We start from the raw sequence: 115343 nt of genomic DNA, 5'->3' as shown, positions 1-115343 counted from the left end.
TCATTTCACGCTTTATTATAGCACAGACTTAAGCTCCTATGCTGACTGAAAGCATAGGAGCTTAAGTGATTCTTTCTTATACAACGCCTTGTGCAAGCATTGTATCGGCAACTTTTAGGAAGCCGGCGATGTTTGCTCCGACGACGAGGTCACCCTCGTAACCATATTCTTTTGCAACGAAGCTAGCGTTTTTATAAATGTTTTTCATAATATTTTTTAGGTGGTCATCGACTTCAGCAAAACTCCAACTCATTCGACTGCTGTTTTGCGCCATTTCAAGAGCAGAAACACCAACTCCTCCAGCATTTGCTGCTTTTGCAGGACCAAATAAGATTTTATTCTCATGGAAAACCGAAACAGCTTCTAGTGTGGACGGCATGTTTGCCCCTTCTGCAACAGCGATGACACCGTTTTGAACGAGCGTTTTCGCTTGTTGTTCGCTAATTTCATTTTGCGTCGCACATGGCAAGGCAATGTCACATGGCACTGACCAAATATCGCCATTTTCATAAAATTCGGCAGTGGGGTGTTTTTCAAGATAGGTGTGAAGGCGCCGACGCTCTACTTCTTTTATTTGTTTTAATGTTTTAAGATTAATACCTTCTGGGTCAAAAATATAGCCGTCAGAATCGCTACAAGCTACTACTTTTGCGCCTAGTTCTTCGGCTTTTTCAATCGCATAGATGGCCACATTACCAGAGCCAGAAACGACAACCGTTTTATTTTTAAAAGACTGATTTGTTGCGGCGAGCATTTCTTTTGTGAAATAAACAAGACCGTAACCTGTTGCTTCTGTTCGCGTCAAGCTCCCACCGTATGTGAGGCCTTTACCAGTGATGGTGCCAGCGTCAAAACGGCTCGTCATTTTTTTATACTGCCCGAATAAATAGCCGATTTCGCGACCGGATACGCCGATATCACCAGCAGGGACATCTGTATCTGGGCCGATGTGCACCGCGAGTTCAGACATGAAACTTTGACAGAAGCGCATAATTTCTGCATCGGATTTTTCTTTTGGATCAAAATCGGAACCGCCTTTACCACCGCCGATTGGCAAACCAGTTAGGGCGTTCTTGAAAATTTGTTCAAAGCCTAGAAATTTTACTATACTCCCATTTACCGAAGGGTGGAAGCGAAGTCCGCCTTTGTAAGGGCCGATAGCGCTATTAAATTGTACGCGGAATCCGCGGTTTACTCGTACCTTTCCGGCATCATCTACCCAGGGAACACGGAATGTAATAAGGCGTTCAGGTTCAGTTAGACGCTCTAAAATGCCGTTTTCTTGGTACTTAGGGTCTTTTTCCAGCGCAGGAATAATCGCATTTAAAAATTCCTTTACTGCTTGATGAAATTCAGTTTCTTCTGGATTACGTCTTTTGATTGTTTCAAAAATCTCCGCCGTATATTGCTCAGCAGCTTGACGATTTTCTGAAACCATTGTTGTTTGCCCCATATTAACACTCCTTTGAAAATGATTAACTTGCACGGAATGTTAATTATTCCGCATATGTTTGGTGGGATGTGAAATTATATTACTCTTGTTGTTAAGTTTACCATGTTAAAAATATATCTGGCAAGTAAAAAAACAAATTTTCTGAAAAAAATAAATATATAGGCATAACAAAGAAAATATTGTATGATTGGGCGCACAAAAAAATTCCCATGCGGGGGGACGCATGGGAAAACAGGGAGTTAATTGGAGTTGTGATTTCTGAGACAAAATCAAGGGATAATTGGGAAACTTAATGAATAGACATAAAGTCGTTTGTCTCAGGAAAGTCACAAGTTATTCTTTGGGTAAAGTAACTTTCTCCGATAAAATAAGTATAGAAGAATAGTGGCAATTAATCCTGCTCATTGGCTTACAATTTGCGGGTGCAACATTACAATTTTGTCACAAATCTTGGATTTCCTTACGGTCGCTCGTTTTACTGAGGCGACCTTCGCGTTCAAGGAGTTTTTGTTCGATTTCAGAAAGGGTGACGCCAGATTCCACGAGCAAAACGAGTAGGTGGTACGTCAAATCGGCGGTTTCGCTAATCAATTCGGCTTTTTCATTTTTGGCGGCAATAATGACTTCGGTTGCTTCTTCGCCAACTTTTTTTAAAATCTTGTCTAAACCGCGGTCGAACAAATAGGTTGTGTAGGAGCCTTCTTTTGGCGCGGTTTTTCGGCTCGCAATTTCAGCGTATAGCTTTTCTAACATGACGACACATCCTTTATTTCATTTGTGAAACAAGAGCGCGAACCTAAGTGGCAGGCGGGCCCGGTCTGGTGGACGCGAATAAGCAAGGTGTCCAAATCGCAGTCGGCCGTTATTTGTGCGACTCGTTGCACATGCCCGCTTGTCGCTCCTTTATTCCAAAGTGCTTGTCTTTTTCTCGAAAAGAACCAGGTGTAGCCGGTTTCGAGCGTTTTTTGGTAGCTTTCTTCGTTCATGTAGGCGAGCATGAGAACTTCGCCGTCTGAGGCGTCCACGATAATGGCTGGAACGAGTCCTTTTGAAAAATCGATTGTCATAAGCGCACCTCCACTGCGTTTTTTTTGAGTGTTTGTTTCACGTCCTGAATATCAAGCTCGCCGTAGTGGAAAATGCTCGCGGCAAGTGCGGCGCTTGCTTCTGTTTGGGTGAAAATATCGACCATGTGCGCGGTGCTTCCGCAACCACCAGAGGCGATGACAGGAATTTTGACGGCCTTCGCAATCGTTTTCGTGAGGGCGATGTCATAGCCGTTTTTTGTCCCGTCGCCGTCCATGCTTGTGAGTAAAATTTCGCCAGCCCCGAGTGCTTCCGCTTTTTTTGCCCATAAAACGGCATCGAGGCCTGTATCATGTCTGCCGCCGTGTGTGAAAACGTGCCACGAATCCTCTACGCGCTTGGCATCGATTGCGACGACGATGCACTGGGTGCCGAATTTATTCGCTCCTTCTGAAATGAGCTCTTTGCGTTTGATGGCCGCTGAATTTAATGAAATTTTATCTGCGCCAGCTTTTAGAAGCGCCTGCATTTCTGCGGTCGTTTGAATGCCGCCGCCAACTGTTAATGGAATGAAAACTTGTTCGGCTGTTTTTTCGACGACATCGATCATCGTTTTGCGCCCTTCATTTGTGGCTGTTATATCGAGGAACACAATTTCGTCGGCACCGGCTTTGTTGTATGCTTTCGCGATTTCAACGGGGTCGCCAACGTCTTGTAGGGCAACAAAATTGATGCCTTTGACGACACGGCCATTTGTTACGTCGAGACAAGGAATGATGCGTTTTGTGAGCATTAGTTTTCCACCTCCAAAATTTCTTTCATCGTGAGGCTTTCGCTATATAGCGCTTTTCCAGCGATGGCGCCCGCTAGTTTTTGCTTTTTAAGCGCGATTAAATCCGCTTGATTTTTCACGCCACCAGAAGCAATAATTGCGCAGGAAACTGCGTTTTGTAGCGCCGCAAGCTGTTCAAAATTCGGACCAGCGAGCGTTCCGTCGCGCCCAATATCCGTAAAAATCAGCGTCGCAACACCAAGTTTTTCCATTTGAACCGCAAAGTCAGTGAAGCGAATATCGCTCGTGTTCAGCCAACCATCAGTTGCAACAAAGCCGTTTTTAGCATCAATTCCAACCGCGATTCGCTCGCCGTACTTAGTCACCGCCTCGCGCACAAATTCAGGTGAGGAGACGGCACTTGAGCCAATAATCACCCGTGCAATCCCACTTTCGAGATACGCCGCCACTTGCTGCATCGAACGAATCCCGCCACCAACTTGTACCGGTAAACCCGTTTGTTCACTCATTTCTTGGATTAAAGCGAGGTTCGCGGGCTCGCCGTTTAATGCGCCGTCCAAATCCACAATATGCAAATACGAAGCGCCTGATTTTTGAAATGCCAGAGCTTGCGCCACCGGATTTGGATTCACAATCGTTTCCTTGTCGAAATTGCCTTGATACAGCCGCACACATTTGCCGTTTTTTATGTCAATTGCTGGGTAGACACGCATCGCACAACCTCCTTAAAGCCACGTAAAATTTCCAAACCAACCGTATCACTTTTTTCAGGGTGAAACTGCGCCCCGTATACATTTTCACGTTGAATGAGCGCCGGCACAGCTAGACTATGTTTTGCTACAGCAGAAATATAAGCCGAATCCGTTTCTGCAAAATAAGAATGCACAAAGTAGACATAACGTCCGTTTAAATTTTCCGTAAGAAGATTTTCTTGCTGCACGTCAATTTGATTCCAGCCCATATGTGGCACTTTGAAGCCAGCCTCTTCGGGGATTTTTTTGACTGTTCCGGGAATCAGGCCGAGCCCTTTCGTCAGCGTGTGTTCCTCGCTTGAATCAAGCAACAGCTGCATGCCAAGACAAATTCCGAGTAGGGGAGTACCTTTTTTTGCGGCCGTTAAAATGGGTGTCACAAGTTTTCGTTCTTCGAGTTTGGCCATCGCATCGGGGAAGGCGCCCACGCCGGGAAGGATAATGCCATCTGCCGTCTGTATTTCTGCCGGGTCCGCCGTAAGTTGGCTAGAAAGTCCCACAAAATCGAGTGCTTTTTTCAAACTGCGTGTATTTCCAGTATCGTAGTCAATAATGGCAATCATTTACAGGACTCCTTTCGTGGAGTTCACGCCTTCGATTTCAGGGTTTATCGTGACTGCTTCAGAAAGGGCGCGCCCGAAAGCTTTAAATAGCGATTCGATTTTATGGTGCGTATTTTGCCCGTAAAGTACGCGCAAGTGCAGGGTCATCTTAGCATTTGATGCGACCGCTTGGAAAAATTCTTGTACGAGTTCCGTGTCGAAATCGCCAACTTTATCGCGTTCAAATGGGGCGTCAAAAACGAGAAAACTCCGACCCGAGAAATCGAGCGAACAATGGCCAAGACTTTCATCCATCGGGACAAAAGCGTTGCCGTAACGATTAATTTGCGCCTTATCGCCGAGCGCTTCCGCAAGGCATTTCCCGAGCACAATCCCAATATCTTCTGTTGTATGGTGAAAATCGACTTCCGTATCTCCCTTTGCGAGACAGACCAGACTGAGGCGCGCGTGTTTAGCGAACAGTGTCAACATGTGATCTAAAAAACCAACCCCGGTTTGAATCTCAGAAGCATTTTGTTTATCAAGCTGAAGTTCTAGTGTGATTTTTGTTTCGCCAGTTTCCCGGCTTATTTTAGAAGTTCTCATCTTGCCTTTCCTCCAATCGAATTTGAATGGCGCGTGCATGTGCGGTTAAGCCTTCTGATTCAGCGAGCTCTATTACATCTCTGGCCGCATCTTTAAGCGCATTTTCTGAATATAAAATAAAACTTGAGCGTTTTGTAAAATCGTCCACGCCAAGCGGAGAGGAAAACTTCGCTGTGCCTGCCGTTGGAATGACGTGGTTTGGTCCCGCGATATAATCGCCAAGCGGTTCAGTCGCATGTGCACCGAGGAAAATCGAACCTGCATTTTTAATTTGTGGTAAATAAAGCAGAGGGTTTTCCATTTGGATTTCAAGATGTTCGGGTGCAATTTCATTCGCGATTGCGAACATATCCGCCGTGCTCTCCGCCAAAATGAAATGCCCGTTCTGAAGCGCCACCTCACAAATTGTTTTCCGTGAAAGTGACTGAACTTGCCGCAACAATTCGTCTTCTGTCGCTTGAATAAGCGCGTTTGATGTCGTCACCAAAGTGACGCGCGCAAGTTCATCATGTTCAGCCTGTGACAACAAATCCGCCGCAATAAAGGCTGGATTCGCCGTTTCGTCTGCTAAAATAAGAATCTCAGAAGGTCCCGCAATCATATCGATGCCGACTTGACCGAACACTTCGCGCTTGGCTGTTGCCACAAAAATATTTCCCGGCCCAACAATTTTGGCAACGCGGGGAATGGAGTCTGTCCCGTACGCTAACGCCGCAATAGCTTGGGCCCCGCCAATTGTGAACACTTCGTCAACGCCCGCAATTTTCGCAGCGGCAAGTACGGCAGGATTTAAGTCCGCATCAGGCGGGGTCACCATCACAATTTTTTCAACGCCAGCGACTTTTGCCGGAATCGCGTTCATCAAAACCGATGAAGGATAGCTCGCCGTCCCGCCAGGCACATAAATGCCGACTGAATCAATTGGCGTCACACGCATGCCGCGAACAACCCCGTCTTTTTCGCTGTCTAAAAAACCACTGCGTTTTTGTTTTTCATGGTAGTCCGAAATGTTCTTACGTGCAGTTTCAAGCGCCCGAATAAGCGAGGCGGGCACGGATTCATATGCCGCATCAATTTCAGCTTGGCTCACCCGAAATGCCGTCAAATCCACGTCATCAAATTCCTTTGTCAGGCGAACTAAAGCCGCGTCACCGTCTTCCTTCACAGCAGAAATAATTTTGCGTACAGCATCTCCTACGTCCGCATGCGTCTGTTCGCGCACTTCCAATTGTTTTAAAATAGTTGCCACATTACCCGTGAGTCGTTTCATTCGCCGTCCGCTCCTTTAAAACAAGTTGTAACTTGTCAATTAATGAAAAAATTCGCGTTTTATTTTGCTTAAGAGAAGCCTTATTCACAATCAGTCGTGCCGAAATCGGATAAAGTTTCTCTACAACCACAAGGCCATTGTCACGCAGTGTCGCGCCGGTTTCCACAATGTCGACGATAGCGTCCGCCAAACCAAGTAGCGGCGCAATTTCAACCGAACCTTCGATTTTAATAATTTCAACATCCTCGCCGCGCGCCCGGAAAAATTCTTCCGTTACGTTCGGATATTTCGTCGCAATCACTTTTCGCTTGTAGTCAGTCGGATCAAACGTAGGCGGAGCCGCCAAACAAAACTGGCATTTGCCAATGTTCAAATCGAGCACTTCATAATAACTACTCGCCGCCTCAAGCAAAATATCGCGCCCGACAATCCCAATATCCGCCGCCCCGTGTTTCACATACGTCAGCACATCGACCGCTTTTACGAGGAAAAAATCAATTTCATCCGTGTCACTTTGAAAAATCAATTTTCGCTTCTTATCCGCTAAAACCGTACAATCAACGCCCGCCAAAGTAAGTAAGCGCACAGCCTCGTCCTCAAGCCGACCTTTCGTTAGCGCAATCTTCAACCTCAAACCCGCTCACCCCTCTCAAAAATCACCTTCATACCTTCTTTTTGGAAAGAAACGACAGTCTCGATTTTCCATTTTCTCGCGAAAGCAATCGATTCGTTTTCCGAGTCTAACAGGCTAAGTGTACTATCTGGATTTTCCTGATAATAGCGCTCCGCCGCGCCTAGTTCAGCTAAATCATAATGAATGAGCACTCGTTTTGTAGCCAGCTTTTCAGTTAAGCCGTGTCGCTCTTTGAGAGCTAAAATGGCATCTAAATGGAGGGCAAGCCCAACCGCAGGTACCTTTTCCATCCCAAAATGTTCCGACAGCCGGTCGTATCTGCCGCCGCTTAAAAAATAATCCGCTGCAAAATTCGCAAAGCCGCGAAAAATGAGCCCCGTATAATAGCGCAATTCCTGAACTAAACCAATATCGACAGTGAGCAACGCATCTGGTTCAGCCTGTTTAATCGTTGCTGCAATCTCTAAAATTTCATCAAGTGGTGCATAGAGTTCAGCGTCAGGTAACAATTCCTTCGCCTCTGAAATCGTCGTTTCAACTTGCCCGAATAGTCTTGGCAGGGCGCATAAAAAGCGAGTCCACTGTGGCTCAAATTGTTTTGCGAAGACCTCCATGTCAGACAGGCTTTTATTTTGTAACAGCGTACGAAATTCAACTTCCTCCGTCGCACTTAAACTTAATTTTTGAAGGAGTAGCTCATAAAAACCAGCATGTCCGAGCTCCATCTGAAAATCCGGAATTTGCAGTTCCCGCATAAGCCGAATCCCAGATAACAAACATTCCACTTCCGCTTTTCTTGAGCCGTAACCAATTAGTTCAATCCCAGCTTGCATTTCTTCATTTCGGTCGCCGCCGTGACTGGCATTCGCGCGAAAAATTTTCCCACTATAGGCAAGCTTTACCGGCAACAAAACGCCTGTTGTATGTACCACACGGCCTATCGGTAAAGTCATATCCGGGCGCAGGGCTAACATTCTCCCTTTTTCATCAAAAAAACGATAGTGGGTTTCCTTTGTTTCTAACGAAAAAACATCTTCAAATTCGATAATTGGCGTTTCAATGCGCATAAAACCCCGCTTTTTGAAAAAATCTTGGACGGTGTGCTCCAATTTGTAGGCCGCTTCGGCTTCCCGAAAAAGCTTATCGCGTGTCCCAGTTGGCAAATTTAAATTCCAGTTCATCTGCAAACTCCTTTCTGATATTTTAACTTATTAGCATATTAGCATGTTAAAGCGTTTTTGTAAATGGTTTTATGTTATAATGATGGAAAATAAGGAGGGGACGCGCATGAAATGGGATGGGCACACGCATACGGAGTTTTGTCCGCACGGTTCAAGGGAGGAAGTGGAGCGTTTCATTATTCGAGCTATCGAATTAGGGTTTGATACATATTCTGTCACCGAACATATGCCACTTCCGGCTCATTTTAGTCAGCAGGCAGCAGGGGAGCGGGAGGCATACGAAACGGCGAGCATGGCGATGAGCGATTTGCCGTATTATTTGAAGGAGATGGCGCGGCTTAGGGCGAAATATCGGAGCGATCTCAAAATTAAAATTGGTTTTGAGGTGGATTATTTGGCGCAGTTTGAAGCATTTACGCGCGACTTTTTGAATGAATATGGGCCAGAATTAGATGATGGTATTTTGAGCGTGCATTTTTTGGAAGGGCAGGACGGCATTCGTTCGATCGATTTTAGCGCGGCAGATTACAAAACGGGTATTGTCGATTTTTATGGTGGTTTTCGGGAGGCTCAAATCGCGTATTTGGAACAAATAAAAGCCTCGATTTTGGCGGATTTGGGGGCGTTCAAGCCGAAGCGGTTGGGGCATATTTCGCTTTGTCAGAAATTTAGGCACGCGTTTAATACAGAAACAGCTCTTCCAGACGACGTGATGACGGACGTGCTGGAACTTGTGCAGCGTAGCGGCTATGCGCTTGATTACAATACGGCGGGGCTTTTTAAAGTGGACTGCCGTGCGACATATCCGCCTGAGATGTACGTCAAACAAGCGAAACACCTAGGCATTCCGCTTGTTTATGGGTCTGATTCACATGCCGTCCGTGATGTTGGACGAGCTTACTCGGTTTTTTCTGAAAACTTGTCATAGTTCGTCGCCGGAATTTTTAAGCCCGAGGTATGCACGATGCTGTTTTTCTCTACTTTCCAAGTGCCTTTCACAACACCGTTTTGGACGACAATCGGCCGAAAGAGGCCGTTTTTTGTAATGACTTCGCGTTGCAATTCTTCTGGCAAATGCACGGAGCGGTCGCGGTAGCTGATGAGCCATTCGTCAAAGCCGGCGAGCAAAACGGTGTGATTAGTCGCCGTTTTTTTCGTTTCCGGGTAAAAATAAAAGTCGCCATCTTGTACGAGTTCGCCGCTTAAACTCGCAAGCATTTTTTTGATGGTCGTCTGCGGAAGTCCGCTCCACCAATTGAAATCTTGAATGGTCGCCGGGCCGCGGCTTTTAAAATAAATCCGTCCGAGTTCTTGGAGTGCCTCATCAAATGTGGCATCTGTTTTATGCTGCTCCAAAAATTCCGTATTTTGAAACGTATTCGCCTCCGCATGGAAAACTAAAATGTCATCTAGATTGGCCCTCGCAATGAGCTGCGCAAATGGAATGCCCGAACATGGCAATTCAAGCTGTTCGATGCTCGCTGAAAGCTCCGCGCGCGTTTTAGGCCCATCGCTAAGCTGCTTTTTAAGTTCAGCGTTACTTCGCTCAAAATCGCTTTCTGAAATCCCTAATTTTTTCCAATAACCGCGAAAGATTTGAAGAGTTCGCGCGCCGTAAACCTCTTTCAGCAAAAAATAATCTTCCGGGCGCATCGCATGAATCGTCCCGCGAAATGCCCATCCGCGAATGATTTGATTCTCCGCGAGCGCCCGCTCAATTTCAGCGCGACTCGAATTTTTTGTCCGACTTGCAATCGCATAAAGCATTTGCGCCCGGTTCTGCGCCTGCATCGCTCCAAAATAAGCGACCACTTCATCTGGCGTTTCAAAAGGCGCTAAAATACGCTGTGCGCCTGTTCGTAAGTGGATTAAATCTGATTTTTTCATTTGCAGCACTCCTTTTTTTTAGAATAGAGAAAGCAGCGTGAAAAAGCAACTAAAAAAAGGTCACGAAGTAAGATTATTCATTAAAAAACTAAAAAATAGCTGAAAAAAACATATTTCAGATTATTTGTTTACAAGTGATACAAATCTATGCTAAGGTAGGAGCATTACACGAAAGGAGATGAAGCATTATGACAGAAAAAAAGAAAAATAAAGGTTTGAAGGTACTTCTAAGTTTGATGTTAGGATTTAGCTTTGTGTTTATGTTTCAAGGGCAAAAAGCAGAGGCTCTGCAAGTATCAAGCGTCTTGTACTACTATGAAAAGGGGTTTTATCGGACACTTTTTGGGGTGGAAAATTTCACGAGAAATAAAAATTATCGAACAATCTCTTACCAAAATGGTGCAAGCTACACAACAAAAACAAAACGGCTTTATGCGTACCAATCAGGAAGTTGCACAGCTTACACGAGAACTTGGAAAACATATTAATAAATCGCTTGGAATCTGGTAACTTCACTAGATTCCTGCTTTATAGTAGAAGGAGTAAGTGAACATGCAGATGAACCATATAGCGAAAAGTATTAGGCAGGTCAATATACTAAACGATATCACTTTTTCTTTAGGACGAGGAAAAGTGGTTGCTTTAGTCGGGCCTAATGGAAGCGGGAAAACAACGTTAATGCGGATTATGAGCGGTGTCCTTTGCGCGAGTAGCGGCGAAATCCTAGTTACGGAGGATAATAAAACGCTTTATTTTATGCAAGATAACAGCATTTTATATTCGTATTTAACAGGGATGAATCATCTTCTATTCATTGGACGGATGTATGGGAATGTGAAAAAGATAACAGAGATTGTTGAGAAATTACATATAATGCCTTTTATAAATAAAAAAGTTGGCACGTATTCTTTAGGAATGAAACAACAATTGCTATTTGCGATGGCGCTTGTTGCAGATGGGGATATTTTAATTTTAGACGAACCATTTAATGGACTGGACCCATCTGTAAGCACTGAATTTAAATTTTGTATCCAAGAGTTGAAGCACAGCGGGAAGCAAATTTTTATTTCCTCCCATATTTTGTCAGATATAGATGAAATTGCGGACACCGTTTTATTTTTAAAACAAGGAATGATTGTTCAAGCAGAAGAAGTGGGTGAACAGCATCTGGAGGAATATCAAATCACGCTGAAAACGGGACTAACAGCGCAGGCGATTCAAACGTTAGAAAGCCACAACTCGATTTACTCGCTTAATAGGAAAGATGAAAATTTACTTATAGTTAAAATTTCGGCGGGAAAATTAATAGATTTGACACGGCTTTTAAATGATTTACAGGTGGATGTTGCAAATATTTTGTTGCAAAATGAAAAAACGAAACACTTATATCATGAAATTTATGAACAGAAGGAGGATGGCGGCGAATGAGGAATATGTACCGCTTTGAATGGCAAAAATTAATGAAACGAAAATTATTTCTCATTTTGCTTATTTTAATCGTCAGTTTAATTGCGATACTTTTTGTTTTTTATCAGTCACAATTTAATTTTGAAAAAGAGAACGAGATAAATAGTGAACAAGAGGAGATTCAAAGTATTGAGATGGCGATTCAAGGTGTGAAGGCGGATCCGGCCAAGTCAATTGCAAAAAATCAAGTTCTCAGTGAATATGAGCGAGACTTAAAAGTGGCAAAAGCGAAGTTAGAAGCAATGAAACAAGGGAAATCAAAAGAAAGACTGAAACTGCAAATTACAGAAGACAAAAATTTGTTGCAAGATGTTAGAAGTGGCAATACGTATACGGAAATGACCGAAAAACAACTCGAAATGCAAATTGCTTTAAAAGAAAAATATGACCAAGGAAATTTTGAATACAGCGGAACAGAATTTCATTTAAACGGTTCGGGCTTTACATTGGGTGCGCTTCAATTCCTCTTTCCGTATATTTTTCCGCTGCTCTTTTTACTGGCGTCACTGACCGTCATAGGCTCTGATATTGATTCTGGGAAATTACGCTTTTTCTGGAGTTTGCCAATCAAAAAAAGACATGTTTTGCTTACGAAAGAACTTGTAGCCTTGACTTCTGGCGGTATTTTTCTACTTGTAACACTTTCCGCTGCTTACTTGATTCCAAGTTTGAAAAATGGTTTTAAAACCTTCCAAATGCCAGCTATTATTCAAAAAGGTGCTGATTTTTATATTGGCACAGAAGGTGAAGTTTTAGCTGCTGCCGTCATAATAGCCGTATTTATCGTGCTATTTCTAGTTTCTTTACTGACTGTGCTCAATTTAGTTTGCAGAAATAATATTTTGAGCGTCATTATTATATTCTTGCTTATTTTCAGTTCGGGATTTTTACTAGGCAAAATGGAATCAGATGCAGGCATTTTACTAATGTTTAATCCGTTTGTGTATGTCGATGTTGTCAATTTGGCAAATGGAAATATTGGTGCAAAACTGGGAAGTAGTTTCATAAATGTCATTACGGGTGTAGGCGTTTTACTTTCGTACATTGTAATATGTCAGCTCCTTATTTTTAAACTGTCGACAAATGAAAAGCTAATTTTAAACAAATAAATAGACTTTGAAAAAAATCTCAAAGTCTATTCGCGTTATTTTTAAACAACAAATATAAAATAAAGAATAAACAGCGCCATCATCACATACATGATGGGGTGGACCTCTTTATAGCGCCCTTTTAACACCATCGTAATTGGGTAGAAGATAAAGCCAATCGCAATCCCTGTCGCAATTGAGAAAGTTAAAATCATCATCAAGATGACGAAGAATGCGGGAACCGCGACCTCAAATTTCGACCAATCGATATGCGCCACGTTACCAATCATTAAAATACCAACAATAACGAGTGCAGGTGTCGTGACGGCGCTTGTAATTACGCCAAGCAGCGGCGAGAAGAAAAGCGATAAGGAGAAACAAATTGCGACGACAATCGCCGTAAGCCCTGTTCTACCACCGACCGCAACCCCAGCCGTTGATTCCACGTAACTGGTCGTTGTTGAAGTCCCGAAAATCGCACCAACAACCGTCGCAACAGAATCAGAAAAAAGCGAGCGTCCTGCACGAGGCACTTTATTATCTTTCACAAAGCCAGCCTGGTTCGCCACCGCAACGAGCGTTCCCGCTGTATCAAAGAAATCAATGAAGAAGAACGTTAAAATCACAATTAACATTTGGGGAGTAAAAATATCACCAAGATGGATGATAGCCTGCCCGAATGTTGGTGCCACGCTTGGTACGGCGGAGACAATTTGGTGCGGCACTTCGATTTGACCGACTAGCATGCCGACAATGGCGGTAGTCGCCATCCCAAAGAAAATCGCGCCCTTCAAATTGAGTGTCATGTAAATGACCGTAATAATGATGCCGAAAACGGCCAGTAAAACGGGGCCAGAATGAAGATTTCCAAGTGCGACAATGGTCGATTCATTCGCCACAATTATACCTGCATTTTTTAATCCTAGAAAAGCAATGAAAAAGCCAATACCGGCGCCAACTGCGTATTTTAGTTCAGCGGGAATTGCGTTGATGACTTTTTCGCGAATTCCAGAAACAGTTAGGCAAATAAAAACGAGTCCTGAGACGAGCACGCCTGAAAGCGCCGTCTGCCAAGGAATTCCCCACTGTGCGCATACCGTGAAGGCGAAAAAGGCGTTTAAGCCCATTCCGGGTGCCAAACCAATTGGGTAGTTGGCAATCAGACCCATGAGAAGTGAGCCTACAACAGAAGCGAGCACCGTCGCTACGAAAACCGACTTTAAATCCATACCCGTAGTGTGAAGCATTGTCGGATTCACAAACAAGACATACGCCATGGAAAGGAACGTCGTGAGCCCCGCCAAAATTTCAGTTCTTACATTCGTTTTGTTCTCGCGAAGTTTAAAAAATTTGTCCATTAAAAAAAGCCTCCCTGTTTTTATCACATTCGAAAAAGGGCGAGCTAAAAAAATACGGGAAGATCCCTATGTATTCATTCTGCTCGTAGTCGGGTCATTTACGGTAACCCGGTAGAAACATCCGAACCCTATTTTCGGACATATACGATATCTTTTTATTTTAGAGGAAAAAAGAGGGTTTGTAAATGTAAATTTTGAAAAAGTACCTCCCTCATGAATTTTCTTGGTATATATAGAAAAAATAACATCAAAAAGAGGTGACCATATGGGAGGATTTAGTATCGTCGGATTCGTTCTAATGCTCGCAATAATCGCAATTCTTGTTTACATCATTGTAAGGATTTTAAAAAAATAGCAATGAAAATGTGCAAGTAAGATACATAAAATTAACGTCTTTTTATCCTCATCTAAACAGGTGAGGTTTTTTATATAAACTTTTAAATAAATTAGTTTATACTTTTAGAATAATCATGTATAATAAAAGAAAAAAATGAACTGGAGGATTTCAAATGAAGTATACATTTCCTGAAAATTTTTGGTGGGGTAGTGCAGCATCAGGCCCGCAAACAGAAGGTGCGGCAGATGTTGATGGACGCAAACCGAGTATTTGGGATTACTGGTATAGTAAAGAACCAGGACGCTTTTTTAACGGCGTAGGCCCAGCTAACACTTCTAACTTTTATTACCAATATAAAGAAGATATTGCGCTCATGAAAGAAACGGGGCATAATTCATTCCGTACATCGATTCAGTGGTCCAGACTCATTCCAGACGGTATCGGTGAAGTAAATCCGAAAGCCGTTGATTTTTATAATCGCGTAATTGACGAAATGATTGCACAAGGCGTCACACCATTTATGAACCTCTATCACTTTGATATGCCAATGTCGATGCAAGAAAAAGGTGGGTTCGAGTCGCGCGAAGTCATTGACGCGTATGCAACCTTTGCCGAAACTTGCTTTAAACTTTTTGGTGACCGTGTCAAACATTGGTTCACATTTAACGAGCCGATTGTACCCGTTGAAGCAGGTTACTTATATGATATGCATTATCCAAACGTTGTGGACTTCAAACGTGCGGTGCAAGTCGGATTCGGTACAACGCTCGCGCACGCAAAAGCTGTCAAAGCGTATCACGGATTAAAGCAAGACGGAAAAATCGGCATTATTTTAAACTTGACGCCGTCCTATCCGCGCAGTCAAAATGAAGCGGACTTGCGTGCAGCCCACTTGGCAGATTTAATCTTCAATCGCAGCTTCTTAGACCCAGTCACACTTGGCGAATTCCCAAGAGACCTCGTCGAATTGTTACGTGAGAAGAATTTCTTACCGGATTACACAGAGGAAGACCTAGCCATCATTAAAGAAAATATTATCGATATTTTAGGGGTCAATTATTACCAACCGCGCAGAGTTAAAGCAAAAGAATATATGCCACATAAAGACGCGCCTTTTGTCCCAGAGCATCTTTTTGATAACTACGAAATGCCTTACCGCAAAATGAATCCGTACCGCGGCTGGGAAATTTACGAGCAAGCGATTTATGATATTGCGATCAACATTCGCGATAACTACAATAACATTCCTTTCTTTATTTCGGAAAATGGGATGGGTGTTGAAGGCGAAGACCGGTATCGAAACGCTGAAGGATTTATCGAGGATACGTACCGAATTGAGTTCATTCAGTCGCATTTGAAATGGCTTCATAAAGCAATTTCTGAAGGTTCCAATTGTCTCGGCTACCATCTATGGACGTTCATGGATTGCTGGAGCTGGGCAAATGCCTATAAAAATCGCTACGGCCTAGTCGAAGTGAACTTAGATGAGAACTATAAACGGACAATCAAAGCATCAGGCAAATGGTATAAAACACTCGCTTCCGAAAACGGATTTGAAGCCTAATTTCATTTTATGGTAAAATTATGAAAAAAGACTCAAGATGAGGTGTCTGAAATGGCAGGAAACCAAACAAAATATAGCTTTATCGCCGAAGAAATAAGAACGCGCATTAAAAATCAAGAATACCCACTAGATAAGCCAATTCCAGATGAGATGACGCTCGCAAAGGAATTTGACTGCAGCCGAATGACAATGAAAAAAGCACTGGAAGTTTTAGTGTTAGAAGGCTTATTATACAGAAAGCGCGGACACGGCACGTTTATTATTAAGTCCGCACTTGATGCCGAACGGCTGCACATTCAAAGTCAAGAAGTGAACGGCTTTACAAAACTCGTGAACGGTGAAAAAGTCGACACCATCATTCTCCGCTTTGAAGTAGTTTTTCCAGATGAAAAAATCGCTGAAAAACTTCACGTGGAAAAAGAAACGCCGGTCTATGAAATCTTGCGGGTCAGAAGTGTTGCGTCCGAACCATACGTCATTGAACACACATTTATGCCCGTACAAATTGTACCCGGACTCACAAAAGAAGTTTTAGAAGGTTCAATTTACAGCTATATCCAAGATAAACTAAACCATAAAATCGCGAGTTCCTACAAGCAAATTCGTGCGGATAAATCTAATGAACTGGACCATAAATATTTAAAATGCCAACAAGACGATCCCGTCATGGACGTCGAGCAAACCGTGTATTTAAACAACGGCGTCGCATTTGAATATTCCATTTCAAGACACCGCTATGACAAATTTGTATTCACGACGGTAAATATTTCGCGGAGATAACAAACTAAAACCACCCCCAAAATCTAATTTTGGGGGTGGTTCATTTGCCAAGCAATTCGTTAGGAAATGCTGAACTGCGGCTGATAGGAACAAAAAGAAATCAAGACTCGCCCTTTTTAGTCCCAGAAGAAGTACCTGCAGTAAACCAGTAGACGATCCCTAAAACAAGGAGGGCGACGATTGAAGACAGGTACATGATGGAGTAATTGCTAAAGGTTGCAACGATACTTAAGCCGAAGCTCCCGATGGCCATGCCTAAATCCATACCGGAAAGAAAAGTGCCGTTTGCTGCACCAATCTTGTCTGGCGCGGCACGTTCGACTGCAAGCGCCTGTAGAGCTGGCTGAGTCATGCCATAACCAAGTCCGAAAATTAATGCGGCTACAAAAAGTGTAAAAGCATTCCATGCCATAGAAAGAACGATTAATCCTGCTATCATGGCTAAAACGCCAGGTATAATAACAAAGCGGTGCCCCTTTACATCATAAAGCCGTCCAGCAAAAAAGCGACTGATGAGAATCGTAATCGCTTGACCTAAAAAATAAATCCAAGTATTGGATACATGAATTTCATTCCCGTATACCATCATAAAAGTTTGAATGCCACCAAGAGGGATAGCTAAAAGTAGACATAAAAAGGCTGGGAGTAAAGCGGATTTTTCAATGAGTGAAGATTTTGTTTTAGTAACAGAGCTGTTCTTTTTCAAATGAATTTGTGAAAGTAATATCAAATTTGCGCATAAAAATAGTAAAGCAAAGGTAATTAAAAAATTAAAATCAAACTGATTAATAATGATAATGGCTAGAATAGGGGCAATAGACATGCCTAAGGCCGTCGTTAAGCCGTAAAAACCAATCCCTTCGCCGATTCTATTTGGCGGAACTAAAGAAGAAACGCCAGTCGCGATAGAGGTCGTACTAATGCCCCAGCCGGCGCCTTGTAAAAGCCGAATCATCAAAATTAGAATGACCACAGATGAAAAATAAAAACTAAAAGTCGATACAATTAAAATAACTATGCCAATCAAAATTAAAATTTTTGAGCCTACACGATCGTTCCAACTTCCTGAAACAGCGCGTGTGAAGAGTGCGACAACTGAAAAAAGTCCAACAGAAAGGCTCGCGGAAACTTGCGAGCCGCCAAGTTCAATAATCCGAGCTGGTAAGGTTGGCATAAAAACCATAAATCCGATATAGAGAAATAGGCTTCCTATTAGTAGAAAAATATAATCTTTCGTCCATAATTTGCTGCTTTTATTCAAAATAATCCCTTCTTACTTTATGTTTTGGTCGATTTGGAGCATAATTTGTTGCCACAGCTTCAAATCGTCTGAGCTGATATGACGAAATATAGTTTTACAAGTATCTTCTACAACATATCTTAATTGATTTGTTTCGTTCTCTCCTTTTTTTGTTAAACTAATATGTGTTTTCCGACGATCCTCAGAATTAGTTTGGCTTGTCACAAGCTCTTTTCTTATTAATACATCAATAATGCGATTAACAGTAGGTGTATCCTTATGAACAAACTGAGCTAATTCTTTTTGTGATAGTGGCTGTTTCTGTTGAATCACATTTAAAACAGACCATTGTTCAGGTGTAACATTAAATTCCGATAAGTTCCTTGTTAAGTATAAATGCATGTTTTTAGCCATTACCGTTGTATTGAAAGTAAGGTTGTCAAACTCCTGACGCAAAGTAAACACTCCTATCCCTATATAATTGTCATAACAATCATTGTTATGACAATTATATAAGGAATGATACTAAAATGTCAACTTGTTTATGCGTACAATTGGTTCTGATGCCTTTTATGATATACTACACGATGTATTTAAATGCGAGCGAATGGCGGAGCACTGTATGATTCGTGCGGACGGCGATTATAGGTTGGAGCTTTAAAAATAGACTAAGATACAGAAGTAAAAGAAGATATCCAAGTTAAAAAACATTTTAGAAATCCGAACATTTATATTTTGTAAGCTCTTGTGAAAAAAGGAAGATAGAAGCTTCGTTCTGTCTTCCTTTTTATTTTTATGCTAGTCTAAAGGCAGAAGAACAATTAGGGGGAATAGATATGATAAAAGTTGTCTTTACTTACCGGACAAAAGAAAAGGATTTGCCGGAACTGATGGCGAAATTTGCTGAATCTGGAAGTAATCCGGAATTTCATTCGGAGGTTTCGAATCAAAAAATTGAGATGTTTAAACGCACGGACGGCGATGATGTTTTTGTTGTTTTGGATATTTATTATGCGTCGAAAGAGGACTATGAGGTGCGTACGACATTTGAACGTAGTCAGCCAAAATGGAATGCGATTTGGTTTTCGGATAATTTGAAACATGAGGAAGTATCGGTGGAGGTTTTTGACGTTATTTAATTTATTTTTTATTCAGCACCAGTTTATAAAAAGTTCATTTTTGACATGTAAAATGAAAGCAGAAAATCATTTGGAGCCCGTAAAATACGGTTCTTTTTTGAAAAGTAGGGAGAAAAATGCGGATACGTTCACGATTTTTAATTTCCTTTTTAGGAAGCCTGTTTGTTATTATCCTCGCGCTGATGGCGATTTTTGCAGTGGTTTTTTATGCAATAACGGGCGAGGCGCCTGTGCCGACAACGCTTTATAAAACTGCAACAGAGCAAAAAGCCATCACATTTGCGGAGCAGGAAGCGCTCATCACTTTGCGAAATACGGCGAAAGATGACCCGGCGAAATTACTCACGACAAATACAAAAAAGCAAATTACGGATTATGAAAAAAAAGGGGTAAAAATCGTGATCAGACGAGGAAACTCAATTTTGTATCACTCGGATGGACTAGTTGTCAAGTCGCTTCTTGTTCACGCCCCTAAGTTCGACACGGATAATATTTATACCCAAGGGACGATTGATAATAAGGGCAATTTATTTCGCTATTTAAAATTTGATTTCTATTTTCCAGACCAAGAAAAGGGTAGTGTGATGATTTTAAATCAGGAAAACAGTTTTTCCGAGTTTATGCAGAAATGGGGCGTTATTTTAATTAGCGCAATTCTTCTCCTTGCGATTTTGCTTCTTGTGCTGTTTAATCGGTCGCTCAATCGGTCGGTGATTCGGCCGCTTAGGGAATTAAATGCGAAAGTTAGTGCTATGCGGGGCGGGGACTTGAATGAGCCGCTCGTCATTTCGAGCCATGCGAAAGGGGAAGTGGACGACTTAGCGAATGAATTTGAGTCGCTGCGGTCAGCTTTACATGAGGCGAACAAGGAAAAAGAAAAGTACGAGGAGAACCGAAAAGAGCTGATCACGAGTATTTCGCATGACTTGAAGACGCCGATTACATCGATTATTGGATATGTAGAGGGGCTAAAAGACGGGGTCGCGAAGACGGCAGAACGGCAAAACCAATATCTCGGTATCATTCATAGTCAAGCGAAACATGTGGACCACCTAATTGATGAGCTATTTATTTTTTCTAAGCTCGATATGCATAAATTACCGTTTCAGTTCGAATCGATTCCGATTTATGATTTTTTGACGCATTTTGTTGACGAATACACGATTGAACTGGCGCAAAAAAACATCAAACTCGTAAGTGATTTTAAAGATGAACACATTTTTGTGCGTGCGGACCGGATGCAGCTTCGCCGTGTGCTCGACAATCTCGTTCAGAACAGCACGCGCTACATGGACAAAACGAACAAGGAAATCCGCTTGAGCTTGCGTAGCGGGGACTCGGAGGTCATCATTTCCGTCCAAGACAATGGGGTTGGTATGTCTAAAGCGGAAGTGGCGAAGATTTTTGATCGTTTTTACCGCGTGGAGAAATCCCGGAACCAAATGACCGGCGGCAGCGGTTTGGGGCTTGCGATTACGAAGGAAATTATTGCGGAACATGGCGGCGAAATTTGGGCGGAAAGCGCTGTGGGCGCTGGGACGACAATGTTCTTTACGCTAAAAAAGGGGGAGCGAAACCAATGAAACGCGTATTATTAGTGGAAGACGACCAAAATATTGCGGACTTGGAGCGCGATTATTTGGAAATCAATCAGTTTGCGGTGACGACGCGTTATGACGGCGAATCTGGTCTCACAGAAGGTTTAGAGGGCGATTATGATCTCATTATTTTAGATGTCATGCTGCCCAAATTGTCGGGCTTCGACGTATGCAAGTTGCTCCGCGAAAAAATTGAAACGCCGATTTTAATGGTGTCCGCGAAAAAAGAAGACATCGATAAAATTAGGGCGCTCGGATTAGGCGCAGATGATTACATCACCAAACCATTCAGCCCTAGCGAACTTGTCGCCCGTGTGAAAGCCCACCTTGCCCGTTTTGACCGGCTAACAAGTCGAAAGGAGAGCGCCGACCAAATTGTGATCCGCGACATTGAACTAGATGGCCGTTCACATAAAGTTTACGTTTCTGGCGAGGAAGTCACCTTTACAACGAAGGAATTCGAACTGTTGAAATTTTTGATGCAAAATGTAAACCAAGTTTTTAACAAAGAAGCGCTTTTTGAAAAAATCTGGGGTTTTGACGCCTTTGGTGATACTTCAACGGTTGTCGTGCATATTAAGCGCATTCGTGAAAAAATTGAGCTTGATTCTAAAAATCCGACCTATTTGGAGACTATTTGGGGTTCGGGTTACCGATTTAATGCCTAGAAAGTAGTGATAACCATGAAAAAAGTATTTTTTAGTCTTTTTAGCATCATGATTCTCGCTGCCTGTCAAAATGAGGCGAATTTAAAACCGGAAAAGACGAAAACGGAGGTTAAAACGATGGAAAAAGCTGAATTTGTGGACGGAACACTGCTTAAAGCCACAAGTGCCAATGATTTAGCGGCAGTGAAACACATTGTCGAAAATCAAGAGAATGTGGTCATTGATGAACAAAACGCGCAAGGGGAAACCCCACTTTTAATCGCAACGCATAAAAATTATCCAGAAATGGCCATCTATTTAATGGAAAACGGCGCCGACATAAACGTGCAAGACAGCATTCAAGACAGTCCGTTTTTATATGCCGGAGCACAGGGGCGAACTGAAATTTTAACTTTTATGCTAGAAAATAAAACGCCAGATGTGAAAAAAGTGAACCGATACGGCGGCAACGCATTGATTCCCGCCGCTGAAAAAGGTCATTTAGACAATGTGAAACTCCTTTTAGCTCACCCGTCAACTGATATTGACCATCAAAACAATTTTGGTTACACCGCGCTAATTGAAGCCGTCGCACTAACAGATGGCTCCAAACTGTATCAACAAATTGTCGCGGAACTTCTAGAAGGTGGCGCAAATAAAGAATTGCGTGACAATAACGGCATGACCGCACTTGATTACGCGAAACAACAGCAAAATCAGGCGATGATGGGTTTGTTGCAAGAATAAAAGAGCAGAAACGAATGTTTCTGCTCTTTTAAAACTTCTCCTTATGCTCCCTAAACCGCCGAATACTATGATTAAATACCTCAGATAGCATCAGCCCAGCCGCAATGGCACCTGCTACCATTGCGACTTGTACAGAAAAGCCAATTGCCACCGTATACTCGCCCAAAACAAAGTTTCTTACAGCTTGAAAAGCCAAACTTCCGGGAACAAGCGGCACAATACCGGGAACGTTGAAAATTGTAATCGGCATATGCTTATATTTTGCGAAAAAGTGACTCGCCACCGCGACGACGAAAGCGCCCGCAATTGTGGCCATCACCGTTCCGCTACCAAATTTATTTAAAGCATAAAAAAGCATCCAACCAAAAGCGCCCGTAAGTCCGCACGCATTCAGTGCCTTTTTAGGGACATTCGTAATAATCGCGAACGTGACCGTTGCTAAGTAACTAAAAATAAATTGAACAAGAATCGTTAAAATCATGAAAGCCCCTCCTCACGTGAAAAAGCGGAAAACAACCGCAATCCCAATTCCAATCGCACCAGAAGTTAAAAGCGCCTCCGTCCCGCGCGCCATTCCACTAAGCAAGTGCCCCGCCAGCAAATCCCGCACCGCATTCGTAATCGGGACACCCGGAACAAGCGGCATAACACCACCAATAATAATTTTGTCTAAATTAACGCCAAGATGAACGTGTACAACAAAAACAGCGAGAATACCGACAATAAACGAGGCGAAAAATTCAGCTAAAAACTTCACTTTCAACCATTCGGCCGTGTAGTAAAAAATAATGAAGCCAGTCGCGCCAATTAAACACGTACTAATGAAATCCACTAATGAACCACCAAAAATAATCATCAGCGCGCCGCTCACAAGACCCGCCGATAAAATTTGCAGCCAAAGCGGGAAGAAGCGTGTATCGTATTCTAATTTTTTTAAACTGGTATTTAGTTCTTCTAATGAAATATGGTTAGCCGCGAATTCGCGGGAAAGATCATTGACTAGGGAAACTTTTTCCAAATTGATAGTTCTTGTTGGAATCGGTTGTAATTGGAGGTTGTGTTCGCCTTCAACGGACATGAAAATCCCAGTTGGCGTCGCAAAACTAACGCCTTTTTTTTGAGTTGCAGCATCGGCAATTCGGTTCATCGTATCTTCCACACGATAAATTTCCGCGCCACTCTCCATCATGATTTTACCGGCCATTAGGCAAGTTTCGAGCATAAAATCTCGATTTTTCTCCAAAAAAAATCCCTCCTTTTTAAAAAAAATAAGCACTGTACTTTATCCTAACCTAGATTACTAAGAAATTCTAGTCTTTTTATGTATAAATTGTGGAGTTTGGGGGTAAAGAATAACTATATTTAGCTGATTATAGGGGGATATTTATGTTTACGTATGATATTTATGAGCCAATCGGAAGGAAAGATGGTGAAACTTTTCCTGTTATTTTTGCTCTCCATGGGTTTGGCGGAGACGAATTAGATGTACCAGGCGTTTTAGAAATTATGATGGATCGTTACGTTGTTGTTGCACTTCGTGGTAAGGTGGAATATGGCCCAAGCTATGGTTTTTACCACATGGCGACAGAAGGTGAACCAAGCGCGAATGAAATTCATGAAGTTTCAAAAGAAGTCCTGCAATTTATGCACGATATTATAACAAAATACGATACCATTAATGAAAAAGATACTTTTCTGGTCGGCTTTGACCAAGGGGCAATGGTTACACTCGATTTAATGTTACGTTACGGTGGCAAAATAAGCGGTGCAGCACTTCTTAGTTCGCGCTTTTTAGCCTATACAAAAGATTTACCCCAAAATTTACTTTTGAAAAACACACCGTTTTTTGTGGCACACGGAACGCAAGATATCGCAGTACCAATTGAAGAAGCAGAAAACTTAACACGCTTTCTAAAAACCATCTCGAATAAAGTCGAGTTTCATAGCTTTTTTACAGGCCATCATTTAAAAGAAGCCGAAGAAGACGAGCTCGAAATTTGGCTGGATAAACTCGTTCAACCGAAAACGCAAAAAAAATAAGAATAGGGGAATTTTTCCCTACTCTTATTTTTTTGTTTAGATATCAAGTTCCAAAATGAGCACTTTTAAGTAGTTGCCTTCTGGAAATTCAGGGTGGACTTTAAAATCACTTGGAAGCGTGTGCGTTTCACGGATTTTGAAAGTACGCTTGCTTTCTTTAAAGGCAGCCGAAATGATTTCTTTAAACTTTTTGAGTGAAAAATTCGCATAGTTTGTCGAGGCAATGATGGTGCCATTTGGTGCTGTAATGCTAATTAATTCTTCCATTAGTGTTCCGTAATCTTTTGCGACACTAAACGTGATTTTCTTTGTACGCGCAAAGCTTGGTGGGTCGGCGATGACTAAATCGAACAGCATATTTTTTCGTTTGGCGAACTTCATGTATTCGAATACGTCCCACACTAAAATCGATTGTTCTTCGGGATTAAAACCGTTCACAACAAATTGTTCGCTCGTTTTGGCCACGCTTCGTTTTGCAACATCCACGCTTGTCGTATTTAATGCGCCGCCGTACAAAGCCGCAACGGAAAATGCGCCCGTGTAGGAAAATGTATTCAGCACGTTTTTTTGACTAGCAAATTCTTCCATGATTCGCCGTCTGACATTGCGCTGATCAAGGAAAATCCCCGTCATCCACCCATCATTTAAATAGGTCGCGTACGTCATGCCGTTTTCTTTCACAAGTAACGGAAATTCTGGCACGTCACCGCCAACAAAATCGTGTGTGTTTTCCTCCCGGAGAAATCTCTTTTTCTCGTAAATGCCTTTCACAAAAGGTTGGTCAAACATGGCGCGCAAAAGCGCTTTTTGGTAGCTGTAAATCCCCGCGCTGTACCACTGCAGAAGCAGAAAGCCATCATAATAATCAATCGTTAGACCACCAAGTCCGTCACCTTCTCCGTTAAAAAGGCGAAAAGCCGTTGTGGTGTCATCGTGAAAAAGTTCCTGCCGATTTTGTACCGCTTCCTGTAAAAGTGCGCGAAAAAACTCGGTAGACAGCGTTTCGTCTTCATTGCGGGAGAAAACCCAGCCATCCCCCTTATTTTGTTTCCCGTAATACGCTTTCCCAAGAAACGCTTTATTCGGCGACACAAGACGCAAAATTTGTCCTTCCGCAATTTGCTTTGGCCAATTCACAATCATTTCGCGCTGCACGAGTGGGAACCCGCTCTGATATCGCTTCACATATTTAGGTGCCACTTGCAAAGTTAGTTCTTCCATCTAATCACTCCATAAAAAAGCTTCCTACACATTGTAGGAAGCTTTAGACTGTGTTCCAATTAGAAATTAGCTACGCGACCAAAACCTACAAGGTATTTGCCCCAGCCAGTTCCATAAATATTGTCATATTTCACGCCAGCGTTTTGTGCGTTGATCATTTGACCGCCACCAACATAAATCCCAACGTGTGAAATACCACTACCATAATCGAAGAATACTAAATCGCCTGGTTTCGCTTGAGCAGCAGAAACTTTCGTTGCTTGAGCATACTGGGAACCAGATGTGCGAGATAAATTCACGCCGATTTTAGAAAATACGTATTTAGTGTAACCAGAGCAATCGAATGTAGTAGGGCCATTTCCACCCCAGCTATAACTTTTACCCAAGTGCTTTTGCGCTTCAGCAATTAAAGCGCTGTAGCTCGAACTTGAGCTTGCTTGGCTAGAACCAGTATTTGTGTTTTGACTTGGTTTGCTTGTATTTGAAGTCGTATTTGTTGGTGTCGATACGTTAGTAGCAGGAACAGTGCCTTTTACTTTAAGTACTTGCCCAACTTGTAAATTATCACTTGTTAGCCCATTTAAAGCTTTTAATTTCGAAACGCTAGTACCAAAAATGCTAGCAATTTTACTTAAAGAATCACCGCTACGAACCGTATAGCTCGATGCATTTGTATTGATAGAAGGTGGTGCTTGTGGCGTTTCTACTTTAGCAGGCGCTTGTGTTGTCGTCTCTTGTTTAGGCGCTTCTGCTTTTTCAGTTTGAGCAGGTGCAGCAGCTTTCACTTCACCTTTAACTTTTAAAACGTCCCCAACAACGATAGCATCACTAGAAAGGTTGTTTAAAGCTTTCAAATTAGCAACAGAAGTACCGAAAAGACCCGCAATTTTGCTTAAAGAATCGCCACTTTTAACCGTGTAGCTAGACGCATTCACATCAACAGACGGTACCGCTACTTGTTCAGCAGCAGGCGCTTTAGTTGTTTCTTTTTCAGCCACTTGGCTTGTTTCAGCCGGAGCAGTTGTTGCTTGTTTCGGTGCAACCGTTTTGGCAGCACTTTCTTTTACAGCTAAGTTTTGTCCAACGTAAATAGAAGAAGAGGATAAATTATTCCAAGACATAATATTTTGGACAGAAGTACCAAATTTAACTGACAGCGCCCAAAGCGTGTCACCACTTTTAACCGTGTAAGTAGAAAGATTAGCTTCTTCGACTACAGGAGCAGTTTTTTGTTCACTAGCTGGTTGAGTAGTTTCCTTTTCCACTTTTGGAGCAGGAGCAGCCACTTTTGCTTCACCTAAGAATTTTCCATTTACATAACCTGTTTTTCCGTCAGCAAATGTAATTTTATTCCAGCCGTTTGCTTCAGTAGATTCAACAGTTACTTTTGTACCACCTTTAAGCGATGTTACAATTTGATTGTCTACGCTAGGCCCTTTACGGACGTTTAACCAAGTTGCAGAAACAGATTTCTCAGATTTTTCTTCTTTTACTTCACTCACGACAAGTTTTTGACCCGGAAAAATCTTATCTGAATCCAAATTGTTTAATTGTTTTAAAGAATCAACAGTCGTATCATTGGCTTCCGCAATTCCCCATAATGTATCACCAGACTCCACAACAACACTGCTAGCAGAGGCAATTGTTGGAGCCGCAAAAGCTGTTACGGCAATCCCCGCAGTAGCAGTAGCGATAGTCGCTTTTTTCATATTTGTATAACCCCTCTCTTTTCAAAAAACTCAGTTAAAACTTGTATGTATACCGATTAATACCCATTTTACCCAGTTTAAAGCTAAAAAACAAACAAGCGAATGATTTCAAAACGAGGAATATCGGACTATACCAGCTTGTTGTAATAAAGCTGTAATGAAAGAAGGACACGAACGTATATTCCTCGGTCTTCTGACGTATTGCCATGGAACTTTTGGTTGAGAAACAAAAGTTGCTAAAGGTTGAACAAAGTTTCGTAAAAGGAAACCTATTTTAAAAAGACAATAGAAAAATTTAATCAAATTGTAATATTCATTTTTATGAATGATTTATAAAAAAAGAATGTCCATTTTGCAGGGCGTAAAATGAAGACGTAGTGAGACTTTCCGTTTCATGTAACATAAACAAACATTAAATACTCTAAAATAATTCATGAATGATGTATAATAACTTTACGGAGGGGAAAAAATGAAACAGAATTTTGATGATCGCAAAATCGTTCGCGAATATCGCGAAATCGCGCGACAAATTGTTCGCAAAGAAGGTTTATACATCAACATGGAACAAGCCGAATTGCAGGAGCAGACGCGAATTTGGCGCGAAAAATTTGAAACGCAAGAAATGACTTTACGAGATAAAATTAATATTTTTGCCCTTGTCAGAGAAGCAGCAAAACGAATTGTGGGCTTAGAAGCTGTTATTGTCCAACTCATTGGAGCCCTCGTTTTAGGTGACGGTAAAATCGCCGAAATGAAAACTGGGGAAGGAAAAACCCTCGTTTCACTTTTCGTCATGTACATAGAAGTTTTGCGTTCAGGGCGGGTGCATTTAATTACAGCCAATGAATATTTGGCACGACGCGACCGCGAAGAAATTGGACAGGTACTTGAATATTTAGGGATTTCAGTTGCGCTTAATGTAGCTGGATTAGAGAAGGACCAAAAAAAAGCAATTTATACTGCGGATGTTATTTACGGCACCGCTTCTGAATTTGGCTTTGACTACTTGCGCGACAACATGGTGCGGCAGCTAGACGATAAAGTTCAGACAGGCCTAGATTTCGTTTTAATCGATGAAGCGGATTCGATTTTAATTGATGAGGCGCGCACACCGCTTCTTATTTCGGATCATAAAGAAGAAGACTTAACAATGTATGAAAAAGCCAATAAGTTGATGGCGAAAATGTTAAAAGATGATTATGAAATTGATGAACATAAAAGGCTCGTCTGGCTAAACGATGCAGGAATTGAAAAGGCTGAAATGTTTTGGAAAGTAGATTCGCTCTATGCGGCGAAAAACCAGCCGTTATTGCGCATTACGATGCTGCTTCTTCGTGCACATCATTTGATGCATAAAGATAAAGATTATGTTGTACTTAATGACGAAGTGCTCATTGTTGATCCGCACACTGGGCGGGCGCTTCCGGGACGCCGTTTTAATGACGGGCTCCATCAGGCCATTGAGGCTAAAGAAGGCGTAACAGTCAACGAAGAATCGCGTACACTTGCGACTATTACAATACAAAACTACTTTAGGATGTATAAAAAAATCGCTGGAATGACCGGCACAGCCAAAACGGAAGAAGAGGAATTTAGGCAGATTTACGGCCTCGATGTGGTAGTCATCCCAACCAATTTGCGAGTGAACCGAGAAGACATGCCAGACGATGTATTTTATTCCAAAAAAGAAAAAGGGCGTGCGATTGTTTACGAAGTGTCGTGGCGCTATGAGAAGGGCCAGCCAACCCTAATTGGGACCTCATCAATCAAAAGCAATGAGTGGATTAGCGAATTGCTAACAAACGCGGGTATCCCGCATCAAGTGTTAAATGCGAAAAACCATGCGCAAGAGGCCGAAATTATTGCGCGTGCAGGTGAACCTGGTATGGTGACACTTGCGACGAACATGGCGGGACGCGGAACCGATATTAAGCTTAGTCCAAGCGTTCATAAGCTTGGCGGTCTTGCTGTCATCGGCACGGAGCGACATGAGAGCCGCCGAATTGATTTGCAGCTAATGGGGCGCTCAGGTAGACGTGGGGACCCGGGTTTCAGCAAATTCATGGTGTCTATCGAAGACGACTTGTTAGAGCAATTTGATAGTAAGAAATGGGAAAAATATCGTTTCAAATTGAAGCGTCGCCACCCAAAAGACGGCAAGCCCGTTAACTCATCAAGAATTAATGGCTTTATTTTAGATGCACAAAAACGGATTGAAGGCGCCAATTATGACCTTCGAAAAGATCTTTTATCGTATGATGAAGTGATTGATTTGCAGCGCAAGATGGTTTACAAAGAACGCGACCGCCTGTTAGAGCAACACCGGTTAGAAATTTCTTCTGAAAAAATCTTGTTAGAAGTTGCTGAACGAACGTTTCGTGAGGCCAAGGACGAATTTGAACAAGAAGAACTTTATGAGCGGCAAAAAGAGCTGCTTGGTGGAACGAAATTTCCGTATACTTTTGATGAAGTGACATTGATGGAACCGGAAGAAGTAGGCAAGAAAATTCTGGAATGGCATCAAAAACAGCGCCGGAAATTTCCTGTGAATACGATTAGCATGATTGAAAAAGAGGTATATTTAAATTTGATGGATCAAATGTGGGTTATCCATTTAGATGAAATGGTGCAACTACGCGAAGGGATTCATTTGCGTGCATACGGGCAGCTTGATCCGCTCGTGATGTATCAAAAAGAAGGCGCCCATTTATTCGAGAAATTTCAAGCGGACTATCATTTCTTTTTCGCGCATGCGCTTTTAGAACTCGACCCAGATGGACTTATTATGGGCTAAATTTTCCTTCTTAAGACTGATTTTTGGCTGAAAAGGGGATTTTAACGAGAATTTTTAGCAAAAGGTCAGTATAATGGATAAAAAAAGTAGGTGAAAAGATGAAAGGAACATTTTCCAAGTTTAAACAATTTTTTATTGAAAATAAATTTGTATTAGGGCTACTCATTTTTTTACTAGTGGCGCTCGATATTTATGTGCTCACGAAAATATCGTTTATTTTTCACCCGCTGATGGTTGTGCTCGAAACAATTGCGGCGCCCATCATTTTAGCAGGTATTTCGTATTATCTTTTCAACCCGATAATTGATTTTTTAGAGCGGAAAGGTTGGCATCGTGGCTGGGCAATTGGGCTTCTGTACATTGTTATCATCGGCATTATCGTGATTGTTTTCAGTTTTGTCATTCCAGCTGTTCGGGATCAAATCGTGAGTTTGGTCAAAACATTTCCTACATATTGGAACCAAATTACGGACAGATTTAACGAGTTTACCCAGTCCCCACTTTTTGATCAAATAAAAGAACGAATTTCGAACAATATGAGCGACATCATGAAAACATTTTCTGAAAAGGGAACGAGCTTTGTAAATAGCGCGATTGACAGCATCGGGAATATTGTTGGAACAGTAACGGAAGTTGTCCTTGCGATTGTCACTACGCCACTTGTGCTTTTCTATTTGTTGAAAGATGGGAAAAAGCTGCCGGATTTCATTTTAAAAATGCTTCCAGTGAATGGACGCGCACATACGCGACAAGTGTTCTCTGAAGCAAACCACCAAATCAGTTCCTACATTCGCGGTCAGATTATCGTAAGTTTCTGCATTGGGATTCTGCTTTTCATCGGCTATCTCATCATCGGACTTCCTTACGCTCTCACGCTAGCGATTATTGCGGCCTTTACAAGTATTGTGCCGTATTTAGGACCAGCAATTGCGATTACGCCGGCGCTTATTATCGCTACCGTCACTTCTCCGTGGTTGCTACTTAAACTGATTGTTGTCTGGGTTGTCGTACAACTTCTCGAAGGGAAATTTATTTCGCCACAAGTGATGGGCAAATCGCTCAAAGTGCATCCGATTACGATTTTATTCGTCATCCTCGTTTCGGGAAAACTATTTGGCGTTTTAGGCGTTATCTTCGCAGTACCAGGCTACGCCGTACTAAAAGTTATCGTAACTCACATTTTCATCTGGTTTAAACGAGTTTCCGGACTATACGGCGAACAACCAGAAAGCGAATACGAGCAAATTGAATCGAAAAAGGATTAAATAAAAATAAGGTAGACAAAAACGTCTACCTTATTTTACTTAGAAAAGAGATATTTAGTTTAGGCGGGTGATAATATGCGTGTATTTGCAGGAGTTCTTTCAATTCAAGGCTCGATTTTAGGGCTTTTATCTTGGTTTGCCAAATCTGATGTCCCACCAGAGAGTCTTTTTGGAATGCCAGAAAATCTTGCTAAAGCAGCGGGGTTCATTTTATCAGTTGCCATGTTTATCGCTGGCATTTTAATTATTTTAGCTAAAGAAAATGACTTTTTTCTATTTGTCGCTTTAATTCTATGGGTGTTCGGCATTATTATAGGATTGCTCTTTTCACCAAGCTTTTCAGGCGTTTACTTTCGCCCGATTTGCTGCTTCATCTGCCTGTTAATTGGCGCCTATATTTTCACCGACTACACCCGTAAAAAACATTAAACAATTTTGTTTAGAAAACGAATTGCGGCTTCATACGCAAGGCGCCCGTCTGTTTCAGGCGTGTTCGTATCAAAATCATGCGGCAAATTGTGTACGGTGTAAAGTTCACTTTCTAGCGTGCCATTTTTAAGCGTCTCCGACTCAGAAATTGGTACATCTTGGTCAGCAAAACTATGGGCCAAAAAAAGTGGCGGCAGAAAATGAAAATCGCGCTCGGGAACTAAATCGAATGTGTCAATAGTTTGTATTTCAGCGTTTTCCCCAAAAACAAGCTCTTGCCATACCCCGTTTTGTCTCGCGTAAATATAAAGCGGGTAGCGGCTATCAACGGAACCTGTGACAATTGGTTCGGGATGAATCATCGTGTCTTTTAGCGAGTCGCTAATTTTCGGGAAGGATTGAAAGTAAGCAGTTTCTTCGTGCAAGAAAGCGGCATTTACTGTAAAATAGCCGTAGAAAGACAAAACCGCAAATGGATGTGGCAAAGTTGGATCGGTTGCCGCGAGCAGTGCAAGAAAAGCACCGGCTGAACGACCGAACAATGCAAAATCATTTTGTGGAAGTGACAGCGTTTCCGTTGCTTCTTTTTCAAACCATAAAATGGCATCCTGGATATCTTCGTAAATTTCTGGCAGTTTCGTTTCAGGCGCGAGCCGGTAGTCGACCAGTAAAAGGTTGTATCCGCCGTCCAAAAATTGCTGGATGTAGGCCTTGTCTAGGTCGCTCCTAGTGCCGTATAATAGGCCGCCACCGTGAAAATAAATGACCGTTTTAGCACTTGGCGTATCTCGCGTTATGAGGTCTGCGGCTAATTTTAGGCCATTTTTTTCAGAAAAAATAAAGGTTTTTTGATTCACTGTAACAACTCCCTTCCCTTTTAGTGTATGACGTGTTTGTTTAAAATGCTAGTGTTTTCATTTCGGCATTTTGGGGGATAAGGAGAGAGTATAAAACTTGAAGGAGGAAATTGGCATGAAAAAAGAAAAATCTGTCATCATTATGAATTTCTCAGAGGAAAGTGTTGCTTATCAAGGCTTTTCGGAGATGAAACGTCTACATACGGAAGGGAAAATTCGCGGCTATCAAATGGCTGTTTTAAAGCATGATAAAGGTGCTAAACTAAATGCAAAAGATTTTATCGATTTTACTGGGGCGGATAAAAATATAAAAGATAGCCTGATTGGTATGCTTATCGGCATTCTAGGCGGTCCTTTAGGCGTTTTACTCGGCTGGGTAGTAGGTAGCGTTGTTGGCTCCATGCAAGATGCCGGGGAAGTAAAAAGTGCGATGACTGTTTTTGAAAAAACGCTTGAAACAATTCCAGAAGGCGCAACCGGCATCATTTTAATTGCAACAGAAACAGATCGCGAAATCGTCAATGATGTTGTTTACGGCGACCTAAAAGGAAATATTGCGCGCATGGACGAAGAACTTGTTCAAAACGAAATTCGTGAAGCGCAAGCAGCTGAACAAGCAGCAGGCGACACGGCGAAGAAAAAATGGTTTAAGAAATAAGAATTTAGCTTGCGGGCACAACAAAACGTAATACGCAAAATTAGATAGGCACTAGAGAAACTAAAATTTCTAGTGCTTTTTTATTAAAATGAAAATGATAACGCTTTACTCAAAATTCGCTATTTTCAATGCAAATGAAACGTGATACAATGAACAAGTTATTGCACTTTTAAATCGTGAATATTAAATTTATTTGAGTTGGAGATGAAAGATTTGGATATCGAAAGTAGTCCATTAATGCAGAAGATTGATTACAGCACGAAGAAGAAAATTGATTTAGTAAATAATAGTGTTATTCGCTATATCGTTCGTGCCATGCTGGCTTGTTTATTCCTCACACTAGGTACAGCAGTCGCCGTTATGATTGGTGATAAAGTGGACCATTACGCACTTGGGCTTGGCAAAATTGTGTATGCCTTTATGTTTAGCTGGTCGCTCGTGATGATTATTTACATGAACGCTGAACTGGGGACATCAAATATGATGTATATGACAACAGGCGTTTACCAAAAAATTGTACGTCCAGGAAAAGCGCTACAAATTTTATTCCTTTGCGTTATTTTCAACTTAATTGGTGGTATTTGTGCGGGATATCTTGTTTCCTTAACATCGACATTCCATAATTTACCTGCTGATCACTTTTTATTCACAGCAGTAAGTGGAAAGCTTGAAAAGGCACCTATGCAAATTTTTGTAGAAGGAATTTTTGCTAATATCGTTGTAAATACAGCGGTGTTATGTACGCTTCGTATGAAAGACGATGCTGGAAAAGTCATCGCCATGATTTTCATCATTTTCATTTTCGCTTTCTTAGGATTTGAGCACGTTATCGCAAACTTTTCTTCGTTCTCGCTTGCGTTCTTTGCCTCAGGTGGCCATTTAGCAGCGATGACAGCTGGAAGTGTTGCGACAAACTTATCACTCGCTTTCTTAGGAAACTTTGTAGGTGGAGGCCTTGTGATTGGTTTAGGCTATGCTTGGCTAAACCGTACAAAATCAATTTATAAAGACTAAAAACATCCTTTTGGGTGTTTTTTAGTCTTTAGAAAAGAGGGGAAAAAATGAAATATGCTTTTAAACTGGCAATAAATGCTGATTTAAGTTTGGTAAGTCCAAGCATTTATACGGCAGAAGCTATCTATCAGGCACTAGATAATGACCGCGAACATTTACGAACTTATTTGGACTTTGTTGATAAAACAACGAGCATAGAGGACGAGGAAGCCTATATAAAAATGAAGCTCAGCGGCGAGATAAATGGCACAGATCGACTGTTTTTCATCGCTTATCAAGAAAAAATAGTTGGTTCTATCGACTTTCATTTTATGGATTTGAATAACCAGACTGCAGAAATCGGCTATTGGGTCGCTTCCCAGTACTGCGGCAAAAATATCGCAACAGATACCGTCCAAACCCTTTGCAAAATCGCTTTTGATGAAATGGGATTAAACAGACTTACAATTGTAGCCGATGTAGAAAATAAACCGAGCAACCGTGTAGCCGTTAAATGTGGCTTTAAAAAAGAAGGAACTTTCAGACAGAGTAAAAAAGTTTATAATGAATTAAGAGATTTTAATATGTATGCTTTACTTAAGGAAGAATTTTAAGACTTAACTCCCGTTTTGATTAAATTGAAGCGGGAGTTTTGATGTATAATAAAAAGTTAATTTATTCGCATTCTTCATACTCGCTTTTTAATTTAGATTATGGTATATTTTGGTTGTATTTTTCAGATTATTGTACGGGAGAAGTGTGTAGAAATGGAGAAATATGTGAGTTTTGCGCGCGTTATTGTCTTTATCTGTATCGTTTTACCAGCTTGTATCCCGCTCTTTTTCAGACGGCATAAAGAGGAAGAAATACTCGAAGAAGATGACTTGAAAAATTTTGAAAAAGATGAAAACGGGGAATACCCATGGGAGAAGCAACATAATAATAAAAATATATAATCAGGCTGATGATAAGCGGCGTTCTTTGGCGTTCTTGCCTGCTAATTTCATCATTTGTTGTCTGTCTGATTAAGGTGGGGTAGCAGTTTTCTACAATCTAGCCTTTTTAGGGAAAAGGAGACTATTATGGAAAAAACATTGCAAATTCAAGAAATCGTAAAGCACTTGGACGATTATCTCCCCGGACAGTTTTTAAATGACGAATTGCGTCCAAACCATCTGACACAAGTTGAATATCAAAACGTTAAATTAAGTACGGATCCTAATTTGTTAGCGGAAACTATGTTTATTGCTATCTCGAATGAGCGCAGAGACTATGTGAATCGAAAACCCGTTAATTGGACCGACGGTAACGCGCAAATTCAAGGAATGGAACAATCATTAGGTTTAATCGTAACCGAAACGCCAATCGAAAGTGCGCGCCACACCACACCACAGTTTATCGTTGAAAATAGTTGGACGTTTATGCTTGAATTCGCCAAGCTGCTGCGCGCTGACTTCCAAAAACCCGTCATCGCCATTACCGGTTCCGTCGGGAAAACCACTACTAGAATGCTCCTCACACATGTATTTAGCGACCAAAACGTGCTCGAAAACCGCGGCAATCACAATACCCGCTTCGCAATACCGCTTTACATGGCACAACTCATTCAAAACCCAGATATTCTAAATCTCGAAGTTTCATTAAACGCGCTAAACGGCTTTGACACGGGCTCCATGTCGAAACTCATCAAGCCGAACATCGTCATCATCACGTCAATTGGCGAGGCGCACCTAAGTTCGATGAAAGACACGAAAACCATCGCACTGTATAAAGCTAAAGTGTTGGAAGGGGCTAATGAAGATACGGTCGTCATTTTGAACGCAGATATTGGCAAAGAAGAACGCGAAATTCTATTAAACAAAGCGAAAAAATATACGAATCGTGTATTGACATACTCGGCGAGGAACAATGCGGCGGACGTTAGATTGATAAGCGTAAAACATGAAAAGTTTTATGATGAACTGGAAATTGCGTTTTTTGAGGAGAAACTTACATATTGTTTGCCGACTGGTTCGACGGGCCTCATTGAAAACAGTTTGGCGGCGCTACTTGCGTACTGGCAAATTGCTGGCGAAACAAACGGGGCGATTGCTAAAATGGAAACGTTCAAGCCGCTACCAAAAACGATGGAAATGATTCCACTCGCTTTACCAAATGGCGGATTTGCCTATATGGTGGATGATTCGCATAATGCGGCGGTGCCTTCGATGCTGAATGCGATTGATTATTTTAAGTCGCACAAGCAATTTTATCGCGGGAAATCGGTTTTAATCGTTGGACAAATTGCGGATTTAGGGGAGAAAGGTCCTGAAGTGCACGTTAAAATTATGAAGGACGTGCTAGGCAGTGACGCCGATTATATTTTTGGTTATGGCAGCTTGTTTGAAGGTTTGTTTAAACAAAACCAAAATGAGCGAATTCGGTGGTTCAGCAATTTAGTGGACTTGCGAAGCCTCTTGCGCGACATTTTGACGGAAGATAGTTTGCTCGTGTTGAAGGGTTCTGTGACGGGTAGCGATTTCCATAAATTGGGTGGCTTGCTGAAAAGGGAATACCAAAAAAGAGAAGGCTAAAATGCCTTCTCTTCTGTTTTTTGAAGCAAAAACTCGGATAGGATTGGGGCGAATTTTGGGACTTCGGATTGGACTAAAAAGGCGTCGTGTCCGTAGTCGGAATCAATTTCGTGGTAGGAAACTGGGACGCCGGCTGTTTTTAAGAGTTCGAAATCGCGTCTTAGGTCGCGAATGCGGAAAAGCTGGTCGGACGTAATGCCAATTAAAAGGTAAGGCACTTGAATGTGCGTATAAGATGGCGCTGCCCCGTCTTGACTGCGGATGACATCGAACAGGTCAATCGCCTTTGTCAAATAAAGGTAGCTGTTAGCGTCAAAGCGTTCGACAAAGCTGTCACCTTGATATTGTAAATAGGATTCGATTTGGAAATGTTCTTTGGAGAAGGTGTCTTTCGAGCTTTCGTCCACTGTGAAGCGTTCAAAGCGCTGGGAGAAAAGTTCGCTTGTGCGATACGTCATCATGCCAACCATGCGAGCGGTTGCGAGGCCGCCTTCTGGTTGTGTGAGATAGTTGCCATCGTTGAATTCAGGGTCGTTTAAAATCGCCATTCGCTGGATAAGATTAAATCCGATGGCATCAGGGCTTGCCGCAAGTGGTGAGGCGATATTGATGACGGAACTGACGGCGTCCGAGTAGCTCACAGCCCATTCCGTTGCCTGCATGCCGCCCATTGATCCACCAATGACGGCTTTTAATTTTGTGATGCCAAGCGTTTTGATGAGTTCATATTGAACGCGAACGATATCTTTTACACTAAAACGTGGGAATGATAGGCGATACTGTGCGCCTGTGTCTGGATTGACGGACGAAGGGCCTGTCGAGCCGCTACAGCCGCCAAATACGTTCGTGCAAATAATAAAATAGCGCTTTGTGTCGAGTGCTTTTCCTGGGCCAATGTAATCGTCCCACCAGCCTGGTGCGTCAGTTTCGTGATGCTTCGCCGCATGGGCGGTTCCGGTAAGTGCATGTTCAAGCAAAATCACATTCGTTTTATCATCATTTAGTGTTCCGTAGGTTTCATAACCGATTTCAATCGGCTGAAGTCTTGCTCCGTTTTCCAAAATAAAAGCTTCTTTTTGAAATAATAATTGTTGTTTTAATCCCATTTTTAGACACCCTTTCATGAAGTTGATACGTGCGGAGCGTGCAAAAAACCCCTCCTAGCAAAAAATAAGCCAGAAGGGGTAGATATGTAAGAACGACTACCGACTTATCTTTCAGAATTAACTGCTGGAATTAGCACCGTGATCATTTGTCCGGTTGCTAAGGCTTCATCGGGCCAGTCCCTCCGCCTTTCTTGATAAGAAAACATATGAAATTAAGTTTAATCATAAGCGTGTTCAGACAATTTGTCAAGCAGGCGGAAAAGTTGTTTTTCTGTTTTTTAGGCTGATAAAATGGAGTAGGGGTGCTGGAAATGAAATTTAAGATTGTTAAACGAAAAATTCACGATATTCCAGTTTTGGAAATTACGAGTAAGACGAGCGTAGACAAGCCGCTACCTTTAGCGATTTATTATCATGGCTGGCAGACAAGCAAAGAACTCGTTTTAACACAGGGGAGAAAGCTAGCGAGTCGAGGGTTCAGGGTGTGCCTTCCGGACGCGCCAAACCACGGTGAGCGCCACCAAACTGTGTCCTCGGTCATTTCCTTAACATTTTGGAACAGCATTCAAGGAAATTTAGCAGAATACGAATTTATTCGCGACCATTATTTGGCGCAAAGTCTCACGACAGAAATTTTTGTCGGCGGCGTTTCGATGGGCGGCATTACCACGTGCGCGCTCCTAACGCATCACCCTGAAATCAAGGCAGCAGCTTGCATCATGGGCGAACCAAGCCCACTCAGTTTTCGCGCCCGCACCATTAGCCGGGCTAGTGAACGCCAAATTAAACTCCCGAGTGATTATGCGGATTTACTCGCTTGGCAAGAAAACTACGATTTGGATAGAAAGCCAGAAACCTTAGCGGGACGCCCGCTTTATATTTGGCATGGCACAGAAGACTGGAAAATCCCAATTGAAACCGTAAAAAACTTCGTCAAAAAAAATGCACCTAAGCCATACGGCGCAAATATTAAATTTGAAATTGGAGAAGGCGAAGGACATCTCGTTCAAATCGCCATTATGGATAAAGTGGCTGATTTTTTAGGCGGGGTCATAAAAGTTCAAAATGAAAAGAAATCATGAAAATCGTGAATTAAATTACACATAAAAAGTATAATTTTATATCTCTTTGTGACAAATATGTAAATTAAACTTAAATAGGTTTACACTTACGTAAAACGTGGTAAACTTATCTAGTGTTTACATAAATCATTAGGGAGGCAAAAAATGAAAACTTTTACTCGAATTTTATTACTAATTGCAGGAATTGCTATGATTGGCTTGGGAGTTTGGTTAATGTTCCACCCGCTTGTATCGCTATTAACATTTAGTTTTACAATTGCGTTTGTACTTCTAGTTTCAGGTATTTTTCATATTATTTCCTACTTTTCAAATCGCAAAGCGCAACATGTTTCTGGCTGGGTGCTAGCAGAAGGGATTTTATCTACTTTACTAGGTATCTTCCTACTATTTGACCAAATCGAAGGTGCTGCAACACTTGTACTTGTTTTTGCAATGTGGGTACTTTTTGCAGGTATTATGCGTACAATTGGCGCATTTGCTGCGAAACAAAACAACGTTCAAGGTTGGGGCTGGATTTTAACAATGGGTATTATCGGTATTCTTGTCGGTTTTATCGCGTTGTTCAACCCAGTAGTAAGCCTAGTTGGGATTGTATTTATTACAGGTACATTCTTTATTGTTGAAGGAATTGGCGCAATTTCTACTTTCTTCATCATGGGTAAAATGGATAAATAATTTCGAATACAAGGCGGTTGAGTATAGCTCAATCGCTTTTTTTGTGCACTCAAATGAAATGTTTTGAAAGAAAGTGATTGATTTTGACGGGAATAGATGTTATGATAACGGTGAACGGAGGGAATGAAATGTTAAATGCTGAGCGGAAAGAGAAAATTTTAGACATGCTGGAAAGCCTTGGTGTTGTAAAACTTTCAGAACTTGTAGCTAGTTTGAATTCATCTGAATCAACTATTAGGCGCGATTTGATTGAAATGGAAGAAGATGGATTACTAGAACGCGTACACGGCGGGGCGAAACTTTTGAAGCAACACAATTTGGAGCCAAGTATGGATGAGAAAACATTCAAACACGTTCATAGTAAGCAACAGATTGCAAAACGGGCAGCGGAGCTTGTTGCAGAAAATGATTGTATTTATTTAGACGCAGGTTCTACAACTATCGAAATGATTCCCTTTTTAGCAGATAAAAAAATTACGGTTGTGACGAATGGTTTAGGTCATGTTGAGCGGCTCGTCAATTTGCAGGTGGATGCTTATTTACTCGGTGGCAAAATGAAAGTGCATACAAAAGCCGTTGTTGGTGCGGTGGCGCTTGATAACATTGGAAACTATCATTTCGATAAGGTGTTCATTGGAGCGAATGCGATTCATCATGAATTTGGTTTTATGACGCCGGATACAGAAGAGGCGTTTTTAAAGCGCAAGGCGAGTCAGCTCGCAGACGAAGTTTTCGTCGTAGCGGATCACTCAAAATTTGCGCAAGCAAACTTCGCGAAAATGTTCGAATTAAACGGTGCGACGCTCATAACGGATTACGTGCCGGTCAATAAAGCGGAGAGTTTTAGTCAAAAATTAAAAGTAATTGAGGTGGGGAAATGATTTATACGATTACGTTAAATCCGTCGATTGATTATATTGTGGAAGTGGCTGACTTGAAAATTGGCGATTTAAACCGAATGAAACGCGATTATAAGCTGCCTGGCGGGAAAGGGATTAATGTTTCTCGGGTTTTAAATCAACTCGGTGTGAAAACGATTTCAAGTGGATTTTTAGGCGGTTTCACGGGTCGCTTCATCGCAGAATGGCTGACAAAAGAAGGCATTGCAACTGATTTTGCGGATATTGCCGATGATACGCGAATTAATATTAAATTGAAGGCTGGGGACGAAACGGAAATTAACGGCCTTGGTCCTGACATTACAGAGGCGGAAGTGGCAGCGTTTTTTGCGCAACTTGAAAAGGTGCAAGCAAATGATGTGGTTATTTTATCGGGCAGTGTACCGCCGTCGCTTGGCGCGAATTTTTATGACCGCATCATTCAGTTGTGCCTAAAAAAAGGCGCCGAGTTTATGATTGATACGACAGGCGCCGAACTGCTTCGAGCACTTTCAAAAAAACCAATTTTAATTAAGCCGAATCATCACGAGTTGGCAGAATTATTCGGCGTACATTTCGAATCAAAAGAAGATTTAATCCCGTATGGTAAAAAGTGTCTTGAACTTGGTGCAAAACATGTTATCGTATCGATGGCAGGCGACGGGGCGCTACTTTTCACGGGCGATGATGTGTATTTTGCCGAACCGATTAAAGGGCAAGTGAAAAATTCTGTAGGTGCCGGGGATTCCATGATTGCGGGGTTTGTTGGAACTTTTGCAGAAACAGGGGATCCAGTACGCGCGTTTCAATTTGGCGTAGCAACAGGAACAGCGACAGCCTTTTCAACGGATTTGGCGACAGCAGACTTCATTCAAGAAATTTTGCCACAAGTTAATTTAGATAAAATGGAGGGGACGAAATGAAAATAACAGATTTGCTCAGTAAAGATGTCATGATCATGTCGCTTAAGGCGACGACGAAAGAAGCGGCCATTGATGAGATGATTGATTCTCTAAAGCGTAACGGCAAAATAAACGATGCTGCTTTATTCAAAAAAGAAATTATGAAGCGGGAAGCTGAGAGCTCAACGGGAATTGGCGAAGGCATTGCGATGCCGCATGCGAAAACGAAAGCCGTTAATACACCCACTGTTGTTTTTGCTAAAAGTGAGGCTGGACTTGATTACGAGTCATTAGACGGTGCGCCAGCTCATTTATTTTTCATGATTGCAGCGCCTGATGGGGCGAATGAAACCCACCTTGAAACGTTAGCAGCACTTTCTCGCTTGCTCGTACATCCTGATTTTGTGGCGCATTTGAAACAAGCGAAAACACCAGATGAAGTTACCGAATTGTTTGACGCGAAGCAAAATGAATCAGAAGCTGCGCCTGTCGAAACGGCTTCCGGCGACCAATTTGTCGTGGCAGTGACGGCTTGCCCAACTGGAATTGCGCATACGTATATGGCGGAAGATGCGTTGAAAAATAAAGCGCAAGAAATGGGCATTTCGATTCGCGTAGAAACAAATGGCTCTGAAGGCGTGAAACACCGTCTAACGGCCGACGAAATCAAACGTGCAGCGGGCGTAATTGTGGCCGCCGATAAAAATGTTGAAATGGCACGCTTTGACGGCAAACACGTTCTTGAAACACCAGTGAGCGACGGGATTCGTAAGCCAGAAGAATTAATTAATCGGGCTTTAAAACAAGATGCGCCAGTGTTTCATGCCGATCATGTGAAAAATGAAGAGGAGTCTTCGGAAAAAGTTTCCATCGGCAGTAAAATTTATAAAGATTTAATGAACGGAATTTCGCATATGCTACCATTTGTAGTCGGTGGCGGGATTTTAATGGCGATTTCCTTCCTAATCGAACAATTATATCCAGATAGCGCAGTTTACCAAATGCTAACTGCTATTTCAGATGGTAAAACAGGTGCCTTCGTATTCTTAATTCCAATTTTGGCAGGTTTTATCGCAAGCAGTATCGCTGATCGCCCCGGCTTAATGCCCGGTATGGTCGGTGGTTTGCTAGCCGCAACATCAGGCGCTGGTTTCCTTGGCGGCTTAGCGGCAGGTTTTCTTGCAGGGTACATCGTTCTTGGACTGAAAAAAGTGTTCGCGGGCATGCCTCGTTCGCTTGACGGCTTAAAACCCATCTTGCTTTATCCGGTATTCGGATTGCTCATTACAGGCGGCTTAATGTACTTCATCATCGATCCAATTTTCAAAGTCATCAACGATTTCCTGACAACGCAACTTAACGGCCTAGGCACAGCCAATGCGGCTGTCCTCGGACTTGTTCTCGGCGGTATGATGGCCATTGATATGGGTGGCCCGTTCAACAAAGCTGCATATACATTTGCAATTGGCGTATTCACTTCAACGGGTGACGGCGCATTTATGGCAGCCGTTATGGCGGGCGGTATGGTGCCACCTTTAGCCATTGCTTTAGCTACAACGCTATTTAGAAATAAATTTACCGAACAAGAAAAACAAGCCGGTCTTACAAACTACATTTTAGGACTTTCCTTTATTACAGAAGGGGCGATTCCATTTGCTGCGGCCGATCCACTTCGAGTCATTACATCTTCCGTCATAGGTTCAGCTATTGCTGGGGCGCTCACGCAAATTTGGGCAGTCGACGTTCCAGCCCCACACGGCGGTATTTTCGTAGCACCACTGGCGAACAAACCGATTCTCTTTATCATCGCCATTTTAATTGGTATGGTCATCTCTGGACTCATTTACGGATTTTGGAAGAAGCCGAAGCAAAACTAAAATTGAAAATGGTTAAGCTGACACACACGTGTGTCAGCTTTTTTGTGTTCAATACAATTTTTCATCACAAGGAAAGAAAGCGCTTTATTTAAAATTGGGATAGAATTACAATTTTATGTAAGGGTTATCATTTACTATTAAAGTATGAGGAGGGGAGTAGATGGAACAAGGAAGTAAGGATTTAATCATCTATCTTTTAACACATGAAAATACGGAGCTATTAGCGGTTGCTAGGCGTTTTCGAATTTCAGAAGATGAACTTTTAGATTGGATTTCAAAAATCAACCATCTACTAAAACAAGAAAAAATTTTTATTCATGAAAGCACGATTCGCTTGACGGAAAAAGGTCGCGAAGAATGCTATCGCCTTTTAACTGCCGAGGAGGAAATGTTGTTCACGTATTATGAAGTAAAACTAAGACGGCAACTTATTTTAATTCAACTTCTGATGGAACCGCGTTTTTTGTCCCTTAAAGCGCTGGCAGATTATGTGTATGTTAGCAAAAATACCGTTTTAAATGACGTCAAATGGATTCGCAACCATTTAAATGAAAGGCGGATTCATTTGGAATATTCTCGCAAGGAAGGCTATGCGGTAAATGGGGCGGAGTTTTTGATTCGAAGCAAGCTTGCTGAACTTTTGCGGGAGGTCATTAAAATACCATACGGGAAATTTGTGCTTGACGAAAAAAATTTAATTACTGTCAGTGAAACTTTTCTTTTGAAAAAAAGGCTTGAAAGTGTGGAGAAAAGACTGCAAGTGACATTTACAGACGAGCAAATGGAGGAGCTACCGTATATTTTAGTTGGCACCATTAAGCGTGCGGAAGTTTTACGTGCGGATTGGTCTTTTCAACTTAAGAAATATGATCTTAAAAATACCAAGGAATACCCGGTTATTAAAGAAATGTTTTGGGGGTATGATTTTTTATCCGAGGCGGATTATTTATACCTTGCTCTGCAAGTTTTGGCGTCTAGTTTGCTCGAATCCGTCCTTTATTTTTCAGAGAGCGATGAAATTGCCGACGCGACAACGGAATTTATTCAGCAATTAGAAATTTATTTTGCGACTGAGTTTGCGCATAAAGCGGAGTTTAAGGAAAAGGTGATGCTGCATGTTCGCCCGGCGGTGTACCGCAATTTGCTTGGCTTTCAAATTGTGAATCCACTGGCTGAGCAATTTAAGACGGAATATTTGCCGACTTTTCAAATTGTGAAAAAAGCGGCTGCGCCGTTTGAACGCCTAGTAGGGCACGCCTGGTCGGAAGAAGAAATTGTGTTTTTATCGATGATTGTGCTCGCTTGGATGTATCAAGAAGAGGAGTCTGCCGAACCTGTTTTTTCAGCCGCTGTTTTATGCCAAAGCGGGACATCGATTTCAAAACTATTGATTGAGAACTTAAAAATGATGTTTCCGACCATTGATTTTAAAGGGGCCTACGCCGTTAGACAACTTCCGGAAGTGGAAGGAAATCTTGATTTTATTTTTACGACGGTTCCCGTGCAGAGTCAGGCGACGGTTTTTGTTGTGCCGCCCATTTTAGGGAAGCTGGAACGAAAAAAACTGCGCAGGCAATTGGAACAGGCAATTTTGCTTGATGAGGGTATGCGAACGAAAGAACTTATGGCGATGCTAAAAGAAGCCATTCCATCTGAAAAACGCCCGTTTGTCGAGCAGCAATTGAATCAGTTCTTTATGAAAAAGCCGCAAATTGAAAAGGCGCCGAAAGAAATGGTCATTTTTGAGGAACAAATTAGCTTTTTAGAGGATGCAACGTGGGAATCGATTGTGGAGGAAGCTTTTGAGCCGCTGTTAAAACGGGGGTCTGTGACTTGGCAGTACGTTGAAAAATGCCGCGCCCATTTTTATGACCACTATGAAACGATGATGATTGGGCCGAATATTTATTTGCCACATGCATCACCAGGCGACGGTGTTTTAAATGCGGATATCCAAATTGTTCGTCTGAAAACACCTGTTGAAACGCCGTGTGGAAGCGAAGTGGATATTGTGGTTGCTCTTGCGCCGTCTGAAAAAAATCGCCATATTTCACTTCTCTTAAAACTAAACGAACTCTTTTTAGACGAAAAAAAACGGCGGCTAGTACTCTCGGCAGAAAACCAAAATGAATTATACGAAATGATTGATAGGGGGTGAAGTGTTGGAGTATGCCAGTTTATTTCAAGAAAAAAACACCCTGATGGGGCAAATTGCGACAGATCAGCAAAACTTTTTTAGTCTTGCCGCAACGATTTTGGAAGACGGAGATTTTGTGGAGCGCTCTTTTTTTCGAGCGATTGTCGAACGGGAAAAGGTTTTTCCGACTGGCCTTGAGATGAATGACATTCGAATTGCCATTCCGCATACAGATGTTTGTCACGTCAAGAAGCCATTTGTTTTTGTGAGCAAATTGGAACATGCCATTCCATTTGTACAGATGGGAACAACGGATAAAGTGATTGATGTTCAGATGATTTTTATTTTAGGGATTCGAGAGCCACAAAATCAAGTGCCTCTTTTGGCTAAAATTATGGAAAAGTTTGGCGAGGAAAATTTTTCTAAGAGGTTACAAAATCTGCACGATAAGCAAGACATGGTGGCCTTTTTAAAAAAACAATTTGGAGGTTTTGAACAATGAAAAAAGTGATTGTAGCATGCGGTTCTGGTGTAGCGACGAGTCAAACGGTAGCGTCGAAAGTCGACCGAATTTTAAAAGAAAAGGGTGTATCTGCGGTTGTGGAAGCGGTGGATATTAAGTCGCTCGAACAGCACATTAGAACGAGCGATGTGTATATCGCGATTACAAAAGCAAATAAATCGTTTGATATTCCAACTTTAAATGGCATTGCCTTTTTAACAGGAATGGGCATGGAAGAAGAAACAACGAAACTGCTAGCCGCCTTAAAATAAAAAAATCAATAGGGAGCGTGAGGTAATGGAATCCTTACAAAGTGTTGTACAGTTTGTTTTAAATTTAGGAGCCGCTGTTTTTGTTCCAGCTTTAATGATCATTATTGGTCTAATTGTCCGCATGAAAGTGCGCGATGCTTTTAGCGCCGGTATTATTTTAGGTGTAGCTTTCCTTGGTATGAACATTGTGATTGGCTTTATGATTGAAGCGCTAACGCCTGCCGCACAGGCGCTTGCTGAGCGGACGGGTATTGGGCTGACGATTTTAGATGGCGGTTGGACTTCAATGGCTACCCTTGCGTGGGCATGGCCGCTTGCTTTTCTCATGTTTCCGGTTCAGCTCGGAATCAATGCGCTGATGCTCGTTTTCAATCGAACTAAAACGTTAAACGTCGATTTATGGAACGTATGGGGCAAAATTTTAACGGCCGTTCTAGTTTACGGCGTAACGCAAAATTATTATCTGGCCTTTTTAGTTGCTGGTATTCAAATTGTCGTTGAGCTTCTACTTAGCGACGCGAACCAACGACAAATTCAAGAATTAAACGGGATTCCGGGCGTTACAGTATCACACGGAATGATGATTTTCTGCGTATTCTTGATGCCGTTTGATTGGCTACTAAAGAAAATTCCTTTTTTACGAAAAGATATGGACGCAAATGCGTTAAAAGAAAAAATTGGTATTTTTGCAGAAAATCATGTGATGGGTTTTATTATCGGTGGTTTGCTCGGTCTTGCTGCTGGCTATGATATTCCGAAAATTTTAATGCTCGCGATGCAAGCCGCGGCGGCATTAACGTTATTCCCAATGGTGGCTAAGCTCTTTATGCAAGCTTTATCACCGCTTTCAGATGGCATTTCTGAGTTTATGAAAAGGAAGTTTAAAAACCGCGAATTGTTTATCGGGCTGGACTGGCCCATTCTAGCTGGTTGTAGTGAAGTTTGGGTGGCCGTTGTCATCATGGTTCCTGTGACGCTACTCTTTTCGTTCATCTTACCTGGAAACGGCGTGCTACCATTTGCTGGCATCTTAAACATTTCCTTATGCGCCCCGGCGCTTGTTGTGACAGGCGGCAATTTGCTCCGCATGACCATTTTAGGGGTTATTACAACGCCAGTATTTTTATACGTTGCGACGTTTTTCGCAGACACCATTACGAAGCTGGCCAATTCAACGGGCGCGATTTCTTTAAAGGCAGGACAGGAAATTACGTGGAGCACACTTGAGTATCCTGTATTTCGATTTATTGCGGCGGAGGCGACAAAACCGAGTGTGATAGGCCTAGTTTTACTTGTAGGTTGGCTCGTTCTGCTAGTTTTCTACTTGAAAGTCATGAAAAAACGTACACAAAAGTTTGAAGAGGCGGACGCGCAATGATTTATACGATTACGCTAAACCCCGCAATTGATCGGCTCCTTTTTATTCGCGAGGAGCTAGAAAAACGCAAAACGAACCGAGTCGTTCACACGGAATTTGATTGCGGCGGAAAAGGGCTTCACGTTTCACATGTGCTAAGCCAATATGAAATTCCAAACGTAGCGCTCGGCTTTATCGGCGAACAAAATCAAGCACAGCTTTTTGATATTTTAAAGAAACGCGCGATTTCGCATCACTTTTTTGTCGAGCCTGATGTGGCTACACGTGAATGCTTTGTCGTGATTAGCGAAACAACGAGCGGAAGCACGATGATGCCGGAAGCGGGTTTTACTGTCAGCGAGAAAAACAAGGAAAATCTGCTTCATTTCATCAAAGAAAACGTCAAAAAAAGCGACTATGTCGTGATTGCAGGCTCACCGCCGCCAGGTTATGCGCTAGCCGATTTTAAAACTTTATTTTCTACGGTGAAAAAAACAGGCGCTTTCCTCGCGTGCGATTTATCTGGTGAATTTTTGCTCTATGCCGCTAAAAATGGCGTGGATTTCTTAAAACCGAATGAAGAAGAAGTGAAAATCTTAGTACATCAGTCAAATGATGATTTGCTTCAAAATATTCGCGTATTGATGGGGAAAATTCGCTATTTCGTCGTTTCGCTTGGGAAAAAAGGATCATATGTGGCTTATAACGGTAAGGTTTATCGCGTTTTGGCACCGCAAGTTAGTGAAAAAAGTGATACAGGAGCAGGCGATGCTTTCGTCGGTGGCTTTATTGCTGGGTTGTCAGCTAACTTGACGATTGAAAATGTGATTCGTCGCGCTTCAAGTGTCGCCGCTAGCAAAGTGCAGTATATGGATAGCGCCACTTTTAGTGTGGAAGAAGCCGCTCATTTAAGTAAAAAAATTTCAATTATCGAAGTGGAGGAAATGTAATGTTATATGAAAAAGAGCGTAAAGATTTAGCGAAAATTGTGAAAACCATGTTTGATCGCTTTGAAACGAACGCAGCTGGAGGAAATGTTTCGGTTAAAATGAATGATGAGCATATTATTATGACGCCCACTTTGATGAGCCAAGCCAGATTATGCCAATTATCACCATATGAAATTTTAGTTGTTGATCAAAATAACGAGGTGGTAGAAGGCGACGGCCGAGTCACGCGCGAAATTAATCTACATCGTGCTTGTTACAACGAAAATCCAGCAATTGGGTGTGTATTACATGCTCACCCAAAAGAATCCATGCTGTTTGCAACGCTCGGAGTAGATTTACCAAATTTAACAGAAGCGACGCAAAAAATCGGCCGGATTCCAACACTCGAATTTGCCCCCGCGACAAGTAAGGAACTGGCAGAAATCGTAAGGCAGCATGTTGCTGACTTAGGCGAAAAGGCGGTTCCTAGCGCAAGTTTACTGAACAAACATGGCATCGTCGTACTTGAAAGCTCTTTGCATAAAGCATACGATTTATTGGAGCGTATTGAATATAATGCATACGTCGCGCAAAAAGCTATGGTGTTTGATGCGCTGAATATCCACAGCCTAACAGAAGAAAAAGAACTCAATTACAATTTGGAGGAATAAATATGGCAATCAATTTTGGTGTTTTTATTAGCGCGCTCCTCTTTTTAGTGGCCACAATTTTCCAATCGATGCTACTCATGTTTCTCGCGCTTATTTCAGCTATTGTCACGCAAAGAATTTACCGAAAAAAATATCCAAAGACAAACAAAAGTTGGCGAGAATTAATCGCTGAAAAACATCAAAAGGATTAAGTAGAAAAGGCAAAATGGGCGAATCCTATTTTGCTTTTTTTACCCGTATTTGTTAAAATAAAATAAATTTGATGGAAATGGAGGGATAAAGATGCGAAAATTAAAAATGAATCAGCAAATAAGAATTGAAGTAGCAAAATGTACCTTTAGCCCGCTGCATTTCCATTGTGTCCGGTAATAAAGGTTGACTTCAGTTCGCTTATGAACTGGAGTTTTTTATTTTGAAAGGGTGATTAAAATGACAAAGAGAATTAGAAAAAACAACTAACACCCAAGAGAAACACGTTTCTCTTGGCGAAATTTTAAGAGAAAACGAGGAAAAGAAATGTTAACAATTAAAGGAAAATATAACGAAGCCATTTGTTATACAGAACAAGTGGACGATGCAACAATCGGTCAAATTATGACCCTTTGCAATTTAGAGTTTTTAAAGAAAAGTAAAATCCGCATTATGCCAGATACGCATGCTGGAACGGGGTGCGTCATTGGGACAACGATGACCCTTCAAGATAAAGTCGTGCCTAATTTGGTTGGCGTGGACATTGGTTGCGGCTTGCATGTTGTCAAACTGAAACAAAATGTTAAATTGGATTTTGATAAGCTTGATAAAACCATTCGGAATCGCATTCCAAATGGGAGCGGGACGCATGATTTACCAGTAGCCGCCTTCAATTTGGACGAAGTTTCGGCGCCCATTCGCCGTGGTTATGCGGCGAGAAGTCTCGGCACACTAGGCGGAGGAAATCATTTCATTGAAGTGAACAAAGGAAAAGATGGCATTTATCTCGTGATTCATAGTGGGAGTCGTGTTTTAGGAAAAGATATCGCGGAGTATCATCAGGAAGTCGCCTATGAGAGCTTGAGCCTTGTGCGCAAACAATTAAAGATTGCCGCAAAAAAACAGCCAGAGCTTATGGCTGAACGAGAAAAACTAAAATTACCGTACGAACTCTCTTTTTTAGAAAAAGAAAAATTAGCGGCTTATTTGGCGGATATGCACATTGCACAACAATTTGCCGCACGCAACCGCTTTTTGATGGCCGAGGTGATCCTAAAAGCAATGAAGTGGAGCAAACATGTCGTCTCCCGCTTTGACTGCCCGCACAATTACATCGATTTAGAACAAAATATGTTGCGCAAAGGCGCAACTTCCGCACAGGCGGGTGAACAAATTATCGTTCCGCTCAACATGCGCGATGGGAGCATTCTTGCTGTCGGAAAAGGCAACCCCAATTGGAATTCATCAGCGCCCCACGGAGCAGGTCGCCTTTTAAGCCGAACGAAAGCAAAAGAAAGCATCACGCTGGAAAGCTACCAACGCGCAATGAAAGGCATCTTCACAACTTCCGTTTCTAAAAAAACATTAGATGAAGCCCCAAAAGCCTACAAATCTGCCAAACAACTCGAAAAAGACGTTGTGGACACGATGGATATTCAAGAAATCATTCGCCCGCTGTATAATTTCAAAGCATAAAAAAGCAAGGCTGTTTTCAGCCTTGCTTTTTTGCGTAACCTGAAAAATAAAAGTCATTTTCATAGGTTTTTTTTCTCACAGCGGAAATGGTTTTCGTTATCTTGAAAAAGTATTGTGAAATAAATGGTAAATTCATATACTTGAGGCAGGAATGGAAGGAGGAGTCGTAAATTGAATAAGAAAAAAACGACCTACAATCAACACCCTACTTTTAAGGTAAAAGGGGATTTCATAACTTGGACGGGATTTGTTGCCATTTTTAACGAGCTTTCGAGTGCTGTGAAGCAGTGTGCCAAACAGAAAACCGTACTCGTTATTGAAGCATATCCAGGTGTGCGCATTGAAAATTTGAAGCTAGCTTTAGAGCACCATTTTAAAGATGCGAACCTTTTCTTTGCGGATGAGTTTGCTCTAAGTGGTGCTGAAATTCGCGAGAAATTCGCGATGCTAATTACAGAAGACCGCGTATTCGGCCGAATGTCCACGCTCAAATTGGACGACTACTTTAAACAAGAACGGCTGACAGAACTAAAGCATAAAGTTGCCGCATCAACCGGTTTAACCATTGTTTTTGGAACGGGCGCTAGTTTAGCCGCTCAAGCGGACATTACCGTTTATATGGACGTCGCCCGCTTTGAAATCCAGCAAAGAATGCGCGCAAATGAAATCGGCAATTGGAACGATACGCTTGTAGACGAAGACATTTTACGGAAGTATAAGCGAGGTTTTTTCTTAGACTGGCGTGCAGCAGACCGTCAAAAGGTAGCGCTATTTAATCGAATCGACTACTATTTAGACGATAATATTTTAGACCAACCGAAAATGTTGAAATGGTCTGATTACTGTCTTGGTCTTGAGCAGATGCTCCGTGGTCCGTTTCGTTTCGTCCCGTATTTTGACCCGGGCGTTTGGGGTGGTTACTGGATGAAAGATAAACTCGGCATTCAACATGAAAGCGAAAAACTGGCATGGGCATTTGATGGCGTTGCGGAGGAGAACAGCTTGTATTTGCAATTTGGCGACATGCGCTTAGAAACGCCAGCGCTAAATGCGGTGCTGAAATACCCGCTACCGCTCCTTGGCGAGCTCGTTTTTAATCGTTTTGGTGCGGAACTGCCAATTCGCTTCGATTTTCTAGACACGATGGGCGGCGGCAACCTGAGCTTGCAAGTTCACCCAGATAAAGAGTATATAAAAAAACAATTTGGCATGGACTACACCCAAGAAGAAAGCTACTATTTGCTAGACGCAGAAGAAGATGCCGTTGTTTATTTAGGTTTAAAGGAAGGTGTGGAAAAAGACGAATTGCTAGCATCGCTCCGCAAAGCCCAAGACGGCGAAACCGAATTCGATGCCACGAAATACGTGAATACTTTTCCTGCTAAAAAGCATGACCATTTTCTAATCCCCTCCGGCACCATTCACTGTTCAGGAGCCGGCTCAATGGTCCTTGAGGTCAGTTTGTCCGCCTATATTTTCACGTTCAAACTTTGGGACTGGGGACGACTCGGCCTAGACGGCAAACCGCGCCCAGTGCACATTGAACACGGAGAAAAAGTAATAAATGAGGAACGTTCTGGAGAGTGGGTGAGCGACCATTTAGTGAACCACTTTGAGCTCATTCAAGAAAACCCTAAAAAAGAGCGGACAGGTTTATATAAAACGCAACAAATTGTGACAGAGCGAGATTGGTTTACGGATTTTGTTGACTACGACAACGCTGAAAAAACAGTAAACATGTTGAACTTAGTGGAAGGGGATAAAGTGGTGATTGAAAGCGTCGAACAAGCTTTTGAACCGTTTGAAGTCAATTATGTCGAAACCTTTGTCATTCCAGCACAAGTTGAAAAATTTAGAATTAGAAATATTGGTGAGAGCGAAAAAGTCGCTATTTTGCGGGCGCGAATCCAGTAGTGATAAACCAGACTGATAGAGCGTGTATCGGTCTGGTATTTTTTTCTGGTATAGTCCGTTTTTTTCGTCAATCGAAAACCATTTTCGGAATTCCTGTAACCGCTTGCACGCTTATGTGCCTATACTTATAATGAAATAGTAAAATGTAAGGCGATAAACAATTCGAAAAATTGCTTATCTAGTAAGAACGAAATCGGAAAACTAATAATATTTTCAATTTAACAAAAAGGAGGGTTTAGGATGAAAAAATTTATATCAATTAGTTGTATAGTTGCGGTCCTAATGCTTTTAGCAAGTTGTGGGGAAGGAAGTTCTGCTAGTTCAAAAGTTGAATTTTATACGGATAAAGGCGGCGAAAATGTTGGAATTCTAAATTCAATGTCAGATAAAATTGAGGATGATGGGGGCGTCGGCTATAAAACAGTCGGTTACACCGAAGTAACGGCTTATGAAACAGCCGTCCAACAATCGCTTGATAGCGATAAAGCTCCGGGTTTGTTCACTTGGTGGAGTGGAGATAAACTGAAAAAATTAGTGGATAACGATTTAGTTGTGGATTTATCGAAAGAATGGAAAGATTACTATGAAAAAGAAGGTGTCAATCCGGGCTTGGCCGATGCGTTCACAATCGATGGAAAAGTTTATGCGGCACCATTTAGTGTCTTGTATAACGGAATTTTGTATAACAAAGCGGTTTTTGATAAATATGATTTAAAAGAGCCAGAAACGTGGGAAGAATTTATCCAAGTTTGTGATACGTTAAAAGAGAACAATGTGGACCCAATCGGTTTGAAAAATGACCCGTGGGCAAGCTTCTTATGGTTCCAAACCTTAATTGCGAGCTATAACCCAGACTTATATGTCGGCTTAACAAACGGGGAAATCAAATATACAGACCCTGAAATGAAAAAAGTAATGAAAATCTGGCAAAGTATGATTAAAAAAGGGTATTTCGGTGAACCAGTTGATCCACCTTCACAAGCGAAAATGTTTTCGACTGGCGAGAGCGCAATGATGTACGAGCCAACCGTCACATCTACAACGCTTAAAAAAGAATACCAAATGGAACCAGGAAAAGACTTTGATGTGTTTGTTGCACCTTCCATGAAAGCTGATCAGAAAAAAGTAATATTCTTTGAAGCGTCCCCAATTGTCGTTTCAAAAAATAGTAAACAAAGTGCAGATGCTAAAAAAGTATTACAAAGTTTTTATAAGAAAGATGTTCAGCAAATTTTCGTTGACGAAGCAGGAATCATTAATACGAGCAATACAAAATCAGACGACCCAGTAAACGGCGATTTTGTTAAAGAAGCAGCGGATACGGAGAAATATTCTGTCATGGTACGTTACTATGAAGCGACCCCAATTGAAATCGTGAATGTAGCGACAGATGAATTATGGAAGTTCTTCTATAATCCGACTGATAAAATGATAGACGAGACGCTAAACACCATTCAACAAACAGCAGACAGCGTATTTAAATAAAAGAGTAGCGCAAAAGGTGAGCAGACTGATGACAAATCGTAAAGAAGTTCGTCATTTGTCATCAGTCTGATTGTGATGATGTATCGCTTTTTGCAAATGATTTTACTAGAAGGGTGTGGTTTCTTATGAGTCTAGAAGCAAGGCCAAAACGCCGAGAGCTGAAGACATATTTATACATTGCGCCGGCAGTCATTTTCGTATTTTGCTTTTGTATTTTATCAATTATTTTTACGTTGTTTATTAGTTTCACAAATTGGAGCGGCTTAGGCAGTTTCGAATTTGTAGGCTTTAGCAATTATATTGCCGTTTTTCAAGATAAAAATTTCCTATTATCTTGTATTAATACCTTAGTTTGGGTTGCTGCAGGGCTCATCATTCCTGTAGTATTACCACTTCTTTTTGCCATTGCAATCACGAAAAGTTCTTTTTCAACGATATTTAAAAACTTGTTTTATTTTCCGAATGCCGTTTCAGGCGTTATCGTTGGCCTCATCATGACGAGTTTATTGTCGATGTACGGCCTGCCGCAACTACTTGGGATGCTGGGATTCGAAAATTTGGATAAAAACTGGTTGAATATTCCTTATGTGAATACGGGCGTGATGATAGTAGCTGGAATTTGGCAAGGAATTGGTATGAACATGCTGCTTTTTATTATTGGCTTAGTTAACATGCCAACGGAACCAATTGAGGCGGCCAAAATCGAAGGCGCTTCGGGACTTGGCTTATACACGAAAATAATTTTGCCTTTATTAAAACCAACGATTGTGGTTGTTGTGTTGATGTCGCTTGTGAATAGTTTTAAAACGTTTGATAGTATTTGGATTATGACTGGTGGTGGGCCGTACCGGACTTCGGAAACGTTAGCGGTAACTATGTATAAAGAATCGTTCTCAAATAATCATTTGGGCATGGGTTCGGCTATCGCCATTATGTTATCAGTGATTATTCTAATCATTTCCATTTTCTACTTAAGAAAAACATTCACGAAAGAAGGAGGGAATTAAGAATGGTAAATGCAAAAGGTTCAGGAGTCGGGCGATGGGTCATTAATATCATTCTTATTTTACTGGCGATCATTTGGATTTTTCCATTTCTTTATGTGATTGTGAATGCGGTAAAAAGTTCGACTGAGTATAGTGTGGGGAATTTTTGGGACTTGCCGCAGTCATTTTCTGTGGCTGAAAACTGGGAATATTTAACGCAACAAATTCAGCTTGGATCTGGCTTTATCAACAGTATGATTTACGGTATGCTTGGTGGGGGACTTGGGATTTTGATGGCGGCTCTAGCTGCTTACGCGATTGAAACGCTGAAAATTAAGCACGGTTTGCTGTGGTTTTTTGTCATTTACAGCGGAACAATTTTTCCATTCCAAGTTTATTTAATTCCGATTTTTAAAGCCTATAATAAAGTAGGTTTATATGATACGCGGACGGGCATGATTTTAATTTATGCTGCGCTCATTATTCCGTTTAGCGTGTTTGTTTTGCGGAACTTCTTGATGGGCGTATCTAAAGAAATGCTTGAGAGCGCTCGAATTGACGGTGCATCTGATTTTTACATTTTTAGAAAAATTTATATGCCAATGGCTCGTGCACCGCTTGCGGCTGTATTTTTATTCCAATTCACATGGATTTGGAGCGACTTGCTGTTTGGGATGACCTTGACGAAATCAGAAACGGCGCGACCTGTTATGGCGGCAGTATCGCTGCTTGGCGGCTCGACCATACAAAAGGTGCCACCAATTTTACTCGCAGCCATTATCGTTTCGATTCCAACCATCATTTTATTTGTTTTATCACATCGAAATTTAGAAAAAGGTTTTATTGTGACTACAAAATAAGGAGTGTTAAGGAAAATGACGTTATCAAAAAAATGGAAGTTGTATTTGTTGCACCATTCGCACACGGATATTGGCTACACAGAGCGGCAGGAGAAGCTAAAACGATATCATGTTGATTTTATCCAACAAGCAATTGATATTTTAAAAGAGATTGAAGACGGCAAACGCCCCGAGTGGGAGGGATTCCGTTGGGTATGTGAAAACTACTGGCAAGTGGAAAATTTCCTAGCGAATAGCAGTCCGGAAAATATTGCGAGTTTCGAGCGTTACGTTCAAGCTGGGCTGATTGACATTTCGCTAAACTATTTAAACATGACAGAATTAGTAGATAATGATGTCTTAAATCATACGCTCGCAAAGGGACGAAGCTATGCAGATCGTTTAGCCGTACCGCTAGACTCTGCGATGACGGCCGACATTAATGGCTACGCATGGGGCTATGCGGACGCCTTAGCACATAACGGGATTGAAAATTTATTCGCCTGCATTCACACGCACCACGGCATGTTCCCGCTTGGCAGAAAGCATAACGGTTTTTGGTGGGAAGGCCCGAGCGGCGAACGGGTTCTCGCATGGGTATCCGACCATTACCATATGGGAAATGAACTTTGCCTCGTGCCGAATCACGGCATCACTTACTTACTAGAAGACCGCTTTAATGAAAAAGCAGCAGTAGCTGACTTCAAAATTGCCGAAGAACGCATTTTTAATTACATTGCGAACTTGGATAGCGATGCTGAATATGAATACGATTTCGTTCCTATTATGATTTCTGGTATGAGTACCGATAACGGAGCGCCAAACGGTCAGATTTTAGAGCGAGTAAAAGCTTGGAACGATTTGCACGGCGATGAAATTCAAATTGAAATGATTACGCTCAATCACTTTTTTGAAATTCTGCGTGAACAAATAAATGAACTGCCTGTTTACCGCGGTGACTGGAACGACTGGTGGGCGGACGGCATAGGTTCAACCCCTGCGGTTGTCAAACATTATAAAGATGCGCAGCGTAAATATCATATTGGGAAACAGTTATCGCCTGAATTAACAATCGAAAATAAAGCATACATGGACGAAGTCGAATATGAACTCGCTTTATACGCGGAACACACATGGGGGTATTCTTCTTCTGTGACCGAGCCGTGGGAAACATTAGTAAACGATTTAGATTTCAGAAAATCAGCTTATGCAATTCGCGCCAACCAATTAGCGTCGCTCAAATTAGATGAAATTTTAGCCGAAAAAGGAGAAGTGACAATTCGTCCAGACCGCGAGAAGCTATTTAAAGTCATTAATCCACTTGGTATAGCGCGGACAGATAGCGTATGTTTGTATATTGAGCACTGGGAAGATGTTGAAGGAGTCGGAGTCGACCTGTTACTCCAAAATATGGAAGTTGTCGATGAAAAAACGGGGCAAGTGTTACCTACGCAGATTCGAGAAATTGCGCGCGCAAAAGAAATAGAAGTAGTCCTTGCGTTAGAAGCCTTTGAAGAACGCATTTTACGCATTCGCCCTAAAAAAGAATTGCAAAAAGAAAATTATCGCTATTTAGCTGTCGATAAAATTAAAGATGTGGTCTATGATGGCTTTCAATCGGGCCTAAGAGTAAATGAGCATCAGCTTGAAACAAATTATTATGCCATGACTTTTGATGAAACAAAAGGAATTGTTTCGCTAGTAGACAAGCGCGACGGAAGTTCTTTACTCAGAGAGAATTTAGTTCATGCGCCGTTTGTTGGGATATACGAGCGTACAGAAACAAAACCAGATGCTTGGGAAGTTCGCCATACAATGGGACGGAACCGAAAAAAAGTGGGAACAAAGCGTTACGTGTCAGAGTTAAGCAACATTCAAATTACTGAAGCCGGCGATGTGAGTGCGACAGTCGTATTCACATACAATTTGGTCGGCACGCAAATGTATGAAATTCATCTAAAAGTGTACCGCGATTCACCAAAAATTGATGTTACGCTACGCTTGCACAAAGACAGTGTTTGGGACCCAGAAAACTTATACATCTCGTTCCCTTTTACAACAGGTGAGAGCGAAGAGCTTTATTTGGATAAAACGGGTTGCTTGATGCGGCCTGGTATTGATCAGCTACCGCAAACGAATCAAGAGTTTTATTTAGTGCAAGAAGGAGCGGCATACGTGGGGGAAAATAAATCGCTTGTTTTGGCGGTCAAAGATACACCACTTCTTGTGCTCGGCAATCTGGAACATCACTTGATTGAATTGTCTGGCCAAAGTGAAACAACAAATAATGGTGAGCCACTTTACGTTTGGGCAATGAACAATTTTTGGGAAACCAATTTTAAAGTAGATTTAGCTGGCTTTTACGAATTCCGCTACACAATTGCTACGCTGGAAACGAATGAGGCAGCGCCTGCAATTGAAACGTGCAAAGCTTACAATCAAGGATTTTTATCGATGTACATTTAGAATAGGAGTGCGAGCGTAATGTATCGAATTGGTATCGACATTGGGGCGACAAATATGCGCGCGGGATTATTTGATGCTAACGTGCTAGTTGCGCGCTTGGAAATGAAAACAGAAGCGGAACTTGGTGCCAAGCAAGCGCTTATAAAATTAGTGGAGCTGGTTCGGCTTGTTGATCCGAAACAATTGGCTGTTGGGATTGGCATTGGTGCGCCGGGGCCGTTAGATGCGCAAGCGGGAATTATTCTTGATGCACCAAATTTACCGGGTTGGAACGGTTTCCATCTTAAAGATGAACTTTCGGACCATGTGGGAAAACCCGTTTTTCTCATGAATGATGCAAAAGTGGCAGCACTTGCGGAAGCGAAAGTGGGCGCAGGTCTTGGGTACGGGAGCGTGCAATTTATAACGGTGAGCACGGGTGTTGGCGGGGGCTTCGTTTATCAGGGCGAAGTCTTTGCTGGCGGGCACGAGCACGCATCGGAAGTTGGCAATATGATTGTGAATGTGAGTGATGAGCAAGCGACATTGGAGTCGGTTTGTAGCGGCACGGCATTACTACGAGAAAGTAAACAGTTATTTGGGACTAGTAAAACGGCGGCAGATTTGTTGCGCTTTTCCGAGAACAATAATCCAGAGGCGAATCAAGTGGTGGATAGGTGGGTGCATCATTTCGCGGCGGCGATTACATCGATTATTCAAGTGATTGATCCTGAAGTTTTTGTTCTTGGCGGGGCAGTTATTCTTCATAACCCGTGGCTAGTTGAACGAGTGACGGAGGCTGTTAGGGCGCAAGTTTACCAATCGATGCAAGACAAAATAAATATAAAGGTCGCTTCTTTGGGGGAAGATGCGGGACTTTACGGGGCGGCAATGCTTGTTACATGAAGGGAATGAGAAAATGAAAAATGAAGATGTGTTAAATGAAACGAGTCAAGATATTGAATTTATGGGCGATGAAACGTATTTTCGATTACGGAAAATTACAGATGATATTGCCAAACAAGCGGCTAGAGATAATTCGGAGCTCGCGAAAATTATTGATAACATGGTGACACAAGTTCTTGAAAACAATCCGTTATCCGAGAAGTTGCAGCGCATGTTTCGGAAGTGTATGTTAAATACGATTACAACGACGTTAGTGCAAAAACAAGATGACTCTGCGTTCTTGTTTACGGGCGACATTCCGGCGATGTGGTTGCGGGATTCGGGCGGCCAATTGCGTGTCTTCTTGAATTTAGATGACCCAAGTGGAAAATTGTATGACGTGATTGGAGCAGTTATTCGCCAGCAATTTCGTTATATCTTGATTGACCCATACACGAATGCTTTCAATTTTTCTGCGGACGGGAATTGTTGGAGTGCGATTGATAAAAGCGAAAGGAAAAATCCGTGGAGCTGGGAGCGAAAGTATGAATTAGATTCCCTTTGTTTCCCGGTTGAACTGGCGTACTTTTACTGGAAAAAGACGAAACGAAATGATATCTTTGATAATGATTTTTTACAGGCGGTTAAACAGTTAGTTCAAGTGTTTCGTAAAGAACAGCACCACGCGGAAAAATCGGAATACTTTTTTGTGCGTGATAACGGCATTGAACAAGATAGCTTGCCAAATGAAGGGCGCGGCAGGGAAACTTGCTATACAGGCATGATTTGGTCCGCTTTTCGTCCGAGTGATGATGCTTGTGAGTACGGCTATTTAATTCCAGCAAACATGTTTGCGGTCGTGATTCTTGGCTATTTACAGGAAATCTTGAGTGCTTTATACGCAAATGAGGAGGCGCTCCTTGCGGAAATTGCGGCGTTACGCGAGGAAGTTCAGGCGGGGATTTTGAAATACGGAATTGTGAATCATCCGAAGTACGGGGACATATATGCGTATGAGGTGGACGGATTAGGCAATTACAATTGTATGGACGATACGGGCGTGCCAAGTTTGCTATCGCTACCTTATATTAAATATTGCGGGACACATGATACGGTTTATCAAAATACACGTCGTTTTAGTTTATCGACGGATAATCGTTATTATTTTGAAGGAACTGCCGCAAAAGGCTTAGGAAGTCCGCATACGCCTGCTGGTTATGTTTGGCACATGGGTCTTGCGATTCAAGGCTTAACATCAACGGATAAAGAAGAATGTAAGGAACTACTTCGCTTATTTGAAACGACAGATGCGGGTACTGACTTAACGCATGAAGGCTTCCTCGCAAATAATCCAAACGTTTACACGCGAGAATGGTTTTCCTGGTCAAATTCCATTTTTTGTGAGTTTATTTTAAAAGAAAGTGGGAAGTTAAGTATATAGAGGTTTATATATCTCCGTGATTATTTTGAAATAGTCGCGGAGATATTGTTGTATAATGGAGTATATCGAGGAAAAGAGGTTTTTATTGTGAAATCAGGTATCGTACAATTACAAGCGTTAGCGAAGCAATCGATGAGTTCTTATCAAGACATTGCCAAATATATTGTGACAAATGCAGAAGCTGTTAAAACGATGCATATTACACAATTAGCGAATGAATGTTATACGAGTCCGGCTACAATTGTACGTATGTGTAAGAAACTGGGCTACAAAGGGTACACAGATTTCAAGCAGGATCTCGTTTTAAACTTACATAAATGGTTTTTTGAAAAGCAAGAAGTGTACAACCGCGGTTATATTTATCCTAATAAAGCGGCGATTGAAATTGGGGAAGTTATTACAAACCTAACCATTAATGGGATGATTAAAAGTGTCCAATTTTTAGACTCGGAACTTGTGATGGACCTTTCGAAAATTTTATTTGAGGCCGAACGCATTGATTTTTATGGTTGTGGGGTTTCCAATTTAGTGGCGCAAGATTTCTCTTACCGATTTTTGCGTTCGGGAAAAAATACGAGTGCTTTTGCGGATTCACATTTGCAAATTTCGCAAGCTCAACAATCGGATATTGGATGTGTGGCGGTGGGCGTTTCTTATAGCGGCGAAACGAAAGAAGTTATCACAGCACTTGAAATTGCCAAGCAGCTTGGGGCACGGACGATTTCTTTTACAGCAGAAGGTGACAACCGTTTGACGCAAGTCGCGGATTGCAACATTTCCGTGGCGCAAATTGAACATCCAGAAGGTTACGTGGCAGCGGCTTCACGCATTGAAATGCTACACGTCATGGATATTATTTATTCGGTATACGCGAGTACCTATGATGAAACAATTGCGCCTAAAATATCGAAAACAAGACCCTATTTTAAAAAAAGAAATGGCAACCTATGATACAATAAAAAAGTAAAAAAATATGCGTTTTTAAGACGAGTGAAAGGTTGTGAAATTTTGGTAAAAGTTATTTTGGATGCTGACGATTTTGGCATGTCAGAAGCAATTAATCATGGCATTATTAAAAGTTTTACTGACGGAATTACGACGTCGACTTTGCTTATGCCAAACCTAGAAGCAGCTCCGCATGCAATTGCTTTAGCAAAAAAGCATCCCGATTTATTTGTTGGACAGCATACCAATTTTTTGCTTGGGAAGCCGTGTTCAAATCCTGAAAAAATTCCTTCGCTCGTGGACGGTAATGGGGAATTTCATCGTTCGGCGTATTACCGGGCAAAGGCGGACTTTTCGTTTTGCTATGATGATGTAAGAACGGAAACGCTTGCGCAAATGGAGCGTTTTAAAGAACTTACGGGCGACTATCCGAAACATATGGATTGCCACTCTATTGGCGATGAAGTGGTCGATCAAGTATTCTATGATTTAAGCTTAGAGTATGATGTGCACGTTACTTTGAAATATAGCGGAGACAAGAAGTGGCCAAAACATCCGCGCTATGCTGAAATTACGAAGCTTTTGGAATCAGGCGCTTTGTCATACATTCAAGAGGGCGTTTCGGTTGAAAATTTTTTAAACGATGATTTTAATTTGCTGGAGCTAGGTCAGGACGACATTGCTGAAATGCATTTTGATGTTGGGTATTTGGATCAATTTGTGATTGAGAATTCATCTTATACGCTACTTCGGTGTAAGGAGCTGGCCACAATTTGCGACCCGCGAGTTAAGGCATGGTTCACGGCTAACAAAATCGAGTTGATTTCCTTTTTAGACTTAAAAAATAGTTTTTAAAAAAGGATTTATGCACGCATAAAAAGGGCATAGAGTGTATACTAATAACATTAAGCTGAAAAAGGGGCAAACAGATGAAAAAAAGAGTTCAATTACTTATTCTTATTGCGTTAGTACTATTTGTTGGTATTGTTTTAAAACAATGGTCGGAAGTGATTTTATACACGGCAGGATTCATCGTTGAACTTGGTGGTGTGGTCATTGTTATTCGACTTTTGTTTTGGGATAAACGAAACACGACATCAAAAGTGGCTTGGATGGCGGCTGTTTTTGTCTTGCCAGTTTTTGGTGTATTCTTGTATTTATTTTTTGGAAGAAATCCGCAAAACCGCATTTTTCACCATAATCAAACGAATGAAATGCATAAAATTGCGGATACAATTCATCAGTTGCCGCCACATGAAGATGGGAAAAAACCACCGCGATTGTCTAAGCGAATTCAACATTTGACGGAAATTAATCCTGTGAATGGGAATAAATTGACACTTTTAACCAATGGTGAAGAAACGTTTCCGGCAATTATTCAGGCGCTTAAGCAAGCGGAAAATCATATTCATATTCAATATTATATTTACAAGTCGGACGAGATTGGCACGGAAATTCGTGACATTTTAATCGAACGAGCGAAAGCGGGCGTTGAAGTGCGCTTTATGTATGATGCTTGGGGGACTGCAAAACTAAGTGAGCAATTTTTAGAACCGATGCGGGAAGTCGGCATTCATATTCATGCCTTTGATCCGATTCGTTCGATTTGGATAGCGAGAACAGCCAATTTAAGAAATCACCGGAAAATCATTGTGATTGATGGTCAAATCGGCTTTACGGGAGGCTTGAATATCGGTGAAGAATATCGCAGCAATACGCCTGATTTTGCCGTTTGGCGCGACACACATATTCAAATTGAAGGCATGGCCGTTATTGAGCTTCAGGAGTCGTTTCTTGTGGACTGGGTATATATGGAAAATAAAGCGGGTTCGGCAGATTTATTTATTAGTGAAGCCGGAATCGACCAATATTTTTCACCCAAACCTGTTGGGAATGAGTGGGCGCAAGTCGTCTACGGAGGTCCGTATGATAAGGAGAAATACGTGCGTGATGCTATGCTTGACCTAATTGATTCCGCGCAAGAATCAGTGTGGATTACTTCACCGTATTTTGTGCCAGACGAGGAGTCACTTGCTGTTATTCGCCGCGTCGCGCTTAGCGGAATTGATGTGCGCATCATTTTACCGGGGAAAGGCGACAGGGGGATTTCGTTCCACGGTAGTAACTCCAACATTGAAACGATGCTTGAGGCGGGTGCGAAAGTGTATGCGTACCGCGATGATTCTTTCGTACACGCGAAGCTACTTTTAATTGACGGTGAGCGTGCTGCTGTTGGTACGGCGAACTTTGATATTCGTAGTTTCCGTCTGAATCATGAATTGATGGTATTCCTCTATGAAAGAGACCAAGCAATTGTGAAAATGGAGCGCGATTTTGAAGCGGATTTTGAAGTGAGCAAGCTTTACACAATGGAAGATATTAGGAAGAAATCTTGGTATGTGAAAATGAAGGAAAACCTTTCTAGTCTACTTTCACCTATTTTATAAGCAGGAAACTCGGCGAAATTTAATTTTGCCGAGTTATTTTTATGGCGATTGCAACATAATTATGTTATTATTGACCTAACGGTAATTAGTTTTGGAGGTTATGATATTTATGATACGCAATGCAAAACCGGGGGACGCTAAGAAGGTGGCGCCGCTTTTATTTACGATATGGCAAGACATGGAACTTCCCCTTTTACAAAAAGAAAAAGAGGCGAAAATCATCGAAACACTGGAAGAAGCGATTTGTGTGCCTGACTATCGCTACGGTTTCAATCATCTGCACGTTTATGACGATAATGGCGTTATTGCAGGTGTTGTGGCGGGTTATCCAAGCGAAAAGGAGCCTTTTATTGATCATGTGTGGTCGGAACTTGCGAAGAAACACGGTTTAATGGATCAGTCGGCTGTTTTTAAGGAAAAGGAAACGTTTAGCGGGGAGTGGTATTTAGACTCCATCGTTACTAGAGAAGACTACCGTGGTAAGGGGATTGGCACCGCGCTTTTAAATGAACTTCCTCATTTTGCTAAGGCGGACGGTGAGCGAAAAATCGGCTTAAACTGCGATAAAGCAAACCCTGCGGCTAAACGGCTTTATGAGCGGCTTGGCTTTCATACAACAGGTGAAATCATGTTGAGTGGGCATGAGTATGAGCATATGCAAAAAGAGCTTTGATTTGAAAGGCGGCCTATCCTAATATAGAATTTTGCGCAAGTATCTGGTGAACTTGTGGCAAAACAGAAAAGCTAATTTAAGCAAAAACGAATGAAAAATTTGTTTTTGCTTTTTTTCTATAATTTAGCGAGTGCATCACGATTTATAATTTTATAGCGGCGTCCTACTTTTTCTAAAATTCCTTTTTGAGTCAAATCGTGTAACACATAAAGTAAATGGCGATAGCTGACATGCAAATACTCGGCAACTTCCGTATGTTTTTCATAATATACGCCGTTTTCTTCGGTGAGTAAAATAAAACGTGCTAAACGTGTTGAAAATGGGAGATTTAAGCTTTCGGTCAATGTTTCTGTGCGATGCAAAGCTTTTTTGCCTAAAAAAATCGCCAAGTTTTTCATGAAGGTGGGATTTTCGAGTAGTGGCGCTTGATTTTCCTTCAGAGGAAGTGCGAGCAGGGCGCAATTTGTGTGGGCGATGACGTCTTTTGGAGTTTCTTCGACGCCTAAAAGCGTGAGTTCGCCAATATAGGACGGGGCGGAAATAAAATCAACAAGGGAGACTTTGCCGTTTTCTAGAGTCATTTTAATTTTTGCTTTGCCTGAAACAAGGAGAAAAAGTTTTTCTGGGGGATTCGATTGATTCACGATAAACTCGTTTTTTTTCACAGTGTAAAGTTCCAATTTGGCAAACATTTCGTCTGGGAAGCTGGCCTCTAGCTCGCTTTTTTTAATAGCTTCTGAAATTTGGTGGGGCTTTGTTATTTTTTTCATGGTCAATTCCTCGTTTTTAATGTGAGATTTCTCCTATTATTATACTGAAAACTATGATAAGATGCTAAAAAAAGAGATGGGGGAGTAAAATGCGTTATGATACGTTGCTTTTTGATGTAGATGATACATTATTAGATTTTAAAAAGGCGGAAGATGATGCGCTTGTGAAACTGTTTGAAAGTGAAGGCGTTTCAGACGCGAAGGAGCTAACTTTGGTCTACAAGGAAATAAACGAGGCGCTTTGGAAGGCTTTTGAACGCGGGGAGATTTCACGCGATGAGGTGATTCAGACGCGTTTTGCTAAACTTTTCGCGACACAAAATAAGTCGGTTGACGGGATTCTGCTTGAGGCAAAATATCGCGGTTTTTTAGAGGAAGGGCACGAACAAATTGCGGGCGCCGCTGAATTAATTGCCCAGTTAGCGCCCGATTACGCGCTTTATGTCGTGACAAACGGTGTATCGAAAACGCAGTACCGGAGGTTGCGCGATTCTGGCCTAGATATTTTCTTCCAAAAAATCTTTGTCTCCGAGGACACGGGCTATCAGAAGCCAATGCTTGAGTTTTTTGATTACTGTTTTGCGCGCATTCCTGCTTTTGATAAAAAGAAAACGCTCCTAATTGGCGATTCGCTAAGCTCTGATATTCGCGGTGCACATGTTTCGGGCATTGATAGTTGTTGGTTTAACCCGCACGGCGCGGCGTTTGACGCGGAAACTACGCCAACTTACGAAATTCATTCACTTTCTGAGTTGCTAAATGTTTTAAGTTAGCTGGAAACCGTGGTAAGCTAAAGGCGGAGGTTAGACATGTTACGATTGCTAATAATACTTATGAGCACGGCGCTCCTTCTTACGGGCTGTGCCGATGTTGTGAATACAGTGAAAGTGAATAAAGACGGAACGGCTGATTTGAATTTTGATGTAACGCTTGGTGCAACAGCGGGGCTTCTTGCGGGGCCGGCAATTAAGGAGCTGACACCGAAGCTTGAAGATGCGGGATTTACCATTAAGAAGCCGTCGCAAAATCAGTTTTCTATCCATAAAAAAATTGAAAAATCGGCTAAAAAAGTAGATTTTAAAGCGGAAGCCAAAAAATACGGTGTGAAATTTCAGGAAACAGATGGCTTTTTCATGAAAAAAATTCGTTTAGATGCCACACTGGATATCCCTAAAATTTTGAAGGAGCAACAATTAGGTGAGAAGGTGCCGACAGCGCTTTTATCGCAAGTTGACTACACGCTTGTTTTGGATTTCCCAATTGATACGATTGGCGCAAACAATGCGGACGAGAAAGACGGCGGGAAGCTCACGTGGCACATTCCATTAGAACAAAAAAATCAGCTTTATTTTGAAATTGAGATTCCAAACGTAAAAAACATTGCGATTACGGCGGGAATTGTTTTTATCCTGCTAATTGTTGGGATTGTACTACTTATTAAAAGACGTAAAAAACGGAAAATCAACTGATTTTCCGTTTTTATTGTTGCATATCCTCATAGCACGCGAGTTTGGCTTCGATTTTTTGAAAGGCGAGATCGAGTTCTTGTTGTTTCTTTTCAAGTTCTTTGCGGTGTTCTTTTAAAACGTTGATGCGGTCTTGGACGGTGTAGTTGCCTTTTTTTGTGAGTTCTACGATTTCTTTTTGTTTAGCAAGCGGCATGCCAGTTCGGCGTAAGCAAACAAGCAGGTCTAGCCAGTGCAAGGCTTCCTCATCGAAGACGCGATTATTGTTTTCATCGCGAAGTAAAAACGGGATTAGCCCGACACTCTCGTAGTAGCGAATGGTATGAGCGGATAGTCCGACTTGCTCGGACGCTTCTTTTATGGAAAGGGACATGGGAGGACTCCTTTTTTTACTAAAAGAATAGCACGTGAAAAATTTTTTTGCTAAATATTTGCCTTAAAGTATACTCGAAGGTGTAAGATGAAGTTGAATTTGATTTTAGGAGGCTAAATTTATGAGCTTAAAAGATACTGTAAAACTAGCGAACGGTGTGGAAATGCCGCGTCTTGGCTTTGGTGTTTGGCAAGTGAAAGACGGGGCGGAAGCTGTGAATTCTGTGAAGTGGGCGATTGAAGCTGGCTACATGAGTATTGATACGGCAGCGGCATACCGAAATGAGGAAGGCGTTGGTCAAGCAATTCGTGAGTCTGGCGTGCGGCGTGAGGATTTATTTGTGACGACGAAACTTTGGAATGCGGATCAAGGTTACGAAACGACACTTGCTGCGTTTGAAACGAGCCTTCAAAAACTGGGTCTTGATTATGTGGATTTATATTTGATTCACTGGCCGGTAGAAGGCAAGTTTAATGACACTTGGCGCGCGTTTGAAAAGCTCTATAAAGACGGAAAAGTCCGCGCAATTGGGGTGTGCAATTTCCATGAACATCATTTAGAAACGCTTCTTGAAACGGCCGAAGTTGTGCCAATGGTTAACCAAATTGAACTCCACCCGCTTCTTTCTCAAAAACCACTTCGCGACTTCTGTGCCGAAAAGAATATCGTAGTAGAAGCTTGGTCCCCACTTGGCAGCGGAAAAATCTTAAGCAACTCAGAAATCAAAAAAATCGCTGAAAAATACGGCAAATCCGTGGCACAAGTCATCATTCGCTGGGATTTACAGCACGGCATCGTAACCATTCCAAAATCGGTGCACAAAGAACGTATTGTAGAAAACGCAGATGTGTTTGATTTCGAGTTGACAAAAGAAGACATGCAAGCAGTAGATGCGTTAAACCAAGATGAACGTACGGGTCCAGATCCAGATAATTTTAATTTTTAAATCGTTTTTTATGACACGCCACATTCGGCGTGTTTTTTTCTTGTCAATCCCCAAAATTGCTTTTGTAATTGGGAATGATTATCATAGAATAGAACCTTATTTCAAGTTTACAAGGAGGTAAAACCAATGGACTTCAAACTTTCTACTGAACTTACACAATTAAAAGAAGATGCGCGTCAATTTGCGGATACATATATACGACCGTTTGCTTCTGAATGGGACGAGGGAGCCTATTTCAGTCGCGAACTTTTTCAAAAAATGGGCGAGAAAGGCTATCTTGGCTTGCCATTTGCAAAAGAATACGGCGGGCGGGAGCTAGGGACGCTTGCTTATATGACGGTGGCAGAAGAGATTGCTAGAGCAAGCCTCGGGGTTGCGCTTAGTTATGTGGCGACGGTTTCAATTGGGACGGCGCCGATTGCGATGTACGGCACGGCCGAACAAAAAACAAAATTTTTGCGCCCACTTGCAGAAGGACGCGAGCTTGCGGCCTTCGGTTTAACCGAAAAAAATGCGGGATCTGATGCGGCAGGAGTGGAAACAACGGCGGAGCTCTCGGGCGACTATTTTGTCGTGAATGGCACGAAGCAGTGGATTACGAATGCGAGCTACGCGGCGGTTGTGACGATTGCGGCGATTACGGGGTATAAAGAAGATGGCGGGAAAATTATTTCTTCACTCATTGTACCGATGGATTTGCCGGGGATTACGGTGAGGCGGCCGTATGACAAGATGGGCGTGCGCGCTTCCGATACGGGCGAAATTCGCTTTGAAAACGTGAAAGTGCCTAAAGAAAACCTTTTGGGGGATAAAAACGCTGGAATGAAACAACTTTTAAACGTTTTAAATGGCGGGCGAATTTCAATTGCGGCGATTTCCGTTGGGCTGGCACAAGAAGCTTATGACAAAGCGATTCATCATGCGCAGGTGCGCGAACAATTTGGTGGACCGATTTCGCAGTTTGAGTCCGTCCAATTTAAACTTGCAGACATGGCGGTTGAGACAGAAGCGGCGCGGCTGCTCGTTCAAAAAGCGAGTTTCCTAAAAGATTCTGGTGCAGTTTTTATTAAAGAAGCGGCCTACGCGAAAGTATTTGCTTCGGAAACGGCGACAAGAAATGCAAACCGGGCGCTGCAAATTTTAGGCGGCACAGGTTATATGCGCGATGCTGGCGTTGAACGGCTGTTGCGTGATGCAAAAATTTTAGAAATTGGCGAGGGCACGTCTGAAATTCAGCGCCTCGTCATTGCACGACAACTTTTAAAAGAAGGAGCGAAATAAAATGGAAGAAATTAAAGCAACGATTACAGGCACACTTCATAGTTTTGAAAAACACGCGGGAGACGATGTGACAAAAGGCGAAACAATTGCTCAAATCGAGTCGATGAAAATGCTTATTCCAGTTGAGGCACCGAACACAGGAAAGCTGATTGAATGGTCCGTTGCGGCGGGGGATTTTGTAAACGAAAACGACGATATCGGAATGCTTGATTAAGATGGCGCTCATTCAAATCGAACGCCCGTCAAAACATATTTTATTGTTTAAAATCAACCGGCCTGAAGCAGCGAACGCATTTTCAAACGAGCTACTCGAAACGTTTGAAGCGGCATTAAATGATTTAGGTGAGGCACGCGTGTTAATCATAACGGGTTCAGGTGCGAAGGCTTTTTCAGCGGGCGCCGATTTAAAAGAGCGAAAGAAGCTCACAGAAGACGAAGTGTGGCCGGCTGTTGCGCGTATCCGTTCCCTCGTCCAGCGTGTATCCGAACTTGAAATTCCCACAATTGCAGCGATTAACGGCGTGGCATTTGGCGGCGGACTCGAACTCGCACTTGCTTGTGATATTCGGGTGGCGCATGTTTCGGCCCAATTAGGCTTAACTGAAACGAGTTTAGGCGTCATTCCAGGCGCATTTGGAACCGTCTATTTAACGCGCATTGTTGGCGAAGCCGCTGCACTCGAAATGATTTTAAGTGCGAAGCGGATTACGGCAGATGAAGCAAAACAAATTGGGCTTGTGACAGGCGTCTCAGATGATGCGCTGCGTGAGGCCACGCAAATTGCGGAAGCTATCTCAAACAATGCGCCACTTGCGGTCAAACGGGCTAAGGAAGTTGTGAAAGCTGTGTCTGGGAACTTGACAGAGGCCTTTTTAGCAGAAGAAAAAGCGTACAAATCGCTCATTGCCACGGAGGACCGATTAGAGGGGCTTCGGGCGTTTAGTGAGAAGCGGGCGGCGCGATTTTTAGGGAGGTAGACAGGTGAATTTAGATGATAAAATCCGCTCTGGCGGTGCAGAAAAATACCATGCGGCGGCGAAAGCGAAAGGAAAATTGTTTGTCCGCGAACGCATTGCGCTTTTATTAGATGCGGATAGTGAATTTGTCGAGGACGCTTTATTTGCGAATTCCGAGGCGGACAATTTGCCAGCAGATGGTGTAGTCACAGGACTCGGTCAAGTTGATGGCAGGAAAGTAGCGATTATCGCGAATGATTCTACCGTGAAAGCTGGTTCTTGGGGGACAAAAACGGTTGAAAAAATAATTCGAATGCAAGAAACTGCCGAAAAACTTAGCATACCGCTATTTTACTTAATTGATTCAGCAGGCGCGCGAATTACTGACCAAGTCGAAATGTTCCCGGGAAAACGCGGAGCTGGGCGGATTTTTTATAACCAAGTGCAGTTGGCTGGAAAAATTCCGCAAATTTGTTTGCTGTTCGGACCTTCAGCAGCAGGCGGCGCCTATATTCCGGCGTTTTGCGATGTCGTCGTCATGGTCGAAGAAAACGCCTCAATGTACCTAGGCTCGCCGCGCATGGCCGAAAAAGTCATCGGCGAAAAAGTCACGCTCGAAGAAATGGGCGGCGCACGCATGCACTGCACCGTATCTGGTTGCGGGGACGTACTCGTTTCTTCTGAAAAAGAAGCGCTTTTCTTTGGACGCGACTACCTATCGTATTTAACATACGAAAAAGAAGGCCGCGAAAGCGCGAAAGACCTAACGGGCGTCATTCCCGAAAATGAAAACGCGCCGCTTAATATGTACCGAGTCATTGATGGTTTAATTGATGCGGAATCATTTTGTGAAATTAAAGCGCTGTTCGCCAAGGAAATCATTACGGGCTTTGCGCGCCTGGACGGGAAAACAATTGGGGTGGTGGCGAATCAGTCGCTCGTGAAAGGCGGCGTTTTGTTCCCAGATTCAGCCGACAAGGCGACCAAGTTCATTCAAATTTGTAACGCGTATCGCATTCCATTGCTCTTTTTAGCCGACGTACCCGGTTTTATGATTGGCTCACAAGTTGAAAAGGCAGGCATTATTCGAAACGGAGCCAAAATGATCGCCGCGGTAAGCGAAATCACCGTGCCGCTCATTTCAGTCATCGTCAGAAAAGCTTACGGGGCGGGACTTTACGCGATGGCAGGCCCTGGTTTTAACCCGGATGCGACATTGGCACTTCCGACAGCGCAAATTGCCGTGATGGGCCCAGATGCTGCCGTCAATGCGGTATACGCGGGCAAAATAGCGGAGCTTCCGGATGCTGAAAAGGCTCCTTTTATTCAGGAAAAAATAAAGGAATATGAGGCTGATGTTGATGTGTATAAGCTTTCGTCCGAGATGGTCGTGGACGATATTGTGACACCAGAAAGCTTGCGACAAGCGCTTATTTCAAGGTTTGCATTTTACGAATCGAAGCGCGAGACGAGCGCACATTTTAAAATTTATCCGATGTAGAGGTGGCGCAAAATGTTTGCAGGATACTATAAAAAAACGCGGGAGGAACGGCTCGCCATTCTTCGCGAATACGCTGGTTTGACGGACGAAGAACTCGCCGCTTTACAGGCAGAAGGCGCGCTCCCGTTCGAAACGGCGAATCACATGATTGAAAATATGATTGGCACCTTTCAAGTTCCACTCGGTCTTGGTTTAAACATGGTGATGAACGGCAAAGAATACGCCGTCCCAATGGCAACCGAAGAACCTTCGGTCATCGCCGCCATGAGTTCCGCTTCCAAATTGATAGCCCGCTCCGGTGGCATGGTCGCCACAAGTTCCGGCCGTCTGATGACAGGACAAATTGCCGTGTACGGTGTGCCCAATTTTGAGCGCGCGAAAATGGCTATCGCAGAACAGCAGGCGACGCTAATTGATGCGGCGAATGCGGCGTATCCTTCGCTTATAAAACGCGGCGGTGGCGCACGGGAAATTGTTGTCCGCGAGATTGAAACGGCGCAGGAAAAACTGCTCGTCGTCCATCTCTATGTGGAAACACGGGAAGCGATGGGGGCGAACATGATTAACACGATGGTCGAGGCGCTTGCACCAGAAATCGAACGCCTAACAAGCGGAACTGCCGAAATGAAAATATTATCGAACTTAACAGACATGGCGACGGCAACCGCCACTTGCACGATTCCCGCAAACCTCCTTTTAAGCAAAAATATGGGTGGTGAAGAGGTGCGTGACCGTATTGTGAGGGCTTTTGCGTTTAGTGATGCGGATATTTACAGGGCGGCGACCCACAACAAAGGCATTATGAACGGCGTAGACGCGATTTTGCTGGCGTTCGGCAATGACGTCCGCAGTATTTCCGCCGCCGCACACGCTTACGCTGCAAAAGACGGGCGCTACAGGCCGATGAGTAGCTGGGCTGTGAACGGAGCGGGCGACTTAGTCGGCGAACTGACACTCCCGATGCCGGTCGCAACGGTTGGCGGCTCCATCGCGATTTCGCCACTTGCTACTTTGGCACAAAAAATCGCCAAGGTGGAAAATGCCGAAGAGCTCGCGATGTTAGCCGTTTCTGTTGGGCTTGCTCAAAATTTAGCCGCCTTAAAAGCCTTAGTGACAGAAGGAATTCAGCGCGGCCACATGTCACTTCAAGCGAAATCAACGGCCATTTCTGCTGGCGCAACTGGCGCCGAAATTGACATGGTGGCTGAAAAAATGCTTGCGGCTGGGCAAATTAATTTGAGCTTTGCGAAAGAAATTATAAAACAAGCCCGCTAGAGATTCTAGCGGGCTTGTTAGCTAGGTATCATTCGATTTCCGCAACGACAGGGTAGTGGTCGGACGCAAAAAGCCCGTCAAATGTTTTCGTCACAACATAAAATTGCCTAATACGAAATTGCTTTGTGAAAATAAAATCGATTTCTTCGTGAACTTTTTCATCGGTAGAAAAGCCATTAAATGTGGCCTGCGTATTATTTTCACCAGCATTTTGGAAGGCTGCATTCAAAATTTGAAAGGCTTCAGATTCGCGGGTGGAGTTAAAATCGCCAAGCAAAACAAGTTGGGCATCTTGCGGTAACCGCTCTTGAAGCAGTTTGGCGGAATATGTACGCGCTTCTGCGGATATGTGATCAAAATGTGTGTTAAAAACATAAAAGCTGTCGCCTGTTTGTGTATCTAGTAATTTCACCCAAATGCAAGTGCGTTTAAAAGCGGCATCTTTATAAGCGGACGGAATTTGTTCGGTTTCAGATAACCAAAAATGGCCCGTATCAAGCAAATCAAACCGCGCTTTCAAGTAGAAAATACTAATGGCCTCGCCCGTCTGTCCGCCGTCACGAAACAGGCTATAATGCGCATACGGCGACTCCACATTTAAATCCCGCAACTGATGCGGCACAAGTTCTTGCGCGCCAAAAACATCAAACGCTTCTTCGCGAATAATCTGCCGAATCAGTGGCAATCTAACGGACCAAGCAATATCCCCCGTTTTTTCAACATCACAACAAAGATTAAAACTGGCTACCTTCATACAACTCGCCTCCATAAATTGGTTTCGCTTTCATTGTATCGTTTTTTGAGAAAATAAAAAGCGTTTTGCTTCTTAAATCATTTAGAAGTTTTTTAAAACAGGAAACAAAGAGAGGTGAGGAATAGAAAAAGGATAAAGATTATTTAAATAATCTTTATCCTTCTTTTATACATGATGCGGCCGAGAGGACTTGAACCTCCACGAGCTAATGCCCACTAGGCCCTCAACCTAGCGCGTCTGCCGATTCCGCCACGACCGCGTAATTTGTACCAACAAAAAGTATTATAGTATTCTTTTAGCGGTTTTGTCAACGATTATAAGTGATTTTGTATAAATATTTTTCTTGCAAAAAAAACGTTAAAAGCATATAGTAAAAGAGGCGATGGAGTTCGCTATTATTGCGTTTTGCGCTGATGACTCCTGTTGAAAGAAACATAGTTGGCTATGTTTTTTTCAACAGGAGTTTTTGATTGGAGGAATGAATATGTATTTTTTATATGTTGGCATCTTTAGCGCGCTAGGCGGCATGACGCGTTATGGGATTAGTTTACTTATAGGTGGAAATGCGTTTCCCGCCGCGACACTCACGGTGAATTTGGTGGGGTGTTTTCTGCTTGCGGTTGTGACGCAGGCGGTTGCGACGAATCCGAAAGTGCGGCCGGAGCTAGTAGCGGGGCTCGGAACTGGGTTTATCGGGGCGTTCACCACATTTTCAAGCTTTAGCGTGGAAAATATCCAGCTACTCCAGTCAGGGCACATAAGTATCGCTGCTCTCTACATCGGAATCAGCTTGCTCGGTGGCCTTGCCTTCGCGAAACTCGGTTACTTCTTTTCTGCAAAGTGGGTGGGACGACATGCTTAACTTTTTGCTTGTGGGCATTGGCGCGGCTTTTGGCGGGATGACACGTTACGGGATCTCGGTTTGGATGAAAAATAAGTGGAAAACCGATTTTCCGTGGGCAACCTTCCTCATCAATCTTTCAGGTTCTTTTCTGCTAGGCCTACTCATCTCGAGCCAGCTTTCTGATATGTGGCAGCTCCTTATCGGAACTGGATTTATGGGTGGCTATACAACATTTTCGACTTTTAAAGTGGAATGCACGGAGCTTCGCTTGCAAAAAAGAACGGGAATTTTATCGGCCTATATGATTTTATCGTACGCGTTAGGAATTTCATGTGCTGGATTAGGCTTTTTTGTAGGCAGTCTATAAGAATTGTTTAAGAAATCCGCTTGGACTTGTTAAAAAGGCTGTAGCCATGCTATGCTAAGGACAACAAGTAAGTGAAAGGATAGACAATGAAAAAATTTATTTCAATTTTGATGATGAGCCTTTTTCTTCTTACAGCATGTTCGAACAATGATGCTGTCAATTATTTAGTCCTAGATGGAAGTATAACAGATGCGAGTGAAATAACGAGTAGGAACCAAATTACGGCTTCGGGAATACTAACTTGGCAAGGTGCAGCGGAAAATGATTCTTCTAATGTTGTCTTTACTTTTAATAGTTCAACTTCTATTGTGAATGAGTCAGGCAAGACAATGGAATCTACTGACCTCCAAAAGGGCACTAAATTTCAAGCTGTCTTTCCAGAAGACGTTAAGTTAGTTGCTCCGTCTCCGGGAACAATATCTGCTCCAGCAACAAAAATAATCGTAAAAGACTAAACGGATTACGCAAAATCTAGTTATTAACAAATGATGAAAATTTTATTTGTTATTGACTAGATTTTTTTGTATTCGATTGTGTTAGTTATAAAATTGTGGTAGATTAAAATAGTACATAGTATACATACAGGAGGATTTTTTTTATGAAAAAAGGGTTAGTTTTATCAATTATGTTAGTTTTAATGTTAGTACTTACAGCTTGTGGGCAAACGCCGCAAGAGAAATTTGCTGACACGTATTCAAAAGCGCTTGACGTTCCAGATCAATATACTCAAAAAATGTCATTTAAAATTGATAATTTAGAGTCAGATGATATTTATGGTAGTGAAGCATCCACAATTGAAATGCTTAAGAAAATGCAGCTCGATGCAACAACATCTATCGATAAAAAAGCAGAAAAATCTTATGTGGCATTCAATCTTAGCTCAGATGGTGCGCTTAATTTTGACCTTGAAGTGGACGTTTTGATGAACGACAAAACAGGGGAAGCTTATATTCCATTAGATACAATCGTTAATCCAGACGATAATTTAAAGACGTTGCTTGACCAACAAACTGGCGGGGTTTTTTCTAAAATTAATCAAACTTATCCAGATTTGAAAAATAAATACATTAGTACATCTGAACTTTCTGAAACATTAGGGGAGACAGGTGACAAAACGACTAAATCGTCTGAATCAGTTACAAAAGCGATGGAAGATTTACAAAAGAAATTGAATAAAATTATCACAGACTACTTAAACGGTATGGACGAAAATCGTTTTACAGAAGATGATAATGGTAATATCACAACGACTTTAACTAAAAAAGATTTCGTTAACTTAATGAAGGACTTTGAAAAAGCACTTGGCGAAGATAGCGTGAAAAAAGATGTTAAAGCGATTGCTGAATCGCAAGGAAGTGTAACGGATTTTGACGAAGAATATGAAGATTTTCGTTTAGATTTAGCAGATACAATCAAAGATATGCAAAAAGAAAAAAATATTAAAGTTAGCCTGAAAATGTCGATGAAACCAGGTAAAGATGATAAATTTGAATCGATGACAATGAAAATTAATGCAGAAGATACAGAAAGCAACACGAAACTAGGCGGCACATTTAAAATCGAAAATGTTGCTTTCAAAAAGATTCCTGCATTCCCGAAAGATGATGAAATTGTAAGCACAGATGAGCTTCAAAAAATCATTCAAACCGTGATGATCCAAAGCATGTACGGCGACAAAGATTTATCAGATTCTAATTTTTAAAAGCGATAAAGAACAGCTGGGAAGCTGTTCTTTTTTGCGTTCTATGGTATGATAGGAACAGAAAACGATGGACAGGTGAAAAAAATGAAAGTCAAAAAGCACACGAAAAATGCCGAAGAGACAATCGCTCTGGCAAAAAAAATCGGTCAAAATGTAGATACTTCGTTCGTTATTTTGCTTGAAGGCGATTTAGGCGCTGGAAAGACTACCTTTACAAAAGGACTTGCTGAAGGACTAGGTATTACACAGCTCGTAAAAAGTCCAACCTTTACTATAATTCGTGAATATACGAGCGGGCGCTTGCCGCTTTATCATATGGATGTTTACCGTTTAGAAGAAGCATCGCCTGATGAACTTGGTTTTGACGAATATTTTTTAGGCGATGGTGTAAGCGTCGTTGAATGGGCGCACTATATCGCAGAAACCTTACCTAGCGAGTATTTGAAAATTACGATTTCACGGGTTTCAGATGATGAGCGAAACTTGGAATTTGAGGCAGTTGGTACGCGTTACAAGACTTTCTTGACGGAGGTTTTAGAATGATATTAGGGATTGATACAGCGACAGATACGATGAGTATTGCACTTTTAGCAGAAGGGCAAATCATTGGGGAAATGACGACAAATTTGAAAAAGAATCATAGCGTAAGACTTCTTCCGGCCATTCAGGAGCTAATGCAAGAATGTGGCGTGGCGGTAAGCGATGTAACAAAAATTGCTGTTTCTAAAGGCCCGGGGTCTTATACAGGGCTTCGAATTGGGGTCACGGTAGCCAAGACGCTGGCATGGGATTTGAATATTCCTATCGTAGGCATTTCGTCTCTTCAAATTTTAGCCAAAAGTGGGATGTACTTCCCGGGGAAAATTGTGGCGCTGATGGATGCGCGGCGCGAGAACGTTTATGCGGGCGTCTACCGTCAAGGTGATGCGCTCGAAAATTTGCTCCCCGACCAGCATATTGCGCTAACCGAATTGCTCGCAAACTTTAGCGGGACGACTGAAAAAATTCTATTTATCGGTGCAATCCCGCCGAATTTGCAAAACCGAATTGCGGGCGAACTCGGGCAACATGCAGTGTTTGCTAGCGCCGACACAAATTTTGCGCGGGCAGCTAGTCTTGTCGCGCTCGCTCAACACGAAAGCGGCACGGAGGCAACGAATTTCACGCCTGACTATTTGAAACTTGCCGAAGCCGAAAGCAAGTGGCTCGAAGCGAGGAAGAAAGCATGATTTCTTTTGAAAAAGCAACGCAAGAAGATATCGAAGCGCTGCTCCAAATTGAGCATGCTGTATTCAGTTCCCCGTGGTCGCGTGAAGCCTTTTTAAATGAATTCACAATCAACCAATTTGCCCATTATTTACTAGCCGTTTTAGACGGGCGAATCATTGGCTACGGTGGCGTTTGGCTCGTACTTGACGAGGGGCATATTACGAATGTCGCTATTCATCCCGACTTCCAAGGGCAAAAATACGGCGAGGCGCTACTAAAAGCGCTGTTAGATTTAGCAAAGCAGAACGGTGTCATAAACATGACGCTTGAAGTGCGCGTATCCAATACGCGGGCGCAAAATTTATATCGGAAATTTAATTTTCAAAACGGCGCAATTCGCAAACGTTACTATCCAGATAACGACGAAGATGCGCTTGTAATGTGGGTGAATTTATCATGACGAAAAATGAAACGATTATTTTAGGCATTGAATCAAGCTGCGATGAAACAGCTGCTGCCATCGTAAAAGGCGGCACGGAAATTTTATCGAACGTCGTTGCCTCCCAAATTGAGAGCCATAAACGCTTTGGCGGCGTCGTACCTGAAATTGCCTCGAGGCACCACGTCGAACAAATTACCATTGTAATCGAAGAGGCGCTAAATCAGGCGAATGTCACGTTAGATGACGTAGACGGGATTGCCGTAACAGAAGGACCTGGTCTTGTGGGAGCGCTACTCATTGGGGTGAACGCCGCTAAAACGCTAGCTTTTTCGCACCAAAAACCGCTCATTCCCGTGCATCACATCGCCGGCCATATTTACGCGAACCGCTTTGAAACCGAGATGCAGTTTCCGCTGCTTGCGCTTGTCGTAAGCGGAGGACACACAGAGCTTGTTTTGATGAAAGAACATAATGATTTTGAGATTATCGGAGAAACGCGCGATGACGCAGCTGGTGAGGCATACGATAAAGTGGCGCGAACGCTTGGTTTGCCTTATCCTGGCGGAGTCCAGATCGACCATCTAGCAAGAGAAGGGGAAGACACATTCCACTTTCCACGTGCGATGATGGACGATGGCAGCTACGATTTTAGCTTCAGTGGCTTAAAATCTGCGTTTATTAATTTGCTCCATAATATGCGCCAAAAAAACTTAGAACCAAGTCCTGCTGATCTAGCAGCTAGCTTCCAGGCGAGCGTTGTCGACGTCTTAGTCACCAAAACAATTGCTGCCGCAAAAGAATACGGCGTTAAACAATTGCTTCTTGCAGGCGGTGTTGCGGCAAACCAAGGCTTACGCGAACGAATGATTCAAGAAGCAGAACTTGAAATTCCAGCCGTCCAATTGGTCATCCCGCCGCTTTCACTTTGCGGAGACAATGCCGCCATGATTGCAGCAGCAGGAACGGTAGCCTATGAAGAAGGCAAATTCGGCAACTTAGCCTTAAATGCCAAACCCGGTTTGTTATTTGAAGAAGTTTAAAAAAGCTAGGACGAATTTTCGTCCTAGCTTTTTTCTATGCATTCAATTCTTCAATTTCCTCACTCACGATTTCCCAGTCGGCCATTAAGGCTTCGGCAACTTGTTTAATGGCATCCAATTCTTCGGTAATCGCGTAACTTTTTTCGTGGTCGTTAAAAACCGTTGGAAGTGTCAACTCATGTTCGAGCGAAGCGATTTTCGCATCGCATTCTTCCATTTTTTCCTCAATCTCAGCAAGCTTTCGTGTTTTTTGCCGTAATAATTTTTGCGCTTCCTTGCTTTGCTGGTACGCCGCCTTGTTAGAAGGATTTTCCGCTTGTGCTGGCATTTCGCCTTTCCGAAGTTTCTCTTCCATTTCAAGACGCGCAATTTCTCTGTTTTCCGCAATTTTCTCCTGATAGTAGTCATAGTCGCCTAAATAGCGCGTCGCCCCAGTCGGACTAAGCTCAATAATATCTTGTGCGATGCGGTTAATGAAGTAGCGGTCATGCGAAACGAACAAAATCGTGCCTTCAAAATCAATGAGTGCCGCCTCCAAAACTTCCTTACTTTCAATATCCAAATGGTTGGTCGGCTCATCGAGAATAAGCACGTTTGCCCCGAGTAGCGTCAGCTTTGAAAGCGCCAAGCGGGCCTTTTCGCCGCCACTAAGCGTATCCACAATTTTTAAAACATCATCTTCTGAAAAAAGGAAATTTCCAAGTGTGGTGCGGACCGCTTTCTCGTCTAGTTCAGGATATTCATCCCAAAGTTCTTGTAAAATCGTCTTTTTGGAAGAAAGCTTAGCTTGTTCTTGGTCGTAATACCCGATTTTAACGCCAGCGCCAAAACGAAAATCGCCCTTTAAAACAGGGATTTCACGAATGAGTGACTTTAAAAGGGTAGACTTGCCAATTCCGTTTGGCCCAACAAGTGCAATACTATCACCGCGCTTCATTTCAAACCGAACATTTTGCGCCACCAATTTGTCTTTCGAATAGCCAATTGCAACATCTTCGACAAATAAAATGTCATTGCCTGGCGTGCGGTCAAATTGAAAACCAAAATGGGCCGCTTTTTCATTTCCCGCCGGCCGATCTAATCGGTCCATTTTTTCCAGTTTCTTCCGCCGGCTTTGCGCCCGTTTCGTTGTCGATGCACGAACAATATTCCGAGCAACAAAGTCTTCCAATTTGGCAATTTCCGTCTGTTGTTTCTCGAATTCCTTCCAGTCTTTTTCAAGCTGCTCCTGTTTTAAAACAAGAAAACGACTGTAATTTCCAACATAGTGAGTGATTTTTGTCCGGGAAATCTCATAAACTTGGTTTACCACGCGGTCCAAAAAATAGCGGTCGTGCGAAACGATGAGCAGCGCGCCCGCATAATTTTGCAAATACCCCTCAAGCCACGAAAGCGTCGCAATATCCAAATGGTTGGTCGGCTCATCTAAAATCAAAAGATCTTGTTTGGATAAAAGTAGTTTCGCAAGTGCAAGCCTAGTTTTCTGCCCACCACTTAAAGCCGCGACTAATTTTTCATAATCCTCTTCAAAAAAATGGAGACCATGTAGCACCGAACGAATTTCCGCTTCATACGTATAGCCGCCGCGTTCCTTGAAAAGGTGTTGCAGTTCATCGTAACTATCCAAAGCCTGCCTTGCCGTCTCAGCATCCGCGTATATACCGCTGTCCGCCATTTTAAGCTCCATCTCGCGCAGCTCGCGTTCCATGTTACGCAAGTCTTCAAAAACAGTCAGCATTTCATTCCAAATCGTCTTGCTCGACTCAAGCCCCGTATTTTGCGCCAAGTAGCCAATCCGCACATTTTTCGGCTTTGAAATTTGCCCCGCATCATATGAAGTCTGCCCCGCAATGATTTTCAGAAGCGTTGATTTTCCCGCCCCGTTTCTGCCAACTAGCGCAATCCGGTCATTTGTTTTAATTTCTAATTTTATATTTTCTAAAATCGTTTCCGCACCAAAGTACTTCGCAATTTGTTGTACTTGCAAAAGAATCATATTTTTCTCCCCTATCTCTTTCTAGTTTAGCGTAAAGGTGAGCCCGTTGCAATCACACATTTGATTTTGTGAAATCATTAGCATTAATTGTGATTTTACGATACAATGAGAGCAGGTAAACAAAATAAATACTGATAAAATAAAGGTTTTCTAAATGTGTGAGCAAAAAGTTTGTGCATTTTATGTGAAATGTTTATAGTATATAAGCAAGCATGTGAAGGAAAGAGCAGTCATTTTGCTTGAAAACGAACCATATTTTATCAGGAAGAAGGGACTAATTGGCATGATGGATGAAACGACAAAAATTCCACAGGCGACAGCAAAACGCTTACCGTTATATCATCGCTATTTGAAATATCTACATGAATCAGGAAAAGAACGTGTATCTTCGGCAGAGTTAAGTGAAGCTGTAAAAGTGGATTCCGCAACAATTCGCCGCGATTTCTCATATTTCGGCGCACTCGGCAAGAAAGGATATGGTTATAATGTTTCTTATATTCTTGACTTTTTTGGAAAAACGCTCAGCCAAGATAAAGAAACGAACGTTGCCATTATCGGTGTAGGGAATCTTGGAACCGCACTACTTCATTATAACTTCATGAAAAACAATAATATTCGCGTTTGTGCTGCATTTGATGTAGCTCCTGCAAAAGTAGGTACCGTCCAACAAGATATTCCAATTTATCATTTAAATGATATGGAAGAAATTTTAAAAGAAAATAATGTTGAAGTGGTCATTTTAACTGTACCATCTGATGAAGCTCAAACAACGGTGGATAAATTGATCGAAGCAGACGTGAAGGGGATTCTAAACTTTACGCCAGCACGTATTAGCGTGCCAAAACAAGTACGCGTCCATCATATTGATTTGACAACTGAATTACAAACATTAATTTACTTCCTAGAAAACTATCCATCTAAAAATTAAAACGCAGCTTAAGAAGCTCAAAAATAAAAGAACTTTGATGTAACTATCTGAACCAGCGCTTAAGAGTGCTGGTTTCTTATAAGAGGTGAAATGAATGAAACGACTGAAAAAATTAAATTGGACGCAGTGGGTTGCCCTTTTTATTTTTGTATCCATGGGGATTTCGATGATTGTGACCATCTTTGAAATTTTTACTGCCCCCGCGTCACAACCAGCAACAGGACCAAAAGTAACGCTCCGAAGTGATTATATTTTCTTACTGGTAGAAATCATTTTAGGGATTATTATTTTAGCTTTACCGTCCATTGTTTCTAGACGATTTAAATTTGAAATTCCGGGGCTTGTGTACCTCATGTTTATCGTTTTTCTATACGCCTCAATTTATCTTGGAACCATTCAACAATTTTATGCGAATGTACCTCACTGGGATAAAATATTGCATACGTTTAGTGGTGCGATGCTAGGCGCAATAGGCTTTTCTTTTGTGAGTTTACTCAATGCTAACGATAAAGTCGTCATGAACATGAAGCCCGGCTTTGTTGCGATATTTTCTTTCTGTTTCGCGGTAACGCTCGGCGCTTTCTGGGAAGTGTATGAGTATACATTCGATGCTCTTTTAGGTTTAAATATGCAGCGCTTCGAACTCTCTAACGGAACGCCACTCGTTGGGCGGGCTGCTCTCACGGATACCATGACAGACGTTATTGTCGACATCATTGGCGCATTAGTTATGGCCATTATCGGATACTGGGCGCTAAAAAAAGGTCGCCCGTGGATGAAACAATTTGAATTTAAACGGACAAATAAAAAAGATGAGCTCGGAAGATAATCCGAGCTCATCTTTTTTTATAGAAACTATTTTTCAACATCTTTTTGTTTCGGCAAATTGTCTACATAACTATCAGAATACTGGAGTAGTTTTCGACTTGCTTCAAAACGTTTTTTGATATCAGCAGAGAGTTCTTTATTTCCGCCGTTATAATAAGTGGCTTTGCCCGTTTCAAAACTTTCGTCTGGTTCATACATATAATCATTTGCCATGTAGCTACCTTCTGGCATTGTGTAGCGTTCTGGCACAAAATTCGTTTGCGTATTTAAGATGTCCTCCCCAAACATAATCTGGTCAGTTGCTTTAATCCCAAGAAGATTGAGAACGGTTGGCATTACGTCAATTTCGCCGCCGATATTATCAATCTTGCCTGTCTTTTCAACGCCCGGAATGTGGAGGTAGAACGGAATCCGGTAGTCATCAGCAGGCTGCGCTTTTAGCTCACTAGAACGATTGACGTAGCTTTTTTGGTCATCTGTAAGCTTTGCCGTATCAATGATATGGTGGTCACCGTACATCACAACGACAGAATCATCCCAAATACCATTTTTCTTCAATTTATTAATAAATGCACCAAGCTGTTTGTCCGCATAGTGCACGGCTTGGAAATAGTTCCCAAGCTCTGTGCCTTCCAAGTTTTTCGGAAGGTTAAGCGATTGCTTGCTCTCTGGAATATTAAATGGCATATGACTGCTAACCGAAATAAGTTGCGCATAGAAGTTTTCATCGTTTTGATAATGTTCTTCTAAAATTGGCATCGCCTTATTGTATAAAACCTCATCGCTCGGCGAAAAGCCAATAACATCATCATCGCCAAAGAACGAGCGATCATAAAACTTATCAAACCCTACTGCTGGATAAAAATTGTCCCGATTATAGAAACTCGCGTCGTTCGTGTGGAAGGTTGCCGTCTGATAACCTTTCTTAGAAAGCGTCCGCGGTAATGATGGAATAACGCGGTCACCGTAAGTTTGCGTATTCGTATAGTAGCCGCTAGGGAAGGTGGAGGTATACACAGACCATTCCGCATCAGCCGTATTAGATTTTGAAACCGTTTGGAAAAACGAATCCGAGTAGAGCGTTTCGCCTTCCAATTTGTCGAGTGTTGGCGTGACGGATTGCCCGTTTAGTTTTACACCCGTCAAGTTGCGCTGGAAGGATTCTAACTGGATAATAATTAAGTTTTTCCCTTTTGCAATGCCGTAGTAGTCCGGATTCTTTTTAACTTCAACGCCTTTTATCGTACGGATATTATCTGCTGTAATATCAGCCGCCCGAACATCGGTCGTTCCAGTAAAAGCCGTAGCTACATTAAAGGTAAACACACCCATCTTTTCAGCGCGTTTCGTATCACTAATAATATTTTTATTCATCATATCATAAGTGAAAAATCCAATTAGAAGCAGAAGAACAGCAAGCGAGATGCCAAAAGTTCGTCTTTTTATTTGGAAAGTTTTAAAACGCACACCTTTTTTTAAGTCCAAATAAAGAACAACTGGTAACAAGAGAAGATTCGCAAAAAATAGCCAATCGTACCATTTCAATAAGCTAGTTGCGCTATCTTTGACAACGCCGACTTCACCAATTAAAGAAAGGCTGTGATAAGTTGGAATTTCATTGTAAAACCGTCCATAAAGAACGAAAACAAGCATCAATATTCCAAGAAAACATGTTAGACCCGCATAAACATAAACTTGCGCACGAGGACGTACAAAAGCATGTATGAGAAGCAGTAAAATAAGGACAAACGATAAATCGGCCATAAAGCTAAGCCAATTTGGATCTTGAAAAACTTGGAAATAGGCTAAGGCAAATTGACCAACAATTAAAATCAAATAAATAATTAACAAGATAAAAGCCTCTTTCTTTTAAAAAATAGGTTAAGTTTCCCCAATTATATCTATTTTAACGCACCCGATTTTGAAGTGCAAATATTGCGGAGAATTTTACAAGTTGGCACTTTAACACTATTGACCTTTAAAGTGCGAAAGGGTATGATGAGAAAAAATAATTTTTTACATTAAGGGGATTTCAGATGTCTATTTTTAGAAAAAAATCAATTGAGGAATTATTACCAAATAAAGGAGGACATATTCGACTAAAACAAACGCTTGGCGCATTTGATTTAATGCTCCTTGGTGTCGGTGCCATCGTCGGGACGGGGATATTCATTTTACCAGGTACTGTTGCTGCAATGCATTCAGGACCTGCCATTGTCTTTTCATTTGTGATTGCCGCCGTTGTTTGCGCACTTGCTGCGCTTTGTTATTCAGAATTCGCATCCTCTGTGCCAGTTGCAGGCAGTGCCTACACATATGGCTACGTGATTTTCGGTGAATTTATCGCATGGGTACTCGGTTGGGCGCTCCTTCTTGAATATGGCCTAGCCGTCGCGTCTGTCGCAAGCGGTTGGTCCTCTTACTTAAATGCCTTTTTGAAAGGCTTTCATCTCGAAATTCCAACCGCCATTTCGGGACCATTTAATCCGGCCGAAGGGACATATGTCAACATTCCTGCAATTCTAATCATCTTCATCGTTGCTTTTCTGCTTACTAAAGGTATTCGTGAATCTACTCGTGTGAATACCGTCATGGTTATTTTAAAAGTGAGCGTCATTCTGCTTTTCATTATCGTCGGGGCATTTTATGTGAAACCAGCCAATTGGCAACCGTTCATGCCATTCGGTTTCAGTGGCGTCCTAAACGGAGCCGCGCTTGTTTTCTTTGCATATTTAGGATTTGACGCGGTTTCAAGTGCCGCAGAAGAAGTGAAAAATCCAAAACGCAATATGCCAATTGGAATTATCGGTTCACTTTTAATTTGCACAATTCTTTATATGCTTGTATCTGTTGTTTTAACGGGTATTGTACCTTATACAGAATTAAATGTAACAGACCCCGTTGCTTTTGCACTGCAAGTCATCAATCAAGACTGGATAGCAGGAATTATTTCTTTAGGGGCAGTTGTTGGAATGCTTACGGTCATTCTTGTTATGACATACGGCGGCACGCGTTTAGTCTATGCGCTAGGTCGAGATGGCCTACTGCCGAAGATGCTAGCTGAAATTAATCCAAAACATAGCACACCTGTTAAAAATACATGGATTTATGCATCAGTTGTCGCTATTTTGGCCGGACTTGTTCCGCTTGGGAAATTAGCAGAGCTTGTGAATATGGGGACTTTAATTGCGTTTATGATGGTTTCTCTCGGCATTTTATTTTTACGAAAAAATAAAGAAATTGCGCCTGGAAGCTTTAAAACGCCGTTCTATCCCGTGTTACCAATTGTGTCCTTCTTACTTTGTGGTTTCCTTATTACACGCCTAGCGACGCTTACTTGGATTGTATGTGGCATTTGGTTTGTTATTGGGGTTATTATTTATTTTGGATATGGGAAGAAACACAGCACACTAGAAAAACAAGAGACTTACAAAAAGTAAGTTTAATCATTCGCATTTTTTCCTCCCATATGATGTAATAGAAGGAACCAATATTAAAGGAGAAATGTAGAATGAGCGACGAGTTTAAGTTAGGGGCAGTGGTTTTAAAGGTGGCAGATTTAGCCAAAATGGCGGCTTTTTATGCAGAGGTTATCGGTCTTGTTAAACAAGCGGAGTCAGAGGAAAAGGTGCTGTTTGGCGCGAAAAACGATGGCGACACACTTCTTGTTCTAGAAAAACTAACAAATGGAGTGCGCCCCAACATGCCGCGAACAGGTTTATTTCATACGGCTTTTTTAGTGCCCAATCGTGCGGCGCTTGGCGATATGCTGATTCATTTGATCAAATCGAAGTATCCGCTTAGTGGAGCGGGCGACCATGCATACAGTGAGGCCATTTATTTAGCTGATCCAGAAGGGAATGGCATCGAGATTTACCGCGATCGCCCCTTTGCCAAATGGCGCATTAACGAAGACGGCACGTATCCCGCAGTAACTGAAGAAGTCGATGCGGACGCAATTATTGATGCAGCTACGCGAGAAGAGTTCCACCAGATTCACCCAGAAACGAAAATCGGACACGTTCATTTGCAAGTGAGCGATATCGAAGCAACAGAAGAATTTTACGGAAATATTCTCGGTTTAAACATTCAAACCAAAATCCCGTCTGCCCGCTTTTTTGCAGAAGGTCGTTATCATCACCATATTGGCAGTAATATTTGGGCAGGAACAAACTTGCTGCCGCGCGCGGAAAATGAAACGGGCTTGGCCTATTTTACAATTGTAACGTCTAAATTCAAAGAATGGGAAACGCGTCTTGCGAAAGCCGGATTTAAAATGGAAAAACGCCATTTTGGTGTGCAAGTAAGCGATCCAAACGGAATTTTAATTATGTTGCAAGAACCCCAAATTTAGGAAAAGACAAATTGTCAAAAAGTTGATAGAATAAAGTTATCTTTTTGGATAAACGGGGGAAGCCAAATGATAGAATTCTATACAGCACACGGCAAGCAAGAAATGAAAAAATTGGAAGCCGCTAAAAAGGGAAGTTGGATTAAAGTCGTTTCACCGTCCGCATCTGAGATTGAAGAACTGAGCGCTATGTATCACATACCTAAACATTATTTTCATGATGCGCTTGATGAGGAGGAACGGTCACGAATTGAATTGAAGCGTACGGAGGAAGAAAAACGCCATTCGCTTGTCATTGTTGACTGTCCTTACGCGACAAAAGATGAAATGGGCTACACCACATACGAAACGATGCCAATCGGAATTGTTTTAGCAGATGATATTTTTATGACGATTTCGATACGCGAAGTTCCTGTTTTAACATCGATTATTGAAACGCCAATCGATTATTATGATACGGCTAATCATACGCGGTTTTTACTACAAATTCTTTATGCGGTTTCTTATTTTTATTTAAAATATTTAGATAAACTGATTCATTTAATGAATGAACTTGAAGGGAAAATTAAGCAATCTATGAAAAATGAACAGCTGTACGCGTTTATGGCAGTTCAAAAGAGTCTGGTGTTTTTTGCTACAGCATTACAATCGAATAAAGCGATTTTAGATAAGATGCAAGATGTGGAGCATTTTATGCAAAATCAAGGCAACCATGATTTACTTCGCGATGTTGTGATTGAAAATAAACAAGCAATTGCGATGACGGATACATACACACAAATTATAAGCGGCATGTCAGATATTTTTTCATCCGTTATTTCAAATAATTTAAACATGGTGATGAAGTTTTTAACGTCTTTTACGATTATTTTATCTCTCCCAACGATTGTCGGAAGCATTTACGGGATGAATGTGAAGCTACCTTTCGCTCATGAGGCAAATGCTTTCTCAGGTATTATGCTATTTACAATTATTCTGACACTACTTGTAACAGTTATTTTTTGGCGAAAAAAATATTTCTAGTTTGACATAGGAGGAAACATAATGGAAAAACAAACATACGAAAAACTAGCTTATTACACGATAAAAGAGAAAATTTTGAGCGGAAATTTGCGAGTAGGAGACCGAGTTACCGAAACGGTTATTGCAGACGAACTGAAAATTAGCCGTACGCCCGTCCGAAAGGCCTTAGCAAGCTTGGAGAAGGAAGGATTAATCGAAGTTCGTACAAATCGCGGAGCTATTGTCATAGAAAGCAGCATGTCCGTTAATCGTTTTGTCGAGTTGTTAGAGATAACTGAAATCATGATAAATCAAACGTTGACTAAAGTAGAAAACAAACGAATTCAAATCGACATGGGATACTTCCAAAAAAAAGTCGAGCAATTGAAGATGCTTCATCAAAAAGGCGAGGAAGATCAATTTATTGCGGAACTCTTCAATTGCTTTTTTGCATTCATTCGCTTGATGCAAAACACGTATGCGAATCGTTTCGTACAAATGATTGAAAGCGACTTTGACTCAAAAGCACAAAAAGAGATTAAAATTATTCCTTTTATTTTAGCCGAAAAAACGATTCGCTGTTTAGAGGTGACAATTCAACATGTACAGGACAACGATTTTGTTGCTGCACGAAAAGAAGTACAAACTATTATGAATCAATATATTGTGCAAACATTCCGTTAGTATTTAGTGAGGAGCATCTTGTGCGCCTCACTTTTTTTGTACAAAAGGAGATAACTGGTTGAAATGCATAATTTTATTTTCATGTATAAATAGCAAGGAAAAGTAAAATAATCTGATATAGTTAAAAAGACCTATTTTTTAGTACACAAAAACACGTTTTAGCGAGAACAAAATTATTTACTGAAAAATCTTATATTGAAAAATTTAAAGAAATGGCTTTATATAGCAGTTTCACAAAGTGATTTCATAAAATAATCCACATTTCGAGTTTTTTTGTTTACTATTTATTTAGACAGATTCAAATAGGGAAGATGATGCATTCAAAAAAACTAGCTTTGTTTCGTGAGAGGCATATGATATAATATGAGAAAGTTCATCGGTTGAAGGAGCGTTAGAATTTTGAAAAGTAAACGAGAATACAAAACCCTTGATAAGGTTGTTTATTACAGTGTCATTGAAAAGATTAAAAATGGTGAATTGAAGCCTGACGAGCATCTTACAGAAGAACGATTATCAAAAGAATTAGGCGTCAGCCGGTCACCAATTCGTAAAGCGATTACTGCTTTAGTAGCAGAAGGTGTTTTAGATTACCGGACTTACAGTGGTGTTGTAGTCAAAGATTCAATTGTTGATTCCACACGTTATGTGCAACTTCTTGAAGTTATTGAATTGTTTGTGAAAGCAACATTCGATAGAATTGAACAATCAGAGGAAGAAATGGATATCGAAGAGCTAGAAAAGTGTGTACAATCAATGGACAGAGCATCATATTTGCGCGATTTAGATGAATACATTTTTAATGAACATCAATTTTTCTTACGATTAATCAATTATTCCGGAAACCCTTACTTTAAAGACATGGCTAAGAAAGTATTTTTCAATATCAAATACTTTTCTGCAGATGCAATTACGAATCACAACGAAGAAATGCGTGAACGCAACATCAAACAATTTGGTGTGATTATTTCATTTTTGAATAAGAAAGATTATGAAAATGCCTTTTTAGAAATTAAAAAATTATTTTTAAACTACGGCACATATGCGTTTCGTTAATACTAAAACTAAAAAAGTGTAACCCAGTTAACTGGGTTGCACTTTTTTTTGATACAAACTATAACCATCTTTACTATTTAAAAACGTAAATGTTTCGGCGTACAATTGGTTGAGAGCATTATTTGAGGCGAGGGTGTCTAGACGAATGAAAGGGATACGTGCTGATGCAGCTAGTTCTTCGGCGAATTGCAGCATTCGGGCTGAAAGTTGCAGACCTTTGTAAGGGCGAGCAATCATCAGGCGGTGGATGTAAAATGCTGGTTCTGTTGCCTGTTCTTCCCATAAATTTTCGTCCCAAGCACTCGGCGTTTTTCGCACAATCATTGTTCCAGCCGTTTGCTCTTTTTGGGTTAAAAGGAAAACTTCATTTTGATGGATGCGCTCACGGATTTGATGGACGTCTGTCCCATCTAAAATGTCATTCCACTGCGTAGAACCTGATTTTTTCAACCAAGTAGCGGTGTCAATCATTAATTTTTCAACTGCTTGGTAATCTTTTGAAGTAGCTTGGCGGATTTCAAAGTTCACGCCGTTTACTGCGAATTTACTTGGGTTCATCAGGTTTGTTTTCCTCCGTCTGTTCAAAGCTTGATTCGTTTTCTTTAGAAGAGAACGTTTCATTGAAGTATGGCGTTTCTTCTTCGAGTGGTGGTGCGATTGTGCCGAATAATTCATCGTGGAAAACAGCGAAAGTGGTCGTCATGTAAGGGAACAAATAGATGGAAATGGCGACGACTACGAGATACCCGAGCAGGAATAGGAAAATCGCGCCTATTGAAATACCAAAGCCCATGGCGTCAATGACTGAGCCGTCACCGTTCATATCGTTATAATTGCCAGTGGCAGCACCAATGCCAAAGATAATCGCGGATGTAATAAAGATGGCGACAGGAATTAAATACCAAAGTAAGAAAGTTAGTGAAAGGCCAAATAATTTTCCTTTGTAGCCGTTCATCATATGCCGACTTTGAGTAATCGCATCAAGTGCTGAAATTTGTGGATTATCTCTTAAAATAAAGAAAGTTTGTGAGTAAGAATAGCCTTTAATAATGCCTGGAATAATGAATAAGAGCGACCATAAAAATGTGAAAATAGAAACAAGTAGAAAAGCTAAGAAAGTTCGACCAAAATCTTTAAAAGCGCTAAACATATAGGCTACATCGGGCTCATCTTGTCGGCTAATCGCTAAGAAGAACCAAGTTACACCTATCGTAATTGGTCCGGTAATAAGCATGCCAGCTACCCAACCAATAACTGGAATCCAGCCTATCGCGGCTGATACTGCTGCAGTAATAATCATGCTAAGCAAATAAACACCAATTGATATTCCCCAATGTCCCTGTAATGCACTTTTTGCAGCACGCCGCATTTCTGCATTTGTTAACATAAAAAATCTCTCCTTTTTCTATTATTTATGTATTAAAAATAGCATATTCTACTAAGGAGTTACAGCAAAAGGCTAGCAAATTGAAATTTCTTCTAAATTATCGGAAAAATAGGATTGTTTTTCTTTTTTTAGGGAAAAGGAGAGTTAGTCTTTGATTTTTTGATGGAGGTGTCGTTTGTGAAAGAAGATGAACGTAAAGAATTAGAGGACCGCTTAATAGACCTTAGACATGAATATCAGAATCTAGTTGCAGATTCGCGTGATTTTGAAGATCCGCAGTTGCAAAACGGTCCAATGAATGCTGCAGAAGTAAGGCTTAGCAGCATCAGGCATGAAATTAAAAAAATTGAAAAACACTTAAAAAAAGATCCGATTGAATAAATAGGCAAAAAACGTCCTTTTTCTTTCTAATCGGACGTTTTTGTTTGAAACAGAGGTGAACATGAATGAAACCGATTTTTGTTGTTGGCGATGTGCATGGTGAAATAGGCTTGCTTGAGAAAATCCTTGAAAACTGGAATCGTGAAGAGGAACGCCTTTTATTTGTAGGGGATTTAATCGATCGCGGTGAAAACCCAGGTGCAGTCCTTAGGCTCGTTAAGCAATTATCAGAAGAACATGATGTTATCGTTTTAACTGGCAATCATGAAAAAATGCTACTTGATTGGTTGAAAGAACCAGCTGAAAAAATGGCGTATTACATTAGCCAAGGTGGTATGGAGACGATTCAATCACTGCTACGGGAAAATATCGAGGAAAAAATCACACCTGATGAGCTTAGCAAACGCGTCATGGAGGAGTCAGGCGAGCTAATCGCGTTTATTCAAGATCTCCCTTTATACCATGAGGAAAAGCAGTACGTTTTTGTTCATGCGGGGGTAGATTTAACGATTCCCGACTGGCATAAGACGGCAGAAAAACAGTTCTACTGGATTCGTGAACCGTTTTTATTTGGCGAGAACCGAACAGGAAAAGTATTTATTTTCGGACATACACCCGTTCAAAATTTACATAGTGATGGCTCGAGTAATATTTGGATTTCAAAAGATCAAACGCGCTTAGGAATTGATGGCGGAGCTGTGTTTGGCGGCAGTTTGAATGCTATCGTCGTGGAAGAACACGCCGTAACGAAATTATATCGAGTTGGAAAAAATGAGCCTTTTGAAACAAAATAAAGTGAATCGTTTGATGGATAGCGGTTTTCTATATATTTTGCTACAATAGGCTCATTCTAGTTAAAAGGAAGTGTCTTTATGCGGAAAGCAACCGTGATAAGTTTGCTGGCCGTGTTTTTTGTTTCTATAGTCGCCATTTTCGGCGTTATATATGTAAAAACACAACAAGAAGAAGCAAAAGTGAAGGAAACGATTATTCCAACAGTTTTTGTGCATGGCTATAAAGGAACGGCGAACTCATTTGGTCATTTATTAAATCGAATAGGAAGCGACTCTCGGACTAAACAAATCGCCATGCAAATCATGATTAAGCCAAACGGTCAATTAAAGGTAAGAGGTCATCTGGATAGCCAATATAAAAACGGCGATTCAGCGGTACAAATTTTATTTGAAGATAACCGGGCGAGCCTTTCCAAGCAAACGTTATGGCTCCAAAATGCGATGAAATACATTCGGGAAAAAGAGCATATTAAAACAGTCAATTTAGTCGGCCATTCCATGGGAGGGCTTGCCATTTTAAGCTATCTTGAAAATACGCCAGTAGATGCCGCGTACCCCGTGCCACAAAAGTTTATTGCGATTGCGACGCCTTTTAATGGCATAGATAGGGCGGACTACTTTAAGTTGCAAAAAGACCCAGCCGCCCATGATTTGAAAGCTGGATCAGATGCACTTAAAAACCTCGCAAAAAATAAAACGAGGATTCCTAAAACTATTCAAATGCTCGCCATTGCTGGAGATCAAAATCATACAGGAACAGACGGACTTGTACAAGTGGATAGTGTGTTTTATGCAAGAAACTTTTTTCCAAAAGCGAATTACCAAGAACGCCTAATTTCTGGAACAAATGTGACGCATAGCGGCTTACATGAAAGCTTTGAAGTAGACGCGTTGCTAAGTCAATTTTTATGGGATTTACCAGACGGAATGGAAAAAGATAACGGTTCAAACTTAGATACCGTTCCAAATGTTGAAAAATAAAAGGACGTAGCCAAGTGGCTACGTCCTTTATTTTAATAATAAGGCGCCATAAATAAGTACACTAAAACACCAGTTAAACTAACATACAACCAAATTGGCATCGTCCAACGAACAATTTTCTTATGCTTGTCAACTTGCATCGTCCAGCCCCAGACAAGCGCGAACAACGCAAGTGGCACAACAACCGCAGCAAGAAAACTATGCGTAATAAGAATGAAGAAATAAATCGGGCGAACAAAGCCAGTCCCACCAAATGTACTCGTTTCAGCCGAAAGAAAATGGAATGTTAAATAGGAAACGAGGAAAAATAGCGTTGAAGTAAAAGCAGCTAAAATGAAGCCACGATGCAATTTAATATTTTTCTTCACAATGATTGCCCAAAGTGCGATGACTAAGAAGACAAAAGTGAAGCTATTAAAAATCGCATTCATTCTTGGGAAAATTGTTAAGTCAAAATGAACGGCACCTTGATAACCAATTGGTGAAAAGAAAAGTAATAAAATAATAATGACAGCCACAGCAGAAAAAATCATAATTGGCCAAAAATAATTTTTATCCGTTGCAGCAGGCGTTAATTTCTCTTTATTTTGCTCCATGTAAAATAAATCCCCCTTAAAATAAGTTCAAATTCATTATACATGATTACGTCAAATAAAAAAACAATAGACTGTTGATAAACGGCAATCTTCACCATTTGTCATCAGTCTATTTTGCTTGTTACGTTTCGTTTAGCTATAGAAATTAAGCCTTACAATTTAACGATTTTCCGCTTTATTATAAGCACCATGCCAAACCGGGCCAATAAATTGGTTCAAAGCAAATCCGCCTTGAATAGCAGCAGTGACAAAATCTTTTGCCTTAGCAACCGCATCAGGAACAGACAAACCTTTCGCAAGACCAGCAGTAATCGCCGCCGCAAACGTACAACCAGCACCGTGGTTATAGTTTGTGTTAACTTTTTCCACTTCATAAATCGTAAAATCATTGCCGTCGTACATTAAATCAATCGCTTTATCGCTCTCAAGCGCTTTGCCACCTTTAATGACCACATATTTTACACCAAGTTCATGAATTTTTTTAGCCGCCGCCTTCATATCCTCAACCGTTTTCAGTTTTCCAAGACCAGAAAGCTGCCCCGCTTCAAATAAGTTTGGCGTTGTCACTGTCGCAACCGGCAGCAATAAATCACGAATCGCCGCCGCATTTTCCGGCTGAATAAGCTCGTCCTCGCCCTTACAAACCATCACCGGATCAATGACAATATTGGTTAAATCGTGTGCAAGAATGGCTTCGCGAGTCGCTTTAATAATGTCCACCGAGCCTAGCATCCCCGTTTTCATTGCATCAACAGGACCACCCGATAAAATCGTTTTGAGCTGCTCCCGCACAAGCTTAGCATCAATAGGTGTCACACCGTGTGACCAGTTGTTATCTGGATCCATCGTCACAATCGTTGTGAGTGCAGAAAATCCAAAAGTTCCATATTCTTCAAATGTCTTTAAATCAGCTTGGATACCAGCGCCGCCGCTAGAATCAGAACCAGCAATAGTTAAAGTTTTTTTAATCGTCATTTTAAATTCCTCCAAAATTAATCATTTGCTTCGAGCATTTTATAAATGGCTTCCGCAACCCCGTGCTCATCATTGGTGGTAGTTTCATATTTGGCGCGTTTCTTGACTTCCGGCTCTGCGTTGCCCATCGCCACACTGTAACCTGCCATTTTAATCATCGAAAGGTCGTTCATATTGTCGCCAATCGCAAATGTTTCTTCAAGCGAAACGCCGAGGCGCTCCACATAATATTGTAACGAAATGCCTTTTTGGGCCGCGCGATTCGTGATTTCAATGTTGTCAGAAAAAGAAGAAGTAATCGCAAGTTCATTCGACACACTTAGTTCTTTTTTTGCTCGAGTTAAAATATCAGGGTTTGGCGAGAACGAAATGAATTTCAAGATGTTCATCTCCTCGTTTTCAAAAACCCGATTGACATCCGTAATTTCATGAACGTCTTTCGCTTGAAAGCGCTCCTCAATTTGCTCGCTAATCGATTGAACGGGCTTGTCAGGATGCATTTTGCGATACATTTCAATCAAAAATTCTTTACCTTGCTCTTTGTTTGTCGAAATCGGCCCGATATCAGTAAACAATTCCGTGTACATTCCTAAATCAGAAAGAATTTGAAATGTTTTTCTCGAAATATCTTTGTCGAGCGTATGTTGCAACAAAATTTTACCGTGTTCATCGCGCACTTCTGCGCCGTTCATACAAATGGCCGGCGCGTACAAATTCGCTTTGTGAATAAGCGACATCGCATCATCGTACATCCGCCCCGTACATAAAACAAAGTGGACGCCTTTAGATCTTGCAAATTCAATCGCTTTTACGTTTTCCTCAGTAACACGTATGTCGGAATTTAGTAGCGTACCGTCCATATCAGAAGCAATAACTTTAATCATAAATAAGAATCCTCCTAGTGTTTTCACTTCCTCTAGCATAGCACTTTTTAAAGAAAAATGCAGTTGTCTTGTTTAAAAAGCGCCACATTTTGCGTCCCCCGTGAAAGTTAGCTATAATAAAGCGTGAAGTATAGTGGAAAGAGGTGCTAGAATTTGAAAAAAGAAGTTGAAAAAATGCTTGCGGGCGAATTGTATGATCCGTCCAACTATGAACTCGCGCATGGTCGCGCACGCGCACGCAAACTCATTCGCGAAATCAATGATACAATAGACGCAGCAGCGCGAACTGAACTTTTAAAACGCCTATTCGGCGGAACGGGTGAAAAAGTATTTTTAGAACCGACACTCCGCGTTGATTACGGCTCAAATATTTATCTTGGCGAAAATTTCTTCGCGAATTTTGATTGCGTCATGCTTGATGTGTGCAAAATACATATTGGTGATAATTGCATGCTCGCGCCTGGCGTGCACATTTATACCGCGACGCATCCTCTTGAACCGACCGAACGAAATAGTGGGCTCGAACTAGGTAAGCCCGTTAAAATCGGCAATAACGCCTGGATTGGCGGACGCGCGGTTATTAATCCCGGCGTGACACTTGGCAATAACGTCGTTGTCGCATCAGGCGCCGTTGTCACAAAAAGTTTCGGCGACAATGTTGTCATCGGCGGCAACCCAGCGCGCATTATTAAAGAAGTCAAAGGAGTTTAAATGGTGAACGTTTCAGATCAGGCGTTATTTCAAAAAATGGAGGAAGAGCTACGTCAGGCGAAGGAGCTAAGCGGCGCTGAACAAAAAGCGCATCTGCACACATTGAAAATTCTCACAGAACTGGCTCTTTCTGAAACTAAAACGGATGTCGCGCCCCAAAATGATGCGGCGCACATTCCGCACGAGAGTACACCAGCTGTCCCTCCGGCTTTAAACCAAGGAAAAAAACTCGATATGTCAGACGGTGCGAATGGTGATTCGCTGTTTGATTTTTAAAGGGGGAGAACGATGAAAAATGGTCTTATAACGGGCGGCATTTTTGCGATGCTTGCCGTCATGATTGGCGCTTTCGGTGCGCACGCGCTAAAGGATATTTTAGGCAGCCACGTGGCCACGTATGAAACGGGCGTTCAATATCAAATGTTTCACGCTGTAGCGATTTTAATTTGCGGCGTCGTCCAAGAAAAACTAAACAGCCGTCTTATTAGCGCCGCGATAATACTATTTTCTGCAGGCATCATTTTATTTTCAGGCAGCCTTTACGTTTTGAGCATCACTAAAATCACGTTTTTAGGAGCCATCACACCAATTGGCGGCGTTTGTTTTATTTCCGGCTGGCTTTGTTTTATCATCGCAGCTGCAAAATCGCGTCCCGGTTACCATTCATTTTAAAAAGGAAACCAACATTTTATTTCAAAAAAAAGTCTTTCGTCATAAAATTTTAATATAAACATTTAAAAAAAGAGGATTATTTCTATTTTTGCGGGGTATTTAATTAGCATAAGCAACGATAACTTATTTACTTTTTCTCCCTTTTTAGTGATAAGTTATCCTTTCTTACCTTAAACTCCCTTTTTGTGGCGCTATGCGGCTTGTCTAAGCCTATGGCGTCTTTTTTTGCTGATTTTTTGAGGATGGAGTGGTTGTCCTAGAGTTGGTAGAAAAATAAGTGAGTACAATGAGCTATCAATAGCTTCTAAAAATAGTGTATGGTATATTGAAATAGTAAGAAAAATACATAATATTGGAGAGGGTTTTATTTTAGAAAAATCAGGCTGACTCTTCGTAGAGCCCGAGATTCCGTGAAAACTTATGATACAAGTATGCATAACATTAACCAACAGAACTTTGGTTTTCAACTTTTATGCTGATTGTTTGAATTCGAAAAACGTCTCTTGTGGCTTAACAAGAGACGTTTTTATGAATGGAATCTAACTAAAGCGCTGTAGTTTCATTAAAATCATGTTCAATGCAAGTATTTATAATCGTTCACATGGTAGAATGAATAGGCTGTGGATTGTCCTTAGAGACTTTCTAGTCGAGTAAAAGGAGGGGTAGAATGAAAAAAACGTCAATAATTATTATAAGTATAGTACTATTAATCGCTATCGTAATCGGTATAAAATTGGGAGTTGATAAACATATGAATAACAACGAAGAAGCGGAAATGATGGAAATTGTACATAGTAAAGAAGCGGAAAAAGTTTATAAAAAAACAATAATGTATAATGATCCTAAAGCTTTTACAAGTGAAGGAGTTATATACACATACAAAATTGATGATGGTAGTATAGAAGAAAATCCTATGGGGGGGATAATGGTTAACTTAATCATTAACAACGACAGCGACTTAGTAATCGATATTATATTAAGCAAAGATAGTGATAGAGGTGAATTAAGCGATGATGCGGGTGGAACCTCTGAAAAACTAGAAAGGCTTTTAGAGAAAGAAGGGAATTGAAATGGCAACTATGCTCACAGAAAAGAACCGAGTTCAGATTGCAAAACAGCAGTATAATAAAAATATGGACGTTGGAAAGCCTATAAAAATCGACGGGGGAAGAAAAATAGGTACACTTTCAGAAAAAGTGAACAACAAAGCAACAGGCGAACAAACATACATAGTTACTAATGGGAAAAATAAAGTAACAGCCAATTCTTCGCTCTCGGAACGTGAGAAAGTTAAAGAAGTAACTGTTTTATACCGAGGCTCCACTGCCCCTAATGAACTATCGTGGGGAGCACCTGAAGTGAATAACGACTTTGCAGCGGATTGGTTGCAGAATGATGTTCCTGCAGCAGCAATGGTTTTAGTGGGAAAAGGGGGAGGTACCCCACAGTTAAAAAGTTCAGCGAATACTTTGAAAAAAACGCTTGAAACTTATCCGAATGCAAAAATTAATATATATGGACATTCACTTGGTGGAATGAACGGACAATACGCAGTCGCAAACCTAAGCAAGAAGCAACTTAAAAGAATAACTGGTGCATACCTTTATCAATGTCCTAATGTTTATAATCTTCTAAATGCCGACCAAAAGAAAATAGCAGACGCTTTCACAGCTTCTAACAAAGGATTCATCTATACCGATCAACTTGACTTGATTGCGCTAGGTTACGGGGAGAATAAACCTACAATAGGAAATGTGTTATTTGTAGATGGAAAAGATGTAGGGGATATGGGCAAGCAACATATGTGGGGTGGTTATCAATTTGACAAAAATGGAAATTTAAAACTAACCAAAGCAGGGAACAGAAAAAAAGCCGCAATACTTCAAGCGGAAGGTCTGAAAAATCTTGCAAAACTAAAGAAAAAATTAGGAGCTGGTGGCGACTTGTCATCATCAGAAGAAAAGTACCTTGAAGCATCAGAAGCGTTTATTCGTGTTGGAACAATGCAAATGGAAGCAAAGCAAATGTGTGAGGAACTGGAAAAACTATACAAAAAAGATATGGAAAACGCAAGTGAACTTTGGCAGAAAACGCACTCGGATGCCAGAAGCTTAGGGGACTCACTATCAGAAACTGAAATTATCGGCGCGCTTTCGGACGGTGGGGCAACAGAGGCAAAAATAAAGCTTAAGCCAATCGCAAAACGTACTAAAAAGCTAGGGAAACTCAAAGAAATCGAACAGGATTATAATGATATAATTAATCAAATTCAACAGGCAATTAATGAAGTGCTAGAAAAAGATCGAGAATTAGCGCGGAAAATCGCGGAGGGATGAGACTTTGGAATTATCAAAAAGGACAATCATGCAACGTATAGACGATATAGAAGACGATTACAAGCGACAAATGAGGCGATTAGAAGCAGTAGAAGAAGACATGCGGCATGCTGGCAATCAATTTTTAAAAACGCTAGATGTAAAAGCCGAACGTTTACGTTTTATGATTTCAAACTATGCCCCCGAAACGATTCCCCCGCTTTCACACGGATACAATATGATAACCCGTACACATGATGAAGCTACTCATATGATGCGTGAGAAATTAGAGAAGATTGAGGCACAACGGGAAGATATAGAAGCACAGTATAGAAAAGATATAGGATGCTTTAAAGATAATTTAATGAAGATAGACAGAGAAAGCGAGGAATGACAACATGAGCAACTCAATCGGGGACATGTTAGGCGATGCGAGAAAGAAACTAGAGAAATCACTTATTACTACCTTTATAGCAAGTCACGCAGTTGCATCGGCTGAAAATCGGGAACAGTTGACGAAAGAAGCGGAAAAAGAAAAGACGGAAACCTTTAAAAATAATGACAAGAAACATATAGAGAAACTTAAAAGTGCTATTAAAGGTAATTGGTTCAAAGCAGCACAAAAAGCACTAGAAAACACTAGAAATAAATGTAACGATATTTGAAGCGTTGGCGGGGAGCGACCGCTTTTTTTGTGTTAAAAATAACTTTTATAGGTATAATTGCTATCAGTTGACGAAACTGGTAGCAAATGCGATAAACTAAATGGGAGAAGGAGATGAGCCGATGAATATTAAGAAAGTAAGTGAAGTGACAGGTGTTTCAGCGGACACAATTCGGTACTACGAAAAAATTGGTTTGATTGCGCCGGTGAAGCGGAATGGGAATGGAATACGAGAATTTGACGAGGACGACATTCGTTGGATTGTCTTTAGTCGGCAGATGCGGAGAGCTGGTTTGTCGATTGAGTCATTGGTAGAGTATTTATCGTTATTCCGGCAAGGTGATTCGACGGTTGACGCGAGAATAGCTTTAATCCAAGAGCAAAAAGAAAAACTAGAAGCGAAAGCCGCGGAGCTTCAAGAGGCGATAAGCCGTTTGCAGTTTAAATTAGAAAATTATGGACATGTGCGAGCTGCGGAAAACAAATTGCGGAGCTTTGAAGTAAATAGGGTTTGAAATTTTGTTTATTTTTTTACAAAAACGCTTGACTTAGAGTTCACTTCAAGCTTTATGATAGGGGAGTAAAGGAGGAGTCGAAATGGAGTATGTGAAATTTGGTAATACTGGTATGGATGTATCAAAAATTTGTCTAGGTACAATGGGCTTTGGTGATGCAGAGAAGTGGATTCACAAATGGGTGCTTGGTGAGACGGATAGCCGCCAAATCATCAAAAAAGCGCTCGACCTCGGCATCAACTTTTTTGATACGGCAAACATTTACTCTTTTGGGGAAAGCGAAAAAATTGTTGGGCGTGCACTGAAAGATTTTGCAAATCGCGACGATGTTGTTCTCGCGACAAAAGTGCATCAAACCATGCGCCCGGGGCAACCAAATAGTGGTGGACTTTCTCGCAAAGAAATCCTAACTGAAATCGACCATAGCCTAAAACGGCTAGAAACCGATTATGTCGATCTTTATATTATTCATCGTTTCGACCAATTTACGCCTGTCGAAGAAACGATGGAAGCTTTGCATGATGTCGTGAAGGCTGGAAAGGCCCGCTATATTGGCGCCAGTGCCATGTACGCATGGCAATTCCAAAAAGCACAACGCATCGCAGAAAGAAACGGCTGGACTAAATTTGTATCCATGCAAAATCATTACAATTTAATTTATCGTGAGGAAGAGCGGGAAATGATTCCATTTTGTGAAGATGAAAACATAGCGCTAACGCCGTATAGTCCGCTAGCATCTGGTCGCCTTACGCGTGATGTTTCCGAAAAAACGGAGCGTTCAGCGACTGATACGATTCAAAGTTCTAAATATGATGGCATGATGGAAGCGGACATCGGAATTATTGAGCGCGTTGCCGAACTGGCGAATAAATACGCGGTTTCGCGCGACCAAATTGCGTTAGCATGGTTGCTGAATAAACCAGAAATCACCGCACCAATTGTGGGCGCACAAAAAGAACGGCATTTAGAAAGTGCTGTTTTGGCGCTAGATTTAAAACTAACATCAGAAGATATGGCATTTTTAGAGGAACATTATATACCTCATCCAGTTGTTGGGGCGCTTCCAAATCAAAAATAGACAAATAATTTTATAAATAGTAATGTGCGAGGTTCAGTGTTTAGAATCTCGCATTTTTGCATAAAAATCAGATTTGTTTATAAAATAACTTTCAGAATTTTATTTTTTATATTATAATGTAAATTGACTGCTTGAAGTATTCTTTTGGCAGAATAATATGGAAAGGGAGAAAAAGAGACAGAAACAACATGGAAAATACAATTAAGGAGGAGACTATGAAAAAGTTTTTACGTTTGTTAGCGGGAATTAGTTTTATTTTTGCAAGTTTATTTTTGTTATTGCCAGGAAACCAAGTTGATGCGAGGGAATATCCAACAGGATCATTAAAAGATCCAATAGGGGTTTATGAGCAACCTAAACCAAAACAACTACTTAGGTCAACGCCTTTACCGACTAAGTATGATCCTCGTTTAACTGGAGGAGACACATCAGTTAAAGATCAGCAAACAAGAAACATTTGTTGGTCGTTCTCTTCAAATGCTTCTATTGAAACGGCTGCTTTAAAACAGTTTGGCGTACCCTATGACCTTTCTGAACTTTATACGGACTACTATTCGGCAAAAGATGCAGACGGAATAATTGGAAATAACCCAAAAGCATATAATCGTACTTTAGGCGGTGGAGGATTTGAGACTATGGCTCTCTACGAAGCGATGAATTGGGAGCTACCAGTTTCTGAAAATAAAATGCCATATAATACGAATGCATCGTATTTACCTTCTTTAAATGTTTTATCTGAAAAGCCGCTTATTCATCAACAAGGAATAAATCTGATTGGAGGACTTTATGTAACAGCAAGTGTTGAAGAGCAAAATCAAAAGGTGAAAAGAATTAAAGAACATCTTGTGAAAAATGGTGGACTCACATACCAGTGGAAGGCAGATGGACAATATCTTCAAGAGTATATAAATAGTACAACAAGCGCAGTATATGTACCTAAAAGTGACTATACTACCATTAATCATTCTACTTTAATTGTTGGATATGATGACAATTACAGTAAAGAAAATTTCAAGTCAAATGTTAGACCTCAAAATAATGGGGCCTTTATTGTTAGAAATAGCTGGGGAACCAATTGGGGGGATAAAGGTTACTACTATGTGTCTTATGAAGATGCTTATATCTTAACTTCTGTTATGTACGGTGCAAAACAAATGGAAACGAGCCAGAACTACGATAATATGGTTGCTATGGCAGAATTTGCACCGATTATTGGATATCCTTCAATAACGGATACGTACATTGCCAATGTTTTTGATGCACCTAATGATTCAAAAGAATCCATTGAAGCGATTGCGATTAATACACTTCAATATGATACACCGTACGAAATTTATATTAATCCAAACAGTTCGGATAAATCATTCACTAACTTAAAGCTTGTTGCAAGAGGAGTAAAGGCAGACGCTGGTTTTGAAACAATTAAATTAAGTGAACCTGTACCAATCACAAGTAATGATAAGTATGCGGTTGTGATTAAGTTTTCACTACCAGATGGAGTGTCAATATTGCCAATCCCACTATCCAAGCACGAAGAAGTAAGTTATCCGCGTAATTCTGTGAAATCTGGAACAAGTTTCTTATCATTCTCTGAGAATCAAGCGAATATGGATTGGAATGAGGTGTCTTCACCGGATAGTGGTCTTGGTGCAGCTTTTGAATGTTACACAAACGTCTATACAACTACAAACAATACCCAAGAAAAAATTAAAGATGTCTTTTTAGATGCGGATTTAGCAAATGAAATTGCTCGGCAGTTGAATAAATCTGTAGAAGATAATTTTACTACGGAGGATGCTGGTAAAATTACGCAACTACGTGTAGATGGTAAAGTTTCCAATGCGACAGGGATTGAAAGATTAAATAATCTAACTCACTTAATCTTTTATGGGGGAACTGAAAAACTTGAAAAAATTGATCTCAGTAAGAATCTAAATTTAATCTATTTAGATTTGGGAAATAATAATTTTTCTACACTTGATTTAAGGCAGAATAAAAAATTAGTTCGAATTAATATGTATAAGAATCAATTGACAAACCTTGATTTAAGTCAGAACACAGCGCTTGATTATCTTGAATTAAGTTATAATAAGCTCCAACAGTTAGATGTTAGTAAGAATACGAACTTAACATATATTGTTGCTGGCGGAAATCAGTTAAGCAATCTAGACGTTAGTACAAATACTAAATTGAGTAATCTTTGGATTCATAATAACAAGTTGACGACTATTAATGTGAGCAATAATACCGAATTAAGGGGGATTAGTATGGGAGCGAACCCAGTTTATTCACTGACGTTACCATACCTGCCTAAACTGGACTTCTTAGATGTGCAACATACCCCTTCACTAAGCTCACTTGATTTATCAAGATTGCCTAATCTTAGGACGCTACATTTAAACAATGCCAATCTTTCTTCGATAAATCTTAGTCAAAATCTTAAATTGAAATTCCTATATCTAGAGTACAATAAGCTAACTAAAATTGATTTGCGGAATAATGTTGAACTCTATGAACTTTATTTGCATCGGAATCTTTTAACGGAACTGGATTTAAGTAAAAATGTAAAATTAAATCGTTATTTTTATGATTCTGATACAGTCACAAATTTTATCGCACCACAAAAATAAATAAATTATAATGAACAAAAAAAGAAGCAAAATCAGGTGATAACCATGGAAAATGGCTTGTTCACCTGATTTTTGCTTCTTTTATTAAATCATAAAAAATCTTTCAATCTCTTCATGCGGCAATAAATTCCCAATGAAGAATGCGCCAAACTCGCCGTAACGTGCACTTGTTTCGTCAAAGCGCATTTCCGTGACAATTCGCTTAAAGTCAAGTGCATCGTCCGCAAACAAAGTGACGCCCCATTCGTAATCGTCAAGGCCGATGGATCCGCCAATAATTTGGCTCACTTTTCCAGCGTAACTGCGGCCAATCTGACCGTGATCGCGAATCAATTGTTGGCGCTCGCTCATCGGGAGCATGTACCAATTATCCGCACCATCGCGTTTTTTATTCATCGGATAAAAGCAAATATGTTTTTTGTTCGGTAATTTTGGATAAAGCCGGGCGCGGACATGTTTGTTTTGATACGGATCCTCGTCACCCGCCATATGTGAGGCTAAATAATTGCTTAACTCCACAACTGAAATATAGGAATATGTAGGGACTAAATAATCCGCAATCGCGAGCTTATTGAATTCGTTTTCCACCGCATTTAATTCTTCTAAAGTTTCCCGAAGAACAAAAAATACAAAATCAGCTTTTTGCCCTAAAATCGTATACAGCGTTTGTTCACCAGCTCCAATGTTTTTTGTCACTTCTAAATTCGCTAAAAATGTGCTGAATTCCGTTAAAATCCGTTCGCGGTCAGCCGTAGAAGTTTCTCGCCAAGACGTCCAATCTACCGCCCTGAAATCATGTAAAGAGTACCAGCCATCTAATGTTTTTACTGCTTCATTCATTAGGTTTCACACCTTTCTTATGTCATTAAAATAAGTGTATCATAGCCAAATTCGAAAGTCTTTTTTTCTGTTTTAGAAAAAAGCGGCTGGAATAAATTCCAGCCGCTTGAAGTGTTAAGGTGTCGATACAATTGCTGTGGCTGACCCAGTTAGCGCCCACGAATTGATTGCATTTGGCAAAATAAAGTGGTCGCCTTTTTTAACAGGCGTTTCAGCCCCGTCAATGGTAAGCGCAGCAGCGCCGTCTAAAATGCTTACAAGCGTATATGGCGCCGTCGCATCAAATCTTGCAGTGCCGTCAATTTCCCATTTGTAAACGCTGAAAAAGTCGTTTGACACAAAAGTCGTAACGGTTACTCCGTCTCGTTTTTCAACCTGAATATCAAGTAATGCATCGTGATGCGGAATTTTTGTGACGTCGATGGCTTTTTCTAGATGAAGCTCGCGCGTGTTGCCGTCCGCATCTGTACGATCATAATCGTACACACGGTAAGTTGTATCCGAACTTTGTTGCGTTTCAAGAACTAGCGTGCCAGTGCCAAGCGCGTGAATCGTCCCACTTGGAACATAGTAAAACTCGCCCGGCGCGATTTTCACCTTGCGTAGCAACTTGTCCCACTCGCCGTCCGCAACCATTTTCACAAATTCATCTTTAGACTTCGCATGGTGCCCGTAAATCAGCTCCGCGCCTTCCGCGCAATCAATAATATACCAACATTCCGTCTTTCCAAGCTCGCCGTTTTCATGCACTTTCGCATACGCGTCGTCCGGGTGAACTTGCACGGATAAATCCGAATTTGCATCCAAAATCTTTGTTAGTAGGGGGAAAACTGGGTCTTTCGGATTTCCAAAAAGTTCCGGATGTTCTGTCCATAGTTGGATGAGTGTTTTCCCAGCAAACTCGCCATTTTTGACAGTGGATGGACCATTCGGGTGCGCAGAAATAGCCCAGTCCTCGCCAGTCTTGTCAGACGGAATATCATATCCGAAGTAATCGTGCAGTTTTGTGCCGCCCCAAATGCGGTCTTGAAAAACAGGGTTTAAAAATAAAGCCTCTTTCATCGTGAACCTCCTCGGTTAAATATGTAATCTCTACAAAAGTATATACCAATTAAAAGTTAAATGCTACTTATTTCCGCCTAAAAATCCTTGTTTTTTCAACCCTTCTGGAATGCCGGTAAAATAAGGTTGCGCATAAAATTTAGCAATGCGTTCCGTATAGCCAATAGAACCTTCACGTTCGGAATAAGGAATAATCGTTACATCATATTTTTCAAGCAGCGGTAAAGTGTCTGTTTGGTAGGTTTCTTCAAAATAAACAGCTTCTTTAGGTAAACGAGGTCGGATTACGGATTCGGTATCCGGATAGCCCACACAAAGCCCAACAATTGGAATCACCATTTCAGGTAGCCCAAGAAATTCGGAGACCTCCGTAAACTCACGTCTAATTCCACCAATACAAACCGTCCCGTAGCCAAGACTTTCAGCCGCCGTTAGCGCGTTTTGACAAGCTAAACCAACGTCAGTTGCGGCAACAAGCAGTAAGTCTTCGTCGCTTTTCGCATTAAATGCCGTCTGATATTTCGCGCTCGCCAAATTGGCACGATGAAAATCCCCAACAAATACAAGAAAAATGGAGCATTCCGCCACATATGGATTTTTCGTCAGCTCCGCTAACTTTTGTTTACGTGCAGCGTCTTTTACCCCGACAATGGAATATTGTTGCCCATTAATCCAAGATGGTGCACTTTGAGCCGCGCGGATAATTAAATCTAAATCGGTCTCAGGAATACTTTTTCCAGGTATGTACTTGCGAATCGAACGGTGGCTTAACATTTGCTCAATGACTTTATTCAAATTAAATCCTCCTCCAAAATCAATTTCTTCTTCAAGTATAGCTTTCTTCAAGCGAAATGTTAACGCTATACTTGAAAAAAATGCCAATTTTTTCTACACTAGAAGAGAGAAAGGGTGTGAACGTCTTGGAAATAAGCAAACAAGAACAAGATCGGCTGTTTTTAGAAGAAACATTTTTAACTTCAGAAGAATCCGCTAAATTTTTAGGCGTAACGAAGCAAGCCATACAGTCTCTTGCGAAACGCAACATTATTCCGCACATTCGCAAAGGAAATGTCCTACTGTTCCACCGAATAGATATCGAAACTCGCTTGGCAAACCAGACCGAATTACGCAAAAAATATCGCCCGTATGAACATTAAAAAAGGGGATGAAACCATGGAAGATTGGAATAAATTTAAAGAAAGAGGGTTTGTAGTAAAGGAAACCGGTCCTGTTTACTACACCGCCAACATGGATGAAACCATCGCTTGGTTCACCAAAACACTCGGTTGGTACTGCGAAATTGATGAGCGCGACGAAAATGGAAGCGGCACATATGGCTGTGCGTTTGACCTCCCGCGTGAATTTGAAAGCCTACATATCGCACCATTTACTGGCTTCCATCTTTTATACGGCGAACCAAAAGGCGGTACCGTCGCTTTCATGAAAGTGCAAGGTATCGAAAAACTGCACGCTCACGTCATAAACAGTGGCTGGGAGAAAGTCACCTTACACGCTGCCGCCGATTTTGAAACAAAGCTCTGCCAAGTAGAAACAATTGATGGCTACACTTTGCAGTTTTTTGAATAAAATTGAATTTTAAAAGGAGGGCTGGAAGTGGAAAAACCAGATTATTTAAAAGAAACTTATCAGGAAACAACTTTTAAATTAGCGAATAATGGGCCACGCGACATCTCCGTTTTAAAAGAAGTCATCGCAAATGTGGACGGGGAAACTGCGAGCGATATTTACGGTACAGGTTCGTTGATTTCAAATTTTGAAGAAAAAATGGCAGGGGTTTTAGGTCTGGAACAAGCAGTTTTCTTCCCAAGCGGTACGATGGCACAGCAAATTGCGCTTAGAATTTGGGCGGATGAAAAAAACATACCGCGCGTTGCCTATCACCCGCTCGCTCATCTGGAAATCCATGAGGCAGACGGCTTGAAAAAGCTTCACAATATTGAAACCGCGCTACTTTGCGAACAAGACCGCGTACCAACACTTGAAGACATTCAAACTTTGGGTGAAAAAGTAGCCTGCGTTTTACTCGAGCTTCCTCAAAGGGAAATTGGCGGGCAACTACCAAGTTTTGAAGAACTCGTTCAAATTTCCGAATACTGCAAACAAAACGGCATTGCGTTACATTTAGATGGTGCACGCCTTTTTGAAGTATTGCCTTTTTACCAAAAAGAAGCGAGCGAAATTTGTGCGCTGTTTGATACCGTGTACATTTCCTTTTATAAGGGCATAGGCGGCATTGCCGGCGCAATTTTAGCTGGCCCAACTGATTTTCTCAAGCAAGCTAAAGCATGGAAACGGCGTTACGGTGGGGATTTAATCAGTTTGTACCCGTACATTTTATCGGCCGATTACTATTTTGAAAAACGCAAAACTAAAATGGCGCTGTATTTTGAAAAAGCGAAGGAGCTTGCCGCTCGTTTCAATGCGCTTACAGATGTGAAAACCATTCCAGAAATCCCTGTTTCAAACATGTTCCACGTGCAATTTGATGCGCCGCTAGCAGATGTGGCGAAGCGAATTGCGATTGCCCAGTCCAAAACCGATATTGGTGTGACCGGCTATTTGCTTGAAAAAGGAAGTCACACATGCACGTTTGAAATCCCGATAGGTGACGCCTATTTGGAAATCCCAAATGACCAGCTGGACGAATTGTTTTCCGAACTTCGCTAATCATATTTTAAATTTTACAAAAAAAAGCAACCTTTCTCTCCAAGTTCAAAGGGGAAAAAGTGTTGCTTTTTAGCATTTTCTCATAGAAAAAATTATTTTAGATGTGTGGGTAGCTCATTTTCAGACTCGCATGTTTTCTTAAGCTCACAAGCTGCACATTTTCCTTGTCTGCTCTTTTTTGTGAAGCGAACAAGGGCAAAAATCGTATAACCGAATATAAGTCCACCAAGCAAAAGATTAACAAAAATAGCCATAGCACATTCAAGCCCTTTCTTAAATAAATAGATTTCCAATTTGATACACAAGAAGAACAATTACGTAGGCAGTTAATAGCGGATAGAGCGTTGCGAATGCAGTCCATTTCCATGACGCCGTTTCCTTCCGAATGGCCGCAACAGTCGCAAGGCAGGGGACATAAAGCAAGATGAACAACATGAAACAGTAGGCAGAAAGCGGAGTGTAAAATGCGCTAACAACGCTCCCAAGGCTGTCTTCTCCAACTGAATAAATAATCGCCATCGTTGAAACCACTACTTCTTTAGCTAAAAACCCCGGAATTAAAGTTGCGCCGGCTTGCCAAGTGCCAAAACCGAGGGGAACCAAAAGAGGCGCTAAAAAGCCGCCAATCATAGCGAGAAAGCTTTCGCCCATCGGAACATCAAACCCGCCTGGGCCAGCGTAATTGAGCAACCAAATGATGACCGAACCAGCAAAAATAAACGTGCCTGCTTTTTTCAAAAAACCTTTTCCTTTTTCCCATGTGCTGCGCCATAGCGTTTTGAATGAAGGGAAACGATACGGTGGCAGTTCAACGACAAAAACCGAATTATCGTTTTTAAGTAGCGTTTTGGATAAAATTTTAGTCATGAGAAGCGCCATCACAATGCCAATGACGTAAAGCGAGAGCACAACGAGCGCTTGATACTGCGCAAAGAAAACACCGACAAATAGCGCATAGACGGGAAGTCTCGCAGAGCACGACATAAATGGCGTAATCAAAATCGTCAATGTACGTTCTTTGGATTCTTCGATGGAGCGAGCCGCCATGATGCCTGGAACGTTGCAGCCAAAGCCAATGATCATCGGAATGAAGGCTTTGCCGTTTAGCCCAAACATTTCCATAATCCGGTCCATCACAACCGCAATCCGCGCCATATAGCCAGAATCTTCAAGCAGCGAAATAAAGAAGAAAATCACCAAAATTTGCGGAACGAACACGAGCACACCGCCAACACCCGCAATAATACCGTTTGTGATTAAATCAATTAAAAAATGACTTGTACCCAAGGACGCCAAAAATTGCGTGGTGAAATCTGTTAGTGGACCGCTGAAAAACCCGTCAAGCAAATCAGAGAGCGGCACGCCAACCCATGTAAATGTAATTTGAAAAATCAGCCACATGATACCAAGGAAAATGGGAATGCCGAAAAAACGATGGGTCACAATTTGGTCAAGCTTATCTGAAAGTGGCACGTTAGTTCCCGTGTAGGTGACCGCTTCCACACAAATATCTTGGATAAAAGCACGTCTAGTTTCGAATATCTCACTTTCAATGCTGCGTGTAAGTTTCATCGCCGTTTCCTCACGAATCTGTACGGCCGCCGAATAAAAAGGCTCATCTTGAATATGCTTTTCGGTCACAGGATTGGCAGTGAGAAATTGGAGCGCGAAAAAGCGCAAATGCTTACGCGGAGCCGTGTTTTCCAAAAGAGCAGAAAGGTCTTGAATGGCCCGTTCGATTGGTTTTGCGTAAGGTAGCTTTAGCGAATGATTTCGCGTGGCTTTTTCGTCGGTCAGTGTGGCAAGAATTTCTTCTGTCCCTTTGCCGGAGCGTGCGATGACGGGCAAAACCGGTATTTTGAGCGCCCTCGCCAGTTTCGGAATGTCAATTTTGATCCCACGGCCTAGCGCCACATCGACCATATTGAGTCCCATTACGACAGGCGCCCCAAATTCGAGCAATTCAATCGTTAAATTTAAATTCCGCTCAATTTGCGCTGCATCAACAATATTTAACATCGAATCAAATTTTTCTTCTATTAAAAAACGCGTTACAACAGTTTCGTCACGCGAGATAGGATGAATATCGTATATGCCCGGTAAATCAATGAGCTTACCTTTTTCCGCTTTTAATGTGCCGACTTTCTTTTCAACAGTCACGCCACTCCAATTGCCGACGTATTCGTATGAACCAGTCAGCGCATTAAAAAGCGATGTTTTACCAGTATTAGGGTTTCCGAGTAAACAATATGTATTAGCCATTTCGTTCCACCACGATTTCGCAAGCATCACAACTTCGAATACTAATGTACTGTCCTTTTGTTTCAATTGTGCAAGGACCGCCTAAAAAGCCTTTTTGTTTCATACATAGTTCGCAGCCTTCCATGCAACCAAGCGCCAGCAGACGTCTTTTGAGCATAGAGCTGGAAACATTTAAAGCAGAAATTTTACCGCGTTCGCCGGTTGAAAGTTCATTGAGTCGCATGCATCGTTCCTCCCATCGTTCAAAATGAGTTTGAGAATCATTATCAATTAAGTTCATTTTATCACAATATCTCAAAAAGTAAATGGTTGTTTAAAAAAAATATAAAGAAAGCGATATTTAGTGTAAAAATAACTCTCTAGAATTCATACAGTTTAGAAAAAATTGTAGTACAGATAAATGACGCAAAAATCCGTTTTTTTATGGCTTTTCCTGTTAACTTCATACATTTTATAGTATGATAAGAAAAGAAAATGAATTTGTGTGAAATTGGAGGAATAAAAGGAAATGAGCGATTTATTGAGAAGTATTAAAGAACAAGTTGCTGGAAAAGGAGTTCGTATTGTCCTTCCTGAAGGAAAAGATGAGCGAATTGTTGGAGCAGCAGCACGCCTTGCCGAAGAAGGTGCGATTACTCCTATTTTATTAGGCCAAAAAGCAGAAATTGAAAAAGCTGCAAAAAATGCTGGTGTTTCAGTCGACGGAATCGAAGTGAAAACACCAGAAACGGATCCATTATTTGATGAACTCGTGGCAGCCTTTGTCGAACGTCGTAAAGGAAAAGCAACAGAAGAAGACGCGCGTAAGTTGCTACAAGATCCAAACTATTTTGGAACGATGCTTGTATACACTGGAAATGCAGATGGTTTAGTAAGTGGTGCCATTCATTCAACAGGGGATACAGTTCGCCCGGCACTTCAAATTATTAAAACAAAACCTGGTATTTCGAAAGTAGCTGGTGCGATGATTATGGTGCGTGATGCGGAACGTTACCTATTTAGCGATGTCGCCATTAATATCGCACCAACAGCTGCTGACTTAGCAGAAAATGCCATTGTAAGTGCAGAAACTGCACAAATTTTTGGTATCAAGCCGCGCATTGCCATGCTCAGCTTTTCGACAAAAGGATCGGCAAAGTCTGAGGAAACTGAAAAAGTTGCAGAAGCAACTAAACTAGCGAAGGAAAATGCGCCAGAATTGACACTTGATGGTGAATTCCAATTTGATGCAGCGTTCGTACCATCGGTTGCTGCGCAAAAGGCTCCTGAATCCGTTATTAAAGGCGATGCCAATGTATTCATCTTTCCAAGTTTAGAAGCGGGAAATATTGGATATAAAATTGCGCAACGCTTAGGAAAATTTGAGGCAGTAGGTCCCGTTCTACAAGGACTAAATGCACCGGTGAACGACCTATCTCGTGGTTGTAACACACAAGATGTTTACAATCTTGCACTTATTACGGCAGCTCAAGCAGTTAGTAAATAAACATTAAGTCAAAATGAAAAAAAGAGAAGTAAAATTAATTAAAAGGTTCTATGCTTTGAAAATCAAGCATAGAACCTTTTTTTTGCAATCGTTTATTTTGTGGATTTGATACTAAACTTGCTCGTTTTTTGTAAATTGTCACAAAAATTACAAAAAACATAGAAAAAAAACAGTTTTTATATCCAACTTAACTATTTTTTAGGTGCTAATATGAATGAGTGCGAAACTGGAAGGAGGAAAACGAAATTTAAATTATGAATTTTGCAGAAAGACATATCGAGCATAGTGAAGTGTGCCTTTCTAGCTTTTGCATCAATAAAATATCATGAAAAAGGAGAATAAACAACGTGAACATGAAGAAATCTAAATTAAAAAAGATGACTATCAGCGCGATTACAGCAACTATGGTAGCTTCTACACTTGTAACAGCACTTCCGTTCAATGTAGTTGCTAGTGGCACTAGCACTGGATCAGAAGGAACAAAATTAACCAACCTAAAGTCAACATCTACAAACTTGTTGGGGGCTGCTGCTAACTTCGATAATAAAAACTACTGGACGCCAATTTATTGGACAGCGGCTAATACTATTAATGACACAAAATATGCTAGCTGGGATAGTTATCCTGGGGATAGCTGGGATTATTTTGGCGTGTATAGTATGAGTACTAAATTCGAAGGAAATGGTTCAGTACAACTTAGCTCACCACAAATGTTGAAATCTATGGGGATTGGACGTGCGTTTACCACAGTTCCAGGACATCGCTATAAAATCTCATATACTGCAACTAATGTAGATGGGAACAATAATGTTGCGGTAGTTGTCAATGATGGTTCTGCTGTACACCAAGCTTTATACAATCCATTACCTCTTTGGATGAATATACCGAACCCAGGTACTTGGGTTGGCGCATCTGGATCACAGCAAACAGGTGAATTTGTAGCAACATCTAATTCAACATCCGTTTCTTTGGAAACAACAACTGGTACAGTTCGAATTAGTAACCTTAGTATAGTTGACTTAAGTGACATAGAAAGAACAACTATTAATAGTTTAACTACAGACTCAACAAGTGTGAATGGAACCGCAGAACCGAATGCAGACATTGTTATTAAAGATCAAAATAACAATCAACTTGCTACAGGGAAAGTATCAGGGGATGGCACATATCAATTTGGCATTCCAAAACAAGCAGCTGGAACAGTTGTGACGGCATATGTAACAGCAAATGGTGTAAACGCAGATCCGGCATCAACAACGGTAACGCAAGGAAACCTAGCACCAACAACGATTGATAATCTAACAACAGATTCCGTGAAAGCCGAAGGAACAGCCGAGCCAAACGCGGATATGACGATTAAAGTTGGTCAAACAACGATTGCAACAGGAAAAGCAGATGCTAGCGGTCATTACAGCATTACGATTCCAAAACAAACAGTTGGAACAGTTGTCGAATCAACGGCAACAAAAAATGGCAAAACATCAAATACGGCAACCACAACAGTTACTCAAGGAGCGATTGCCGCAACGACAATTAACAGTCTAACAACCGATTCCGTGAAAGCAGAAGGAACGGCTGAACCAAACGCGGATATGACAATTAAAGTCGGTCAAACAACAATTGCAACAGGAAAAGCAGATGCTAGTGGTCATTACAGCATTACGATTCCAAAACAAGCAGTTGGAACAGTTGTCGAAGCAACGGCAACAAAAAATGGTACAACATCAAATACGGCATCAACAACGGTAACGCAAGGAAACCTTGCTCCAACAACAATTGGTGATTTAACAACCGATTCCGTGAAAGCCGAAGGAACAGCCGAGCCAAATGCGGACATGACGATTAAAGTCGGCCAAACAACGATTGCGACAGGGAGAACAGATGCTAGCGGTC

120 protein-coding genes, 1 tRNA gene and 3 riboswitches are annotated in these 115343 nt (G+C 41.5%); of the genes, 84 read left to right on the top strand and 37 right to left on the bottom strand.

The window, feature by feature from the left end; translation table 11 throughout:
• Positions 1-76: 76 nt before the first annotated feature.
• From gdhA to hisZ, 10 genes are all read right to left on the bottom strand, one after another.
• Positions 77-1453, bottom strand: coding sequence for an NADP-specific glutamate dehydrogenase (gene gdhA / locus CFS04_RS10285; protein WP_088810608.1), 1377 nt, complete (start codon positions 1451-1453; stop codon positions 77-79).
• A 441-nt stretch (positions 1454-1894) separates the two neighbouring features.
• Complete coding sequence (gene hisE, locus CFS04_RS10280) at positions 1895-2206, bottom strand: phosphoribosyl-ATP diphosphatase (protein WP_088810607.1); 312 nt, start codon at positions 2204-2206, stop codon at positions 1895-1897.
• The gene (gene hisI / locus CFS04_RS10275; RefSeq protein WP_088810606.1) at positions 2200-2520 is read right to left on the bottom strand and encodes a phosphoribosyl-AMP cyclohydrolase; all 321 of its coding nucleotides are present in this window, start codon (positions 2518-2520) and stop codon (positions 2200-2202) included. Before hisI ends, hisE begins: the two co-directional genes overlap by 7 nt.
• Positions 2517-3272 carry an imidazole glycerol phosphate synthase subunit HisF gene (gene hisF, locus CFS04_RS10270; protein WP_088810605.1) on the bottom strand — a complete coding sequence of 252 codons (756 nt, stop codon included), beginning with the start codon at positions 3270-3272 and terminating at the stop codon, positions 2517-2519. Before hisF ends, hisI begins: the two co-directional genes overlap by 4 nt.
• On the bottom strand, positions 3272-3985 hold the full coding sequence (hisA, locus tag CFS04_RS10265) for a 1-(5-phosphoribosyl)-5-[(5-phosphoribosylamino)methylideneamino]imidazole-4-carboxamide isomerase (RefSeq protein WP_088810604.1): 714 nt from the start codon (positions 3983-3985) through the stop codon (positions 3272-3274). The genes hisF and hisA overlap by 1 nt, the downstream gene beginning before the upstream one ends.
• Complete coding sequence (hisH, locus tag CFS04_RS10260) at positions 3958-4587, bottom strand: imidazole glycerol phosphate synthase subunit HisH (RefSeq protein ID WP_088810622.1); 630 nt, start codon at positions 4585-4587, stop codon at positions 3958-3960. The genes hisA and hisH overlap by 28 nt, the downstream gene beginning before the upstream one ends.
• Positions 4588-5172 carry an imidazoleglycerol-phosphate dehydratase HisB gene (gene hisB / locus CFS04_RS10255; protein ID WP_088810603.1) on the bottom strand — a complete coding sequence of 195 codons (585 nt, stop codon included), beginning with the start codon at positions 5170-5172 and terminating at the stop codon, positions 4588-4590.
• Positions 5159-6442, bottom strand: a complete 1284-nt coding sequence (hisD, locus tag CFS04_RS10250; protein WP_088810602.1) for a histidinol dehydrogenase — start codon at positions 6440-6442, stop codon at positions 5159-5161. Before hisD ends, hisB begins: the two co-directional genes overlap by 14 nt.
• Positions 6423-7076 carry an ATP phosphoribosyltransferase gene (hisG, locus tag CFS04_RS10245; protein WP_088810601.1) on the bottom strand — a complete coding sequence of 218 codons (654 nt, stop codon included), beginning with the start codon at positions 7074-7076 and terminating at the stop codon, positions 6423-6425. The genes hisD and hisG overlap by 20 nt, the downstream gene beginning before the upstream one ends.
• The gene (hisZ, locus tag CFS04_RS10240) at positions 7073-8257 is read right to left on the bottom strand and encodes an ATP phosphoribosyltransferase regulatory subunit (protein ID WP_088810600.1); all 1185 of its coding nucleotides are present in this window, start codon (positions 8255-8257) and stop codon (positions 7073-7075) included. The genes hisG and hisZ overlap by 4 nt, the downstream gene beginning before the upstream one ends.
• Before the next feature lie 106 nt (positions 8258-8363).
• On the opposite strand from hisZ, the gene hisJ reads away from it, so the two are divergent.
• Positions 8364-9185, top strand: coding sequence for a histidinol-phosphatase HisJ (gene hisJ, locus CFS04_RS10235; RefSeq protein ID WP_088810599.1), 822 nt, complete (start codon positions 8364-8366; stop codon positions 9183-9185).
• Here the strand turns inward: hisJ and CFS04_RS10230 are convergent.
• Positions 9155-10144, bottom strand: coding sequence for a winged helix DNA-binding domain-containing protein (locus CFS04_RS10230; RefSeq protein ID WP_088810598.1), 990 nt, complete (start codon positions 10142-10144; stop codon positions 9155-9157). The two genes, hisJ and CFS04_RS10230, sit on opposite strands and share 31 nt — an antisense overlap.
• A gap of 188 nt (positions 10145-10332) precedes the next feature.
• Between CFS04_RS10230 and CFS04_RS10225 the strand changes: the two genes are divergently transcribed.
• The 3 genes from CFS04_RS10225 to CFS04_RS10215 all read left to right on the top strand — a co-directional run bounded on the left by CFS04_RS10225 (position 10333) and on the right by CFS04_RS10215 (position 12720).
• Positions 10333-10632, top strand: a complete 300-nt coding sequence (locus CFS04_RS10225) for a hypothetical protein (RefSeq protein WP_088810597.1) — start codon at positions 10333-10335, stop codon at positions 10630-10632.
• Positions 10633-10696: 64 nt separating this feature from the next.
• Positions 10697-11572 carry an ABC transporter ATP-binding protein gene (locus tag CFS04_RS10220; protein WP_088810596.1) on the top strand — a complete coding sequence of 292 codons (876 nt, stop codon included), beginning with the start codon at positions 10697-10699 and terminating at the stop codon, positions 11570-11572.
• A complete protein-coding gene (locus tag CFS04_RS10215) occupies positions 11569-12720 on the top strand; it encodes an ABC transporter permease (RefSeq protein ID WP_088810595.1) in 1152 nt (383 codons plus the stop codon). Before CFS04_RS10220 ends, CFS04_RS10215 begins: the two co-directional genes overlap by 4 nt.
• Positions 12721-12761: 41 nt before the next feature.
• Here the strand turns inward: CFS04_RS10215 and CFS04_RS10210 are convergent, their stop codons facing one another.
• Positions 12762-14057, bottom strand: a complete 1296-nt coding sequence (locus CFS04_RS10210) for an NCS2 family permease (protein WP_088810594.1) — start codon at positions 14055-14057, stop codon at positions 12762-12764.
• 66 nt (positions 14058-14123) lie between these two features.
• Positions 14124-14225, bottom strand: a riboswitch (purine riboswitch).
• A 341-nt stretch (positions 14226-14566) separates the two neighbouring features.
• Between CFS04_RS10210 and CFS04_RS10205 the strand changes: the two genes are divergently transcribed.
• Complete coding sequence (locus tag CFS04_RS10205; RefSeq protein WP_088810593.1) at positions 14567-15958, top strand: glycoside hydrolase family 1 protein; 1392 nt, start codon at positions 14567-14569, stop codon at positions 15956-15958.
• Positions 15959-16009: 51 nt separating this feature from the next.
• Positions 16010-16738 carry a GntR family transcriptional regulator gene (locus CFS04_RS10200; RefSeq protein ID WP_088810592.1) on the top strand — a complete coding sequence of 243 codons (729 nt, stop codon included), beginning with the start codon at positions 16010-16012 and terminating at the stop codon, positions 16736-16738.
• A 100-nt stretch (positions 16739-16838) separates the two neighbouring features.
• Here CFS04_RS10200 and CFS04_RS10195 read toward each other — a convergent pair whose 3' ends face one another.
• Entirely contained in the window at positions 16839-17999 is a 1161-nt protein-coding gene (locus CFS04_RS10195) for an MFS transporter (RefSeq protein WP_088810591.1), read from the bottom strand.
• A 12-nt stretch (positions 18000-18011) separates the two neighbouring features.
• The gene (locus tag CFS04_RS10190; RefSeq protein WP_088810590.1) at positions 18012-18434 is read right to left on the bottom strand and encodes a MarR family winged helix-turn-helix transcriptional regulator; all 423 of its coding nucleotides are present in this window, start codon (positions 18432-18434) and stop codon (positions 18012-18014) included.
• 380 nt (positions 18435-18814) lie between these two features.
• Between CFS04_RS10190 and CFS04_RS10185 the strand changes: the two genes are divergently transcribed.
• The 4 genes from CFS04_RS10185 (at position 18815) to CFS04_RS10170 (ending at position 22109) form a co-directional block, all read left to right on the top strand.
• A complete protein-coding gene (locus CFS04_RS10185) occupies positions 18815-19117 on the top strand; it encodes a hypothetical protein (protein WP_088810589.1) in 303 nt (100 codons plus the stop codon).
• Positions 19118-19233: 116 nt separating this feature from the next.
• Positions 19234-20700 (top strand): cell wall metabolism sensor histidine kinase WalK, encoded by a 1467-nt coding sequence (locus tag CFS04_RS10180; RefSeq protein WP_088810588.1) that lies wholly within the window; start codon positions 19234-19236, stop codon positions 20698-20700.
• Positions 20697-21383 carry a response regulator transcription factor gene (locus CFS04_RS10175; RefSeq protein WP_088810587.1) on the top strand — a complete coding sequence of 229 codons (687 nt, stop codon included), beginning with the start codon at positions 20697-20699 and terminating at the stop codon, positions 21381-21383. Before CFS04_RS10180 ends, CFS04_RS10175 begins: the two co-directional genes overlap by 4 nt.
• Positions 21384-21398: 15 nt before the next feature.
• Positions 21399-22109 carry an ankyrin repeat domain-containing protein gene (locus CFS04_RS10170; RefSeq protein ID WP_088810586.1) on the top strand — a complete coding sequence of 237 codons (711 nt, stop codon included), beginning with the start codon at positions 21399-21401 and terminating at the stop codon, positions 22107-22109.
• A gap of 28 nt (positions 22110-22137) precedes the next feature.
• On the opposite strand, the gene CFS04_RS10165 is transcribed toward CFS04_RS10170, so the two are convergent.
• The gene (locus CFS04_RS10165) at positions 22138-22590 is read right to left on the bottom strand and encodes a threonine/serine exporter family protein (protein WP_088810585.1); all 453 of its coding nucleotides are present in this window, start codon (positions 22588-22590) and stop codon (positions 22138-22140) included.
• 12 nt (positions 22591-22602) lie between these two features.
• On the bottom strand, positions 22603-23331 hold the full coding sequence (locus tag CFS04_RS10160; protein ID WP_088810621.1) for a threonine/serine exporter family protein: 729 nt from the start codon (positions 23329-23331) through the stop codon (positions 22603-22605).
• Between the two features lie 164 nt (positions 23332-23495).
• Between CFS04_RS10160 and CFS04_RS10155 the strand changes: the two genes are divergently transcribed.
• Complete coding sequence (locus CFS04_RS10155) at positions 23496-24149, top strand: alpha/beta hydrolase (RefSeq protein WP_088810584.1); 654 nt, start codon at positions 23496-23498, stop codon at positions 24147-24149.
• A 36-nt stretch (positions 24150-24185) separates the two neighbouring features.
• Here CFS04_RS10155 and CFS04_RS10150 read toward each other — a convergent pair whose 3' ends face one another.
• Both CFS04_RS10150 and CFS04_RS10145 read right to left on the bottom strand, forming a co-directional pair.
• Positions 24186-25370, bottom strand: a complete 1185-nt coding sequence (locus tag CFS04_RS10150; RefSeq protein WP_088810583.1) for a class I SAM-dependent rRNA methyltransferase — start codon at positions 25368-25370, stop codon at positions 24186-24188.
• Between the two features lie 59 nt (positions 25371-25429).
• Positions 25430-27079 (bottom strand): LysM peptidoglycan-binding domain-containing protein, encoded by a 1650-nt coding sequence (locus tag CFS04_RS10145; protein WP_088810582.1) that lies wholly within the window; start codon positions 27077-27079, stop codon positions 25430-25432.
• Positions 27080-27548: 469 nt separating this feature from the next.
• Between CFS04_RS10145 and secA2 the strand changes: the two genes are divergently transcribed.
• The 3 genes from secA2 to CFS04_RS10130 all read left to right on the top strand — a co-directional run bounded on the left by secA2 (position 27549) and on the right by CFS04_RS10130 (position 31567).
• Positions 27549-29873 carry an accessory Sec system translocase SecA2 gene (gene secA2, locus CFS04_RS10140; RefSeq protein ID WP_088810581.1) on the top strand — a complete coding sequence of 775 codons (2325 nt, stop codon included), beginning with the start codon at positions 27549-27551 and terminating at the stop codon, positions 29871-29873.
• Positions 29874-29971: 98 nt separating this feature from the next.
• Complete coding sequence (locus tag CFS04_RS10135) at positions 29972-31138, top strand: AI-2E family transporter (protein ID WP_088810580.1); 1167 nt, start codon at positions 29972-29974, stop codon at positions 31136-31138.
• Between the two features lie 75 nt (positions 31139-31213).
• The gene (locus tag CFS04_RS10130; protein WP_088810579.1) at positions 31214-31567 is read left to right on the top strand and encodes a hypothetical protein; all 354 of its coding nucleotides are present in this window, start codon (positions 31214-31216) and stop codon (positions 31565-31567) included.
• Here the strand turns inward: CFS04_RS10130 and CFS04_RS10125 are convergent.
• On the bottom strand, positions 31564-32424 hold the full coding sequence (locus CFS04_RS10125) for an alpha/beta hydrolase (protein WP_088810578.1): 861 nt from the start codon (positions 32422-32424) through the stop codon (positions 31564-31566). The two genes, CFS04_RS10130 and CFS04_RS10125, sit on opposite strands and share 4 nt — an antisense overlap.
• A gap of 115 nt (positions 32425-32539) precedes the next feature.
• Here CFS04_RS10125 and CFS04_RS10120 point away from each other — a divergent pair, with 115 nt between their 5' ends.
• The 5 genes from CFS04_RS10120 to CFS04_RS10100 all read left to right on the top strand — a co-directional run bounded on the left by CFS04_RS10120 (position 32540) and on the right by CFS04_RS10100 (position 36648).
• The gene (locus CFS04_RS10120; protein ID WP_088810577.1) at positions 32540-33082 is read left to right on the top strand and encodes a DUF1269 domain-containing protein; all 543 of its coding nucleotides are present in this window, start codon (positions 32540-32542) and stop codon (positions 33080-33082) included.
• A 213-nt stretch (positions 33083-33295) separates the two neighbouring features.
• Positions 33296-34096, top strand: a complete 801-nt coding sequence (locus CFS04_RS10115; RefSeq protein ID WP_088810576.1) for a formate/nitrite transporter family protein — start codon at positions 33296-33298, stop codon at positions 34094-34096.
• Between the two features lie 47 nt (positions 34097-34143).
• Positions 34144-34689 (top strand): GNAT family N-acetyltransferase, encoded by a 546-nt coding sequence (locus CFS04_RS10110; RefSeq protein WP_088810575.1) that lies wholly within the window; start codon positions 34144-34146, stop codon positions 34687-34689.
• Positions 34690-34842: 153 nt separating this feature from the next.
• Positions 34843-35031, top strand: a complete 189-nt coding sequence (locus CFS04_RS10105; RefSeq protein WP_088810574.1) for a hypothetical protein — start codon at positions 34843-34845, stop codon at positions 35029-35031.
• 126 nt (positions 35032-35157) lie between these two features.
• Positions 35158-36648, top strand: coding sequence for a Mur ligase family protein (locus CFS04_RS10100; protein WP_088810573.1), 1491 nt, complete (start codon positions 35158-35160; stop codon positions 36646-36648).
• On the opposite strand, the gene CFS04_RS10095 is transcribed toward CFS04_RS10100, so the two are convergent.
• Positions 36645-37754 carry a homoserine O-acetyltransferase gene (locus CFS04_RS10095; protein ID WP_088810620.1) on the bottom strand — a complete coding sequence of 370 codons (1110 nt, stop codon included), beginning with the start codon at positions 37752-37754 and terminating at the stop codon, positions 36645-36647. The genes CFS04_RS10100 and CFS04_RS10095 overlap by 4 nt on opposite strands.
• A gap of 101 nt (positions 37755-37855) precedes the next feature.
• A riboswitch (SAM riboswitch) is annotated at positions 37856-37955 on the bottom strand.
• A gap of 110 nt (positions 37956-38065) precedes the next feature.
• Between CFS04_RS10095 and CFS04_RS10090 the strand changes: the two genes are divergently transcribed.
• The 24 genes from CFS04_RS10090 (at position 38066) to CFS04_RS09975 (ending at position 64761) form a co-directional block, all read left to right on the top strand.
• On the top strand, positions 38066-38836 hold the full coding sequence (locus CFS04_RS10090; RefSeq protein ID WP_088810572.1) for an alpha/beta fold hydrolase: 771 nt from the start codon (positions 38066-38068) through the stop codon (positions 38834-38836).
• 144 nt (positions 38837-38980) lie between these two features.
• The gene (locus CFS04_RS10085; RefSeq protein ID WP_088810571.1) at positions 38981-39511 is read left to right on the top strand and encodes an HdeD family acid-resistance protein; all 531 of its coding nucleotides are present in this window, start codon (positions 38981-38983) and stop codon (positions 39509-39511) included.
• A gap of 128 nt (positions 39512-39639) precedes the next feature.
• A complete protein-coding gene (locus CFS04_RS10080) occupies positions 39640-40392 on the top strand; it encodes a DeoR/GlpR family DNA-binding transcription regulator (RefSeq protein WP_088810570.1) in 753 nt (250 codons plus the stop codon).
• Positions 40389-41312: a 1-phosphofructokinase gene (gene pfkB / locus CFS04_RS10075; RefSeq protein ID WP_088810569.1), complete on the top strand. Its 924-nt coding sequence runs from the start codon at positions 40389-40391 to the stop codon at positions 41310-41312. The genes CFS04_RS10080 and pfkB overlap by 4 nt, the downstream gene beginning before the upstream one ends.
• Positions 41309-43168, top strand: a complete 1860-nt coding sequence (locus CFS04_RS10070) for a fructose-specific PTS transporter subunit EIIC (RefSeq protein ID WP_088810568.1) — start codon at positions 41309-41311, stop codon at positions 43166-43168. The genes pfkB and CFS04_RS10070 overlap by 4 nt, the downstream gene beginning before the upstream one ends.
• A 160-nt stretch (positions 43169-43328) precedes the next feature.
• Positions 43329-45326, top strand: coding sequence for a BglG family transcription antiterminator (locus CFS04_RS10065; RefSeq protein WP_088810567.1), 1998 nt, complete (start codon positions 43329-43331; stop codon positions 45324-45326).
• 4 nt (positions 45327-45330) lie between these two features.
• The gene (locus CFS04_RS10060; protein WP_088810566.1) at positions 45331-45807 is read left to right on the top strand and encodes a PTS sugar transporter subunit IIA; all 477 of its coding nucleotides are present in this window, start codon (positions 45331-45333) and stop codon (positions 45805-45807) included.
• Positions 45804-46079, top strand: coding sequence for a PTS sugar transporter subunit IIB (locus tag CFS04_RS10055; protein ID WP_088810565.1), 276 nt, complete (start codon positions 45804-45806; stop codon positions 46077-46079). The genes CFS04_RS10060 and CFS04_RS10055 overlap by 4 nt, the downstream gene beginning before the upstream one ends.
• 25 nt (positions 46080-46104) lie before the next feature.
• Positions 46105-47457, top strand: coding sequence for a PTS galactitol transporter subunit IIC (locus CFS04_RS10050; RefSeq protein WP_088810564.1), 1353 nt, complete (start codon positions 46105-46107; stop codon positions 47455-47457).
• On the top strand, positions 47454-48386 hold the full coding sequence (locus CFS04_RS10045) for a 1-phosphofructokinase family hexose kinase (RefSeq protein ID WP_088810563.1): 933 nt from the start codon (positions 47454-47456) through the stop codon (positions 48384-48386). Before CFS04_RS10050 ends, CFS04_RS10045 begins: the two co-directional genes overlap by 4 nt.
• Entirely contained in the window at positions 48386-49036 is a 651-nt protein-coding gene (locus tag CFS04_RS10040; RefSeq protein WP_088810562.1) for a class II aldolase/adducin family protein, read from the top strand. Before CFS04_RS10045 ends, CFS04_RS10040 begins: the two co-directional genes overlap by 1 nt.
• Before the next feature lie 2 nt (positions 49037-49038).
• Positions 49039-49227: a hypothetical protein gene (locus CFS04_RS10035; RefSeq protein ID WP_088810561.1), complete on the top strand. Its 189-nt coding sequence runs from the start codon at positions 49039-49041 to the stop codon at positions 49225-49227.
• Between the two features lie 325 nt (positions 49228-49552).
• Positions 49553-50701 (top strand): RtcB family protein, encoded by a 1149-nt coding sequence (locus tag CFS04_RS10030; protein WP_088810560.1) that lies wholly within the window; start codon positions 49553-49555, stop codon positions 50699-50701.
• 171 nt (positions 50702-50872) lie between these two features.
• On the top strand, positions 50873-52615 hold the full coding sequence (locus CFS04_RS10025) for a class I mannose-6-phosphate isomerase (RefSeq protein WP_088810559.1): 1743 nt from the start codon (positions 50873-50875) through the stop codon (positions 52613-52615).
• A 240-nt stretch (positions 52616-52855) separates the two neighbouring features.
• Positions 52856-54100 carry an ABC transporter substrate-binding protein gene (locus tag CFS04_RS10020; RefSeq protein ID WP_088810558.1) on the top strand — a complete coding sequence of 415 codons (1245 nt, stop codon included), beginning with the start codon at positions 52856-52858 and terminating at the stop codon, positions 54098-54100.
• Between the two features lie 125 nt (positions 54101-54225).
• The gene (locus CFS04_RS10015; protein ID WP_088810557.1) at positions 54226-55107 is read left to right on the top strand and encodes a carbohydrate ABC transporter permease; all 882 of its coding nucleotides are present in this window, start codon (positions 54226-54228) and stop codon (positions 55105-55107) included.
• Positions 55108-55109: 2 nt separating this feature from the next.
• Positions 55110-55946, top strand: coding sequence for a carbohydrate ABC transporter permease (locus tag CFS04_RS10010; protein WP_088810556.1), 837 nt, complete (start codon positions 55110-55112; stop codon positions 55944-55946).
• Positions 55947-55961: 15 nt separating this feature from the next.
• On the top strand, positions 55962-58391 hold the full coding sequence (locus tag CFS04_RS10005) for a glycoside hydrolase family 38 C-terminal domain-containing protein (protein WP_088810555.1): 2430 nt from the start codon (positions 55962-55964) through the stop codon (positions 58389-58391).
• An 18-nt stretch (positions 58392-58409) separates the two neighbouring features.
• Complete coding sequence (locus CFS04_RS10000; protein WP_088810554.1) at positions 58410-59276, top strand: ROK family protein; 867 nt, start codon at positions 58410-58412, stop codon at positions 59274-59276.
• A 13-nt stretch (positions 59277-59289) separates the two neighbouring features.
• Positions 59290-60696, top strand: a complete 1407-nt coding sequence (locus CFS04_RS09995; protein WP_369821523.1) for a glycoside hydrolase family 125 protein — start codon at positions 59290-59292, stop codon at positions 60694-60696.
• 87 nt (positions 60697-60783) lie between these two features.
• Positions 60784-61647: a MurR/RpiR family transcriptional regulator gene (locus CFS04_RS09990; protein WP_088810552.1), complete on the top strand. Its 864-nt coding sequence runs from the start codon at positions 60784-60786 to the stop codon at positions 61645-61647.
• A gap of 57 nt (positions 61648-61704) precedes the next feature.
• The gene (locus CFS04_RS09985; protein WP_088810551.1) at positions 61705-62496 is read left to right on the top strand and encodes a ChbG/HpnK family deacetylase; all 792 of its coding nucleotides are present in this window, start codon (positions 61705-61707) and stop codon (positions 62494-62496) included.
• A 74-nt stretch (positions 62497-62570) separates the two neighbouring features.
• The gene (gene cls, locus CFS04_RS09980) at positions 62571-64088 is read left to right on the top strand and encodes a cardiolipin synthase (RefSeq protein WP_088810550.1); all 1518 of its coding nucleotides are present in this window, start codon (positions 62571-62573) and stop codon (positions 64086-64088) included.
• Between the two features lie 109 nt (positions 64089-64197).
• Positions 64198-64761, top strand: coding sequence for a GNAT family N-acetyltransferase (locus tag CFS04_RS09975; RefSeq protein WP_088810549.1), 564 nt, complete (start codon positions 64198-64200; stop codon positions 64759-64761).
• 116 nt (positions 64762-64877) lie between these two features.
• Here CFS04_RS09975 and yeiL read toward each other — a convergent pair whose 3' ends face one another.
• Positions 64878-65531: a transcriptional regulator YeiL gene (yeiL, locus tag CFS04_RS09970; protein WP_088810548.1), complete on the bottom strand. Its 654-nt coding sequence runs from the start codon at positions 65529-65531 to the stop codon at positions 64878-64880.
• An 89-nt stretch (positions 65532-65620) separates the two neighbouring features.
• On the opposite strand from yeiL, the gene CFS04_RS09965 reads away from it, so the two are divergent.
• Together CFS04_RS09965 and CFS04_RS09960 are read left to right on the top strand one after the other, a co-directional pair.
• Positions 65621-66304: a YjjG family noncanonical pyrimidine nucleotidase gene (locus CFS04_RS09965; RefSeq protein WP_088810547.1), complete on the top strand. Its 684-nt coding sequence runs from the start codon at positions 65621-65623 to the stop codon at positions 66302-66304.
• 36 nt (positions 66305-66340) lie between these two features.
• Positions 66341-67000, top strand: a complete 660-nt coding sequence (locus CFS04_RS09960; protein ID WP_088810546.1) for a DUF3153 domain-containing protein — start codon at positions 66341-66343, stop codon at positions 66998-67000.
• Positions 67001-67010: 10 nt separating this feature from the next.
• On the opposite strand, the gene CFS04_RS09955 is transcribed toward CFS04_RS09960, so the two are convergent.
• Positions 67011-67370 carry a MerR family transcriptional regulator gene (locus CFS04_RS09955; protein WP_088810545.1) on the bottom strand — a complete coding sequence of 120 codons (360 nt, stop codon included), beginning with the start codon at positions 67368-67370 and terminating at the stop codon, positions 67011-67013.
• A 121-nt stretch (positions 67371-67491) separates the two neighbouring features.
• Here CFS04_RS09955 and CFS04_RS09950 point away from each other — a divergent pair, with 121 nt between their 5' ends.
• The 6 genes from CFS04_RS09950 to CFS04_RS09925 all read left to right on the top strand — a co-directional run bounded on the left by CFS04_RS09950 (position 67492) and on the right by CFS04_RS09925 (position 73329).
• Positions 67492-68316, top strand: coding sequence for an aldo/keto reductase (locus tag CFS04_RS09950; protein ID WP_088810544.1), 825 nt, complete (start codon positions 67492-67494; stop codon positions 68314-68316).
• Positions 68317-68442: 126 nt separating this feature from the next.
• Complete coding sequence (locus CFS04_RS09945; RefSeq protein WP_088810543.1) at positions 68443-69597, top strand: acyl-CoA dehydrogenase family protein; 1155 nt, start codon at positions 68443-68445, stop codon at positions 69595-69597.
• 1 nt (position 69598) lies between these two features.
• On the top strand, positions 69599-69811 hold the full coding sequence (locus CFS04_RS09940; RefSeq protein ID WP_088810542.1) for an acetyl-CoA carboxylase biotin carboxyl carrier protein subunit: 213 nt from the start codon (positions 69599-69601) through the stop codon (positions 69809-69811).
• A 1-nt stretch (position 69812) separates the two neighbouring features.
• Positions 69813-70574: an enoyl-CoA hydratase-related protein gene (locus CFS04_RS09935; RefSeq protein ID WP_088810541.1), complete on the top strand. Its 762-nt coding sequence runs from the start codon at positions 69813-69815 to the stop codon at positions 70572-70574.
• A 4-nt stretch (positions 70575-70578) separates the two neighbouring features.
• Positions 70579-72054, top strand: a complete 1476-nt coding sequence (locus CFS04_RS09930) for an acyl-CoA carboxylase subunit beta (protein WP_088810540.1) — start codon at positions 70579-70581, stop codon at positions 72052-72054.
• A 12-nt stretch (positions 72055-72066) separates the two neighbouring features.
• Complete coding sequence (locus tag CFS04_RS09925; RefSeq protein WP_088810539.1) at positions 72067-73329, top strand: hydroxymethylglutaryl-CoA reductase, degradative; 1263 nt, start codon at positions 72067-72069, stop codon at positions 73327-73329.
• Between the two features lie 28 nt (positions 73330-73357).
• Here CFS04_RS09925 and CFS04_RS09920 read toward each other — a convergent pair whose 3' ends face one another.
• Both CFS04_RS09920 and CFS04_RS09915 read right to left on the bottom strand, forming a co-directional pair.
• Positions 73358-74083 (bottom strand): endonuclease/exonuclease/phosphatase family protein, encoded by a 726-nt coding sequence (locus CFS04_RS09920; protein WP_088810538.1) that lies wholly within the window; start codon positions 74081-74083, stop codon positions 73358-73360.
• A 175-nt stretch (positions 74084-74258) separates the two neighbouring features.
• Positions 74259-74342, bottom strand: a tRNA-Leu gene (locus CFS04_RS09915).
• A 110-nt stretch (positions 74343-74452) separates the two neighbouring features.
• A riboswitch (Fluoride riboswitch) is annotated at positions 74453-74513 on the top strand.
• A 54-nt stretch (positions 74514-74567) separates the two neighbouring features.
• Here CFS04_RS09915 and CFS04_RS09910 point away from each other — a divergent pair.
• The 8 genes from CFS04_RS09910 (at position 74568) to tsaD (ending at position 79687) form a co-directional block, all read left to right on the top strand.
• A complete protein-coding gene (locus CFS04_RS09910; protein ID WP_088810537.1) occupies positions 74568-74945 on the top strand; it encodes a CrcB family protein in 378 nt (125 codons plus the stop codon).
• Complete coding sequence (crcB, locus tag CFS04_RS09905) at positions 74938-75294, top strand: fluoride efflux transporter CrcB (RefSeq protein WP_088810536.1); 357 nt, start codon at positions 74938-74940, stop codon at positions 75292-75294. The genes CFS04_RS09910 and crcB overlap by 8 nt, the downstream gene beginning before the upstream one ends.
• An 86-nt stretch (positions 75295-75380) precedes the next feature.
• Positions 75381-75749: a hypothetical protein gene (locus CFS04_RS09900; protein WP_088810535.1), complete on the top strand. Its 369-nt coding sequence runs from the start codon at positions 75381-75383 to the stop codon at positions 75747-75749.
• 143 nt (positions 75750-75892) lie between these two features.
• Positions 75893-76996 carry a hypothetical protein gene (locus CFS04_RS09895; RefSeq protein ID WP_088810534.1) on the top strand — a complete coding sequence of 368 codons (1104 nt, stop codon included), beginning with the start codon at positions 75893-75895 and terminating at the stop codon, positions 76994-76996.
• An 84-nt stretch (positions 76997-77080) separates the two neighbouring features.
• Positions 77081-77539 (top strand): tRNA (adenosine(37)-N6)-threonylcarbamoyltransferase complex ATPase subunit type 1 TsaE, encoded by a 459-nt coding sequence (gene tsaE, locus CFS04_RS09890; RefSeq protein WP_088810619.1) that lies wholly within the window; start codon positions 77081-77083, stop codon positions 77537-77539.
• The gene (tsaB, locus tag CFS04_RS09885) at positions 77536-78225 is read left to right on the top strand and encodes a tRNA (adenosine(37)-N6)-threonylcarbamoyltransferase complex dimerization subunit type 1 TsaB (protein WP_088810533.1); all 690 of its coding nucleotides are present in this window, start codon (positions 77536-77538) and stop codon (positions 78223-78225) included. Before tsaE ends, tsaB begins: the two co-directional genes overlap by 4 nt.
• Positions 78222-78665 carry a ribosomal protein S18-alanine N-acetyltransferase gene (gene rimI, locus CFS04_RS09880; RefSeq protein WP_088810532.1) on the top strand — a complete coding sequence of 148 codons (444 nt, stop codon included), beginning with the start codon at positions 78222-78224 and terminating at the stop codon, positions 78663-78665. The genes tsaB and rimI overlap by 4 nt, the downstream gene beginning before the upstream one ends.
• Positions 78662-79687 (top strand): tRNA (adenosine(37)-N6)-threonylcarbamoyltransferase complex transferase subunit TsaD, encoded by a 1026-nt coding sequence (tsaD, locus tag CFS04_RS09875; RefSeq protein ID WP_088810531.1) that lies wholly within the window; start codon positions 78662-78664, stop codon positions 79685-79687. The genes rimI and tsaD overlap by 4 nt, the downstream gene beginning before the upstream one ends.
• A gap of 34 nt (positions 79688-79721) precedes the next feature.
• On the opposite strand, the gene CFS04_RS09870 is transcribed toward tsaD, so the two are convergent.
• Positions 79722-81683, bottom strand: coding sequence for an ABC-F family ATP-binding cassette domain-containing protein (locus tag CFS04_RS09870; RefSeq protein WP_088810530.1), 1962 nt, complete (start codon positions 81681-81683; stop codon positions 79722-79724).
• 283 nt (positions 81684-81966) lie between these two features.
• Between CFS04_RS09870 and CFS04_RS09865 the strand changes: the two genes are divergently transcribed.
• Both CFS04_RS09865 and CFS04_RS09860 read left to right on the top strand, forming a co-directional pair.
• Positions 81967-82611 (top strand): redox-sensing transcriptional repressor Rex, encoded by a 645-nt coding sequence (locus CFS04_RS09865; protein WP_088810529.1) that lies wholly within the window; start codon positions 81967-81969, stop codon positions 82609-82611.
• A 103-nt stretch (positions 82612-82714) separates the two neighbouring features.
• Entirely contained in the window at positions 82715-83440 is a 726-nt protein-coding gene (locus CFS04_RS09860) for a hypothetical protein (RefSeq protein ID WP_088810618.1), read from the top strand.
• Between the two features lie 26 nt (positions 83441-83466).
• Here CFS04_RS09860 and CFS04_RS09855 read toward each other — a convergent pair whose 3' ends face one another.
• Positions 83467-85290 carry an LTA synthase family protein gene (locus tag CFS04_RS09855; RefSeq protein ID WP_088810528.1) on the bottom strand — a complete coding sequence of 608 codons (1824 nt, stop codon included), beginning with the start codon at positions 85288-85290 and terminating at the stop codon, positions 83467-83469.
• A 185-nt stretch (positions 85291-85475) separates the two neighbouring features.
• On the opposite strand from CFS04_RS09855, the gene CFS04_RS09850 reads away from it, so the two are divergent.
• The 5 genes from CFS04_RS09850 to CFS04_RS09830 all read left to right on the top strand — a co-directional run bounded on the left by CFS04_RS09850 (position 85476) and on the right by CFS04_RS09830 (position 90529).
• On the top strand, positions 85476-86879 hold the full coding sequence (locus CFS04_RS09850; RefSeq protein WP_088810527.1) for an amino acid permease: 1404 nt from the start codon (positions 85476-85478) through the stop codon (positions 86877-86879).
• A gap of 71 nt (positions 86880-86950) precedes the next feature.
• On the top strand, positions 86951-87793 hold the full coding sequence (locus CFS04_RS09845; RefSeq protein ID WP_088810526.1) for a VOC family protein: 843 nt from the start codon (positions 86951-86953) through the stop codon (positions 87791-87793).
• 66 nt (positions 87794-87859) lie between these two features.
• Positions 87860-88813 (top strand): magnesium transporter CorA family protein, encoded by a 954-nt coding sequence (locus CFS04_RS09840; RefSeq protein ID WP_088810525.1) that lies wholly within the window; start codon positions 87860-87862, stop codon positions 88811-88813.
• A 21-nt stretch (positions 88814-88834) separates the two neighbouring features.
• Positions 88835-89476, top strand: a complete 642-nt coding sequence (locus CFS04_RS09835) for a GntR family transcriptional regulator (RefSeq protein WP_088810524.1) — start codon at positions 88835-88837, stop codon at positions 89474-89476.
• A 399-nt stretch (positions 89477-89875) separates the two neighbouring features.
• Positions 89876-90529: a GntR family transcriptional regulator gene (locus CFS04_RS09830; RefSeq protein WP_088810523.1), complete on the top strand. Its 654-nt coding sequence runs from the start codon at positions 89876-89878 to the stop codon at positions 90527-90529.
• 27 nt (positions 90530-90556) lie between these two features.
• On the opposite strand, the gene CFS04_RS09825 is transcribed toward CFS04_RS09830, so the two are convergent.
• Together CFS04_RS09825 and CFS04_RS09820 are read right to left on the bottom strand one after the other, a co-directional pair.
• Positions 90557-91087, bottom strand: coding sequence for an N-acetyltransferase (locus CFS04_RS09825; protein WP_088810522.1), 531 nt, complete (start codon positions 91085-91087; stop codon positions 90557-90559).
• Positions 91074-91916 (bottom strand): DUF975 family protein, encoded by an 843-nt coding sequence (locus CFS04_RS09820; protein WP_088810521.1) that lies wholly within the window; start codon positions 91914-91916, stop codon positions 91074-91076. Before CFS04_RS09820 ends, CFS04_RS09825 begins: the two co-directional genes overlap by 14 nt.
• Positions 91917-92093: 177 nt before the next feature.
• Here CFS04_RS09820 and CFS04_RS09815 point away from each other — a divergent pair, with 177 nt between their 5' ends.
• The 3 genes from CFS04_RS09815 (at position 92094) to CFS04_RS09805 (ending at position 94072) form a co-directional block, all read left to right on the top strand.
• A complete protein-coding gene (locus CFS04_RS09815) occupies positions 92094-92297 on the top strand; it encodes an Lmo0654 family protein (protein WP_088810520.1) in 204 nt (67 codons plus the stop codon).
• Between the two features lie 65 nt (positions 92298-92362).
• Positions 92363-93091: a metallophosphoesterase gene (locus tag CFS04_RS09810; RefSeq protein WP_088810519.1), complete on the top strand. Its 729-nt coding sequence runs from the start codon at positions 92363-92365 to the stop codon at positions 93089-93091.
• A gap of 78 nt (positions 93092-93169) precedes the next feature.
• Positions 93170-94072 (top strand): alpha/beta hydrolase, encoded by a 903-nt coding sequence (locus tag CFS04_RS09805; protein WP_088810518.1) that lies wholly within the window; start codon positions 93170-93172, stop codon positions 94070-94072.
• Positions 94073-94104: 32 nt separating this feature from the next.
• On the opposite strand, the gene CFS04_RS09800 is transcribed toward CFS04_RS09805, so the two are convergent.
• The 3 genes from CFS04_RS09800 to CFS04_RS09790 form a co-directional block, all read right to left on the bottom strand.
• A complete protein-coding gene (locus CFS04_RS09800; RefSeq protein ID WP_088810517.1) occupies positions 94105-94668 on the bottom strand; it encodes a DUF420 domain-containing protein in 564 nt (187 codons plus the stop codon).
• A gap of 159 nt (positions 94669-94827) precedes the next feature.
• On the bottom strand, positions 94828-95643 hold the full coding sequence (gene pdxK, locus CFS04_RS09795; protein ID WP_088810516.1) for a pyridoxine/pyridoxal/pyridoxamine kinase: 816 nt from the start codon (positions 95641-95643) through the stop codon (positions 94828-94830).
• A gap of 17 nt (positions 95644-95660) precedes the next feature.
• The gene (locus tag CFS04_RS09790; RefSeq protein WP_088810515.1) at positions 95661-96527 is read right to left on the bottom strand and encodes a Cof-type HAD-IIB family hydrolase; all 867 of its coding nucleotides are present in this window, start codon (positions 96525-96527) and stop codon (positions 95661-95663) included.
• 153 nt (positions 96528-96680) lie between these two features.
• Between CFS04_RS09790 and CFS04_RS09785 the strand changes: the two genes are divergently transcribed.
• The 10 genes from CFS04_RS09785 to CFS04_RS09740 all read left to right on the top strand — a co-directional run bounded on the left by CFS04_RS09785 (position 96681) and on the right by CFS04_RS09740 (position 105112).
• Positions 96681-97238 carry a maltose acetyltransferase domain-containing protein gene (locus CFS04_RS09785; protein WP_088810514.1) on the top strand — a complete coding sequence of 186 codons (558 nt, stop codon included), beginning with the start codon at positions 96681-96683 and terminating at the stop codon, positions 97236-97238.
• Positions 97239-97241: 3 nt separating this feature from the next.
• Complete coding sequence (locus tag CFS04_RS09780; protein ID WP_088810617.1) at positions 97242-97514, top strand: YwdI family protein; 273 nt, start codon at positions 97242-97244, stop codon at positions 97512-97514.
• A gap of 12 nt (positions 97515-97526) precedes the next feature.
• Positions 97527-97910 (top strand): DUF423 domain-containing protein, encoded by a 384-nt coding sequence (locus tag CFS04_RS09775; protein WP_088810513.1) that lies wholly within the window; start codon positions 97527-97529, stop codon positions 97908-97910.
• A gap of 667 nt (positions 97911-98577) precedes the next feature.
• On the top strand, positions 98578-98979 hold the full coding sequence (locus tag CFS04_RS09770) for a DUF1310 family protein (protein WP_088810512.1): 402 nt from the start codon (positions 98578-98580) through the stop codon (positions 98977-98979).
• A gap of 1 nt (position 98980) precedes the next feature.
• Positions 98981-100246 carry a hypothetical protein gene (locus tag CFS04_RS09765; protein ID WP_088810511.1) on the top strand — a complete coding sequence of 422 codons (1266 nt, stop codon included), beginning with the start codon at positions 98981-98983 and terminating at the stop codon, positions 100244-100246.
• 4 nt (positions 100247-100250) lie between these two features.
• A complete protein-coding gene (locus tag CFS04_RS09760; RefSeq protein ID WP_088810510.1) occupies positions 100251-100619 on the top strand; it encodes a hypothetical protein in 369 nt (122 codons plus the stop codon).
• A gap of 25 nt (positions 100620-100644) precedes the next feature.
• Complete coding sequence (locus CFS04_RS09755) at positions 100645-100890, top strand: hypothetical protein (RefSeq protein ID WP_159457922.1); 246 nt, start codon at positions 100645-100647, stop codon at positions 100888-100890.
• A gap of 121 nt (positions 100891-101011) precedes the next feature.
• Positions 101012-101404, top strand: a complete 393-nt coding sequence (locus CFS04_RS09750) for a MerR family transcriptional regulator (RefSeq protein ID WP_088810508.1) — start codon at positions 101012-101014, stop codon at positions 101402-101404.
• Between the two features lie 82 nt (positions 101405-101486).
• Positions 101487-102482, top strand: a complete 996-nt coding sequence (locus tag CFS04_RS09745; RefSeq protein WP_088810507.1) for an aldo/keto reductase — start codon at positions 101487-101489, stop codon at positions 102480-102482.
• Between the two features lie 215 nt (positions 102483-102697).
• Positions 102698-105112 carry a lectin like domain-containing protein gene (locus tag CFS04_RS09740; protein ID WP_159457896.1) on the top strand — a complete coding sequence of 805 codons (2415 nt, stop codon included), beginning with the start codon at positions 102698-102700 and terminating at the stop codon, positions 105110-105112.
• A gap of 84 nt (positions 105113-105196) precedes the next feature.
• On the opposite strand, the gene hemQ is transcribed toward CFS04_RS09740, so the two are convergent.
• The 3 genes from hemQ to CFS04_RS09725 form a co-directional block, all read right to left on the bottom strand.
• Positions 105197-105952: a hydrogen peroxide-dependent heme synthase gene (hemQ, locus tag CFS04_RS09735; RefSeq protein ID WP_088810505.1), complete on the bottom strand. Its 756-nt coding sequence runs from the start codon at positions 105950-105952 to the stop codon at positions 105197-105199.
• 114 nt (positions 105953-106066) lie between these two features.
• The gene (gene manA / locus CFS04_RS09730; RefSeq protein WP_088810504.1) at positions 106067-107014 is read right to left on the bottom strand and encodes a mannose-6-phosphate isomerase, class I; all 948 of its coding nucleotides are present in this window, start codon (positions 107012-107014) and stop codon (positions 106067-106069) included.
• A 63-nt stretch (positions 107015-107077) separates the two neighbouring features.
• Positions 107078-107809 carry an NADPH-dependent oxidoreductase gene (locus CFS04_RS09725; protein ID WP_088810503.1) on the bottom strand — a complete coding sequence of 244 codons (732 nt, stop codon included), beginning with the start codon at positions 107807-107809 and terminating at the stop codon, positions 107078-107080.
• A gap of 125 nt (positions 107810-107934) precedes the next feature.
• On the opposite strand from CFS04_RS09725, the gene CFS04_RS09720 reads away from it, so the two are divergent.
• From CFS04_RS09720 to CFS04_RS09710, 3 genes are read left to right on the top strand one after another with little or no spacing between them, the layout of a single operon-like run.
• Positions 107935-108171, top strand: coding sequence for a helix-turn-helix domain-containing protein (locus tag CFS04_RS09720; RefSeq protein ID WP_088810616.1), 237 nt, complete (start codon positions 107935-107937; stop codon positions 108169-108171).
• Positions 108172-108187: 16 nt separating this feature from the next.
• Entirely contained in the window at positions 108188-108601 is a 414-nt protein-coding gene (locus tag CFS04_RS09715) for a hypothetical protein (RefSeq protein ID WP_088810502.1), read from the top strand.
• 27 nt (positions 108602-108628) lie between these two features.
• Positions 108629-109702, top strand: coding sequence for a low specificity L-threonine aldolase (locus tag CFS04_RS09710; protein ID WP_088810501.1), 1074 nt, complete (start codon positions 108629-108631; stop codon positions 109700-109702).
• Between the two features lie 92 nt (positions 109703-109794).
• Here CFS04_RS09710 and CFS04_RS13130 read toward each other — a convergent pair whose 3' ends face one another.
• Genes CFS04_RS13130 through CFS04_RS09695 form a run of 3 tightly spaced genes read right to left on the bottom strand, consistent with a single transcriptional unit; the run spans position 109795 to position 112187 of the window.
• The gene (locus CFS04_RS13130; RefSeq protein WP_088810615.1) at positions 109795-109956 is read right to left on the bottom strand and encodes a FeoB-associated Cys-rich membrane protein; all 162 of its coding nucleotides are present in this window, start codon (positions 109954-109956) and stop codon (positions 109795-109797) included.
• A 19-nt stretch (positions 109957-109975) separates the two neighbouring features.
• The gene (gene feoB / locus CFS04_RS09700; protein WP_088810500.1) at positions 109976-111964 is read right to left on the bottom strand and encodes a ferrous iron transport protein B; all 1989 of its coding nucleotides are present in this window, start codon (positions 111962-111964) and stop codon (positions 109976-109978) included.
• Positions 111957-112187, bottom strand: a complete 231-nt coding sequence (locus CFS04_RS09695) for a FeoA family protein (protein ID WP_088810499.1) — start codon at positions 112185-112187, stop codon at positions 111957-111959. Before CFS04_RS09695 ends, feoB begins: the two co-directional genes overlap by 8 nt.
• A gap of 285 nt (positions 112188-112472) precedes the next feature.
• Between CFS04_RS09695 and pta the strand changes: the two genes are divergently transcribed.
• The gene (gene pta / locus CFS04_RS09690; protein ID WP_088810498.1) at positions 112473-113450 is read left to right on the top strand and encodes a phosphate acetyltransferase; all 978 of its coding nucleotides are present in this window, start codon (positions 112473-112475) and stop codon (positions 113448-113450) included.
• 353 nt (positions 113451-113803) lie between these two features.
• Positions 113804-115343 (top strand): Ig-like domain-containing protein (locus tag CFS04_RS09685; protein ID WP_255377788.1); only part of this gene is annotated, 1540 nt, incomplete at its 3' end.

Source organism: Listeria sp. ILCC796, from assembly GCF_900186175.1.
GTDB classification, from domain to species: Bacteria; Bacillota; Bacilli; order Lactobacillales; family Listeriaceae; genus Listeria; species Listeria goaensis.
Note: the sequence above shows the minus strand (reverse complement) of the source record. Positions and strands in the feature narration are given on the sequence as shown.

Bases quoted from the DNA above. Each gene is read 5' to 3' on its own strand.
- CFS04_RS10045 (WP_088810563.1), top strand. From the start codon at position 47,454: ATGATTTATACGATTACGCTAAACCCCGCAATTGATCGGCTCCTTTTT.
- CFS04_RS10010 (WP_088810556.1), top strand. From the start codon at position 55,110: ATGGTAAATGCAAAAGGTTCAGGAGTCGGGCGATGGGTCATTAATATC.
- tsaB (WP_088810533.1), top strand. From the start codon at position 77,536: ATGATATTAGGGATTGATACAGCGACAGATACGATGAGTATTGCACTT.
- cls (WP_088810550.1), top strand. From the start codon at position 62,571: ATGAAAAAAAGAGTTCAATTACTTATTCTTATTGCGTTAGTACTATTT.
- CFS04_RS10220 (WP_088810596.1), top strand. From the start codon at position 10,697: ATGCAGATGAACCATATAGCGAAAAGTATTAGGCAGGTCAATATACTA.
- CFS04_RS10210 (WP_088810594.1), bottom strand. From the start codon at position 14,057: ATGGACAAATTTTTTAAACTTCGCGAGAACAAAACGAATGTAAGAACT.
- CFS04_RS09790 (WP_088810515.1), bottom strand. From the start codon at position 96,527: ATGATTAAAGTTATTGCTTCTGATATGGACGGTACGCTACTAAATTCC.
- secA2 (WP_088810581.1), top strand. From the start codon at position 27,549: ATGAAACAGAATTTTGATGATCGCAAAATCGTTCGCGAATATCGCGAA.
- CFS04_RS09775 (WP_088810513.1), top strand. From the start codon at position 97,527: ATGAAAAATGGTCTTATAACGGGCGGCATTTTTGCGATGCTTGCCGTC.
- hisH (WP_088810622.1), bottom strand. From the start codon at position 4,587: ATGATTGCCATTATTGACTACGATACTGGAAATACACGCAGTTTGAAA.
- CFS04_RS09740 (WP_159457896.1), top strand. From the start codon at position 102,698: ATGAAAAAGTTTTTACGTTTGTTAGCGGGAATTAGTTTTATTTTTGCA.
- hisF (WP_088810605.1), bottom strand. From the start codon at position 3,272: ATGCTCACAAAACGCATCATTCCTTGTCTCGACGTAACAAATGGCCGT.
- CFS04_RS10230 (WP_088810598.1), bottom strand. From the start codon at position 10,144: ATGAAAAAATCAGATTTAATCCACTTACGAACAGGCGCACAGCGTATT.
- CFS04_RS09955 (WP_088810545.1), bottom strand. From the start codon at position 67,370: ATGTCCCTTTCCATAAAAGAAGCGTCCGAGCAAGTCGGACTATCCGCT.
- CFS04_RS10150 (WP_088810583.1), bottom strand. From the start codon at position 25,370: ATGGAAGAACTAACTTTGCAAGTGGCACCTAAATATGTGAAGCGATAT.
- CFS04_RS10170 (WP_088810586.1), top strand. From the start codon at position 21,399: ATGAAAAAAGTATTTTTTAGTCTTTTTAGCATCATGATTCTCGCTGCC.
- CFS04_RS09895 (WP_088810534.1), top strand. From the start codon at position 75,893: ATGAAAAAAGGGTTAGTTTTATCAATTATGTTAGTTTTAATGTTAGTA.
- CFS04_RS09755 (WP_159457922.1), top strand. From the start codon at position 100,645: ATGTTAGGCGATGCGAGAAAGAAACTAGAGAAATCACTTATTACTACC.
- CFS04_RS10065 (WP_088810567.1), top strand. From the start codon at position 43,329: ATGGAACAAGGAAGTAAGGATTTAATCATCTATCTTTTAACACATGAA.
- hisA (WP_088810604.1), bottom strand. From the start codon at position 3,985: ATGCGTGTCTACCCAGCAATTGACATAAAAAACGGCAAATGTGTGCGG.
- CFS04_RS09870 (WP_088810530.1), bottom strand. From the start codon at position 81,683: ATGATTCTTTTGCAAGTACAACAAATTGCGAAGTACTTTGGTGCGGAA.
- CFS04_RS09745 (WP_088810507.1), top strand. From the start codon at position 101,487: ATGGAGTATGTGAAATTTGGTAATACTGGTATGGATGTATCAAAAATT.
- tsaE (WP_088810619.1), top strand. From the start codon at position 77,081: ATGAAAGTCAAAAAGCACACGAAAAATGCCGAAGAGACAATCGCTCTG.
- CFS04_RS10030 (WP_088810560.1), top strand. From the start codon at position 49,553: ATGTTAACAATTAAAGGAAAATATAACGAAGCCATTTGTTATACAGAA.
- CFS04_RS10225 (WP_088810597.1), top strand. From the start codon at position 10,333: ATGACAGAAAAAAAGAAAAATAAAGGTTTGAAGGTACTTCTAAGTTTG.
- CFS04_RS09935 (WP_088810541.1), top strand. From the start codon at position 69,813: ATGGCGCTCATTCAAATCGAACGCCCGTCAAAACATATTTTATTGTTT.
- CFS04_RS09950 (WP_088810544.1), top strand. From the start codon at position 67,492: ATGAGCTTAAAAGATACTGTAAAACTAGCGAACGGTGTGGAAATGCCG.
- CFS04_RS09840 (WP_088810525.1), top strand. From the start codon at position 87,860: ATGATAGAATTCTATACAGCACACGGCAAGCAAGAAATGAAAAAATTG.
- CFS04_RS09900 (WP_088810535.1), top strand. From the start codon at position 75,381: ATGAAAAAATTTATTTCAATTTTGATGATGAGCCTTTTTCTTCTTACA.
- CFS04_RS09865 (WP_088810529.1), top strand. From the start codon at position 81,967: ATGATGGATGAAACGACAAAAATTCCACAGGCGACAGCAAAACGCTTA.
- CFS04_RS09920 (WP_088810538.1), bottom strand. From the start codon at position 74,083: ATGAAGGTAGCCAGTTTTAATCTTTGTTGTGATGTTGAAAAAACGGGG.
- CFS04_RS09770 (WP_088810512.1), top strand. From the start codon at position 98,578: ATGAAAAAAACGTCAATAATTATTATAAGTATAGTACTATTAATCGCT.
- hisD (WP_088810602.1), bottom strand. From the start codon at position 6,442: ATGAAACGACTCACGGGTAATGTGGCAACTATTTTAAAACAATTGGAA.
- CFS04_RS09850 (WP_088810527.1), top strand. From the start codon at position 85,476: ATGTCTATTTTTAGAAAAAAATCAATTGAGGAATTATTACCAAATAAA.
- CFS04_RS10175 (WP_088810587.1), top strand. From the start codon at position 20,697: ATGAAACGCGTATTATTAGTGGAAGACGACCAAAATATTGCGGACTTG.
- CFS04_RS10180 (WP_088810588.1), top strand. From the start codon at position 19,234: ATGCGGATACGTTCACGATTTTTAATTTCCTTTTTAGGAAGCCTGTTT.
- CFS04_RS10135 (WP_088810580.1), top strand. From the start codon at position 29,972: ATGAAAGGAACATTTTCCAAGTTTAAACAATTTTTTATTGAAAATAAA.
- CFS04_RS09765 (WP_088810511.1), top strand. From the start codon at position 98,981: ATGGCAACTATGCTCACAGAAAAGAACCGAGTTCAGATTGCAAAACAG.
- CFS04_RS09750 (WP_088810508.1), top strand. From the start codon at position 101,012: ATGAATATTAAGAAAGTAAGTGAAGTGACAGGTGTTTCAGCGGACACA.
- CFS04_RS09835 (WP_088810524.1), top strand. From the start codon at position 88,835: ATGGAAAAACAAACATACGAAAAACTAGCTTATTACACGATAAAAGAG.
- manA (WP_088810504.1), bottom strand. From the start codon at position 107,014: ATGAAAGAGGCTTTATTTTTAAACCCTGTTTTTCAAGACCGCATTTGG.
- hisB (WP_088810603.1), bottom strand. From the start codon at position 5,172: ATGAGAACTTCTAAAATAAGCCGGGAAACTGGCGAAACAAAAATCACA.
- CFS04_RS09995 (WP_369821523.1), top strand. From the start codon at position 59,290: ATGAAAAATGAAGATGTGTTAAATGAAACGAGTCAAGATATTGAATTT.
- CFS04_RS10145 (WP_088810582.1), bottom strand. From the start codon at position 27,079: ATGAAAAAAGCGACTATCGCTACTGCTACTGCGGGGATTGCCGTAACA.
- CFS04_RS13130 (WP_088810615.1), bottom strand. From the start codon at position 109,956: ATGGCTATTTTTGTTAATCTTTTGCTTGGTGGACTTATATTCGGTTAT.
- CFS04_RS10120 (WP_088810577.1), top strand. From the start codon at position 32,540: ATGAAAAAAGAAAAATCTGTCATCATTATGAATTTCTCAGAGGAAAGT.
- CFS04_RS09800 (WP_088810517.1), bottom strand. From the start codon at position 94,668: ATGGAGCAAAATAAAGAGAAATTAACGCCTGCTGCAACGGATAAAAAT.
- CFS04_RS10185 (WP_088810589.1), top strand. From the start codon at position 18,815: ATGATAAAAGTTGTCTTTACTTACCGGACAAAAGAAAAGGATTTGCCG.
- crcB (WP_088810536.1), top strand. From the start codon at position 74,938: ATGCTTAACTTTTTGCTTGTGGGCATTGGCGCGGCTTTTGGCGGGATG.
- CFS04_RS09810 (WP_088810519.1), top strand. From the start codon at position 92,363: ATGAAACCGATTTTTGTTGTTGGCGATGTGCATGGTGAAATAGGCTTG.
- pdxK (WP_088810516.1), bottom strand. From the start codon at position 95,643: ATGACGATTAAAAAAACTTTAACTATTGCTGGTTCTGATTCTAGCGGC.
- CFS04_RS10100 (WP_088810573.1), top strand. From the start codon at position 35,158: ATGGAAAAAACATTGCAAATTCAAGAAATCGTAAAGCACTTGGACGAT.
- CFS04_RS09695 (WP_088810499.1), bottom strand. From the start codon at position 112,187: ATGCGACTCAATGAACTTTCAACCGGCGAACGCGGTAAAATTTCTGCT.
- CFS04_RS10005 (WP_088810555.1), top strand. From the start codon at position 55,962: ATGACGTTATCAAAAAAATGGAAGTTGTATTTGTTGCACCATTCGCAC.
- CFS04_RS09805 (WP_088810518.1), top strand. From the start codon at position 93,170: ATGCGGAAAGCAACCGTGATAAGTTTGCTGGCCGTGTTTTTTGTTTCT.
- CFS04_RS10110 (WP_088810575.1), top strand. From the start codon at position 34,144: ATGAAATATGCTTTTAAACTGGCAATAAATGCTGATTTAAGTTTGGTA.
- CFS04_RS10160 (WP_088810621.1), bottom strand. From the start codon at position 23,331: ATGCTCGAAACTTGCCTAATGGCCGGTAAAATCATGATGGAGAGTGGC.
- CFS04_RS10205 (WP_088810593.1), top strand. From the start codon at position 14,567: ATGAAGTATACATTTCCTGAAAATTTTTGGTGGGGTAGTGCAGCATCA.
- CFS04_RS10095 (WP_088810620.1), bottom strand. From the start codon at position 37,754: ATGGGATTAAAACAACAATTATTATTTCAAAAAGAAGCTTTTATTTTG.
- CFS04_RS09910 (WP_088810537.1), top strand. From the start codon at position 74,568: ATGTATTTTTTATATGTTGGCATCTTTAGCGCGCTAGGCGGCATGACG.
- hisE (WP_088810607.1), bottom strand. From the start codon at position 2,206: ATGTTAGAAAAGCTATACGCTGAAATTGCGAGCCGAAAAACCGCGCCA.
- CFS04_RS09845 (WP_088810526.1), top strand. From the start codon at position 86,951: ATGAGCGACGAGTTTAAGTTAGGGGCAGTGGTTTTAAAGGTGGCAGAT.
- CFS04_RS09825 (WP_088810522.1), bottom strand. From the start codon at position 91,087: ATGAACCCAAGTAAATTCGCAGTAAACGGCGTGAACTTTGAAATCCGC.
- CFS04_RS10090 (WP_088810572.1), top strand. From the start codon at position 38,066: ATGAAATTTAAGATTGTTAAACGAAAAATTCACGATATTCCAGTTTTG.
- yeiL (WP_088810548.1), bottom strand. From the start codon at position 65,531: ATGAAAAAAATAACAAAGCCCCACCAAATTTCAGAAGCTATTAAAAAA.
- hemQ (WP_088810505.1), bottom strand. From the start codon at position 105,952: ATGAATGAAGCAGTAAAAACATTAGATGGCTGGTACTCTTTACATGAT.
- CFS04_RS09925 (WP_088810539.1), top strand. From the start codon at position 72,067: ATGTTTGCAGGATACTATAAAAAAACGCGGGAGGAACGGCTCGCCATT.
- CFS04_RS10155 (WP_088810584.1), top strand. From the start codon at position 23,496: ATGTTTACGTATGATATTTATGAGCCAATCGGAAGGAAAGATGGTGAA.
- CFS04_RS09975 (WP_088810549.1), top strand. From the start codon at position 64,198: ATGATACGCAATGCAAAACCGGGGGACGCTAAGAAGGTGGCGCCGCTT.
- CFS04_RS10000 (WP_088810554.1), top strand. From the start codon at position 58,410: ATGTATCGAATTGGTATCGACATTGGGGCGACAAATATGCGCGCGGGA.
- CFS04_RS10085 (WP_088810571.1), top strand. From the start codon at position 38,981: ATGAAAACTTTTACTCGAATTTTATTACTAATTGCAGGAATTGCTATG.
- gdhA (WP_088810608.1), bottom strand. From the start codon at position 1,453: ATGGGGCAAACAACAATGGTTTCAGAAAATCGTCAAGCTGCTGAGCAA.
- CFS04_RS09960 (WP_088810546.1), top strand. From the start codon at position 66,341: ATGTTACGATTGCTAATAATACTTATGAGCACGGCGCTCCTTCTTACG.
- CFS04_RS09945 (WP_088810543.1), top strand. From the start codon at position 68,443: ATGGACTTCAAACTTTCTACTGAACTTACACAATTAAAAGAAGATGCG.
- CFS04_RS09940 (WP_088810542.1), top strand. From the start codon at position 69,599: ATGGAAGAAATTAAAGCAACGATTACAGGCACACTTCATAGTTTTGAA.
- CFS04_RS10055 (WP_088810565.1), top strand. From the start codon at position 45,804: ATGAAAAAAGTGATTGTAGCATGCGGTTCTGGTGTAGCGACGAGTCAA.
- CFS04_RS10020 (WP_088810558.1), top strand. From the start codon at position 52,856: ATGAAAAAATTTATATCAATTAGTTGTATAGTTGCGGTCCTAATGCTT.
- CFS04_RS09965 (WP_088810547.1), top strand. From the start codon at position 65,621: ATGCGTTATGATACGTTGCTTTTTGATGTAGATGATACATTATTAGAT.
- CFS04_RS10130 (WP_088810579.1), top strand. From the start codon at position 31,214: ATGCGTGTATTTGCAGGAGTTCTTTCAATTCAAGGCTCGATTTTAGGG.
- pfkB (WP_088810569.1), top strand. From the start codon at position 40,389: ATGATTTATACGATTACGTTAAATCCGTCGATTGATTATATTGTGGAA.
- CFS04_RS10040 (WP_088810562.1), top strand. From the start codon at position 48,386: ATGTTATATGAAAAAGAGCGTAAAGATTTAGCGAAAATTGTGAAAACC.
- rimI (WP_088810532.1), top strand. From the start codon at position 78,222: ATGATTTCTTTTGAAAAAGCAACGCAAGAAGATATCGAAGCGCTGCTC.
- CFS04_RS10080 (WP_088810570.1), top strand. From the start codon at position 39,640: ATGTTAAATGCTGAGCGGAAAGAGAAAATTTTAGACATGCTGGAAAGC.
- hisI (WP_088810606.1), bottom strand. From the start codon at position 2,520: ATGACAATCGATTTTTCAAAAGGACTCGTTCCAGCCATTATCGTGGAC.
- CFS04_RS10050 (WP_088810564.1), top strand. From the start codon at position 46,105: ATGGAATCCTTACAAAGTGTTGTACAGTTTGTTTTAAATTTAGGAGCC.
- feoB (WP_088810500.1), bottom strand. From the start codon at position 111,964: ATGGCTAATACATATTGTTTACTCGGAAACCCTAATACTGGTAAAACA.
- CFS04_RS09820 (WP_088810521.1), bottom strand. From the start codon at position 91,916: ATGTTAACAAATGCAGAAATGCGGCGTGCTGCAAAAAGTGCATTACAG.
- hisZ (WP_088810600.1), bottom strand. From the start codon at position 8,257: ATGAACTGGAATTTAAATTTGCCAACTGGGACACGCGATAAGCTTTTT.
- pta (WP_088810498.1), top strand. From the start codon at position 112,473: ATGAGCGATTTATTGAGAAGTATTAAAGAACAAGTTGCTGGAAAAGGA.
- CFS04_RS10070 (WP_088810568.1), top strand. From the start codon at position 41,309: ATGAAAATAACAGATTTGCTCAGTAAAGATGTCATGATCATGTCGCTT.
- CFS04_RS09715 (WP_088810502.1), top strand. From the start codon at position 108,188: ATGGAAGATTGGAATAAATTTAAAGAAAGAGGGTTTGTAGTAAAGGAA.
- CFS04_RS10105 (WP_088810574.1), top strand. From the start codon at position 34,843: ATGGAGAAATATGTGAGTTTTGCGCGCGTTATTGTCTTTATCTGTATC.
- CFS04_RS10215 (WP_088810595.1), top strand. From the start codon at position 11,569: ATGAGGAATATGTACCGCTTTGAATGGCAAAAATTAATGAAACGAAAA.
- CFS04_RS10015 (WP_088810557.1), top strand. From the start codon at position 54,226: ATGAGTCTAGAAGCAAGGCCAAAACGCCGAGAGCTGAAGACATATTTA.
- CFS04_RS10165 (WP_088810585.1), bottom strand. From the start codon at position 22,590: ATGATTTTAACGATTCTTGTTCAATTTATTTTTAGTTACTTAGCAACG.
- CFS04_RS10200 (WP_088810592.1), top strand. From the start codon at position 16,010: ATGGCAGGAAACCAAACAAAATATAGCTTTATCGCCGAAGAAATAAGA.
- CFS04_RS10035 (WP_088810561.1), top strand. From the start codon at position 49,039: ATGGCAATCAATTTTGGTGTTTTTATTAGCGCGCTCCTCTTTTTAGTG.
- hisJ (WP_088810599.1), top strand. From the start codon at position 8,364: ATGAAATGGGATGGGCACACGCATACGGAGTTTTGTCCGCACGGTTCA.
- tsaD (WP_088810531.1), top strand. From the start codon at position 78,662: ATGACGAAAAATGAAACGATTATTTTAGGCATTGAATCAAGCTGCGAT.